114 protein-coding genes (2 of these 114 cut by a window edge) are annotated in these 113,360 nt (G+C 67.8%); 58 read left to right on the forward strand and 56 right to left on the reverse strand.

The genetic code is table 11. From position 1 onward, the window contains the following. The 10 genes from pyrF to Q5923_RS00560 form a co-directional block, all read left to right on the forward strand. Nucleotides 1-216 carry the final stretch of an orotidine-5'-phosphate decarboxylase gene (pyrF, locus tag Q5923_RS00515; RefSeq protein WP_009279295.1) on the forward strand. The gene continues 510 nt to the left of window position 1, outside the view, so 216 of the gene's 726 nt are visible here — the last part of the coding sequence; its start codon lies off the left edge, out of view; the stop codon is at nt 214-216. 182 nt (nt 217-398) lie between these two features. Then, nucleotides 399-707 carry an integration host factor, actinobacterial type gene (gene mihF / locus Q5923_RS00520; protein ID WP_009279294.1) on the forward strand — a complete coding sequence of 103 codons (309 nt, stop codon included), beginning with the start codon at nt 399-401 and terminating at the stop codon, nt 705-707. Next, a complete protein-coding gene (gmk, locus tag Q5923_RS00525; RefSeq protein WP_303131403.1) occupies nt 707-1,300 on the forward strand; it encodes a guanylate kinase in 594 nt (197 codons plus the stop codon). The genes mihF and gmk overlap by 1 nt, the downstream gene beginning before the upstream one ends. After that, nucleotides 1,287-1,580: a DNA-directed RNA polymerase subunit omega gene (locus tag Q5923_RS00530; RefSeq protein WP_009279292.1), complete on the forward strand. Its 294-nt coding sequence runs from the start codon at nt 1,287-1,289 to the stop codon at nt 1,578-1,580. Before gmk ends, Q5923_RS00530 begins: the two co-directional genes overlap by 14 nt. Nucleotides 1,581-1,584: 4 nt before the next feature. Next, a complete protein-coding gene (thiI, locus tag Q5923_RS00535) occupies nt 1,585-2,832 on the forward strand; it encodes a tRNA uracil 4-sulfurtransferase ThiI (RefSeq protein WP_303131406.1) in 1,248 nt (415 codons plus the stop codon). 129 nt (nt 2,833-2,961) lie between these two features. Beyond that, entirely contained in the window at nt 2,962-3,657 is a 696-nt protein-coding gene (locus tag Q5923_RS00540) for a ComEA family DNA-binding protein (protein ID WP_303131408.1), read from the forward strand. Beyond that, nucleotides 3,644-5,233 (forward strand): ComEC/Rec2 family competence protein, encoded by a 1,590-nt coding sequence (locus Q5923_RS00545; RefSeq protein WP_156439424.1) that lies wholly within the window; start codon nt 3,644-3,646, stop codon nt 5,231-5,233. The genes Q5923_RS00540 and Q5923_RS00545 overlap by 14 nt, the downstream gene beginning before the upstream one ends. A 27-nt stretch (nt 5,234-5,260) precedes the next feature. Then, nucleotides 5,261-6,331: a DNA polymerase III subunit delta gene (gene holA, locus Q5923_RS00550; protein WP_303131411.1), complete on the forward strand. Its 1,071-nt coding sequence runs from the start codon at nt 5,261-5,263 to the stop codon at nt 6,329-6,331. 93 nt (nt 6,332-6,424) lie between these two features. After that, nucleotides 6,425-7,180, forward strand: coding sequence for a NifB/NifX family molybdenum-iron cluster-binding protein (locus tag Q5923_RS00555; RefSeq protein ID WP_062531016.1), 756 nt, complete (start codon nt 6,425-6,427; stop codon nt 7,178-7,180). Nucleotides 7,181-7,279: 99 nt separating this feature from the next. Then, nucleotides 7,280-8,512, forward strand: coding sequence for a hypothetical protein (locus Q5923_RS00560; protein WP_303131413.1), 1,233 nt, complete (start codon nt 7,280-7,282; stop codon nt 8,510-8,512). 150 nt (nt 8,513-8,662) lie between these two features. Here Q5923_RS00560 and rpsT read toward each other — a convergent pair whose 3' ends face one another. Next, nucleotides 8,663-8,926, reverse strand: a complete 264-nt coding sequence (gene rpsT / locus Q5923_RS00565) for a 30S ribosomal protein S20 (RefSeq protein WP_303131415.1) — start codon at nt 8,924-8,926, stop codon at nt 8,663-8,665. Between the two features lie 138 nt (nt 8,927-9,064). Here rpsT and lepA point away from each other — a divergent pair, with 138 nt between their 5' ends. The 29 genes from lepA to hflX all read left to right on the forward strand — a co-directional run bounded on the left by lepA (nt 9,065) and on the right by hflX (nt 43,894). Further along, complete coding sequence (gene lepA, locus Q5923_RS00570; RefSeq protein WP_303131417.1) at nt 9,065-10,876, forward strand: translation elongation factor 4; 1,812 nt, start codon at nt 9,065-9,067, stop codon at nt 10,874-10,876. Then, on the forward strand, nt 10,873-11,970 hold the full coding sequence (locus Q5923_RS00575; RefSeq protein WP_303131418.1) for a tRNA-dihydrouridine synthase: 1,098 nt from the start codon (nt 10,873-10,875) through the stop codon (nt 11,968-11,970). Before lepA ends, Q5923_RS00575 begins: the two co-directional genes overlap by 4 nt. Next, complete coding sequence (locus Q5923_RS00580) at nt 11,963-13,267, forward strand: coproporphyrinogen-III oxidase family protein (protein WP_303131420.1); 1,305 nt, start codon at nt 11,963-11,965, stop codon at nt 13,265-13,267. The genes Q5923_RS00575 and Q5923_RS00580 overlap by 8 nt, the downstream gene beginning before the upstream one ends. Before the next feature lie 117 nt (nt 13,268-13,384). Further along, complete coding sequence (locus Q5923_RS00585) at nt 13,385-14,473, forward strand: DnaJ domain-containing protein (protein WP_009279281.1); 1,089 nt, start codon at nt 13,385-13,387, stop codon at nt 14,471-14,473. Between the two features lie 57 nt (nt 14,474-14,530). After that, entirely contained in the window at nt 14,531-15,697 is a 1,167-nt protein-coding gene (gene dnaJ, locus Q5923_RS00590) for a molecular chaperone DnaJ (RefSeq protein WP_368501936.1), read from the forward strand. Beyond that, a complete protein-coding gene (locus tag Q5923_RS00595; RefSeq protein WP_009279279.1) occupies nt 15,694-16,962 on the forward strand; it encodes a MiaB/RimO family radical SAM methylthiotransferase in 1,269 nt (422 codons plus the stop codon). The genes dnaJ and Q5923_RS00595 overlap by 4 nt, the downstream gene beginning before the upstream one ends. A gap of 59 nt (nt 16,963-17,021) precedes the next feature. Continuing rightward, nucleotides 17,022-17,981, forward strand: a complete 960-nt coding sequence (locus tag Q5923_RS00600; protein WP_009279278.1) for a PhoH family protein — start codon at nt 17,022-17,024, stop codon at nt 17,979-17,981. 1 nt (nt 17,982) lies between these two features. Next, entirely contained in the window at nt 17,983-18,492 is a 510-nt protein-coding gene (gene ybeY / locus Q5923_RS00605) for an rRNA maturation RNase YbeY (RefSeq protein ID WP_009279277.1), read from the forward strand. Beyond that, a complete protein-coding gene (locus tag Q5923_RS00610; RefSeq protein WP_303131427.1) occupies nt 18,489-18,863 on the forward strand; it encodes a diacylglycerol kinase family protein in 375 nt (124 codons plus the stop codon). Before ybeY ends, Q5923_RS00610 begins: the two co-directional genes overlap by 4 nt. Nucleotides 18,864-18,886: 23 nt before the next feature. Beyond that, nucleotides 18,887-19,822 (forward strand): GTPase Era, encoded by a 936-nt coding sequence (era, locus tag Q5923_RS00615; RefSeq protein ID WP_009279275.1) that lies wholly within the window; start codon nt 18,887-18,889, stop codon nt 19,820-19,822. Nucleotides 19,823-19,825: 3 nt separating this feature from the next. Then, a complete protein-coding gene (gene recO, locus Q5923_RS00620) occupies nt 19,826-20,578 on the forward strand; it encodes a DNA repair protein RecO (RefSeq protein ID WP_040656772.1) in 753 nt (250 codons plus the stop codon). Between the two features lie 128 nt (nt 20,579-20,706). Further along, nucleotides 20,707-22,965: an NlpC/P60 family protein gene (locus Q5923_RS00625; protein WP_303131430.1), complete on the forward strand. Its 2,259-nt coding sequence runs from the start codon at nt 20,707-20,709 to the stop codon at nt 22,963-22,965. A 186-nt stretch (nt 22,966-23,151) separates the two neighbouring features. Beyond that, the gene (gene rpsO / locus Q5923_RS00630; protein WP_009279272.1) at nt 23,152-23,430 is read left to right on the forward strand and encodes a 30S ribosomal protein S15; all 279 of its coding nucleotides are present in this window, start codon (nt 23,152-23,154) and stop codon (nt 23,428-23,430) included. Nucleotides 23,431-23,521: 91 nt separating this feature from the next. Further along, nucleotides 23,522-25,735: a polyribonucleotide nucleotidyltransferase gene (locus tag Q5923_RS00635; RefSeq protein WP_303131432.1), complete on the forward strand. Its 2,214-nt coding sequence runs from the start codon at nt 23,522-23,524 to the stop codon at nt 25,733-25,735. A 240-nt stretch (nt 25,736-25,975) separates the two neighbouring features. Next, nucleotides 25,976-27,640, forward strand: coding sequence for a ribonuclease J (locus tag Q5923_RS00640; protein WP_009279270.1), 1,665 nt, complete (start codon nt 25,976-25,978; stop codon nt 27,638-27,640). Further along, nucleotides 27,641-30,373, forward strand: a complete 2,733-nt coding sequence (locus Q5923_RS00645; protein WP_303131434.1) for a DNA translocase FtsK — start codon at nt 27,641-27,643, stop codon at nt 30,371-30,373. A 1-nt stretch (nt 30,374) separates the two neighbouring features. After that, nucleotides 30,375-31,919: a helix-turn-helix transcriptional regulator gene (locus tag Q5923_RS00650; protein WP_303131436.1), complete on the forward strand. Its 1,545-nt coding sequence runs from the start codon at nt 30,375-30,377 to the stop codon at nt 31,917-31,919. Nucleotides 31,920-31,969: 50 nt separating this feature from the next. After that, entirely contained in the window at nt 31,970-32,467 is a 498-nt protein-coding gene (locus tag Q5923_RS00655; protein ID WP_009279267.1) for a YajQ family cyclic di-GMP-binding protein, read from the forward strand. Nucleotides 32,468-32,473: 6 nt separating this feature from the next. Further along, nucleotides 32,474-33,799, forward strand: a complete 1,326-nt coding sequence (rimO, locus tag Q5923_RS00660) for a 30S ribosomal protein S12 methylthiotransferase RimO (RefSeq protein ID WP_303131439.1) — start codon at nt 32,474-32,476, stop codon at nt 33,797-33,799. A gap of 12 nt (nt 33,800-33,811) precedes the next feature. Next, entirely contained in the window at nt 33,812-34,420 is a 609-nt protein-coding gene (pgsA, locus tag Q5923_RS00665) for a CDP-diacylglycerol--glycerol-3-phosphate 3-phosphatidyltransferase (RefSeq protein ID WP_303131441.1), read from the forward strand. Further along, nucleotides 34,413-34,949 (forward strand): CinA family protein, encoded by a 537-nt coding sequence (locus tag Q5923_RS00670; protein WP_303131442.1) that lies wholly within the window; start codon nt 34,413-34,415, stop codon nt 34,947-34,949. The genes pgsA and Q5923_RS00670 overlap by 8 nt, the downstream gene beginning before the upstream one ends. A gap of 205 nt (nt 34,950-35,154) precedes the next feature. Continuing rightward, on the forward strand, nt 35,155-36,255 hold the full coding sequence (gene recA, locus Q5923_RS00675; protein WP_009279263.1) for a recombinase RecA: 1,101 nt from the start codon (nt 35,155-35,157) through the stop codon (nt 36,253-36,255). Nucleotides 36,256-36,363: 108 nt separating this feature from the next. Further along, complete coding sequence (locus tag Q5923_RS00680) at nt 36,364-36,957, forward strand: regulatory protein RecX (protein ID WP_303131445.1); 594 nt, start codon at nt 36,364-36,366, stop codon at nt 36,955-36,957. Between the two features lie 272 nt (nt 36,958-37,229). Further along, nucleotides 37,230-38,780 carry a ribonuclease Y gene (rny, locus tag Q5923_RS00685; protein ID WP_303131447.1) on the forward strand — a complete coding sequence of 517 codons (1,551 nt, stop codon included), beginning with the start codon at nt 37,230-37,232 and terminating at the stop codon, nt 38,778-38,780. Nucleotides 38,781-38,789: 9 nt separating this feature from the next. After that, a complete protein-coding gene (locus tag Q5923_RS00690; protein ID WP_303131449.1) occupies nt 38,790-39,869 on the forward strand; it encodes an ATP-binding protein in 1,080 nt (359 codons plus the stop codon). 104 nt (nt 39,870-39,973) lie between these two features. Beyond that, nucleotides 39,974-40,291 (forward strand): stage V sporulation protein S, encoded by a 318-nt coding sequence (locus Q5923_RS00695; RefSeq protein ID WP_009279259.1) that lies wholly within the window; start codon nt 39,974-39,976, stop codon nt 40,289-40,291. Further along, nucleotides 40,291-41,655: a tRNA (N6-isopentenyl adenosine(37)-C2)-methylthiotransferase MiaB gene (gene miaB, locus Q5923_RS00700; RefSeq protein ID WP_303131451.1), complete on the forward strand. Its 1,365-nt coding sequence runs from the start codon at nt 40,291-40,293 to the stop codon at nt 41,653-41,655. Before Q5923_RS00695 ends, miaB begins: the two co-directional genes overlap by 1 nt. Next, on the forward strand, nt 41,652-42,587 hold the full coding sequence (gene miaA / locus Q5923_RS00705; protein WP_303131452.1) for a tRNA (adenosine(37)-N6)-dimethylallyltransferase MiaA: 936 nt from the start codon (nt 41,652-41,654) through the stop codon (nt 42,585-42,587). Before miaB ends, miaA begins: the two co-directional genes overlap by 4 nt. Continuing rightward, entirely contained in the window at nt 42,584-43,894 is a 1,311-nt protein-coding gene (gene hflX, locus Q5923_RS00710; RefSeq protein ID WP_303131454.1) for a GTPase HflX, read from the forward strand. Before miaA ends, hflX begins: the two co-directional genes overlap by 4 nt. Here hflX and Q5923_RS00715 read toward each other — a convergent pair. Together Q5923_RS00715 and lexA are read right to left on the reverse strand one after the other, a co-directional pair. Beyond that, nucleotides 43,891-44,610 carry a heparan-alpha-glucosaminide N-acetyltransferase gene (locus Q5923_RS00715; RefSeq protein ID WP_303131755.1) on the reverse strand — a complete coding sequence of 240 codons (720 nt, stop codon included), beginning with the start codon at nt 44,608-44,610 and terminating at the stop codon, nt 43,891-43,893. The genes hflX and Q5923_RS00715 overlap by 4 nt on opposite strands. Before the next feature lie 77 nt (nt 44,611-44,687). Continuing rightward, nucleotides 44,688-45,341, reverse strand: a complete 654-nt coding sequence (gene lexA / locus Q5923_RS00720; protein ID WP_009279254.1) for a transcriptional repressor LexA — start codon at nt 45,339-45,341, stop codon at nt 44,688-44,690. A 175-nt stretch (nt 45,342-45,516) separates the two neighbouring features. Between lexA and Q5923_RS00725 the strand changes: the two genes are divergently transcribed. The 6 genes from Q5923_RS00725 (at nt 45,517) to trxB (ending at nt 50,892) form a co-directional block, all read left to right on the forward strand. Beyond that, on the forward strand, nt 45,517-45,969 hold the full coding sequence (locus Q5923_RS00725; protein ID WP_303131456.1) for a LysM peptidoglycan-binding domain-containing protein: 453 nt from the start codon (nt 45,517-45,519) through the stop codon (nt 45,967-45,969). Nucleotides 45,970-46,105: 136 nt separating this feature from the next. Beyond that, a complete protein-coding gene (gene nrdR, locus Q5923_RS00730; protein WP_009279252.1) occupies nt 46,106-46,558 on the forward strand; it encodes a transcriptional regulator NrdR in 453 nt (150 codons plus the stop codon). After that, the gene (gene dut / locus Q5923_RS00735; RefSeq protein WP_303131457.1) at nt 46,551-46,997 is read left to right on the forward strand and encodes a dUTP diphosphatase; all 447 of its coding nucleotides are present in this window, start codon (nt 46,551-46,553) and stop codon (nt 46,995-46,997) included. Before nrdR ends, dut begins: the two co-directional genes overlap by 8 nt. A gap of 85 nt (nt 46,998-47,082) precedes the next feature. Further along, nucleotides 47,083-48,396 (forward strand): NCS2 family permease, encoded by a 1,314-nt coding sequence (locus Q5923_RS00740; protein ID WP_303131459.1) that lies wholly within the window; start codon nt 47,083-47,085, stop codon nt 48,394-48,396. Nucleotides 48,397-48,490: 94 nt separating this feature from the next. Beyond that, a complete protein-coding gene (locus Q5923_RS00745; RefSeq protein WP_303131460.1) occupies nt 48,491-49,747 on the forward strand; it encodes a uracil-xanthine permease family protein in 1,257 nt (418 codons plus the stop codon). A 194-nt stretch (nt 49,748-49,941) separates the two neighbouring features. Next, nucleotides 49,942-50,892, forward strand: a complete 951-nt coding sequence (gene trxB / locus Q5923_RS00750) for a thioredoxin-disulfide reductase (protein ID WP_303131461.1) — start codon at nt 49,942-49,944, stop codon at nt 50,890-50,892. 350 nt (nt 50,893-51,242) lie between these two features. Here trxB and Q5923_RS00755 read toward each other — a convergent pair whose 3' ends face one another. The 13 genes from Q5923_RS00755 to Q5923_RS00815 form a co-directional block, all read right to left on the reverse strand. Further along, nucleotides 51,243-52,853, reverse strand: coding sequence for a ClC family H(+)/Cl(-) exchange transporter (locus tag Q5923_RS00755; RefSeq protein ID WP_303131462.1), 1,611 nt, complete (start codon nt 52,851-52,853; stop codon nt 51,243-51,245). Nucleotides 52,854-53,021: 168 nt separating this feature from the next. Beyond that, complete coding sequence (locus Q5923_RS00760; protein ID WP_303131464.1) at nt 53,022-54,233, reverse strand: C40 family peptidase; 1,212 nt, start codon at nt 54,231-54,233, stop codon at nt 53,022-53,024. Nucleotides 54,234-54,353: 120 nt separating this feature from the next. Beyond that, nucleotides 54,354-54,887: an adenine phosphoribosyltransferase gene (locus Q5923_RS00765; protein WP_009279245.1), complete on the reverse strand. Its 534-nt coding sequence runs from the start codon at nt 54,885-54,887 to the stop codon at nt 54,354-54,356. A 40-nt stretch (nt 54,888-54,927) separates the two neighbouring features. Continuing rightward, nucleotides 54,928-55,677 (reverse strand): MerR family transcriptional regulator, encoded by a 750-nt coding sequence (locus Q5923_RS00770; protein ID WP_072499613.1) that lies wholly within the window; start codon nt 55,675-55,677, stop codon nt 54,928-54,930. 3 nt (nt 55,678-55,680) lie between these two features. Beyond that, on the reverse strand, nt 55,681-56,112 hold the full coding sequence (locus tag Q5923_RS00775) for an FHA domain-containing protein (RefSeq protein WP_231782265.1): 432 nt from the start codon (nt 56,110-56,112) through the stop codon (nt 55,681-55,683). 55 nt (nt 56,113-56,167) lie between these two features. Beyond that, nucleotides 56,168-56,548 carry a Rid family detoxifying hydrolase gene (locus Q5923_RS00780; protein WP_303131469.1) on the reverse strand — a complete coding sequence of 127 codons (381 nt, stop codon included), beginning with the start codon at nt 56,546-56,548 and terminating at the stop codon, nt 56,168-56,170. Continuing rightward, the gene (locus Q5923_RS00785) at nt 56,545-57,777 is read right to left on the reverse strand and encodes a MalY/PatB family protein (protein ID WP_303131471.1); all 1,233 of its coding nucleotides are present in this window, start codon (nt 57,775-57,777) and stop codon (nt 56,545-56,547) included. The genes Q5923_RS00780 and Q5923_RS00785 overlap by 4 nt, the downstream gene beginning before the upstream one ends. A 55-nt stretch (nt 57,778-57,832) precedes the next feature. After that, the gene (locus tag Q5923_RS00790) at nt 57,833-58,669 is read right to left on the reverse strand and encodes a hypothetical protein (RefSeq protein ID WP_303131473.1); all 837 of its coding nucleotides are present in this window, start codon (nt 58,667-58,669) and stop codon (nt 57,833-57,835) included. 15 nt (nt 58,670-58,684) lie between these two features. After that, on the reverse strand, nt 58,685-59,875 hold the full coding sequence (locus tag Q5923_RS00795; RefSeq protein WP_303131475.1) for a D-alanyl-D-alanine carboxypeptidase family protein: 1,191 nt from the start codon (nt 59,873-59,875) through the stop codon (nt 58,685-58,687). Further along, the gene (locus tag Q5923_RS00800) at nt 59,872-60,612 is read right to left on the reverse strand and encodes a CDP-alcohol phosphatidyltransferase family protein (protein ID WP_303131477.1); all 741 of its coding nucleotides are present in this window, start codon (nt 60,610-60,612) and stop codon (nt 59,872-59,874) included. Before Q5923_RS00800 ends, Q5923_RS00795 begins: the two co-directional genes overlap by 4 nt. A gap of 77 nt (nt 60,613-60,689) precedes the next feature. Continuing rightward, nucleotides 60,690-61,766 carry a tartrate dehydrogenase gene (locus Q5923_RS00805; RefSeq protein ID WP_303131479.1) on the reverse strand — a complete coding sequence of 359 codons (1,077 nt, stop codon included), beginning with the start codon at nt 61,764-61,766 and terminating at the stop codon, nt 60,690-60,692. 50 nt (nt 61,767-61,816) lie between these two features. Then, nucleotides 61,817-62,530, reverse strand: a complete 714-nt coding sequence (locus Q5923_RS00810) for a 4'-phosphopantetheinyl transferase superfamily protein (RefSeq protein WP_303131480.1) — start codon at nt 62,528-62,530, stop codon at nt 61,817-61,819. Between the two features lie 2 nt (nt 62,531-62,532). Next, a complete protein-coding gene (locus Q5923_RS00815) occupies nt 62,533-62,727 on the reverse strand; it encodes a hypothetical protein (RefSeq protein ID WP_072499606.1) in 195 nt (64 codons plus the stop codon). Between the two features lie 133 nt (nt 62,728-62,860). Here Q5923_RS00815 and Q5923_RS00820 point away from each other — a divergent pair, with 133 nt between their 5' ends. Continuing rightward, nucleotides 62,861-63,529, forward strand: a complete 669-nt coding sequence (locus Q5923_RS00820; RefSeq protein ID WP_303131482.1) for a hemolysin III family protein — start codon at nt 62,861-62,863, stop codon at nt 63,527-63,529. A gap of 100 nt (nt 63,530-63,629) precedes the next feature. On the opposite strand, the gene Q5923_RS00825 is transcribed toward Q5923_RS00820, so the two are convergent. Next, complete coding sequence (locus Q5923_RS00825; protein WP_009279233.1) at nt 63,630-63,992, reverse strand: DUF488 domain-containing protein; 363 nt, start codon at nt 63,990-63,992, stop codon at nt 63,630-63,632. Nucleotides 63,993-64,165: 173 nt separating this feature from the next. Here Q5923_RS00825 and Q5923_RS00830 point away from each other — a divergent pair, with 173 nt between their 5' ends. Then, on the forward strand, nt 64,166-65,218 hold the full coding sequence (locus Q5923_RS00830; RefSeq protein ID WP_303131485.1) for an HNH endonuclease: 1,053 nt from the start codon (nt 64,166-64,168) through the stop codon (nt 65,216-65,218). A 648-nt stretch (nt 65,219-65,866) separates the two neighbouring features. On the opposite strand, the gene brnQ is transcribed toward Q5923_RS00830, so the two are convergent. From brnQ to selD, 7 genes are all read right to left on the reverse strand, one after another. Next, nucleotides 65,867-67,210 carry a branched-chain amino acid transport system II carrier protein gene (brnQ, locus tag Q5923_RS00835; protein WP_303131487.1) on the reverse strand — a complete coding sequence of 448 codons (1,344 nt, stop codon included), beginning with the start codon at nt 67,208-67,210 and terminating at the stop codon, nt 65,867-65,869. A 220-nt stretch (nt 67,211-67,430) separates the two neighbouring features. Next, a complete protein-coding gene (locus tag Q5923_RS00840; protein ID WP_303131488.1) occupies nt 67,431-68,135 on the reverse strand; it encodes an ABC-2 transporter permease in 705 nt (234 codons plus the stop codon). Then, nucleotides 68,135-69,109, reverse strand: a complete 975-nt coding sequence (locus Q5923_RS00845) for an ABC transporter ATP-binding protein (protein WP_303131490.1) — start codon at nt 69,107-69,109, stop codon at nt 68,135-68,137. Before Q5923_RS00845 ends, Q5923_RS00840 begins: the two co-directional genes overlap by 1 nt. Next, nucleotides 69,109-69,489, reverse strand: coding sequence for a GntR family transcriptional regulator (locus Q5923_RS00850; protein ID WP_072499601.1), 381 nt, complete (start codon nt 69,487-69,489; stop codon nt 69,109-69,111). The genes Q5923_RS00845 and Q5923_RS00850 overlap by 1 nt, the downstream gene beginning before the upstream one ends. 195 nt (nt 69,490-69,684) lie before the next feature. After that, nucleotides 69,685-70,731, reverse strand: coding sequence for an aminotransferase class V-fold PLP-dependent enzyme (locus Q5923_RS00855; protein ID WP_303131491.1), 1,047 nt, complete (start codon nt 70,729-70,731; stop codon nt 69,685-69,687). 79 nt (nt 70,732-70,810) lie between these two features. Further along, entirely contained in the window at nt 70,811-71,437 is a 627-nt protein-coding gene (gene yedF / locus Q5923_RS00860; RefSeq protein ID WP_303131493.1) for a sulfurtransferase-like selenium metabolism protein YedF, read from the reverse strand. Nucleotides 71,438-71,483: 46 nt separating this feature from the next. Beyond that, entirely contained in the window at nt 71,484-72,533 is a 1,050-nt protein-coding gene (gene selD / locus Q5923_RS00865; RefSeq protein WP_303131495.1) for a selenide, water dikinase SelD, read from the reverse strand. On the opposite strand from selD, the gene Q5923_RS00870 reads away from it, so the two are divergent. Together Q5923_RS00870 and Q5923_RS00875 are read left to right on the forward strand one after the other, a co-directional pair. Continuing rightward, nucleotides 72,475-72,597 (forward strand): hypothetical protein, encoded by a 123-nt coding sequence (locus Q5923_RS00870; protein WP_303131763.1) that lies wholly within the window; start codon nt 72,475-72,477, stop codon nt 72,595-72,597. The two genes, selD and Q5923_RS00870, sit on opposite strands and share 59 nt — an antisense overlap. Nucleotides 72,598-72,672: 75 nt before the next feature. Beyond that, nucleotides 72,673-72,915 (forward strand): DUF3343 domain-containing protein, encoded by a 243-nt coding sequence (locus Q5923_RS00875; protein ID WP_062531112.1) that lies wholly within the window; start codon nt 72,673-72,675, stop codon nt 72,913-72,915. Nucleotides 72,916-72,980: 65 nt separating this feature from the next. On the opposite strand, the gene Q5923_RS00880 is transcribed toward Q5923_RS00875, so the two are convergent. The 3 genes from Q5923_RS00880 to Q5923_RS00890 form a co-directional block, all read right to left on the reverse strand. After that, nucleotides 72,981-73,937 (reverse strand): TDT family transporter, encoded by a 957-nt coding sequence (locus tag Q5923_RS00880; protein ID WP_303131498.1) that lies wholly within the window; start codon nt 73,935-73,937, stop codon nt 72,981-72,983. Beyond that, nucleotides 73,930-74,499: a C-GCAxxG-C-C family protein gene (locus Q5923_RS00885; protein WP_303131500.1), complete on the reverse strand. Its 570-nt coding sequence runs from the start codon at nt 74,497-74,499 to the stop codon at nt 73,930-73,932. Before Q5923_RS00885 ends, Q5923_RS00880 begins: the two co-directional genes overlap by 8 nt. 85 nt (nt 74,500-74,584) lie before the next feature. Then, the gene (locus Q5923_RS00890; RefSeq protein WP_303131502.1) at nt 74,585-75,736 is read right to left on the reverse strand and encodes an aminotransferase class V-fold PLP-dependent enzyme; all 1,152 of its coding nucleotides are present in this window, start codon (nt 75,734-75,736) and stop codon (nt 74,585-74,587) included. A gap of 136 nt (nt 75,737-75,872) precedes the next feature. Here Q5923_RS00890 and yedE point away from each other — a divergent pair, with 136 nt between their 5' ends. From yedE to Q5923_RS00905, 3 genes are all read left to right on the forward strand, one after another. After that, nucleotides 75,873-76,958, forward strand: a complete 1,086-nt coding sequence (yedE, locus tag Q5923_RS00895) for a YedE family putative selenium transporter (protein WP_303131504.1) — start codon at nt 75,873-75,875, stop codon at nt 76,956-76,958. A gap of 86 nt (nt 76,959-77,044) precedes the next feature. After that, the gene (locus tag Q5923_RS00900) at nt 77,045-77,248 is read left to right on the forward strand and encodes a sulfurtransferase TusA family protein (protein WP_303131505.1); all 204 of its coding nucleotides are present in this window, start codon (nt 77,045-77,047) and stop codon (nt 77,246-77,248) included. A gap of 3 nt (nt 77,249-77,251) precedes the next feature. Further along, a complete protein-coding gene (locus Q5923_RS00905) occupies nt 77,252-77,512 on the forward strand; it encodes a DUF3343 domain-containing protein (RefSeq protein WP_303131506.1) in 261 nt (86 codons plus the stop codon). Nucleotides 77,513-77,737: 225 nt separating this feature from the next. On the opposite strand, the gene Q5923_RS00910 is transcribed toward Q5923_RS00905, so the two are convergent. Beyond that, nucleotides 77,738-78,394 carry a cupin domain-containing protein gene (locus tag Q5923_RS00910; protein WP_303131508.1) on the reverse strand — a complete coding sequence of 219 codons (657 nt, stop codon included), beginning with the start codon at nt 78,392-78,394 and terminating at the stop codon, nt 77,738-77,740. A 131-nt stretch (nt 78,395-78,525) separates the two neighbouring features. After that, nucleotides 78,526-78,906, reverse strand: coding sequence for a helix-turn-helix domain-containing protein (locus Q5923_RS00915; RefSeq protein ID WP_303131510.1), 381 nt, complete (start codon nt 78,904-78,906; stop codon nt 78,526-78,528). Nucleotides 78,907-79,065: 159 nt separating this feature from the next. On the opposite strand from Q5923_RS00915, the gene Q5923_RS00920 reads away from it, so the two are divergent. Beyond that, on the forward strand, nt 79,066-79,704 hold the full coding sequence (locus Q5923_RS00920) for an NAD(P)-dependent oxidoreductase (protein WP_303131512.1): 639 nt from the start codon (nt 79,066-79,068) through the stop codon (nt 79,702-79,704). 145 nt (nt 79,705-79,849) lie between these two features. Here the strand turns inward: Q5923_RS00920 and Q5923_RS00925 are convergent, their stop codons facing one another. From Q5923_RS00925 to Q5923_RS00980, 12 genes are all read right to left on the reverse strand, one after another. Beyond that, a complete protein-coding gene (locus tag Q5923_RS00925; RefSeq protein ID WP_303131514.1) occupies nt 79,850-80,641 on the reverse strand; it encodes a DUF1295 domain-containing protein in 792 nt (263 codons plus the stop codon). Between the two features lie 85 nt (nt 80,642-80,726). Next, nucleotides 80,727-81,527: a zinc-binding dehydrogenase gene (locus Q5923_RS00930; protein ID WP_303131516.1), complete on the reverse strand. Its 801-nt coding sequence runs from the start codon at nt 81,525-81,527 to the stop codon at nt 80,727-80,729. Nucleotides 81,528-81,711: 184 nt separating this feature from the next. Beyond that, complete coding sequence (locus tag Q5923_RS00935) at nt 81,712-82,461, reverse strand: ABC transporter ATP-binding protein (RefSeq protein ID WP_303131518.1); 750 nt, start codon at nt 82,459-82,461, stop codon at nt 81,712-81,714. Further along, complete coding sequence (locus tag Q5923_RS00940) at nt 82,458-84,005, reverse strand: glycine betaine ABC transporter substrate-binding protein (protein WP_303131519.1); 1,548 nt, start codon at nt 84,003-84,005, stop codon at nt 82,458-82,460. The genes Q5923_RS00935 and Q5923_RS00940 overlap by 4 nt, the downstream gene beginning before the upstream one ends. Before the next feature lie 7 nt (nt 84,006-84,012). Next, nucleotides 84,013-84,240: a 4Fe-4S binding protein gene (locus tag Q5923_RS00945; RefSeq protein WP_303131521.1), complete on the reverse strand. Its 228-nt coding sequence runs from the start codon at nt 84,238-84,240 to the stop codon at nt 84,013-84,015. A gap of 15 nt (nt 84,241-84,255) precedes the next feature. Next, on the reverse strand, nt 84,256-84,624 hold the full coding sequence (locus tag Q5923_RS00950; RefSeq protein WP_303131523.1) for a pyridoxamine 5'-phosphate oxidase family protein: 369 nt from the start codon (nt 84,622-84,624) through the stop codon (nt 84,256-84,258). A 169-nt stretch (nt 84,625-84,793) separates the two neighbouring features. Continuing rightward, a complete protein-coding gene (locus Q5923_RS00955) occupies nt 84,794-85,741 on the reverse strand; it encodes a magnesium transporter CorA family protein (protein WP_303131525.1) in 948 nt (315 codons plus the stop codon). Between the two features lie 141 nt (nt 85,742-85,882). Next, a complete protein-coding gene (locus Q5923_RS00960) occupies nt 85,883-86,758 on the reverse strand; it encodes a dioxygenase (RefSeq protein WP_303131527.1) in 876 nt (291 codons plus the stop codon). After that, a complete protein-coding gene (locus Q5923_RS00965; RefSeq protein WP_009279213.1) occupies nt 86,755-87,198 on the reverse strand; it encodes a MarR family winged helix-turn-helix transcriptional regulator in 444 nt (147 codons plus the stop codon). The genes Q5923_RS00960 and Q5923_RS00965 overlap by 4 nt, the downstream gene beginning before the upstream one ends. A gap of 423 nt (nt 87,199-87,621) precedes the next feature. Then, nucleotides 87,622-88,386, reverse strand: a complete 765-nt coding sequence (locus tag Q5923_RS00970; RefSeq protein WP_303131532.1) for a nucleoside/nucleotide kinase family protein — start codon at nt 88,384-88,386, stop codon at nt 87,622-87,624. Between the two features lie 9 nt (nt 88,387-88,395). Next, on the reverse strand, nt 88,396-89,454 hold the full coding sequence (locus Q5923_RS00975) for a ribonucleotide-diphosphate reductase subunit beta (RefSeq protein WP_303131534.1): 1,059 nt from the start codon (nt 89,452-89,454) through the stop codon (nt 88,396-88,398). Nucleotides 89,455-89,558: 104 nt separating this feature from the next. Then, entirely contained in the window at nt 89,559-92,078 is a 2,520-nt protein-coding gene (locus Q5923_RS00980; RefSeq protein WP_303131536.1) for a ribonucleoside-diphosphate reductase subunit alpha, read from the reverse strand. A 513-nt stretch (nt 92,079-92,591) separates the two neighbouring features. On the opposite strand from Q5923_RS00980, the gene Q5923_RS00985 reads away from it, so the two are divergent. The 5 genes from Q5923_RS00985 (at nt 92,592) to Q5923_RS01005 (ending at nt 97,430) form a co-directional block, all read left to right on the forward strand. Continuing rightward, nucleotides 92,592-93,644 (forward strand): glucosaminidase domain-containing protein, encoded by a 1,053-nt coding sequence (locus Q5923_RS00985; protein WP_303131538.1) that lies wholly within the window; start codon nt 92,592-92,594, stop codon nt 93,642-93,644. Nucleotides 93,645-93,692: 48 nt separating this feature from the next. Continuing rightward, nucleotides 93,693-95,249 carry an N-acetylmuramoyl-L-alanine amidase gene (locus Q5923_RS00990; RefSeq protein ID WP_303131540.1) on the forward strand — a complete coding sequence of 519 codons (1,557 nt, stop codon included), beginning with the start codon at nt 93,693-93,695 and terminating at the stop codon, nt 95,247-95,249. Nucleotides 95,250-95,286: 37 nt separating this feature from the next. After that, nucleotides 95,287-95,913 (forward strand): hypothetical protein, encoded by a 627-nt coding sequence (locus Q5923_RS00995; protein WP_303131542.1) that lies wholly within the window; start codon nt 95,287-95,289, stop codon nt 95,911-95,913. A 212-nt stretch (nt 95,914-96,125) separates the two neighbouring features. After that, complete coding sequence (locus tag Q5923_RS01000; RefSeq protein WP_062531149.1) at nt 96,126-96,533, forward strand: hypothetical protein; 408 nt, start codon at nt 96,126-96,128, stop codon at nt 96,531-96,533. A 111-nt stretch (nt 96,534-96,644) separates the two neighbouring features. Then, nucleotides 96,645-97,430 (forward strand): ZIP family metal transporter, encoded by a 786-nt coding sequence (locus Q5923_RS01005; RefSeq protein WP_009279205.1) that lies wholly within the window; start codon nt 96,645-96,647, stop codon nt 97,428-97,430. A gap of 138 nt (nt 97,431-97,568) precedes the next feature. Here Q5923_RS01005 and Q5923_RS01010 read toward each other — a convergent pair whose 3' ends face one another. From Q5923_RS01010 to Q5923_RS01080, 15 genes are all read right to left on the reverse strand, one after another. Continuing rightward, entirely contained in the window at nt 97,569-98,603 is a 1,035-nt protein-coding gene (locus Q5923_RS01010) for an alpha-hydroxy-acid oxidizing protein (RefSeq protein ID WP_303131544.1), read from the reverse strand. Between the two features lie 28 nt (nt 98,604-98,631). Continuing rightward, nucleotides 98,632-100,350 carry a proline--tRNA ligase gene (locus Q5923_RS01015; RefSeq protein WP_009279203.1) on the reverse strand — a complete coding sequence of 573 codons (1,719 nt, stop codon included), beginning with the start codon at nt 100,348-100,350 and terminating at the stop codon, nt 98,632-98,634. An 87-nt stretch (nt 100,351-100,437) separates the two neighbouring features. Continuing rightward, a complete protein-coding gene (gene ispG, locus Q5923_RS01020) occupies nt 100,438-101,571 on the reverse strand; it encodes a flavodoxin-dependent (E)-4-hydroxy-3-methylbut-2-enyl-diphosphate synthase (RefSeq protein WP_082719558.1) in 1,134 nt (377 codons plus the stop codon). A 10-nt stretch (nt 101,572-101,581) separates the two neighbouring features. Further along, nucleotides 101,582-102,958 (reverse strand): site-2 protease family protein, encoded by a 1,377-nt coding sequence (locus Q5923_RS01025; protein ID WP_303131546.1) that lies wholly within the window; start codon nt 102,956-102,958, stop codon nt 101,582-101,584. Continuing rightward, nucleotides 102,955-104,151, reverse strand: coding sequence for a 1-deoxy-D-xylulose-5-phosphate reductoisomerase (gene dxr / locus Q5923_RS01030; RefSeq protein ID WP_009279200.1), 1,197 nt, complete (start codon nt 104,149-104,151; stop codon nt 102,955-102,957). Before dxr ends, Q5923_RS01025 begins: the two co-directional genes overlap by 4 nt. Beyond that, entirely contained in the window at nt 104,148-105,119 is a 972-nt protein-coding gene (locus Q5923_RS01035; RefSeq protein WP_303131548.1) for a phosphatidate cytidylyltransferase, read from the reverse strand. The genes dxr and Q5923_RS01035 overlap by 4 nt, the downstream gene beginning before the upstream one ends. Further along, entirely contained in the window at nt 105,116-105,901 is a 786-nt protein-coding gene (locus Q5923_RS01040; RefSeq protein WP_303131550.1) for an isoprenyl transferase, read from the reverse strand. The genes Q5923_RS01035 and Q5923_RS01040 overlap by 4 nt, the downstream gene beginning before the upstream one ends. Nucleotide 105,902: 1 nt before the next feature. Continuing rightward, nucleotides 105,903-106,448, reverse strand: a complete 546-nt coding sequence (frr, locus tag Q5923_RS01045) for a ribosome recycling factor (protein WP_303131552.1) — start codon at nt 106,446-106,448, stop codon at nt 105,903-105,905. A gap of 11 nt (nt 106,449-106,459) precedes the next feature. Continuing rightward, nucleotides 106,460-107,179, reverse strand: coding sequence for a UMP kinase (gene pyrH, locus Q5923_RS01050; protein WP_009279196.1), 720 nt, complete (start codon nt 107,177-107,179; stop codon nt 106,460-106,462). Nucleotides 107,180-107,376: 197 nt separating this feature from the next. Beyond that, on the reverse strand, nt 107,377-108,249 hold the full coding sequence (tsf, locus tag Q5923_RS01055; RefSeq protein WP_303131554.1) for a translation elongation factor Ts: 873 nt from the start codon (nt 108,247-108,249) through the stop codon (nt 107,377-107,379). A gap of 45 nt (nt 108,250-108,294) precedes the next feature. Next, a complete protein-coding gene (gene rpsB / locus Q5923_RS01060) occupies nt 108,295-109,056 on the reverse strand; it encodes a 30S ribosomal protein S2 (protein WP_009279194.1) in 762 nt (253 codons plus the stop codon). Nucleotides 109,057-109,284: 228 nt separating this feature from the next. Further along, complete coding sequence (locus Q5923_RS01065) at nt 109,285-110,274, reverse strand: tyrosine recombinase XerC (protein ID WP_303131557.1); 990 nt, start codon at nt 110,272-110,274, stop codon at nt 109,285-109,287. Continuing rightward, nucleotides 110,274-111,605, reverse strand: coding sequence for a methylenetetrahydrofolate--tRNA-(uracil(54)-C(5))-methyltransferase (FADH(2)-oxidizing) TrmFO (gene trmFO / locus Q5923_RS01070; protein ID WP_303131559.1), 1,332 nt, complete (start codon nt 111,603-111,605; stop codon nt 110,274-110,276). The genes Q5923_RS01065 and trmFO overlap by 1 nt, the downstream gene beginning before the upstream one ends. A gap of 39 nt (nt 111,606-111,644) precedes the next feature. Continuing rightward, nucleotides 111,645-112,538: a DNA-processing protein DprA gene (locus Q5923_RS01075; protein ID WP_009279191.1), complete on the reverse strand. Its 894-nt coding sequence runs from the start codon at nt 112,536-112,538 to the stop codon at nt 111,645-111,647. An 11-nt stretch (nt 112,539-112,549) separates the two neighbouring features. Continuing rightward, nucleotides 112,550-113,360, reverse strand: the 3' portion of a protein-coding gene (locus tag Q5923_RS01080) for a YifB family Mg chelatase-like AAA ATPase (RefSeq protein WP_040656768.1). The gene runs 686 nt beyond the window's last position; 811 of the gene's 1,497 nt are visible here — the last part of the coding sequence; its start codon lies off the right edge, out of view; the stop codon is at nt 112,550-112,552.

Below are 113,360 nucleotides of genomic sequence, written 5' to 3' on the forward strand. Positions count from 1 at the left end.
GCGTCGATGCGCGCCCTCCTCGGCCCCGACGCCCTGATCGTCACCCCGGGCGTGCGGCCGGCGGGCGCCGCGCTGGGCGACCAGAGGCGCGTCGCCACGCCCGCCGCGGCGATTGCGGCCGGCGCCTCGAAGCTCGTGGTGGGCCGCCCCGTCACGCAGGCGGGAGACCCCGTGGCCACCTTCGAGTCCATCGTTTCCGAGCTCTGCGAGGGCTAGGCGCCCTTCGGTTGCGGTCGATTCGGGGCCATTTTGTGTAGAAGAATGGCCTTGAAGAACAAAGCTGCAGTTGTAGACTTGTAAAATACCTAGTCAATTGGCAAACTATGGGCTTGCGCCGACGGCTCGTACTTGCCGTGACGTATGGATCACGACGTATTTTTCCGATGTTTGGAGGAACCATGGCACTACCTCAGCTTACCGACGAGCAGCGCAAGGCCGCACTCGAGAAGGCCGCTGCCGCTCGCCACGAGCGCGCTGAGCTCCGCGACAAGATCAAGAGGGGTGACATCACCCTCGAGGAGGTTCTTAACTCCGAGGATCCCATCGCCAGCCGCCTGAAGGTCTCCGCCCTCATCGAGTCCCTTCCCGGCTACGGCAAGGCCAAGGCCACCAAGATCATGGACGAGCTGGGCATCTCCGCCACCCGTCGCGTCAAGGGCCTGGGTGCTCGCCAGCGTGAGCAGCTCATCGAGGTGCTCTCCAAGTAGTGCCTAGGACCCCACGACTCTTCGTCATTTCCGGACCGTCAGGAGCGGGGAAGGGTACGCTGCTCTCGCAGGTGCTGAGGCAGCGTCCCGACCTGGGCCTGACGGTCTCGGCTACCACGAGGAACCCACGCCCCGGCGAGGTGGACGGCGTCTCGTACCACTTCCTCGGCGAGGACGAGTTCTCGCGCCTCGTCGCGGAGGGTGCCTTCCTCGAGTGGGCGAACGTCCACGGGCACCGCTATGGGACGCTGAGAAGCGAGGTGGACGACCGTCTCGCCCGCGGAAGCTCGGTGGTGCTCGAGATAGACCCACAGGGAGCCTTCAACGTGCGGCGCATCTATCCTGACGCCGTGCTCGTCTTCATCGAGCCCCCCTCCATGGAGCTCCTCGAGCAGAGGCTCCGCGCCCGTGGCACCGAGGACGAGGCCTCCATAGGGCTGCGACTCTCCAACGCCAGGCTCGAGATGGCGCGCGCGCACGAGTACGATGCGCGCGTCGTCAACGACGAGCTCGAGGCAGCGGCGGCCCGCCTCGCGGACACGATCGATTCATTCGAGAAAAACGGAGGGAACTCCCAAGATGGCAGTGACTAAGCCCGAGATCGACACCCTGCTCGACCAGACCGAGCAGAACCCCTTCCTCCTCTGCGCCGTCGCGTCCAAGCGCGCCTGCGACATCAACAACATGGTGCGCGGCCAGCACCTGCGCGTGACGGCCATCCAGGAGTTCGACGACATCACGCCCGTCATCTCCGGGGAGGACCCCGTCTCCATCGCCATGTCCGAGATCGAGGACGGCACCCTGAGCTTCGTCAAGGACGAGTTCGACAACCAGATCAAGGGCTCCAACGCCCAGGTCGAGCACAACCTCTAAGCGCATGCCGAGAAGAGTCTGCTTCGTCCATTACCACGAGATCGGCCTCAAGGGGAAGAACCGCTCGACCTTCGAGAACCAGCTCGTGAGGAACCTGCGCCGCGCCCTCAGGGACTGGCCCGTCGGTTCCGTCAGGCGCATCTCCGGCCACATCCTGGTCTCGCTCGAGGGTCGCGACGCCGACGAGGAGGTGGCGAGGGCCGTCTCCCGCGTTCCTGGCGTGGCGCGCGTCTCGCTCGCCTACGTCTGCGCGCTCGACAGCGACGAGTTCAGCGCGGCGGCGGTGAGGGCGCTGCATGAGGCGGGGGACTTCCAGAGCTTCAAGGTGCACGCGCGCCGCTCGTCGACCACCTATGAGCTCCACACGCTCGAGCTCAACCGTCTCGTCGGCTCCGTCCTCTGCGACGAGTTCCCCGACAAGAGGGTGGACGTGCACCATCCCGACGTGACCGTCTACGTCTACGTGGTGCAGGGCTGCGTCTATGTCTATGCGGCCTCCATGCCGGGCGTGGGGGGGCTTCCCGTCGGCACGGCGGGCAAGGTGGTCACCCTGCTCTCGAGCGGCTTCGACTCTCCCGTCGCGACCTGGATGGTGGGCCGCCGGGGCGCCGTCTGCGTCCCCGTGCACTTCTCGGGCCGTCCCATGACCGCGGACACCAGCGAATGGCTCTGCCAGGACATCGTCCAGGCGCTCGAGCCCTCCGGCATGGTGGGGAGGATGTACGTCGTGCCCTTCGGAGAGCGCCAGAGGGAGATCTCGCTCGCGGTGCCCCAGGGCCTGCGCATCATCACCTACCGGCGCGCCATGTTCGCCGTGTCCGAGCGCATCGCGCGGCTCGAGGGCGCCAAGGCGCTCGTGACGGGCGAGTCCCTGGGCCAGGTCGCCTCGCAGACGCTCGACAACATCGCCGCGGTCAACGAGATGGTGGGCCTGCCCGTCCTGCGCCCCCTCATCGGTTCCGACAAGCAGGAGATAATGCGACGCGCCGAGGAGATCGGGACCTACGACATAAGCAGCCAGTCCGCCGACGACTGCTGCACCCTCTTCATGCCGCGTCGTCCCGAGACCCACGCCCGCATGGACGAGGTGCATGCCGCCTGGGACTCCTTCGACCACGACGCCATGATCGACGAGCTGGTCGAGGAGGCCGAGTACGTCGACTTCGACCAGTGCCCGTCCTACAGGCCTCCCAGGGGCCTCAGGGCGAGGCACTCGAGCCTGGCCCCGATCGAGCCTGACCGGAACGCATAGAAATCCCAGCTGACGCCCTAGATGCTTGCAGCTGCCTGCAAGTATGCCGCCAGCCAGCTGCAAGCCCAGTTTTATTTCCCGCCGCTTCGCCCCGCCCCCGCCCCCAAGATGGGGGTGGGGGTGGTCTCTTTGGCACAAAGGGGATTTGGCGGCGGAAGGAAGGGCGGGTCGATCGCGAGGTTGGGGCTCGCGCCGTCGCGAGGGACGATCGCGGCGTGCGCGCTCGCCTGTCTCCTCGCGGCAGGCGTCGGCGCCTGGGGTATGGGAGGGCGGGCGTCCCAGGGAGAGGCCGCCACGGTCGACGTCGCGGCCGAGGGCGTGCCTGGGGCAGACCCGGAGGAGGCCGCCGAGGGAGGCGCCGCAGTCCAGGAGGCGCCCGAACCGGCTGCGGTGCTGGTGCACGTTGACGGGGCCGTCGCGCGTCCGGGGCTCGTCGAGCTGAGGAAGCGCAGCCCGCGCGCCAACGATGCCGTGGAGGCAGCCGGGGGGCTTCTCGACGACGCCGACTGCACGAGCCTCAACCTCGCGGCCGAGGTGAGGGATGGCGAGAAGATACACGTTCCCCACGAGGGCGAGGCCGCTGGGTCGGTCGGGACCGCGTCCGTCATTCCGACCGGTGGTCGCACCGAGGGTCAGCTCGTGAACCTCAACACGGCGGACGTGGCCGCGCTTCAGTCGCTTCCGGGCGTGGGCTCCGCGACAGCCAGGGCCATCATCGAGGACCGAGAGGCTCATGGCGACTTCGCGAGCGTGGACGACCTGGCGCGCGTATCGGGCATAGGGCAGAAGAAGCTCGAGAGGATCAGGGACCATGCCTGCGTCTAGGGCGCGGGCGGGGGAGGGGATGCCGCGCCCGCAGATTCCCACGAGCGCCCACCTGCTGGTTGCGTGCGTCCTCGTCGAGCGCGCCGTGCTGGGTGGCCGCCTGCCGCCCCCGCCTCCCTCCCACGTCACTGCGCTCGTCGTCGCGTCATGCGCGATGGTCGTCTTGGCCGCCTCGTCGGCCACTGTTGGGGACGGACTGCGCCTGCCCGTCGCAGGCGTCATCCTCACCCTGGCCCTGTCCACGTCCCTCGCCTGGGCGCTCTCGGGCCTCCTTGCCCGGGGGATGGGGCTCTGCGAGGCGGAGCTCGGTCGCGTCGCGGGGTCGAGCTGCACCCTGCTCGTGGAGTCGGACTCCGTGTGCAGGCGGGGGAGCCACTCTTGTCGTGCGAGCGTGAAGCTGCCTTCGGGCAGGAGCTGCCGCGTCTGGCTGCGCTCGCCCCAGAGGGTTTGGATGGGGGAGCTGCTTCGCTGCAGCACGCGCTGGTCGCCCCTCGACCAGGACGGCTTTGGCGCGAGCTCCAGGATGCAGGGGGCCGTTGGGAGCCTGCGGATCGTGTCCATCTCCTCCAGGTCCTGGCAGCCGGGCCCCTTGGGTCGGCTCAGGGCCTGGCGCTCGGACAGGTTGGAGGGGCTTTTCGCCCAACCCACCGACTCGGCGGCATGGATCGCGGGCGTCGCCCTCGGCAGTCCCGCGCTGGCGCGCGAGAGGGGCATGGGCGAGAGGCTCTCCCGCTGCGGGCTGTCGCACCTCCTGGCGGTCTCCGGCAGCCATCTGGCCATCGCCACCTCCATCGCCTGCACGCTCCTCCTCCGCCTCGACATGCCGCTTGCGCCCCGTCTCGCGGCCTCCCTCTCCCTGGGGATGGCGCTCGTGCTGCTCTGTGGCGCGCCACCGTCCGCCGTGAGGGCACTTCTCATGTCCGCCTCGGCCTCTGGCTCGGAGCTCCTGGGAAGGCGCGGACATGCGCTGTCGTCCCTCTGCCTCGTCGGGTTGGTGATGGCGCTCCTCGACCCCTCGCTCTCCGGGAGCCTGGGCTTCCTGCTCTCGCTCGTCTCAGTTGCGGGGCTCTGCCTCCTTTCCTGGCCGACGTCCCAGGCCCTGCGCCGGGCCCTGGGACGTCTTGCGCCCCCATGGGGCATGGGGCGCCGTCGCCTGCCCCGGCCGCTTTCCAAGCTCTCGTCCGTCACCCTCGACCTCGCGTCGGCCAGCCTCGTCGCCCAGGTCTCGACCCTGCCCCTGTGCAGCTCTGCGTTCGGGACGCTCTCGCTGGTCGCCCCCCTCTCAAACCTCCTGGCGGTCGTCCCCTTCACCCTCGGGCTCGCCACAGGTCTCCCCGGGCTCCTGCTCGAGGGTCTGCTGCCCTGGGCCCGACTCCCCCTGGACGTGTCCCGATGCTGCTTCGACCTGCTTTCCGCTCTGGTGGGCGCACTCTCCGCCCTTCCCCTCGCCGCCGTGGGACTTCCGGATTGGGGAGGGGTCGAGCCCCTCCTTTGGTCGGGCCTGGTCGCATTGGCCCTCGTCCGGTCATGCGTCCGCATGGAAGAGGGCGACCACCATGGTCGCCATGTGTCATAGTGGTCTGACATGCAGAAGGGGGTCGTCTTGGCAGGAAAGGCATCGGGGGCTCTTCTCCCCGCATATCTGGCGGTGGGCAGCAACTCCGTCAAGGCCGGGCGCGTCGTCGAAAGGCTCCACGCGCGCCTCGACGACGGACTCGCGGCCTTCAACCTCGACGAGCGGGAGTCGGCTGCCGTGAGCGAGCCGGGTGAGCTCCTCGCCTCCCTCAACACGCTGCCCGTCGGCCCTGGCCAGCGCCTCGTCATCATCCACGGGGCGGACAAGCTTGCCAAGCCCTGCTCGGAGGCGATCGTCGGGTACCTCCAGAACCCCAATCCCGGCTGCGTCCTCTGCCTGGTGGCCGAGGCCCTCGCAAGGACCACCCGCCTCTACAAGGCCGTGGCGGCGGTGGGCAGGGACGCCGTGATCGACTGCGGCGGAAAGAAGGCCTGGCAGCTCCCGGCGGAGGTCCGCCGGCTCGCCCAGCGCCGGGGGATGTCGATCGACGAGTCCGCCGCCCGCGAGCTCGTCGACCGCGTTGGCGAGTCGATTGCCCTGATAGACGGCCAGCTCAAGACCCTGAGCGAGCTCTGCCGGGCAAGCGGCTCCATCACGCGCGCGGACGTGGTGGAGCACGTCGCCCGGACGGCGGAGGTGAAGCCCTGGGACTTCCTTGACGCCGTCTGCGACAGGGACGCCGGAAGGGCCCTCTCGGTGTACGCGCTCATGCCCGCGAACTCCGAGGTCAGGCTCGTCTCGCTCCTCGCCGCGCGCCTGCGGGAGCTCGTCTGCGCCCGCTCGCTCATGCGTCGTGGCACCATCGCGGGCCTGGGTGGCGAACTCCTCGCCTATGACTCGATCGCGGCGACTCCCGCGGTGAGGCGCAAGGGGTCGAAGAGGCCAGCGAAGCCCCGCGCGAAGCAGGATTGGCAGCTCAAGAACCACCAGAGGTGGGCCGGCTCGTTTGGCGATGGGGAGCTGGAGCGCGCGCTTGTGCTCTGTGGGGGCGCGGATGCCGCCCTGAAGGGCGGCGCCGACCCACGCAGCTGCGTCAGCTCCCTCATCCTGGACGTCTGTGGCGCGGCTCCCTCGCGTCACGGGAGCCTCCCGTGCTGACCTGCCCTCTCTAAATCTTTTGACATATTCCAACATATCATCCCAAGAAGCCCTATACTACTTGCTGACATTTGCCATTAAGTAGGAGGTCCCATGCTGGGAAGGCGACCCAAGGTCAGGGAGGTGGGCCTTGTGCCCGAGTACCTCCGCTTCGCACCGGACGGGGTCGCGCACGAGCGCGTGCTCGAGCTGGCCCTCGACGAGCTCGAGGCCATTCGGCTCATCGACCTCTTGGGGCTGGACCAGCAGGGGGCGGCGTCGCGCATGGGCGTGGCCCGCTCCACCGTCGCCAGCATCTATGACCGGGCGCGGAAGAAGGTCGCGGACTTCCTCGTGAATGGCGGGGAGCTGGTGGTGGGGGGCGGAAACGTCCGCCTCCGCCCCGGCATGGACGCCCGGGACGGGTCCTGGGCGCTTGAGAAGGGAGAGCGAACCATGAGGATTGCGGTCACCTATGAGGACGGGAAGGTCTTCCAGCACTTCGGGAGGACGGAGCAGTTCAAGGTGTACGAGGTCGAGGGAGGCAAGGTCACCTCGTCCCGGGTGCTGGGGTCCAACGGCGTGGGCCACGGCGCTCTGGCGGGGCTGCTCTCCGAGGGAGGGGTCGACCTCCTCGTCTGTGGCGGCATCGGCGGTGGGGCCCAGGCTGCCCTGGCCCGCGCGGGCATAGAGGTGTACCCCGGGCAGGAGGGCGATGCGGACGCGGCGGTGGACGCGTACCTTTCCGGACGGCTCGTGAAGCTCGAGTCTGCCACCTGCAACCATCACGACCACGAGCACGGCCATGGTTGCGGCAGCCACGAGGGCGATTGCGGAGGGCACGACCACGAGGGCGGCTGCTGCCATTGAGGTTCGCGAGGCGGCCGCGCCCCGGAGTCAACGCGCACATCCCGCGTAGCCGCGCGCTTGTTGGTTGCCACGTCGAGGACTGGAGGTTGGACTAACCCGATGAGAGACATCGCCATCGGTTTCGTGACTGGTCGGAAGAGCTTTCGTAACGTTCTGAAGACCTTTGCCTGCCACTGGAGGGGCCTGATCAGGGAACACCCCGTAGGCATTCACCTGATCGTCGCCTACGACCTGGAGTACAACCACACGAGCGTGGACGACTACGTCAACCTCCAGGACGAGATCAGGGACACGTTCCGGTCAGTCTCCTTCATTGGGCTCGAGTCAGTGCGAGGCATGTGCGAGGACCTTTGTGGCGGAGGGGCCTTGGAGGAGAGGGAGGCACGGCAGCTCTTCGGCAGGGGCTATGCGGGCAAGAGGAACGTGGTCCTGTACGAGGCCATACGCAGGGGCATGGATGCGCTCCTCTTCCTGGATGACGACGAGTACCCTCTTGCCGTGACGAGCCGGGATGGGCTCGCGTACTGGTGCGGCCAAGACGTCTTCCGAGAGCACGTCAAGGCGCTCGGCACGTTTGACGTGACCAACGGGTACCACTGCGGCTACGTCTCGCCCATACCCCACATGGGCTTCACGGACGACTTCACGGAGGACGACTTCAGAGTCTTCGCCGACGCCGTCAGCAACGACATCCTCAACTGGGACAGCATGTCGGCCGTGATGAGGAACGGTGGGGTGACCTACGCGGATGACGGGGCGCTCGCGGAGCCAAGGGTGACGGCCCTCGAGCGCGGGAGGACGGACGGGCTCCCGATCTCTGGGTCGAACCTCGGCATCGGGCTGACGGATCGCACACGCACGGTCCCGTTCTTCAATCCGAGCGGGGCGAGGGGAGAGGACGCCTTCTTTGCGGCAGCGTTGGGTGACCAGAAGGTCGCGCGCGTGCCGGTCTACACCTTCCACGACGGCTTCATGCGGCATTCGGGCCTCCTGCAGGGGAACCTCCCCCTGCGCCTGGGGCGCGTCGAGGCCACGGATCCGAGGGTCGTGGAGAGGTTCTACAAGGCCTGCCTCGGGTGGATCCGCTACAAGCCGCTGCTGATGTGGCTTGCGGGGCGGGACGACTTCGACTCCAGGGCGCGGAGGGTGAGCGACGAGCTAAGATACCTCGCCCCAAGGATGGAGAGGCGCTTTCACCTCCCGTTTGGCCAGGTTGCCAGGGAGTTCTCCCGCTTCTCCAGGCGCGTGGCGCTCGACGAGGAGAACTACGAGGCGAACCTGGCCGCCTGGGAAAAGCTCATGCGGGCGACCGTCGTCCATGGGCGTCCCTAGGCCCCCACGCGACCCGGTCGCGCTTTCGGGATGGAGCCCGACATGTCTTGAGGGGGCAGCTCGGCAGGTTTGGTCCGCCGACATAAATTAGACGGGCCCGGAACTCAGCTCCGGGCCCGTTGACGTTACGACGATTTGAGGGGAAGCGGCCTACTTCAGGGTGTTGACCAGCTTCTGGACGCCGCTCTTGCGGTCGGCGGCCTGGTTCTTGTGGATGACGCCCTTAGAGGCAGCCTTGTCGAGGAGACGACCGGCCTTGTTGGCGGCGTCCTGGGCGACGGTGGCGTCACCCTCCTCGACGGCAGCGCGAACCTTCTTGACGGCGGTCTTCAGCTCGGAGCGGACCGCCTTGTTGCGGACGCGGGCCTTCTCGGCGGTGATGATGCGCTTCTTCTGAGACTTGATGTTAGCCACGTGCGGTTCCTTTCAGTACTTATCCCTGAGGCCTCTGAACTTAATGAGGTGAAGGACGTGGGGGATCCGACACCTGACACGGCGAGGTCAACCAGCGCAGTATAGCACTCCACCAGCCTTTGGGATAATATCATCCGCATGACTACCAACGATACCTCACATATCCGCAACTTCTCGATCGTCGCTCACATCGACCACGGCAAGTCGACCATCTCGGACCGCATCCTCGAGTTCACCCACACGGTCGAGCAGAGGGACCTCGCCTCCCAGATGCTCGACTCCATGGACATCGAGCGGGAGCGCGGAATCACCATCAAGTCCAATGCCGTCCGCGTCATGTACGAGGCGGACGACGGGGGGACCTACCAGTTCAACCTCATCGACACGCCTGGTCACGTGGACTTCACCTATGAGGTCTCGCGCTCGCTCGCCGCCTGCGAGGGGGCTGTCCTCGTGGTGGACGCCACGCAGGGGGTCGAGGCGCAGACCGTCTCGAACGCAAGCCTCGCCATGAACGCCAACCTGGACATCGTCCCCGCGATCAACAAGATCGACCTCCCTTCGGCCCATCCCGAGGAGGTCAAGGCCGAGATCGAGGACGAGCTCGCCATTCCCGCGGAGGACAGCGTGCTCGTCTCGGGCAAGACCGGAGAGGGCATCCATGAGCTGCTCGAGGCCATCGTGTACCTCGTCTCTCCCCCCAAGGGCGACCCGGACGGCCCGCTCAAGGCGCTCATCCTGGACTCCTACTTCGACGAGTATCGCGGCGTCATCGCCACCGTGCGCGTCTTCGACGGGTCGGTGCGCAAGGGCCAGCAGCTCAAGATGATGGCCCTTGGCGACTCCTTCACCTGCGACGGCGTCGGCGTCAAGCGCCCGCTCGAGACCCCGCTCGACCGGCTTGGGGTGGGCGAGGTGGGCTACGTGGTGACGGGCCTCAAGGAGCCCGGGCTGGTCAAGACCGGCGACACCATCACCGAGGAGGCCAGGCCCTGCGCCGAGCCCTGCCCGGGCTACCACGAGGCGAAGCCCATGGTCTACACGGGGCTCTTCCCCATAGACAACAAGCAGTACGAGAACCTCCGCGACGCCCTTGAGAAGCTCCAGGTGAACGACCCCTCGCTCGTCTGGTCCCCCGAGACCAGCGTGGCCCTGGGCTTCGGCTTCCGGGTGGGCTTCCTGGGACTCCTGCACATGGAGGTTGTGAAGGAGCGCCTGGAGCGCGAGTTCGGGCTCGACCTCATAGCTACCTCACCCTCCGTCAACTACCACGTGTTCACGACCGACGGCGAGATGGTCGAGCTCACGAGCCCCCAGGACCTGCCGGACGTCACGCGCATAGACCGCATCGAGGAGCCCTACCTCAACGCCAAGGTCATCGTGCCCCCCGAGTACATGGGCGCGGTCATGCAGCTCGCCATAGACCACCGCGGGGTCACGAGGGACATGGTCTACCTCAGCGAGAAGTCCGTCGAGATGCACTTCGACATCCCCCTCGCCGAGCTCATCCTGGACTTCTTCGACCAGCTCAAGAGCCGCACCAAGGGCTATGCGTCACTTGACTACGAGTTCGCGGACTATCGCGAGTCACCGCTCGTGAAGCTCGACATCCTGCTCGCGGGCGACGAGGTGGACGCGCTCTCGTTCATCGTGCACCGCGACAAGGCCTACACCCTGGCGCGTGGCCTCTGCGACCGCCTGAAGGAGATAATCCCGCGGCAGCAGTTCGAGGTGCCCATCCAGGGTGCCATCGGCAACAAGATCATCAGCCGCTCCACCGTGCGTGCCGTGCGCAAGGACGTCCTGGCAAAGTGCTACGGCGGCGACATCTCGCGCAAGCGCAAGCTCCTCGAGAAGCAGAAGGAGGGCAAGAAGCGCATGAAGTCCATCGGCTCGGTCGAGGTGCCGCAGGAGGCGTTCCTCGCCGTGCTCAAGGTGGACGACGAGTGACGTCCGCGGCCAGGGGCCAGGGGACGCTTCGGATCCTCGAGGGCCTCGCCACGCCAGCCGGGCTCAGGCTTCCTGACGCCCGTCCCGTGCCGCGGGCGGACGTGCGGGCGCGTCTGGCGCAGAACCCCTTCCTCATGGCGCCCATGGCCGGCGTCACCGACGGCGTCTACCGCCTCATGGCGAGGGCGGGCGGGGCCTCCCTCGCCTACACCGAGATGGTCTCGGTCGCCGGCATACACTTCGGCGGCCAGAAGACCTGGGACCTCGTCCTGCCCGCCGAGGGGGAGCCCGATGTCGCCGTGCAGCTCTTCGGGTCGAAGCCCGAGCAGTTCCGCGAGGCCGCCCTCGAGGTGGCCGAGCGCCTGGGGCCGCGCCTCGCCCTCATAGACGTCAACATGGCCTGTCCCGTGCCCAAGGTGACCCGCAAGGGGGAGGGGTCCGCCCTCATGGACGACCCCTCCCTCGCGGCCAGGATCGTCGGAGCCTGCCTCGAGCAGGGTCAGGTGCCCGTCACCTGCAAGATTCGCCGCGGCCGACGCGACGGGGAGGAGCAGGCGCCCGAGTTCGCCCGCGCGCTCGAGGCCGCCGGGGCAGCCGCCATCGCGGTCCACGGGAGGAGCGCGAGCCAGCTCTACCGCGGTCGCGCCGACTGGGGCGTCGTGCGCCGGGTCGCCGGGGCGGTCGACGTGCCCGTCATAGGCTCGGGTGACGTGGAGGACGCTGGGGCGGCGCTGCGGATGCTCGAGGAGACGGGCGCCGCGGGCGTGATGGTGGCCCGCGGGAGCTACGGCAACCCCTGGGTCTTCTCGTCCGCGCTGGCCCTCGCGTCGGGCGAGAGGCCTGCGGCGCCCACCCTCTCCCAGCGCCTCGCGGCCTTCGAATGCCACGTGAGACTCCTCGACGCCACCGGCGGCCACCTCGCCCGCGCCCGCAGCCTTGCCGGTTGGTACCTGAAGGGGCTCCCTCACGCCGCCGCCTGGCGGGACGGCGCCATGCGCTGCGTGAGCCTGGACGACTACCTCGGGCTCCTCGCCAGGGTGAGGGCATTCGCGGGTGGGGACGCCGCGGGCCGGGAGGACGTCCGCCGTGGGTGACGGTCCCTCGCCCAACGCCTGGGAGGGCCGCCTCCACGCCACGGCGGCAGAGGCCCTCTACCTCCACCTGCCCTTCTGCGAGAGCAAGTGCGCCTACTGCGACTTCGCCTCCTGGGTCACCCGGGAGGGCGACCCCCTCATGGGCGCCTACGCCCGCGCCCTCGGCTCCCAGGTCCGCGAGCTCAAGGGGGCGGGGCTCCTCTCCTCCTGCAGGACGGCCTACCTGGGAGGGGGCACGCCCAGCCTCCTCGGCACGGACGGGCTGTCGGACCTCGTGCGCGCCGTCGCCTCGACGACGGCGGCGGCGGAGCTGAGCGTGGAGGCCAACCCGGAGTCCCTTGCCGAGGGGATGGCCGGCGCGCTCGCCGAGGCGGGGGCGACGCGCGTCTCCCTGGGGGTCCAGAGCCTCGACGACGGGGAGCTTCGCCTCCTGGGACGCGCGCACGACGCAAGGACGGCCCTTCGGGCGCTGGGGGACGCCGTCTCGAGCGGGCTCGACGTCTCCTGCGACCTCATGTGCGCCATCCCCCGTCAGACGTCCGAGAGCTGGGCCAGGAGCCTCCGGGGCGTGCTGGGCGAGGGGGTCGGGCACGTGAGCGTCTACCCCCTCGCCATCGAGGACGGGACGGCCTTCGGCAGGGCCGTGGACGAGGGGCTCATGGACGAGCCGGAAGACGGGCTCGCCGCGGAGCTCATGGAGGAGGCGGAGCGGATCCTGGGGGAGGCGGGCCTCTCCCGCTACGAGGTGGCGAGCTATGCCCGGCCAGGGCGCGCCTGCGCGCACAACCAGGCATACTGGACCGGCCATCCCTACCTGGGCCTGGGATGCTCCGCCTCGGGGATGCTCGCCCGCGAGGGCTACCTGAGGCTCAGGGACGCCTGCTGCCCCCAGCTGCCCGAGCCCGCCCCCGCCAGCGCGCGCCTGAGGCTCCGCGTGCTCACGGGCCGCAGGGCGATCGCGGAGGACCCGCGGCTCTCCAGCCTCTCGTTCGAGGTGGAGGAGCTGGATGCGGGCCAGGCGGCGGCGGAGGACCTCATGCTGGGGGCACGCATGACGCGGGGCCTCGACCCCGCGCTCGTCTCGCACGCGAGGCTCGTCCTCGGAGGGGGCCGCGTCCAGGCGGCGCTCGACGACTGCGTCGCGCGCGGGCTTCTCGCCCGGGACGGTGGCGGGAGGCTCGCCCCCACCCATCGTGGCTGGCTTCTGGGAAACGAGCTCTACGGGACCCTCTGGGACCTCGCCGGGGGAGAGACCCTCACGTCGCGCTGCCAGGGCCGCGGCGCGCCCAAGCCATGACCGCCCTTCGTGAAGCTGCGTGGCGGAGGTATCCGGCATGCGGCCATGGGGTATAGTTCCGCACGTCAGGTCGCCATGGCGGCGCACGGGGGAAGGTAGGGCAGGCACTTGGCCTCGATGAACGAGAAGGACTACTACGCCATCCTGGGCGTGGAACAGGACAGCACGACGGAGCAGATCAGGCGTGCGTTCCAGCAGAAGGCGCGCAAGCTCCATCCGGACGTCAACAAGGAGCCGGACGCCGAGGAGCGCTTCAAGGAGGTCTCCGAGGCGTACGCCGTCCTCTCCGACGAGGGCAAGAGGCGCCGCTACGACGCCATGCGCTCCGGGAACCCCTTCGCCTCCGCCGACTACGGCGGCACCCCCGGCGCCTCGCCCGACGGCTACGGGGGCTTCCCCTTCGGCTGGGGCTTCCCCTTCTCCGACGTGGCCCAGCGAGGTCGCGGAGGCCAGCGCTCCCGCTCCTACAACCCACGCGTCGGCGCGGACGTCACCGTGCGCCTCGACCTGGACGACGAGTCGGCGCGCAAGGGCGTGCGCCGGGGCGTGACCTACCAGCGTTACGTCGCCTGCGACGTCTGCCACGGGCAGGGCTCGGTGCGCAGCGACCATGCGGAGACCTGCCCCACCTGCGGCGGCAGCGGCCACATGAGCGTCGACCTCACGGGCATCTTCGGCTTCGGCGTCATGGAGATGGAGTGCCCCGAGTGCGAGGGGACGGGCAGGGTCGTGAGCGACCCCTGCCACAACTGCGGTGGTTCGGGCAGGGTGCTCTCTGCGAGCGAGGTCGTGGTCGAGGTTCCCGCCGGCTCGCATGACGGCGACGAGGTCCGCGTCCCCGGCATGGGCAACGCGGGCACGAACGGCCAGGCCTCGGGAGACTTCGTCTGCCGCGTGGGGGTTGCGTCCGAGCGGCTGAGCCAGAGGCAGGCCTCCGGCTTCCACTCGCTGGGGCTCGCCGTGCCCTTCCTGGTGCTGGGGGCGCTCACCAACACCCTGGGCTCCGTCGCCCTCGTGATCGTGACGCTCGTGGGGGTCGGCGCCTTCCTCGCCTTCGGCGAGGGCCTCGCCCATGCGCGAGGCTGGTGGAGGTCGGGCCTCAGGTCGCTCGCCAACGGCGCGAGCTCGGGCGTGGTCTTCGCGCTCTTCCTGGTGATGATGTTCTCCTGCGGCTCGGGGCTGGGAAGCGCCGGCTACAGGGGATAGCCTCCCTTCGCGGACCCCTGCCCGCGATTCGTACGTCTGCAACTGCTTTGGGGATTGGTGACATTGGCTTCGAAGGACTACTACGAGGTGCTCGGCATCGCGCGCGATGCCGACGCCGAGACGATCAAGAGGGCCTTTCTCAAGAAGGCGCGCACGCTCCACCCGGACGTCAACAAGGAGGCGGACGCCGAGGAGCGCTTCAAGGAGGTCAACGAGGCGTACTCCGTCCTCTCCGACGAGCGCAAGCGCTCAAACTACGACCGCTACGGCACGCCCGACGGACCCGGCGGCTTCGGCTCCGACTACGTGGACATGTCCGACATCTTTGGTGGCGGCTTCGGAATAAACGACATCTTCGACTCCTTCTTTGGCGGGGCCGCAGGGCGCCAGGGCGGCCAGCGCGCCACGCGCGCCCGCGGGCGCGACATGGGCAGGACGCTGCGCGTGAGCCTCGCGGAGGCCGCCGCGGGATGCACGAAGACGGTCGCCTACGAGCGCCTTGCCCCCTGCGACGACTGCCACGGCAGCGGCGTCGCCGAGGGTGGCCACGAGAGGACCTGCGAGCGCTGCCACGGCACGGGCCGCGTGATGGAGGTCCAGCGCACCATCTTCGGGCAGATGCAGTCGCAGGCGACCTGCCCGGACTGCGGGGGCACCGGCAAGGTGGTGGACAAGCCCTGCGAGACCTGCCAGGGCCAGGGACGCACCCCCTCGCGCGAGACGGTCGAGGTCAGCGTGCCCGCTGGCGTCCACTCCGGGCAGTCGATGAGCATCAGGGGCAAGGGGGAGGCCGGGCTGCGCGGCGACGCGGCGGGAGACCTCGTGGTGCGCGTCGAGGTCGAGCCCAGCGAGGACTTCGAGCGACAGGGCGACGACCTCTACTGCCGCCTCGCCCTCGACGCCCTCGAGGCCATCGTGGGCTGCAAGAAGGCCATCCCCGGAATCCTCGCTGGCGAGCAGGTGGACGTCGAGGTCCCCGCAGGCTGCCAGCACGGCCAGCAGATCCGCGTCGAGGGCAGGGGCATGCCCCGCCTCAACTCGCGTTCGCGCGGCAGCCTCATAGCCGTGGTCCAGGTCGAGGTCCCCCGCGACCTGGACGAGGCGCAGATGGAGGCGGTCCGCGAGCTCGTGGGCCAGCGCTCGTCCCGCCCCGGGGACGGCGCGGGCAAGGCAGGGGCCGACGACGCCAAGAGGGGCCGCCGCGGCCGCAAGGGGCGCAAGTGACGCGCCACAAGGTGGCCCTGGTCAACCTGGGCTGTCGCGTCAACAGGGTCGAGAATGACCTCGTGGCGAGCCAGCTCGAGGGGGCGGGACTCGAGCTCTGCGACCCCGCGGCGGCCGAGCTCGTGGTGGTCAACACCTGCGCCGTGACGGGCGAGGCGGAGGCCAAGACCCGAAAGCGGCTTCGCCATGTGGCGCAGCTGCCCCAGGCGCCCCTCGTGCTCGCGAGCGGCTGCGTCGCCAACCTCAGGGGAGAGGAGCTCGAGGGCCTCGCCCCCAACATCGAGGTGGTGCGTGACAAGTCGCGGCTCGCCGAGGTCGCCCTGTCCAGGCTCGGGCTCGAGCCCGGAAGCGTGACGGACGCGGGCGAGCTCGCCGTGACGCCGACGCCCACGGGCAGGATGAGGCCCGGCATCAAGATTCAGGACGGCTGCGACAATCGCTGCAGCTACTGCATAGTCTGGAAGGCGCGCGGCGCCTCCCGCTCCACGGGCGTGGGCGAGGTGCTGCGGCAGGTCCGCTCCGCCGTCGCGCGCGGGGGCCACGAGGTCGTGCTCACGGGCATCAACCTGGGGCGCTTCCGAGGCGAGGCCGAGGACGGCAGGGAGATCGCGCTTCCGGGCCTCATCGACCTCATCCTCGGGGAGACCGAGGTGGAGCGCGTCCGGCTCTCGTCCATCGAGCCGCCCGACGTCACCGACGAGCTCCTGGACGCCATGGCGCGGGGAGGCGAGAGGGTCGCGCCCTTCCTCCACGTCTGCCTGCAGTCCGGCTGCGACGACACGCTCCGGCGCATGCGTCGCGTGTACAGCACGGCAGAGTACCGCAGGACCGTCCTCCACGCGCGCGAGCGCATCGAGGGGCTCGCCTTGGGGACCGACCTCATCGTGGGCTTCCCGGGCGAGACGGACGAGGAGTTCGAGGCGTCCCTCGCCTTCTGCGAGGAGATGGCCTTCGCCAAGATGCACGTCTTCCGCTACTCCGCCCGCCCCGGCACGCCCGCGGCCACGGCGGAGGGGCAGGTCCCTCCCCGGGTCATGGCCAAGCGCGGCCGGCGCATGAGGGAGCTCGCCGCGCGCATGCGCCGCCAGAGCGCCTCCGCGCGAGTGGGCTCAGAGGAGCTCGCCGTGGTCCAGTACCCAGGCCGTGCCGTCACCGGGCGCCTGCACGACCTCCTGGTCGACCCGTCCGCCCCCCTCGACGCGCTCGTGAGGGCCCGCGTCACGTCCGTCATGGACGACGGGACGCTCGTGGGCACGTTGCTGTAGGACGCCGCCGTTGCGGCTATGATTGGGACGGCGCGCCGTCCGGAGGCAGTTGGAGGAGCATGGAGCCGACGCAGGTCAGACTCACCATTCCCGATTCCGTCGACCCGACCCTGCTCATGGGGCCGGCCGACTCGCTCCTGCGTCGCATAGAGGCGGGCTTCGACGCCCTGGTCTCGGTGCGCGGAAGCCAGATTCTGGTCTCGGGCCCCGCGGAGGTCGTGGACGGCGTCGTCTCGGTGTTCTCTCGCCTCATCCACATGGTCGAGAGGGGAGAGGTGCCCACCACCGACGAGGTGGAGCTCCTCGTGGGCCAGGCGTCGCACGGCGCCCAGGAGCCCGCGGACATGGGTCGCGACCTGCTGCTCACCTACCGCGGGCGTGCCATAAGGCCAAAGACGGCGGGGCAGCTGCGCTACGTCGAGTCGATGCGGCGAAACACCATCAGCTTCGGCATCGGCCCCGCCGGCACCGGCAAGACCTACCTCGCCATGGCGATGGCCGTGGCGGCGCTGAAGAGGCGCGAGGTGGCGCGCATCGTCCTCGCCCGTCCCGTGGTCGAGGCGGGCGAGTCGCTGGGCTACCTCCCAGGCACCCTCCAGGAGAAGCTCGACCCCTACGTGCGCCCGCTCTATGACGCGCTCTTCGACATGACCGACATGGAGCGGGGGAGCTCCCTCATCGAGCAGGGGGTCATAGAGATCGCGCCCCTGGCCTTCATGCGCGGGCGCACCCTCAACGACTCCTTCGTCATCCTCGACGAGGCGCAGAACACCACCCCCGACCAGATGAAGATGTTCCTCACGCGGCTGGGCTTCTCGTCCAAGTTCGTCGTGACGGGAGACCTCACCCAGCGCGACCTCCTGGGCCACAACGGTCTGGAGTCGGCCCGCGAGGTGCTCGAGGGTCTCGACGGCATCGAGTTCGTGGACCTCGACCGCAACGACATCGTCCGCCACTCCCTGGTGGCGCGCATCGTGGACGCCTACGACCGCGCCGAGTCGCGCGGCGGCAGGAGGTAGCATGGAGAACAGCTACGACCTCGTGTTCGAGGAGGGCGTCGTCGCGCCCGTCGACGGGGCAGACATCAAGGCCGCCTGCGACCTGGTGCTCGCCGAGGAGGGCGTGGGCAGGCCCTGCATGGTGTCGGTCTCCGTCGTGTCCGACGGGCGCATGCGCGAGCTCAACCTCGAGTGGCGCGGGCAGGACCGGGCGACGGACGTGCTGAGCCTCGAGTGCGAGCGTCCGGACGACCCCGACCTCGCTCCCGGGGAGCCCTGCGAGCTGGGCGACATCGTCCTCGCGCCCGCGTACATCGCCCGGCAGGCGCCGGGCTTCGGGACCACCGCGCGCGACGAGTTCCGCCTGCTCCTGGTCCATGGCATGCTCCACCTCCTTGGCTACGACCACCTGGAGGACGCGGAGGCGGAGCTCATGGAGGCCCGCGAGGACCAGATCGTCCTCAAGATGAGGACCGACCAGCCTGTGGACCACGTGACCCTGACCCGCCACCGGGAAGGCGGCGACGCATGATCCCCGGCAAGCGCCCGAGCCACCCCACCTTCAGACGAAGCTTCCTCTTCGCCATCCAGGGCTTCCGCACCGCCGTGCGCCAGGAGCGCAACATCAAGGTCATGCTGGGCGGGGCCGCCTTTGCCCTCGTCATGGGCATCGTGCTGCACATCGACGCGCTGAGCTGGGCCGTTGTGCTCCTGTGCTGCGCGGTGGTCATCATGGCCGAGCTCTTCAACACGGCCGTGGAGACCGTCGTGGACCTGGTCTCGCCCGAGTTCCATCCCCTCGCGGGGCGGGCGAAGGACATCGCCGCCGCCGCGGTGTGGCTGCTCTGCGTCGTGGTGGCGGTGGTGGGCGCCGTGGTGTTCGTGCGCGCCCTCCTGCCCTAGGGCTTCCCTTTCAAGGAGGAGAGATGCAAGACGAGAAGACCGTGGACGGCACAGTGCCCGCCGAGGACTTCCGCAGCGGCTTCGTCGCGCTGGTGGGACGTCCCAGCGTGGGGAAGTCGACCCTGCTCAACGCCTGCTACGGCGGGAAGATAGCTATCACGAGCCCCGTGGCGCAGACCACGCGCCGGCGCATGCGCGCCGTGGTCAACACCCCCGCGTCGCAGCTCGTGATCGTGGACACGCCGGGGCTCCACAAGCCCAAGGACGCCCTGGGGAAGGAGCTCAACAAGGTTGCTCTGGGAGAGCTTGCCGACGTGGACGTCGTCGCCCTCCTCGTCGACGCCACCAAGCCCGTGGGCCGGGGCGACGAGTGGGTCGCCAAGCACGTCGACGCGGCGCGCGCGCCCTTCAAGGTCCTCGTGGTCACCAAGGCGGACCTCGCCGGGCCCGAGCAGGTCAAGTCCCAGCTCGAGGCGGCGCGCTCCCTCGCCCGCTTCGACGACGCCCTCGTCGTGAGCGCCAGGGAGGGCTTCAACGTCGACTCCTTCGTGGGGCTGGTCTCCGCCCACCTGCCCGTGGGCCCGAAGTGGTTCCCGGACGACATGGACGTGGACATGACGGACGAGGAGCTCGTGGCGGAGTTCGTGCGCGAGAAGGTGCTCCTCAACATGCGCCAGGAGGTCCCCCACTCCGTGGGCGTCATCTGCGAGGATATCTCGTGGCCCAGGAGGGGCCACGCCTCGGTGGCCGCCACCATCATCGTGGAGCGCGAGGGGCAGAAGGGCATGGTCATCGGCAAGGGGGGGCAGATGATCAAGCGCATCGGGTCCGAGGCGCGCCATGACGTGGAGCGCCTCCTCGGGGCCCAGTGCTTCCTCGACCTGCAGGTCAGGGTCCAGCCGCAGTGGCGCCGGGACAAGAACGAGATCCGCCGTCTGGGCTACGAGGCGGAAGAGTAGGCCGTGGCGGGAGGGCGCAGGACCTATAGGAGCAAGGGCATAGTGCTCGCCCGCACCAAGCTCTCGGAGCAGGACCTCATCCTCACCATCCTGGGGGAGTCGGGGGCCCAGCTGAGGGCCGTGGCGAAGGGCGCGCGGAAGCCGGGCGGACGCCTCGCCTCGCGCTCGGAGCTCTTCTGCGAGACGGACTTCCTCATGGCCAGGGGGAGGAGCCTCGACGTGGTGAGCGAGGCCGTCACCGTCGACGCGCACCCCGGCATCAGGGGGGACTACGCCCGGCTCTGCGCCGCCTCCGCAGTCGCCGAGGTCGCGCGCCTCAGCTCCTTCGAGGAGAGCGAGGACCCCTACCTCTTCCGCATCTGCTCGGCTGCCCTGGGCTCCTGCGAGCGGGCGAGCGGGCAGCCCCACCTCGACCTGCTGGTGGCCGCGTACGCCTTCAAGGTGCTCGCCCACGAGGGCTGGATGCCCGAGCTCGACTCCTGCATAGCCTGCGGCGACCCGGACGTGACGCACTTCTCGCCCGTGGCGGGAGGGGCGCTCTGCGCCAGCTGCGCGAGGGGCGTGGCGGGCGCCCAGGAGCTCTCCCACTCCGAGTTCCAGTGGCTACGGGCGCTTTTGGGCTCCACCTTCGGGGAGCTCATGGGGGCCGAGGCGGACGAGCGGGCAGCCACGGAGCTCCTCTCCATCGCGCATGCCTGGGCGGCGACCCACCTGGACGCGCGCCTGCGCGCCCTGGAGTTCATGTTCAGTATGTGATGGATTCGGGTACGGCATGCTTTGCGACGTGCGGAGCCCGGACTTCTTTGCAAAAGACTAAAAACAGGCTTAAGATAGTTTGCTGCATGAGTCCCTACCCAAAGAAGATCCTCCGTTTGGAGCAGCCCATGAGAACAGACCGACCATCCGCCCACATCAGCCTCTCGTGGCCCCATCCCGCCTGTTGTGGTGCTCTGGCCTCCGCCGCCGTGGTGGCCGTCCTGCTCATGGGCGCCCACACCGCCCTTGCCAACGAGGCGGAACGCGTCATCGATGTCGGCTCATCCCAGGTGGACGTCGGGGCCACGGCGTCCACGACCGATTCTGCGGAAGGGGCCTTGCTTGACGCACGGGAAGCGTGCAATGCGCCCGTATCCGTGCCTGCATCCCCTGTTCAAAATGTGCCTGAGGGTCAGACGGAACCAACGGATGATAAGGTCACGGAAGCAAAGCTTGAATTTCCCCTGAGGGTCGTTGCCCCTCAGGCTCAAGCTGACGTCGAAGGCCAGGGGACGCCGGACGAGCACGAGTCGTTCGAGGATGCCGAAGCTACCCATGCGGTCTCGCAGACGAGCGAGTTCTCGAGGGGGGCGCCTACTCGCGCTCCCGAGGAGACCATCGAGACAGGCCCTGCCGCGCCCAGCCCCCACATGGCCATCGTCACAAGGGCAGGGACGGCAGGCGAGGAGGAGGGCTGGTCCAGCAAGCCCGAGGCAACGACCCCCCAGTCTGTGAAAGCCACGCAGCCCGAAGTGGACGAGCCCGTGGCTCCCAAGCTCGTGGCGAACAAGCCGACCGGCAAGAAGCCCGCCGTCAAGTACCTCAACATGTTCCGGCTCTACAACCCCAACTCAGGCGAGCACTTCTACACGAGCAGCCAGAAGGAGCTCAAGACGGTCTGCGAGGCGGGTTGGCGCTACGAGGGCGTGGGCTGGGTGTCTCCCGATTCCGGCGCGGCGGTCTTTCGCCTCTACAACCCCAACGCAGGGGACCATCACTACACTACAAGCTCTCGGGAGCGCGACGGGCTCGTGAGGGCGGGCTGGCGCTACGAGGGCATCGGCTGGAGGTCCGAAGGAGACGACGGCACGGCGGTCCTCCGGCAGTACAACCCCAACGCGAGGGCCGGCGCGCACAACTTCACCGTGAGCCCCCAGGAGGCAAAGCACCTTGTCGCTGCCGGATGGAGGGACGAGGGCAGGGCGTGGTTCGCCTCTAGGCAGGCCACCCAGCCAATCAAGGGCTTCTGGATGGTCACTAGTGCCTGGGGATCGAAGCAGCGCTATTGGGTCGGGAGCGATGCCCTTTTCGCCCGCGAGCGCGTCGTGACCCCTTCCGAGGGCGCGGGCTACTACGCCTACGCAAGCTCCGACGGCTCCATCCTGCGGGGCGTCAGGGACCTCGGTGACGGCTACGCCATGGTGGCGGACGACGACGGCAGGCTCCTCGCCGCGGGCGGCGAGGGCTTCTCAAAGCTCAGGGGGGCGGACGGCAGGGAGCGGCTGTACTACCTGCACGATGGCGGCGAGGGCTTCTCGCTGGCCAGGGTCGGCCACTTCGAGCGGGGTGGGAAGCACTTCTGGGGCCAGGCCTCCGACGGGAGCATCCTGCGCGGCAAGCTCCGCCAGGGCAAGGGGATGCTCGTCGCCAACCCCACGACCGGCGCGCTGCTCTGGTCCCGGGGCATGGTCGTGACGGGGGAGTACGACGACGGCGAGCTGCAGCGCTACTACGTCGACGACTCCGTGGGCGCTGGCCTCCTGGGCGCCCGCCTCGGGCTGTTCACCTACGACGGCAAGCGCTACTACGGCCGGGAGGACCAAGGCTACGTGGTGCGCGGGACCTACGTGGTCTCCCGCTACTACGCGAAGACCCACGGCTCCTTCCCCGGCGACTGGCACGACGACACCGTCGCCATCGCCGACAACGACGGCGTGCTCGTCTCGCGCGAGGAGTTCGGCAGGAGGATCGTCAGCGCCGCGCGCACCATGCTCGGCGGCAGCTATTCGTACGACGACAGCGCCTACTATCCCGACAGGCGCGCCTTCAACTGCTCTGGCTTCACATGGTGGGTCTACAGCACCCTGGGGATCAACCTCTCGCACAACCAGGGCTACTTCTCCTACTATGCGCAGCAGGACAACCGCAACGACAGCCAGATGTGGGGCGTGGAGAAGCGCGCGGGCTGGAAGACGTCCATACCGGACCTCCGTCCCGGCGACCTCGTGTTCTTCTCCCCGCTGCAGGACAAGTACCACACCGGGCACGTCGGCGTGTACATCGGCGACGGGAAGATGATCGACTCGAACACGCCCGACGGCGTGCAGGTCAGGAACGTCTGGAGGACCTCCTACGTCGGCGGCGGCCTGCCCATCACGTTGGTGTAAGACTCGCGTGCCATATCGTGTGCCTGGCGTGTAGAAGGGACAAAACGCGCGCGGCCTCGCCCCTCCGGCGGGCCGCGTGGCCCTTCTCGTGCTATGATTCCCCAGTCATACCCCGTACTTGGAGGCCCGCCCATGCCAGACGGCCATCCCAGTTCGGGGCGCATCCATGAAGAAGGGAAACGCAACATGGCAGTCACCAAGGATCGCAAGGCCGAGCTCATCGCCCAGTACGGCAAGGACGAGAAGGACTCTGGCTCCGCCGCCGTCCAGGTCGCCCTCCTCACCGAGCGCATCAAGGGCCTGACCGAGCACATGAAGTCCCACAAGAAGGACTTCCACACCCGTCGCGGCCTCCTCATGCTCGTCGGCCAGCGTCGCCGCCTCCTGTCCTACATCAAGAAGCAGGACGTCGAGGCCTACCGCACGCTGATCAAGAGCCTGGGCATCCGCGACAACATCCAGTAACAAGCGTGCAAGAGGGGAGCGCCTGCGGGCGCTCCCTTGCGTTAGACGGCCCGCCTGCAACGGGGCAGGCGGAGATAAGAGGAAAAGAAACATGGCAAAGGTTACGCACGAGTTCGACCTCTACGGCAAGCACTACGCCCTCAGCTCGGGCGAGCTCGCGAAGCAGGCCACAGGCGAGTGCCTGGTCTCCTGCGGCGAGTCCACGGTCAACGTCACCGTCGTGGTCTCGAAGGAGCGCAAGAACTACGACTTCTTCCCCCTGACGGTCGACTTCATCGAGAAGATGTACGCGGTCGGGCGCATCCCCGGCGGCTACCTCAAGAGGGAGGCGCGCCCCTCCGAGAAGGCCACCCTCACGGCCCGCATGATCGACCGCCCCATACGCCCGTCCTTCCCCGACGGCTTCCGCAACGAGGTCCAGATCGTCGCCATGCCCCTCGTGGCCGACCAGGTCAACTCCGTCGACACCATCTCCATCATGGGCGCCTCCGTCGCCCTCTCCGTGGGCGGCGTGCCCTTCGAGGGGCCGCTCGCCGGCGTGCGCATCGGCCGCAACCCCGAGACGGGCGAGTTCCTCGTGAACCCGACCTACGAGGAGCGCGACGCGTCCGACCTCGACCTCGAGCTCGCCGGCTCCGCCACCTTCATCAGCATGCTCGAGGCCGGCGCGAAGGAGATCTCGGAGGAGGACATGCTCGCCGCCATGGCCTTCGGCCAAGAGGCGATCGCCGCGTTCTGCGAGGAGGAGAAGGCCTTCATCGCCAAGTACGAGAAGGCCAACGGCCCCATCGCCAAGCGCGAGTACGTCCTCGACGTGCCCGTCCCCGAGGTCCACGACCGCGTCTTCGCCCACTACGCCGAAATGGAGGCCGCGCTCAAGGACGCCGACAAGCTCTCGCGCATCGGCAAGATCGAGGCCCTCAAGGACTCCATCCGTGCCGAGTTCACCGACGAGGAGCGCGCCCAGTGGGAGCGCGAGATCCCCGTGGAGCTCAAGGGGCTCGAGAAGCACGCCATGCGCAAGATGGTCGTCGAGACCGGCGAGCGCGTCGACGGCCGCTCGGCCGACCAGATCCGCCCGCTCATGGTGAAGCCCGACTACCTTCCCCGCGTCCACGGCTCCGGCCTCTTCCAGCGCGGCCAGACCCAGGTGCTCTCCGTCGCCACCCTGGGCATGCTCAACGAGTGGCAGCGCCTCGACACCATCGAGCCCGTCGACGGCAAGCGCTACATCCACCACTACAACTTCCCGCCCTTCTGCACCGGCGAGACCGGGCGCATGGGGTCGCCCAAGAGGCGCGAGATCGGCCACGGCAACCTTGCCGAGCGCGCCCTTCTCCCGGTGATTCCGAGCGAGGACGAGTTCCCCTACGCCATCCGCGTGGTCTCCGAGGTCATGGAGTCCAACGGCTCCTCCTCGATGGCGTCGACCTGCGGCTCGACCCTCGCCCTCATGGACGCTGGCGTGCCTCTGAAGCGCCCCGTCTCGGGCGTGGCCATGGGCCTCATCCAGGAGGAGGGCAAGACCGTCGTCCTCACCGACATCCAGGGCCTCGAGGACTTCCTCGGTGACATGGACTTCAAGGTCTGCGGCACCACCAAGGGCATCACCGCCATGCAGATGGACAACAAGGCCACCGGCCTCACGCCCCAGATCCTGCGCAAGGCCCTCATGCAGGCCCACGAGGGTCGCATGTTCATCCTCGACGCCATGCTCGAGCAGATTCCCGCGCCGCGCGAGTCCACCAAGGAGAACGCGCCCCAGATCATCAGCCTCCAGATCCCGACGGACAAGATTCGCGACGTCATAGGCAGCGGCGGCAAGGTCATCCGCGGCATCCAGGACGACACGGGCGCCACGATCGACATCCAGGAGGACGGCACCGTCTTCATCGCCGGCACCAACGGCGCGGGCGACGAGGCCGCCGAGCGCATCAAGGCCATCGTCAAGGTCCCCGAGGTGGGCGAGGAGTACAACGGTCGCGTCGTGGGCATCCAGCCCTTCGGCGCCTTCGTCGAGCTCCTTCCCGGCAAGGACGGCCTGCTGCACGTCTCGCGCGTCGCCAAGGGCCGCGTCGAGAAGGTCGAGGACGTCCTCAACATCGGCGACGAGGTCAAGGTCAAGGTCCTCGAGGTGGACGAGAAGGGCAAGATCAGCCTGGACCGCCTGGACAAGCCCGAGGCTCCCGCCCGCTCCTCCAAGCCCCGCGAGCATGAGGGCGAGAGGCGCGAGCGTGCCGGCCGCCGTCCTGGCGACAGGGGTGGCTCCGCGAGCCGCCAGCCCCGTCGACACCACGAGGGCTAGTCCCGAACGATAGCTCCCGGCCCCACGACTGACGGGGCTGCTGGGACCCGCCGGCCTTTGCCGGCGGGTCCCTTTTCTGTGCCGTGACCCCAGATGTGGGATGCGTCCGCTTTGCCCTCCACAGGGACAAGGGTGACTGGCGGCAGCTACAATGGGTAGAGGAATGTCTGGAACGTTTCCCGCAGAGGCGGGTCTCACATACATGAAATGCCACCGCACCACGAAAGGAACCCAACGCACATGGCAAAGAAGCAGAGTCCCCTGAGGATCATTCCCCTCGGGGGTCTGGACGGCATCGGCAAGAACATGACCGCCTTCGAGTACGAGAACGACCTCGTGCTCGTGGACGCGGGCCTCATGTTCCCCGATGACGAGCAACCCGGGGTCGACCTCGTCCTTCCCGACTACTCGTACGTGCTCGAGAACGAGGACAAGCTCCGCGGCATCATCATCACCCACGGCCACGAGGACCACACCGGGGCCCTGCCCTACCTCCTCATGGACCTGGGCCGCAAGGTGCCCATCTACTCGAGCAAGCTCACCCTGGGCTTCATCGAGGGCAAGCTGGCCGAGCACCGCATCAACTCGCCCAAGTTCCGCGAGGTGACCAACGGCGCCCATCTAAACCTCGGCGCCTTCAGCATCGACTTCTTCGCGATGACGCACTCGATCCCCGGCGCCATGGGCGTCTACATGCGCACCCCGGCGGGCTCCGTCATGCACACCGGCGACTTCAAGCTCGACCAGACCCCCATCGACGGCGTGAGGCCAAACTACCAGGCCATCAACCGCTTCGCCACGCTGGGGGTCGACCTCCTCCTCTCCGACTCCACCAACGCGACCCGTCCGGGCTTCACGCCCTCCGAGTCCGCCGTCGGCCCCCAGCTCCGCCACATCATCAAGAACGCGCCCGGCAGGGTCATCGTGGCCTCCTTCTCGAGCCAAATCCACCGCATCCAGCAGGTCTGCGACGCGGCCGTGGCCGTGGGGCGCAAGGTGGTCGTCACGGGACGCTCCATGGTCACCAACACGCGCGTCGCGCGCGAGCTGGGCTACCTCAAGATCTCCGACGACGACATCATCGACGCCTACGACCTGGCAGACCTCCCCGACGAGAAGATCGTCGTCATGTGCACGGGCAGCCAGGGCGAGCCCATGAGCGCGCTCGGCCGCATGGCCACGGGAGACCACAAGTCGATCACCATCACCTCCGAGGACACGGTGATCATCTCGGCTACCCCCGTGCCCGGCAACGAGAAGAGCGTCGCGGGGATCATCAACTCGCTCTCAAAGATCGGCTGCACCGTCTTCGACCGCTCCAACACGCTCGTGCACGTCTCGGGACACGGCAGCCAGGAGGAGCTCAAGCTCATGCTGGCCATGGCGAAGCCGCGCTACTTCGCGCCCGTCCACGGCGAGGCCGTCCACCTGCGTGCCCACGCCAAGCTCGCGGCCCAGATGGGCATCCCCGCCGACCACATCTTCATAGCCGACAACGGAGACTCGCTCGAGGTGCGCAACGGCAAGGTCACCTGGGGCGACCCCGTCGAGTCCGGCATCGTCTACGTCGATGGCCTCTCCGTCACGGACGCCGACCCCGTCGTCTTCCGCGACCGCCAGAAGCTCTCGACCGACGGGCTCGTCACCTGCGTCGTCACGTTCGAGCGCAGGGGCGGCAAGGTCCGCGACATCGAGGTCGCCTGCAGGGGAGTCGCCTTCTCGGGCGACGAGGCCCTCATCGAGGAGGCGCAGGACAGCGTCAGGTCCCAGATGGAGACCAGCGTCAAGAAGGACGCGACCAGCCTCGAGCAGCTCCGCAAGGCCCTGCGCAACAGCCTCTCGGGCTTCCTCTGGACGAAGACGCACACGCGACCGATGGTCATCCCGGTCGTGATGGAGGTTTAGATGCCCTCGAACCGCAGCTCAAACGCACAGAAGGGTAGGCGCAAGAAGAACGGTGGCAGACGGGCTGGGGGAAGGGCCTCCTCGCCCCAGCGCCTGCTGCCTGCAAAGGGGAGCGTGGGAAGCGATATCCTGGGCGTGGCCCTGCTCGTGATGGCCATCGCGCTGGGCATCGCGGTCCTGCTCCCGTCGTCCGCTCCCGTCACCCGCGCCTGCGGCGAGACCCTCTCGCTCCTCTTCGGCGTGGGTGCCTTCCTGCTGCCCCTGGCGCTCGCGATATTCTCGCTCACCTTCTTCGTGGACGGCGAGGGGCCCATGGGCAGCCGCGTCGCCCTGGGCCTGCTGCTCGTGGTGCTTGCGGTGCTGGGGCTCCTCTCCGTCAACATGGCCGCGGCGACCGAGGCCGACCCCTTGTTGGTCTTCGACAAGGAGGCGGTCCTGACGCGCGGCGGCTACGTGGGCGCCGCCATAGCCTGGGCGCTGCTCAGCCTCATGGGCAGGACCGTGGGCAACGTCGTGCTCGTCGGCGTGGCGTTGACGGGCGCCATCGTGTGCGGCTTCTCCGTGTCCGGGGCGGTGTCCCGACTGCGCGAGGCCAGCCAATCCGCCCGCGAGGGCCTGCAGGAGCGCGTGCGACGCCGGCAGGCAGGGCGCTCGCCCATAGGTGGGGGAGAGGATCCCTACCCCGACTACGCCAATCCCCTCGCGCCCGAGGCACCCGCAGAGGGTGCCACCACCTTCCTGGGCGCCCGCAAGACGAGCGTGCTCACGCGGGGCGGCCGCACCCGTGCCGACGGGACGGATTCGTCTGACGGCGCGGATGGCGGGACCTCTGCCGAGCCCAAGACGACGCTCCTCAGGAGGCTTCGCCATCCCAACATCGACCTGGACGTGGCGCGCCCCGCGGGAGAGGTCGCAACCACCCCTCCCATCGAGGGGCTCGAGATGGAGACGGAGCGGACCCCCTCCGCCCCCGCGCCCTCGCATGCGGACCTTGACGTCGAGGGGGCCGACGAGGAGGTCGCGGTGCCAGACTTCCTGCAGGCGGTCGCCCCCACGCAGCGGCTCGCCGGCAGGCGACGCGGCACGCGGCGCTCCGAGGACGCCAGGCCCACGCCCAAGAAGCCCTCCCTCACCGCGCGGAACGCGCCCATCTCGCACGCGGAGAGGGCGGTCCCCGCGCAGGCCGCGATGTCGCCAGCGCCGGCACCGAGGCCCCGGCCTGCCACCCCCGCGCCGGCGGGCAAGAGACCGGGAGAGGGTGAGGAGGGCTACCAGCTGCCCCCGCTCTCGATGCTGAGCTCGAACCCCAACAGCGCGACCAGCGCCGCCTCCATCGCCGAGCTGTCCGAGACCAAGGACCGCCTGCAGGCGACGCTCCAGGAGTTCGGCCTCAGGAGCCAGGTCGTCGACTACGTGTCCGGACCCCTGGTCACGACCTTCCGGGTCGAGATGGGCGAGGGCGAGCGCGTCAACAAGATCCGCAACCTCGAAGACGACATAGCCCTCACGCTCGCCGCCGAGAAGGTCCGCATCTTCGCGCCCATCCCCGGCACCTCCTACGTGGGCATAGAGATCCCCAACAAGGAGCGCGAGAACGTGCACCTGGGAGACGTGCTGCCCTACGCCAAGGGCGGCCCCCTCGAGGTGGCCATCGGCCGCGACTCGGCGGGCAAGCCCGTCGTCACCAACATCGCCAAGATGCCGCACATGCTCGTCGCCGGCACCACGGGGTCGGGCAAGTCCGTCCTCATCAACTCCATGATCATGTCCCTGCTCATGCGCACAACTCCCAAGCAGGTGCGGCTCATCATGATCGACCCCAAGCGCGTCGAGTTCGCGGGATACAACGGCCTTCCCCACCTCTACGTCCCGGTCGTGACCGAGCCCAGGCAGGCGGCGAGCGCCCTGCAGTGGGCGGTGTCCGAGATGGAGCGGCGCCTCAAGGTCTTCGAGCGTGCCGGGGCGCGAGAAATCCGCGCCTACAACAAGATGTGCGTCTCGGGCAAGCTGTCGGAGATGGACAACCCCCCCGATCCGCTGCCCTACATCGTCGTGGTCATCGACGAGCTCTCGGACCTCATGATGGTCGCGGGCAAGGACGTCGAGGCCTCCATCGTGCGCATCGCCCAGCTCGCCCGCGCGGCGGGGATTCACCTGGTCATCGCCACGCAGCGCCCCTCGGCCAACGTCGTCACGGGCCTCATAAAGTCGAACATCGACTCCCGCGTCGCCCTCAAGGTCTCGTCGGGCATCGACTCCCGCGTCATCCTGGACGAGACCGGCGCCGACAAGCTCCTGGGCAACGGCGACATGCTCTTCAAGGACCGGGGCCTCTCTCCCAAGCGCGTCCTCGGCTGCTACACCTCCGACCAAGAGATAAACGAGGTCGTGGACTTCATCCGCAGCCAGGGCGAGCCCGACTACCACGAGGAGATTCTCTCGCAGGTCGTTCCCGGCCAGCCCTCCGGCTCGCCCCTTTCCGACGGTGAGGAGGGAGACGATCCCCTGGTCTGGGAGGCCGCCCAGATAGTTGTGGACTCTAGGCTTGGTTCCACCTCGGGCCTGCAGCGCCGCCTGAAGGTGGGATACGCTAGGGCCGGCCGCATCATGGACATGCTCGAGAGTAAGGGCGTGGTCGGACCTCCGGACGGCTCGAAGCCACGCGAGGTCCTGCTCGACAAGGAAGGCCTGGAGGACCTGAGGGTCCAGGAGGAGAAGTACCGGGAGGTGTAGCATGCCGCGTCCTCGCTTCAGCGAGATGCTGGTCAACAGAAGGCGGCAGTTGGGGCTCTCCGTGGCCCAGGCCTCGCGCGTGCTCCGCCTGCGCGAGGACGTGCTCATCGCCTTCGAGAACGGCGACTTCGGCCGTATGCCGAAGAGCGGCTACGCCCAGGGCATGCTCTCGTCCTACGCGCGCTACCTGGGCCTGTCCCCCCGCAGCGTGGTGAGGCAGTTCTCCTCCGACCTCTTCGACTACGAGCGTGGGCGTGACGGTAGGCACGGGGGCGAGGAGGCCAGCTACGAGGTGCCCGGGAGCTCCAGCCCCAGGAGGCCCTACCAGGGCTCGCGCGGGCTCCTGCCCACCTCGGGAGGGTTCGCGGGCGACGTCACGGGCTTCGCGACCACCTCCCCCGTCCGTTCGCGCCAGCAGTCGAGCCCGCTCGTCAACCAACGGCAGAGTCCCTCGCGCTACCACCAGGGCGGTGACGTCGGCGGGGACCTGCCTGCCGCGCCCACGAGGCGTTACACGGGACGTGACGTCAGCAGCCGCCCCGGCTCCAGGGCACGGACGCACCGCAGCCGACGCCCCGAGCAGGGCCGCGCCATCCCCGGAAGCTACCGCGAGGAGGTCGTGGTGCCCCGGGGCAACGCCGACAGGGTGACCACCCGCCTCGTCGACGCGGACGCCTACACCGACGACCTGCGCTACGGGGACGCCCGACCCTATGAGGCCGCCTCCACGCGCACGGGGCGTCGCTCCTCCCGCAACATCGCGCGCGCGGAGCGCCCCAACGTGAGGCGCCGCGGTGGCGAGGGAAGGGAGAGCCTGAGGGAGCGGGGGAGGGGCGCCGCCCCACGGCGCTCGGGAGTCGCGGGGGTCGTCGAGGCATACTTCTCGGACGCCCGGCGGACCATGGCAACCGTGGTCATCGCGGGTGCGCTGCTCCTCACCCTGATCATCATCGGGTCGGTCAAGTCCTGCGTGCGCGCCCCGTCCTCCTCCGACGCCCGTTCCGTCGCCGTCACCACGACGAGCACGACGCCCACCGACTCGTCGTCCGAAACCACTGCGACGACGTCCGGCACGCAGGGCCAGAGCAGCCAGGCTGCGGACGAGGCGGCGAAGGCCGCCGAGGACGCCAAGGCCCAGAAGGAGGCCAAGGAGGCCGAGACCGAGACCAAGGTGGACGTCAAGGTCGCCGACGGGGCGACCACCTGGCTCGAGATAGAGAGCGACGGCACGAGCGTCATCGCCGAGCAGGTCACGGGACCCTGGGAGAAGAGCTTCGTCGTGACGGAGTCGATCACCGTGCAGGTGAGCGACACCACTGCGGCGACCGTGACCAAGAACGGGACCCAGCAGTCCTTCAGCTCGAAGTCGTCCGGCATAGGCTCCATCACGATCCAGGGCACGAAGCCTTCGGCCAATCCCGCGGAGTCGACGGCGAAGGGCAAGGCCGACACGTCCTCCTCCGACGCGTCGGCCTCGGACGCGCCAGGCGAGGGTGGGACCGCGTCCACCAGCGGTGACGAGTCCTCCGGCTCCACCGTCGAGTAGGCGCTGCCCCAGGGACCCATCGCATTCAACCACCAGGAAGGGGAGGAAGCATGGCCAAGGAAGCTAGCTTCGACATCGTCTCGACCGTCGACCTCCAGGAGGCGGACAACGCGTACCAGCAGGCCGCGCGCGAGCTGACGCAGCGCTACGACCTCAGGCAGACCGGCGCCACGATCGAGTTCTCCAAGAAGGAGGGGGTCTTCACCATCTCGGCCCCGTCCGAGTTCGTGGCCTCCCAGGTCATCGACGTCATGGGCTCGAAGCTTGCCAGGCGCCAGATCGACCTCGCGGCCCTGCGCTGGGACAAGCCCGAGCCGGCGGCCGGCTCCTCCGTGCGGCAGCGCGGGCACCTCGTCCAAGGCATCGACCAGGACACCGCCAAGCGCATCGCCAAGGACATCCGCGACCTCAAGCTCAAGTGCAAGCCCACGGTCGAGGGCGACAAGCTGAGGGTCAGCTCCGCCTCCCGCGACGTGCTCCAGGAGGTCATCTCCCACCTGCGCGACGGCGACTACGGCCAACCCCTCCAGTTCACGAACTACAGATAGGAAACCATGAGCAACTGCCTGTACGTCACCCTTGGCTGCGCGAAGAACGAGGTCGACACCGATCGCATGAGGGCGCTCCTCGGGACCGCCGGCTTCGGCGAGGCCGAGGGCGTCGACGATGCCGATGTGGCCATCATCAACACCTGCTCCTTCCTCGCCTCGGCGACCTCCGAGTCGATCGACGCCACGCTCGACCTCGCGGAGCGCTCGCGCGGGGGCGTGAGGGAGCTCCCCATCGTCATGTGCGGCTGCGTCCCCTCCCGCTATGGCGACAGCCTGCCCTCCGAGCTCCCCGAGGTCGCCGCCTTCGTGCGCGCCGACGAGGAGGATGACATCGTCGACGTCGTGAGGTCCGTCCTGGGCGGGGAGGCCCCCCAGGGGGAGGTCGCGTTGGGCGTGGGGCGCGTCCTGCGCACCGTCGAGGGCGCGAGCGCCTACGTCAAGATCTCTGACGGCTGCGACCGCTTCTGCGCCTTCTGCGCCATCCCCTACATTCGCGGACGCTACTTCTCCCGTCCGGAGGAAGAGATCCTGGACGAGGTCAGGGGCCTCATGGAGGGCGGCGTGCGAGAGGTCGTGCTCATCGGGCAGGACACCGGCATCTGGGGGAGCGACCTGGGCGAGGGACTCACCCTCGCCTCGCTCCTGAGGTCGGTCGCGGGGGTCGTGCGGCCCTATGGTGGCTGGGTGAGGGTTCTCTACCTCCAGCCCGAGGGCATGACCGACGAGCTCATCGCCACCATCCGCGACGTGGACGAGGTCCTGCCCTACATAGACATCCCCATCCAGCACTGCAACGGGCGCGTCCTCGCAAGCATGAGGAGGAGCGGGTCGGCGCCGGAGCTCCGCGAGCTCTTCGCCCGGCTCAGGGAGCAGATTCCCGGCATGGTCCTCAGGACGACGGGGCTCGTGGGCTTTCCCGGCGAGACCGAGGAGGAGTTCGACGAGCTCCTCGACTTTGTCCAGGAGCTCGAGTTCGACTACACCTCGGTCTTCCCCTACTCCCGTGAGGAGGGGACGCTCGGCGCGAGTCTTCCCGACCAGGTGGACGAGGGCGTGAAGCTGGAGCGCGCGCAGCGGCTGCTCGACGTGGCCGAACAGCTGGGCTTCGCCGCCACCGCACGTCACGTCGGAGAGACCTGCGACGTCATCGTCGACGGCGTCGAGGAGGGCGAGGATGGCCCCGAGCTCGTCGGCCACGCCTGGTTCCAGGCCCCCGACTGCGACGGGGCGGTGCACATCCCTTGCGGCGAGGCAGCGGTGGGAGACGTCGTGCGCGTTCGCCTCGAGGACTCGTTCTGCTACGAGCTCGTCGGCAGCATCGTAGAGTAGGGGAGGCACCCAATGTCCAAGGGCAAGAAGTCCATCTGGACGCCCGCGAACGTCGTCACCTGCGCCCGCGTCGTCCTCGTCCCCGTCTGGCTCCTCGTGGCCGAGCTCTCGCGGGACTGGGGGGCGGCCCCCAACCACTACGAGGGGGCCCTCGGGGTCGCCGTCTTCTACATCCTCCTCTCGCTCACCGACAAGCTCGACGGGCACCTCGCCCGTAGCAGGGGGGAGGTGACGACCTTCGGCAAGTTCCTCGACCCCATCGCGGACAAGCTCGTCGTGGTCGTCTCGCTCTGCTACCTCCTCGAGGCGCAGATGGTGAGCCCCTGGGTGCTCCTGGTCGTCGTCGCCCGCGAGTTCCTTGTGTCGGGGCTGCGCATGGTCGTCGCCTCCAAGGGCGTGGTGATCGCCGCGAGCAGCCTCGGCAAGTGGAAGACCGCCACCACCATGGTCTCGATCTCCGGGCTCCTCCTGCTGAGGGCCATCCCCATCTCGGGCGTCGCCTTCGTCGTGTCCGCGGTCTCGTTCGCCCTGCTTTGGGTCGCGGTCGTCCTCACCGCCTGGTCGGGCGTCGACTACTTCGCCAAGTCGTGGAAGTACATCACGGAGGACGCCGATGACTAGGGCGTCGGACGTCCCCCTTCCCACCAGGGAGGAGCTGGGACGCGAGGCCGCGGCGGTTGTCGCCGCGGCGGTCGGGGCGGGGCTGAGCGTCGGCACGGCGGAGTCCTGCACGGGAGGGCTCGTGTCCGCGGCCCTGACCTCCGTCGCCGGCTCCTCCGCCGTCGTGCGGGGCGCCGTCGTGAGCTACGCCATCGAGGTCAAGCGCAGGGTCCTGGGCGTCTCTCCGGAGGTGCTCGACGAGCCATCCCTGGGTGCCGTCTCCTCCGAGTGCGCCCGGATGATGGCGGAAGGCGCCAGGCGCGTGCTGGGCGCAGACGTCTGCGTCTCCGTCACGGGAATTGCCGGACCCGGAGGCGCGGAGCCCGGCAAGCCCGTCGGCACCGTCTGGTTTGGCGTCTCCTCCGCCCACGGCGCGAGCGCCTCCCGCCTCTGCCGCTTCGAGGGGGGTCGCGAGGAGGTGCGGGCCAAGGCCGTCCACGTCGCGCTCTCCCTCCTGCGTGAAGCCCTTGTGACGCCCTCCTCGGCATAGGCCGGCCCCTGTTGGCAGCCTCGTCTCGCTGGACCTTCCTTTCGCAGCTCGCGAGGGGTGGGCACGGCTGGCCTGCAGCTGGCGCCAGACTGCGGCAAGCTGCCAGCGAGCCTCCCGCGAGCCTTCGGTCGTATGCTGTCCTTGTCCGTTGACCCAGAACGCATGTTCGTATACCATTCGCTACGAAGACGAGCGAGGAGAGCCCATGGCAAAGAGCAAGAGCGTCACGCGCGAGGTGCACCAGAAGACCTATGGCGAGGAGAGGGACAAGGTCCTCGACGCCACCACGTCAGAGATAGAGAAGAAGTTCGGCAAGGGCGCCATCATGCGCTTCGGCGACGGGGGTCCTGACCTGGAGATCGAGGCGATTCCCACAGGGTCGCTCGCCCTGGACGCCGCGCTCGGAATCGGCGGCGTGCCCAGGGGGAGGATCATAGAGATCTATGGCCCCGAGTCGTCGGGCAAGACGACCCTCTCGCTCGAGATCCTCGCCGAGGCGCAGGCCCTGGGCGGAGTGGTCGCGTTCATCGACGCGGAGCACGCGCTCGACCCAGGATACGCCGCCCGTATCGGCGTCGACATCGACGAGGTCCTCATCTCGCAGCCCGACACGGGCGAGCAGGCGCTCGAGATCTGTGACATGCTCGTGCGCTCCGGGGCCATAGACGTGGTGGTCGTCGATTCCGTCGCCGCCCTCGTGCCCAGGGCCGAGATAGAGGGGGAGATAGGCGACACCACGGTGGGCCTCCAGGCCCGCCTCATGAGCCAGGCGCTGCGCAAGCTCGCCGGCTCGCTCTCAAAGTCGAAGACCACCTGCATCTTCATCAACCAGCTGCGCGAGAAGATCGGCGTCATGTTCGGCAGCCCCGAGACCACGCCCGGCGGGCGGGCGCTCAAGTTCTTCTCGTCCGTGCGCATGGACATCCGCAGGATCGACTCCATCAAGCGCAACGGCGAGAACGTGGGCAACCGCGTCCGCGTCAAGATCGTCAAGAACAAGGTCGCACCACCCTTCAAGCAGGCTGAGTTCGACATCATGTACGGCACCGGCATCTCCAAGGAGGGCTCGCTCCTCGACATGGCAGTGGACTACGAGGTGGTCGAGAAGTCCGGCGCCTGGTACACCTATGGCGTGGAGAGGCTCGGGCAGGGCAGGGAGGCCGCGAAGGACTTCCTCGCCGCCAATCCCGACCTCATGGAAGAGATCGACCACAAGGTGCGCATGGCCTGCGGCCTCGAGCTGGGCGACGAGCGCGTGGGCGAGCCCGTCTCGCTCGACACGTCCTCGCAGGGCGAGCTCTCCTAGCCTCCTGGCATGCCTTCTGTCGAACCACGGGGGGCGGGCGTCAGCTGGAAGCTGATTCTCCCCGAGCGCCAGGCCGCGGTGCTCGGGGCGAGGAGGCCCCGTGCCACATTGGCGATCCGCTCGGAGAGGGGAGAGGAGACCCTCTCCCTGCCCGTCGCGGTGGCCAAGGCGCTCGAACGCTCGCTCGCAGACCGCAGCGAGCCCCCCTCCTCGAGGGCCGAGCTCGTCTACGTCCTCTCCGAGGTCGAGGGGAACTGCGCGCGCAGGCGCGTGGAGTCCCTGCTCGACCGCAGGGACTACTCCTCGCAAGAGATGGAGCGCAAGCTCAGGGACGATGGCTACCCCGGTCGCCTGTGCTCCGAGCTCGTGGCACGCTATGCCGAGACGAAGCTCATAGACGACCGTCGCTACGCAGACGTCTTCGTGAGGTCCAAGCTGTCCGCCGGCTGGGGAAGGCGCCGCATCGAGCTCGAGCTCGCCCGTCGCGGCATCGAGGTGGGCGAGCTTCCCGGCTGGCCCTACGACTACCTTGACCCCGAGGACGAGGGCGAGCGTGCCTTCGAGGTCGCGCTCCGTCGCTCCTTCAGGGGGAGGGACCCCTACGCCCAGTGCGTGCGCTTCCTCATGGGCCGCGGCTTCTCCGGTGCGGTCGCGTCGAGCGCCGCGAGAAGGGTCTTGGACGAGGACGACGGAGGGTCCTGAGGTCCCATCACTCGGGCTCCTTGTCCGGCTGGGACCCGTCACGGGCGACGCTCACCGTACGTCTGTTTGACGCATGGGCCGCCTAAACTTATGATTTATCGTGCCATTTGAGTTGCCTCTCGTCCGTCGGATGCACGACAGACGTCTTATATGACCTTCTCTATCCGATCTTTTGCATACCAGTGGACGGGTTGCCCCTTGGATGGCGGGTTCCCCCTAACGTGGGGGTCTCCTGAACCCTACGCAAACGCACGACCATCAGAGGAGCAACCATGACTATTGCAATCGGGGCAATCTGTCTCTTGCTGGGAGCCGCCGCCGCGTGGCTCTACGCGAACAGCCAGAGCAACGCCAAGGTGATCGCCGCCAAGTCGGCGGTGAGCGACGCGGAGGCCGAGGCGCGGCGCATCAACGACGACGCCCGACGCGAGGCGGATTCCGCCAAGAAGTCCGCGCTCATCGAGGCTCGTGAGGAGATACTCCAGCTCAAGCAGCGTTCGGAGGCGGAGGAGAAGGCCCGCAAGGCCGAGCTCCAGGCCCTCGAGGGCCGCATCATGCAGCGCGAGGAGTCGCTTGACAGGCGCAACGACTCGCTCGACCGCAAGGAGCACCAGCTCTCGAGCCTTCAGGGGCAGCTCGACAAGCGCAAGGTCGAGGTCGACGGCCTCGTCGCGCGCCAGTCCGCCGAGCTCGAGCGCATCGCCGACCTCACGCGCGAGGACGCCCACAAGGAGCTGCTCGACCGCGTGCGCGCCGAGTCCGTGCGCGAGGAGGCGCAGATTCTGAGGGAGTCCGAGCAGCGCGTGCGCGCCCAGGCCGACAAGACCGCCCGCGAGATCGTGACCACCGCCATCCAGCGCTGCGCGGCGGACCAGGCCGGAGAGATCACCGTCACCTCCGTCCACATCCCCTCGGACGACCTCAAGGGTCGCATCATCGGCCGCGAGGGGCGCAACATCCGCACCTTCGAGCAGGTCTCGGGCGTCTCGCTCGTGATCGACGACACGCCCGAGACGGTCATCCTCTCGAGCTTCGACCCCGTCCGTCGCGAGACCGCCCGCGTCGCCCTCGAGAACCTCATCGCGGACGGACGCATCCACCCCGCTCGCATCGAGGAGATGTACAAGAAGGCGGAGTCCCTCGTCTCCGAGCGCGTCCAGGAGGCCGGCGAGCAGGCCGCCTTCGACTGTGGCATCCATGACCTGCACCCCGAGCTCGTGAAGACCCTTGGGGCGCTCCGCTACCGCACCTCCTTCGGCCAGAACGTCCTCTCGCACTCCGTCCAGGTCGCCGCCCTCTGCGGGATCATGGCCTCGGAGCTCGGCATCCCCGAGGCACCCGCGAAGCGGGCGGGCCTCCTACACGACCTCGGCAAGGCCATCGACCACGAGGTCGAGGGCCCGCATGCCGTGATAGGCGCCGACCTCTGCCGTCGCTACGGCGAGAGGCCCGAGATCGTCCACGCCGTCGAGGCGCACCATGCGGACGTCGAGCCCAGCTCGGTCCTGGACGTGCTCGTCCAGGCGGCAGACGCCATCTCCGCCGCCCGCCCAGGTGCGCGCCGGGAGTCCGCTGAGACCTACATCAAGCGCCTCGAGAAGCTCGAGGAGATCTCTAACGCCCACGATGGCGTCGAAAGGACCTACGCGATGCAGGCAGGCCGCGAGCTCCACGTCATGGTCGAGCCCGAGAAGATCTCTGACGCCGAGGCCACGGTGCTTGCCCACGACATCGCCCAGCAGATCGAGGACGAGATGCAGTACCCCGGCCAGGTCCGCGTCGTTGTCATCCGCGAGTCCCGCGCCGTCGGCGTGGCCAAGTAGGAACGCAGCATGGCCCAGGACCCCTCCGACCTCGCGCGCTTCGTCGCCTCCCATGGGGGCGACCGCTCGCTCAAGGTCGAGGAGAGCCTGGGTGGAGGCTACGTCCGCCTCCGCGTCGCCGAGGCGGAGCGGCGCCAGGCCAAGCACGACATTCGCTGGGTCGAGGACGCCGTCATAGAGATGCTCCGCAACGCCCGGGACGCGGGAGCTCGCCACATCTATCTGGCGAGCTCCCGCGAGGGCTCCGTACGGACCATCACCATGCTCGACGACGCGGCGGGCATACCGCGCGAGATGCACGAGCGCGTCTTCGACGCGCGCGTCACCTCCAAGCTCAACTCCGTCCACCTGGACCGCTGGGGAGTGCACGGCCGTGGCATGGCGCTCTATTCCATCAGGGAGAACGCCCTCAGCGCCCGCGTCGTGGACTCGGCCCCCCAGAAGGGCTCGAGCATCCAAGCGGTCTTCGACGTGGACTCGCTCCAGGAGCGCAGCGACCAATCCACCTGGCCCACCCTCGTCGAGGACGAGGGTGGTTCCCTCGGCTTCAGGGGGCCTCGCAACATCATCCGCTGCTGCTGCGAGTTCTCCCAGGAGGACCGTGGCTGCGAGCTCTACCTCGGGTCTCCTGCCGAGATCGTGGCCACGGCACGGAGCAACGTGCGTCTGAGCGTGGAGGGAAGCGCCCTGCTCTTCATCGACTCGCTCGACGACCTGCCCGTGCTCGAGCGCCTCAAGCTCGCGGCCGATGCCGGGGAGCTGCTCCAGGTCTCCTCGTCCCTCGGCCTCGACATGTCCGAGCGGACGGCCCATCGCATCCTCGCTGGTCAGGTGACCCCCGTCCGGAGCGTTGCCAGCCACTTCCGGAAGTCGCGCCATGCGACCCGGGCTGGACGTAAGGTGGACCTCGCCCGCGACCGGAGGGGCCTGCGCATCTCCCCCGAGGACCTGGGCGAGTTCTCGCGCGCGATGGAGAGGGACTTCGCCCCTCTGGCGCAACGCTACTACCTCAGCCTGGCGTCAGAGCCGAGGGTTCGGGTTTCGCATGGCAGGGTGACCGTGACCTTCGAGGTGGACGAGGGGGACTAGCACCTCCTTTCGCATCTCCTGCAAAATACCTAGAATGTTCTCCATATGCAAAATGCAGCATCTTGCGGACAAACGTGACACCCCCGTTCCACAGGAGTCAATCGATGGATTTTCTGAAGGTCTCTAGCAAGTCGTCTCCGGCCTCCGTCGCAGGCGCGGTCGCCGGCATGGTCAAGGACGGAGTTCCGGTCAACATGCAGGCTGTGGGCGCCGGTGCCGTCAACCAGGCGATCAAGGCGCTCGCGATCGCCCGCGGCTTCCTCATCCCCACGGGCGTCGACATCTCCTGCGCCCCCACCTTCGCCGACATAGAGATCAACGGCGAGATGCGCACGGCGATCAGGATCGCGGTGTACGTCCACCGCCTCGTCCCCCAGGCGGCGACGCACGTGAATCCCGAGCCCCAGGAGATGATCTCCTAGTGGCGCGCATACCCCAGCTCGTAGGGCTCAACTACCATGTGAGGACCTTCGGCTGCCAGATGAACCTGCACGACTCCGAGAGGGTCGCGGGCCTCCTAGACGACTGCGGCTGCATCCAGGTCGACTCCCCTGACGACGCCGACATCGTCCTCTTCATGACCTGCTCCGTGAGGGAGAAGGCCGACACGCACCTCTACGGCGAGGCCTCCAACCTCGTGAGGCTCCCCGCGCCCCCCAGCGGCAGGCGCGTCGTCGCCGTCGGAGGCTGCATCGCGCAACGTGACGGGGCCGAGCTCGCCCGGAAGATTCCCAACGTGGACGTGGTGTTCGGCACCTCCGCCCTCGCATCGCTGCCCCAGCTCCTCTGTGACGCCCTGGGACGTCCCGGGGAGGTCGAGGTGGACGTCGGCGAGGAGGGCAGGGGCTTCTCGACAGACCTTCCCAGCAAGCGCGCGCAGGGCTTCCACTCCTGGGTGCCCATCATGACCGGCTGCAACAACTTCTGCACCTACTGCATCGTGCCCTATGTGCGCGGTCGCGAGCGCAGCCGCATCCTCGAACGCGTCGTGACCGAATGCTCGTCCCTGGTGAGGGACGGCGTGAGGGAGATCACCCTCCTGGGGCAGAACGTGAACTCCTATGGCCGGGACCTCTATGGGAAGCCTCGCTTCGCCGAGCTCCTGCGCGAGGTGGGGAAGACCGGCATCGAGAGGATCCGCTTCACCTCGTCCAACCCCAAGGACCTCTCTTCCCAGACGATCGCCGCCATGGCAGAGGTCCCCTCCGTCATGCCCCAGCTCCACCTGGCCGTCCAGAGCGGCAGCACGCGCGTGCTCAAGGCCATGAATCGCAGCTACACCCGGGAGGGGTACCTGCATCTCGTGCGCGAGCTCAGGGACTCGATTCCGGACATCGCCCTCTCGACCGACCTCATCGTGGGGTTCCCCGGCGAGACCGAGGAGGACTTCCAGGACACCCTCTCGCTCGTGCGCGAGGTGGGTTTCTCCTCCGCCTTCACCTTCATATACTCGAGGCGCCCGGGCACGCCTGCCGCCAAGATCGAGGACGACACGCCCCGCGAGGTGATACAGGACCGCTTCGACCGCCTTGCCAAGCTTGTCGAGGAGCTTGCCTTCGCCGCCAACCAGAGGGAGCGAGGCCAGGTCGTGGAGACGCTCGTCGAGGGAAGCTCCAAGCGCAACGACGCCGTGATGATGGGCAGGAGTCCCAAGGGCCAGACCGTGCTCTTCCCCCTGCCCGAGGGAATGCGAGCCCCCGAGCTCGTGGGCAGGCTCTGCGACGTCCGCGTGGACGAGGCGAAGACCTGGTACCTGCGCGGTCCCATGGTGGGCGAGGCGCGATGACGCCCGCGGGCCCCGTGATCGCCATCGTGGGGCCGACGGCCTCGGGCAAGAGCTCGCTCGCCGAGCGCGTCGCGCTCCAGCTGGGGTCATCCGTCGTCTCGGTCGACGCCATGCAGGTCTACCGCGGCATGGACGTGGGGACCGCCAAGACCCCGCCCGACCAGAGGCGCTGCCCGCTCCTCATGGTGGACGTCTGCGACCCCTGGGACGACTACTCCGCGAGCCTCTTCCAGAGGGACGCGCGCCGCTGCGTCGACGGGCTTATCACGCAGGGCTGCGCGCCCGTCCTCTGTGGCGGCACGGGGCTCTACCTCGACGCCGTCGTCGACGAGATGGACTTTCCCGCCGGGGGGGCCAGCCAGAGCAGGACCCGCTGGGAGGAGTTCGCGCGCGAGCACGGGCCGCAGGCGCTCCACGACGAGCTCAGGAGGCTCGACCCCGCCAGCGCGGAGCTCGTCCATCCCAACAACCTCAAGCGCGTCGTGAGGGCGCTCGAGCTCGTGGACCTCGGCCAGTCCTACGCCACCAAGCACGAGGGGCTCAAGCATCGCGAGCCGCACTACCGCACCAGGATCTTCGCCATCCACATGGACCGCACCAGGCTGTACGCGCGCATAGACGCGCGCGTCGGGCAGATGATGGCAGACGGGCTCCTCGACGAGCTACGCGGCCTCCTGGGGACGGGACATGCGCTCTCAAAGACGGCGGCCCAGGCCATAGGCTACAAGGAGCTCATCGACCACCTGCAGGGGCACTGCACGCTCGAGGAGGCGGTCGACGCCATCAAACGGAGGACCCGGCGCTATGCCAAGCGCCAGATCGCCTGGATCAGGCGAGACGGACGAGCGAGCACGCTCGACTATGACCGTCTGGACGAGGGCGAGGCGGCCCGTCGGGTCGTCGAGACCCTGAGGGGGGAAGGACTGCTGTGAGCCGGTTCGAGCCCCTCTCCACCGCACCCGTCCCGGAGCGCGCCATCCTCGTGGGCGTCGACCTCGGAAGGGGAGGCTGGCCCCTCGAGGACTCCCTGGCCGAACTGGGAAGACTTGCCAAGACCGACGGGGCCGAGGTCGTCAGCACCGTCACGCAACGCCTCGACTCGCCCGTCCCCCGCACCTTCATAGGCAGCGGCAAGGCGCAGGAGCTCGTCAGCCTCGTGAGGAACCTCAGTGCAGACGTCGTCATCTTCGACGACGAGCTCAGCCCCTCGCAACAGTCGAACCTCGAGAGGATCCTGGGCGAGCCGACCAAGGTGATCGACCGAACGGCCCTCATACTCGACATCTTCGGCCAGCATGCGACCACGCACGAGGGGCGCCTGCAGGTGCAGCTCGCCCAGCTCCAGTACGTCCTTCCCCGGCTCAGGGGCATGTGGGGCCACCTCGTGGGGGAGCAGACGCGAGGGGGCATTGGAAGCCGCTTCGGGCAGGGAGAGAGTCAGCTCGAGGTCGACCGACGCCTCGTGCGCGACCGCATCTCGTGGCTGAGGCGCGAGCTCAGGGAGCTCGAAGGGCGCCGTAGGGTCCAGAGCAAGGCCCGATGGGACTCCGGAATCTACCGCGTCGCGCTCGTGGGCTACACGAACGCGGGCAAGTCGACCCTCCTCAACCAGCTCACAGGCTCGGAGGTCTATGCGAAGGACGAGCTCTTCGCGACGCTCGACCCCACCACGAGGAGGCTCGAGCTCGAGGAGGGACGCAAGATCACCCTCACTGACACGGTGGGCTTCATCCAGAAGCTGCCCACCACGCTGGTCGAGTCCTTCAAGTCAACCCTGGCGGAGGTCAGGGCCGCCGACCTCGTGCTCAAGGTCGTGGACGCCTCAGACCCCAACGCACGGAAGCAGCTCGCGGCCGTGGACGACGTGCTCGCCGACATCGAGTCCGACAAGATTCCCTCCGTCGTCGTCTACAACAAGTGCGACCTCCTGGACGCGGACGAGAGGAACGTGCTCTCTGCCTCGCATCCCGACGCGGTGCTGCTCTCTGCCCTTGGCTCCTGGGGCCTGCGCGGCCTGCTCTATCGCATCGCCCAGGAAGCGTCACGTGACGATGTGACAATCACGGCGCTCGTCCCCTACGACAAGGGGCTCCTCATGAAGATGGTCCACGAGCGCTGTCAGGTCGTGCGCGAGGAATACGTCCAAGGGGGCCTCATGGCAACGGTCAGGGCGTCGAATCGCATGGCAGAGACCCTGGCCCCCTATGTCGTGCGCGCCTCGGACGTGGCCGGAAGCTAGACCCAGAGGCCCAGGGCGATGAGGATGAGGGGCTGGTGCAGGAGGTAGACGGCCAGCGCATGCCTGCCCACGAACTCCAGGGGAGGGCAGGTGGCATCGTAGGCCCAGTCGGGATACCCTCGCGCCACGAGCCACCCACCGAGAGACGCCCCCGAAAGGAAGAGCAGGGAATAGGGGAGCAGGGGATAGTAGTCCCCCGAGGCGAAGGTGGGTCCCGGGAAGCCCAGCCAAGAGAGCCACGGGGTGGAATAGAGGGCCCTGGGCAGCGCAATCCACACGCGGTCACCCAGCCCCACGCCTCCCGAGGGGATGCCCAGGGCGAGGAGGAAGGCGAGGAAGAGCAGGAGGGACTCGGCCGGCCTGCCCCTCGGAAGTCCCAGCTCCGAGACGAGCCATGCGGCCAGCGTGCTTGCGCCCATGCAGAAGATGATGCCAAAGCTTATGGGTGTGTCCACGCCGGCCAGGAGGCTTGCCACGAAGACGAGGGCGGCACAGGCAAGGTAGCGAAGGGCCCGTCTGAGGTTGTTCCTCGACTGCGGGCACATGGCTCCCGCGATGAGGAGGAAGGTCCAGCTGATGCTGGCACGCCAGAGGTCCTGCGAGAATCCGCCGAACCACGGCATCCCGACGCCACACAGGTAGCGCAGGTCGTAACAGAGGTGGAAGAGCACCATGGAGACGACCGCGAGACCCCTCAGCGCATCGAGGGCGCGTATGCGCCTGTGCGCAGGCGATGCGCTCCCGTCCTCGCCAGCGGCTGCCGGGCAAGCCCGCTCGCAGCGGACGGACGGCGTCACAGAGACCTGATCAGTGCGGTCACCCTGCCCAAGATGGCGGGGTTCTTCGCGTAGATGGGCTCCATGCTGTCGTTCTCGGGCTGAAGGCGGATGCGGTCCTTCTCCCTGTAGAAGGTCTTCACGGTGGCGGAGTCATCGATGAGGGCCACGACGATCTCTCCGTCATGGGCGTCACGCTGCTCCCTCACCACGATGAGGTCGCCGTCGAAGATGCCGGCATTGATCATCGAGCTGCCATGGACCCTGAGGATGAACGAGCTGGCGTCACCCACGATGCTGGTGGGAAGGGAGAGGGTCTCTTCCACGTTCTGCTCGGCAAGGATGGGCTGGCCCGCGGCCACGCGGCCGACGAGGGGCAGCGAGGTGATGCCGCTGCTGGGGTCTTGGCGAACCTCGGCGAGCCGTACGCCCTCATGCGTCGCAGTCGGCTCCTCGGTGACGACCTCGATGGTGCGGGGCTTCTTGGAGTCTCTCTTGATGAGCCCCCGCTCCTGCAGGACCTTGAGGTGCATGTGGACGGTAGAGGGGGAGGCAAGCCCCACGGCGGAGCCGATCTCCCTCACCGAGGGCGGGTAGCCGTGCTCGCCCGTGTAGGAGCAGATGTACTCGTAGATGGCAGCCTGCCTCTTGCTGAGCCGGTCCTTGGGCATGTCCACTCCTCCTGTGAATAGGCCTTGCCGCGAGAGAAACACATGTTCTGTTTTTGCTTGACCGAACAACTGTACGTACCTAGTATAGTACATGCGTTCTGAGTTTTGAAGCGGCCATTTATGTCCCGGGCTCCCCGTATAACTACGTCGTCAGCCACGAGGGAAGGAAGCAAGGATGGAAACGGCGAAGATCTACGCGGGTCAGGCGGGCTACGGCTGCGAGGGGTCTCTCGCGCTCAAGCCCCAGGCCAACGGTAGGCCACGCCTCGTCGTCCACGAGGGCGGCAGGGGAGTCGACGAGCGCGGGCGCGGCACGACGGGCCATGGGCTCCCCCTCATGGCTTCGGTCTCGTTTTTCGCCGTCGCCGTCGCCGTGGGGATGCTCCTCTTCGTGGGAGGTGTGCTTGTCCAGGAACGCCGGCAGGCCGCGTTCGAGTCTGCCTTCGCGGACGTCTCTCCCGCGAGCGTCACCGTGCAGGAAGGGGACTCCGTATGGGGCATAGCGAGTCGCATCGACGTCGACGGCGCGGACACCGCGGCGGTCTCGCGCTGGATCGACGCGCACAACGACCTTGGTGCGGGACCCCTCCAACCAGGCCAGTCGCTCGTCGTGCCCCAAGGCCGGTAGCCCAGGTCCTGAGTCCTCCGATCGCCCCTCCTCCCTTGCGTTCGTGGGGGGAGGGGCATCCGTATGTCCCTTCTGTGCCGAATCTCTGGGTTTCCTGTGTTATCTTTCCTTATGAGAATGACGTCAGGGGAGGAACATGCGCTGTCCCAAGTGTGGTTGCGAGGAATCCAAGGTCGTTGACTCGAGACCGTCCGAGAGCAACGACGCCATCCGACGCAGGCGCGAGTGCATACGTTGCGGCGAGCGCTTCACGACCTACGAGCGCAGGGAAGAGATGCCCCTGATGGTCGTCAAGAAGGACGGTCACAAAGAGACCTTCGACCGGCAGAAGGTCATGCGCGGCCTCCTTGCCGCGACCGTGAAGCGCGACGTGCCCGTGGACAGGCTCGATGCCCTCATCGACGGCATAGAGAGCGAGATGCGCGACCACGGCAGGTCGGAGGTTCCCTCGGAGGAGCTGGGCAAGATGGTCCTCCAGCGCCTCGTTGACATCGACAAGGTAGCCTACGTGCGCTTCGCCTCCGTCTACCGCGACTTCAAGGACCTGGACGAGTTCAGCCAAGAGTTACGGAGCCTCATCAATGAGTGACGACAGGATCGAACTTCCCATCAAGAGGCTCGACCCCTCGGTCGACCTACCCAGCTATGCCTATGCAGGCGATGCCGGGCTTGACCTCAGGTCCAACGAGGACGTGGTCCTCGAGCCCCTCGAGCGCCGCCTGGTCTCGACGGGGCTCGCCATAGCCATCCCCGAGGGCTACGCCGGCTTCGTCCAGCCAAGAAGCGGCCTTGCCCTGCGCGAGGGGCTCTCCATGGCAAACACCCCCGGCCTCATCGACGCCCACTACCGCGGGGAGCTCAAGGTCTGCGCCATCAACCTCGATTCCAAGAGGCCAATCGCCATCGCGAAGGGCGAGCGCATAGCCCAGCTCGTCATCCAGAGGGTCCCTCTCGTTCGGCTGGTCGAGGTCGACGAGCTCGACCAGACCGACCGGGGTTCCGGGGGGTTTGGGTCCTCGGGAGCATAGGGTCCCACCAGGCCGACGTTGCTTGCTCCCGATGCATCCACGGTCCAGGCGACGCAGAGAAATGGGTGCGGAGGGAGGGGTAGTCATGGAGTCGTTCTTCAAGCTGCGCGAGAGAGGGTCCAACCTGGGCCAGGAGGCCCGTGCGGGCCTCACGACCTTCCTTGCGATGGCATACATCATCGCCGTCAACCCATCGCTGCTCTCCGCCGCCGGAGTCCCCGCATCGGCTGCCGTCACGGCCACCTGCCTGGGCGCCGGCATCATGACCATCTGCATGGGCGTCTTCGCTAACCGCCCGCTTGCCTGCGCCTCCGGCATGGGCATCAACGCTGTCGTCGCCTTCACGCTGACCGAGGTCGCGGGCGGAGACTGGCACGCCGCCATGGCGGTCATCTTCATCGAGGGCGTCGCCATCCTCGCCCTGGTGCTCTGCGGCCTGCGCGAGGCGATCATGGACGCCATCCCCATATCGCTGCGTCATGCGATCTCGGTGGGCCTCGGCATCTTCATCGCCATGATCGGCATGGCCAACGCCGGCATCATCGTCGCCAACGAGTCCACCCTCGTGAGCTTCGGGGACATCTCGAACCCCCTGTTCATCGTGGGCCTCGTCTCGATCGTCGCCACCGTCGTCTTCCAATGCCTCCAGATCAAGGGAGCGCTGCTCCTGGGCATCATCGTCGCGGTCCTGGCGGGCATCCCCCTCGGGGTCACCGCCGCTCCGGCGGGCATAGTGTCGGGCCTCGACTTCAGCACCTTCGGCGCCCCCTTCCAGGTCGACGAGACCGGGGTCATGGGCATCGCGAAGGTCATCACCACGCCCGTCCTGCTCGTGTTCGCCTTCTCGCTCATGATGTCCGACTTCTTCGATACCATGGGCACCGCCATGGCCGTGGCGAAGCAGGGCGAGTTCCTTAACGATGACGGAACCGTCGAGGACATCAGGCCCATCCTGATCGTCGACTCCGTGGCCGCAGCCGCGGGCGGCTTCCTCGGCGCCTCATCCATCACCACCTTCGTCGAGTCCGCCTCGGGTGCCGCCGACGGCGGCCGCTCGGGGCTCACCTCCGTCGTGACCGGCCTCCTCTTCGTGGTCGCGGCGTTCTTCGCCCCCATCATCAGCGTCGTCAGCTCCGCAGCCACCTGCGGTGCCCTCGTCATGGTCGGCTACCTCATGATGAGCGAGGCGGCAGAGATCGAGTGGGGCAACATCCTCGAGGGCTTCCCCGCGTTCATGATCATCGCCGGCATCCCGCTGACGTACTCGATCTCGAGCGGCATCGGCCTGGGTTTCATCGCCTACGTGCTCGTCGCCGCAGCCACGGGCAACATCAAGAAGGTGAAGCCGCTCATGTGGGTCGCAGCGGCCGCGTTCCTTGTATACTTCCTGACTGCCTAGAGTCCCTGGCACCTCGGGGCCCGGCTCACCGGGCCCCTTTTTTCATGGGCATCCATTGCACGGATGCCGTACGCAAGACGGAGAGGAGCGCTGCTTGAACAAGAAAGAGAGAGAGGTCATCGGGGTCGACGACCGCGTGTCGGTTGGTCGCGCCATTCCCTTGGGAGTCCAGCACATGATGAGCATGTTCGGCTCGACCGTACTGGTTCCCGTCCTGACCGGGCTCAGCCCCAACGTGGCCATCATGTGCTCGGGCATCGGCACCATCTGCTACCTGCTCGTGACGCGCAACAAGATCCCGAGCTACCTGGGCAGCTCCTTTGCCTTCATCAGCCCGATCCTCGCGGCGACCGCCGCCACCGGCAACCTCAACACCGCGCTCTCCGGCGTCGTGGTGGCGGGCCTCGTGTTCCTGGCAGTGGCCGGGATAATCAAGCTCGTGGGCACGGGATGGCTCGACCGCCTGCTCCCGCCCGTGCTCGTCGCCGCCGTCATGGTGGTCATCGGCGTGGGCCTCTCCGCCACGGCGGTCAAGATGGCGCTCAACTCCTCGACCGACGCCTTCGTGGCCGAGGGTGCCGCAGTCGCCGCCATAACCCTCGTCGCCGCCGTCGTGTTCTCGAGCATGGGTGGCATCCTGGGCACCCTTCCCATCCTGCTCGCCATCATCGTGGGATACGTGGTCGCCGCGTTCCTGGGCCTCGTCGACCTCCAGAGCGTCGCCGACGCCGCCTGGGTCGGCCTGCCCCCCGTGCAGACGCCCTACTTCGACCCCGGTGCGATCGCGCTCATTGCGCCTGTGGCCATCGTCGTCGTCATCGAGCACATCGGTCACCTCCTTGCCGTGGGGGAGATCGTGGGAAAGGACTACCGCGAGATGCTCCCGCGCTCCCTTGCCGGTGACGGCATCTCCACCGTCATCTCGGGCTTCCTGGGCGGCCCTCCCACCACCACCTACGCGGAGAACATCGGCGTCATGAGCGTCACGCACGTCTACTCCACGCAGGTCTTCTGGTACGCGGCGGGCTTCGCCCTCATCGTGGGAGGGTTCTGTCCCAAGCTCGCCGCCTTCATCAACTCCATCCCCGTGCCCGTCATGGGCGGCGTGAGCCTCCTGCTCTTTGGCCTCATCGCCTCCAACGGCCTGCGCATGCTGGTCACCAACAAGGTCGACTTCGACGAGAACCGCAACCTCATGATCGCCTCCGTGGTCATCATCCTGGGCGTCGGCATGGAGACCTCCGGCATCGCCATCCCACTGGGCTCCTACACGCTGCCCGGCATGGCAACCGCCACCCTGGTGGGCATACTGCTCAACCTCATCCTCCCACGCGCCGAGAAGGTGGAGTAGGGGAGAGAAGCCCCAGCTCAGGCCCCATGGTCTTCCCGGGACGCCTCGGCAAAGTGCCGGGACGCCCCTCGTGTTCGGGTGTCTTGTCGCAAGCTGGCGACGAATTGTTGTCATGAAGTTCCCATATGTTGTATCGTGCGCGATTGAATAGGGTAGTATTGACACGTCGAACAAGACCATGAGGGGAGAAACCCATGTCCCAGAAGCAGCAGAAGGACCTCGTAATCGTCGGAGCGGGCCCTGCGGGCCTCTCCGCCGCCATCTACTCGGCGCGAGCCCTGCTCGACGCCGTGACCCTGGAACAGGAGGCCGTGGGTGGCCAGATCATCCTCACCAGCGAGGTCGACAACTACCCCGGCGTCCCACACACCGACGGCTTCACCCTGACGGACACCATGCAGAGGCAGGCCGAGGAACTCGGTGCCAGCGTGGTCATGGGCAAGGTGGAGTCAATCTCCAAGGACGAGCGGACGGGCAGGTTCGCCGTCGTCACGCCTGACGTGAGCTACGAGTCACGTGCCGTCATCATCGCTGGCGGCGCGACCCCGCGCCCAGGCGGCTTCGAGGGCGAGGACGAGTTCCGTGGGCACGGCGTCTCGTACTGCGCCACCTGTGACGGCATGTTCTACCGCGGCAAGCAGGTCTTCGTCATAGGCGGGGGCAACTCGGCCGCCGAGGAGGCCCTGTTCCTCGCCAAGTTCGCCGACCACGTGACCATGGTGGTGCGCAAGGACCACCTGCGCGCCCAGGCGGCCGTGCAGCGGCAGGTCGAGCAGAACGAGAGGGTCTCCGTGCGCTTCAACACCTCCATCGTGAAGGTCGACGGGGACAAGCTCCTCAAGAGCGTCAGCTTCAGGGACAACCTCACCGGTGACGTCCACGTGGAGGAGTTCGACGAGGGCAGCTTTGGCGTCTTCGTGTTCGTGGGTCGCATCCCGGCCTCCGAACTCGTGAGACAGTCGGTCGACGTGGACGAGCGCGGCTACATCGTCACCAACGAGCGCATGGAGACGAGCCTGCCCGGACTCTTCGCCGCGGGCGACGTGCGCCAGACGCCGCTGCGCCAGATCATCACGGCAGCCTCGGACGGCGCCGTCGCCGCCACGAGCGTCGCTTCCTACCTGGGACAGCCCATAGACTGCTGAGGCCGGCAAGCAGGCCCTCGCGGTCTCGTGCCATCGCATCCACAGGAATGCCCCCGTCCAGAGGAGCCTCTTGGCGGGGGCATTCCTTCTCTTCTCCCCTATAACCGTGATAATATATCTTATGTAAAGTAGAAGAGACTCTCGCCTTTCTCTGGGGACTCTCTTGGCGACGGCCCCTGCCTCACCTCTGACGTGCCGACGGCGACAAGTCCGGCTGTCCGCTGGCCCGACTATGCCATCGTGGACAGTTTTCCGCCCATCCCGCGTCGATTCTGTCCACGATCGCAAGATTGGGGCTCGCCGTTGGGCTCGCATGGGCAGAGTGACTCCGGGCCAAGCCCTGCAGGCAGCTAGCCGATGCGCGGAATCTTGCCCGTGGCGAGCGAGCTGCGGCAGTAGTCCAGGATCAGCTCCTGTGTCTCGGCCTCGGTGTCGGTGTTCATGATCACGAGGATCTCGTCCAGGGCCTCGAGGACGGTCTCTCCGCTGGGAACGATGTCCACTCCCGCGCGGGACACCGTGACGATGCGCGAGTCGTCGGGCCAGCCCACCTCGCTGAGGGTGCGACCCTCGAGCTTGCTGCCCGCACCCACGGTATAGGTGTGGAGGACCTTCTCGCCTGGCTCGCCGTTGGCGGAGGGGTCGACGGGCGTCAGATCGAGAAGCCTGGAGAGCAGCCTCTCGTAGAACGGGTCCGTCTTGGTGAGGTTGGCGACGACGTACGAGACGATGGAGACGATGGAGACCGAGAGCAGCGCGTCCATGCTGCCCGTGAGCTCGAAGGCGAGCACCACGGCCGTCACGGGGGCCCTCACGACCGACGCGAAGAGCCCTGCGATGCCCAAGGCCATGAAGTTGGCCATGAAGAGCGACTGGACGCCCGTGACGCGGGTCAGGCAGGCTGCGAAGACGGCTCCGCAGAGCATCCCCATGACGCAGAGCGGGAACAGCGTGCCCCCGGGCGTCCCCGCCCCGAAGCAGACCGTCGTGTAGAGGTACTTTCCCAGGAGCAGCAGGGCCAAGGTCCCCAGGGGCACGGCCGCGGGGGCCGAGAGAAGCTCCACGATGGCGTCGCCGCCACAGAGCAGCTCGGGCATGGCGTAGGCGACGGGAATGGCCAGCGCGAAGGGAATCGCGAGCCTGAGCTGCAGGGGCAACTCCCCCATCTTAGCGAACAGGCGTTCGGTACATGCGAACATGCCGCGATTGTGGACGGCACCCGCGAGCCCGCAGAGCACGCCCAGGGCAACGACATAGAGGTAGTAGTCGTGCGGGATGTCCTTGATGAAGGCGAGCTTGAGCACGGGCTGCACGCCCAGGACCTGTGACACGAGGAAGTCCGACGCCACGGCGCTCGCCATGACGGACACGATGAGCGACGGCGCGAACTCCTTGTGGATCTCCTCTATGGCAAAGAGCACGCCCGTGAGCGGCGCGTTGAAGGCGGCGGACATGCCCGCGGCGGCCCCGCAGGTGACAAGGAGGCGCTCCTCTCCCCTGTTCCTCCTGAGCAGGCGCGAGACGGCCTTGCCGCCCATGCTCCCCAGCTGCACGCTGGGACCCTCCCTGCCCATCGAGAGGCCGGCGAGGGCGCAGAGCACGCCCTCGCTGAACTTCGCGAGGAGGACGCGGTGCCAGGGCATGTCCATGCGGCCCATGACCTCGGCGTCCGTCTGCGGGATGCCCGAACCCGAGGTGTAGGGCTCCCAGCGAACGAGCGCGGCGACGACGAGGCAGCAGGCGAGCACGAGGGCGGCGAATCCCAGCAGCCCGAGGCCGGAGGAGAAGAAGGTGGGCAGGAGCCCCCTCAGGATGTGCTCCGCCCTCGTGAGCGCCATGCGGTAGAGGGTCACCACTCCCCCGCCCGCTATTCCCACCAGCGCGCCCTCCCAGACCATGTCTATCTGGAAGCGACGCGAGAAGCGCCTCCTGACCTCCCCCTGCATCGTGTCTGCGAACACCTGCGCGTGACCTCCCCTGCTGGCCGCCGCGACGGCCCCGTGCCAATCGTCGAGATAAGACCAACTGCCCAAAGACCGGACGACCCAACATCATACGCATGCCACGGGCGGGGACGAACCGTCTGGTCCGCCCCCGCCCGTCGTCGAGTCCCAAAGGGCTGCCGGCTGCTAGTAGCTGCCGCCGCCGATGAAGCTGTACACGCTGGCGATGCACACCGTGCGGCCGGGATACGGCGCATGGATCATCTGGCCGCCGCCGATGTAGATGCCCACGTGACCGTCACTCGGGAAGACGAGGTCGCCCACCTGGAGCTCGTCCATGCTGGTCTTCCAGTCTCCCGTGGACTTGAGCGAGTCGATCATGTCGTAGGTGGTGCGGCCGCGGGCGTAGCCGTAGCTGTAGCAGACCAAGCCGGAGCAGTCCACGCCGCTGGCGGATGCGCCACCCCACTCATAGGGCACGCCGATCATGGAGTAGGCCGTGGAGAGGCCGCCGCCCGAGGCGCCGCCGCTCTTCGAGGTGCTTGGCTCCTCCTGGGTCGCCTGCCGGGTCTGGGGCTGCTGCTGGGGTGTCTCGTCCTGGGACGGGCTCTGAGCCTGACCCTGGGAGGGGGCGTCATCCTGCTGCTCGGCCTGGGCGGGCGTCTCCGCCGCCTGGGTCGCCTCAGACGATGTGCCGCCGTCGTGCGCCTCGCTGATGACCTGACTCACGGCAGAGGCCTGCCCCCCGCTCTCCTGGGCCTGCTGCTGCTCGGCCGCGGCCTGGGCCGCGAGCTGCTCCTGGACCTCGGCGCTCAGGCTGTTGTAGTACGAGCGCGTCTGCTCGAGCTTGGAGTTGTACTCGGCAACCTGGGAGTTGAGGCTGTCGACTGCGGCCTGCTGCCCCTGCTGGCGGCTCTCGAGCTCCTCCTCCTCGCCCTTGAGCTGGCCCTGGAGGTCGTTGACGCGGGCGATGCTCTGGGCCTGCGCCGAGCTCACCTTGCCGGCATAGTAGATGTTCTGGACGAAGTCGCTGATGCTGTTGGAGCCCAGCGCTATCTGGAGCAGCGAGACGGAGCCGTTCTTGTACGAGCTTCGCACCGTGGTGCCCAGCTCGCCCTTGGCAGTCTGGAGCTGCTGCTGGGTCTCTTCGATCTGGCTCTGCTTCTGGCCGATCTGGTAGCGGGTCTGCTCGAGCTCAGCGGTCTGGCTCTGCAGGCTCTGCTCCAGCGAGGACGCCTCCGAGCTGAGGGACGATATGGTCGCGGACGCCTGGGCCAGGTCGGCCTGCGGATCGGCGAGGGCCATGGTGGGGAGCAGCCCGGCAGTGGCCAGGACTGCGGCCAGGCCAGCCGTGGCGGCCCTGCGTCCGAAGGAACGAGCCAATGGGCTCTTGGGCATGAGCGTTTCCTTTCGTAGGCTAGTCCCGTCAATTCTATGATTCCGGCAAGGGGCCGACCGCCATTCCACAGAACGGCCACCGGCCTGAAACCCCTGCAAAAGCGGACGGGAGGTCCGTACCTACTTCACCTGGACGAGGGTGAACACCTCCTGGTCGAAGGACTCGGCGATGGTCTTGCGGGGGTCCAGGAAGGCAAGCTCGAGGATGAAGGAGAAGCCCACGACCTCGGCCCCCGCCTTCTTGACCAGTCGCGCGGTGGCGACGGCGGTGCCGCCCGTGGCAACCAGGTCGTCCACGATGAGGACCTTGTCGCCGTCGCGGACGCTGTCCTTGTGTATCTGCAGCTCGTCGGTGCCGTACTCGAGGGAGTAGGTCTCGGAGTAGACGGCACGGGGGAGCTTGCCAGGCTTGCGGGCTGGGACGAACCCGGCGCCGAGCTTGTAGGCGACGGGGGCGCCGATGAGGAAGCCGCGGGCCTCGGCGCCCACGACCTTGGTGATGCCGGCGCCCTCGTAGTGCTCTGCGATCTGGTCAACGGCCGACGCCAGCCCCTCGGGGTCCGCCAGGAGCGGGGTGATGTCCTTGAAGATCACGCCCGGCTCGGGGTAGTCGGGGATGTCGACGATGTAGCTTTCGAGCTTGCGGTCGGACACGTCTGTTCCTCTCGTCTTGGTCGTCCTGGTGGGCGACGCGCTAGTCCTGTCTGTCCTCCATCTGGCTGAAGGTCTGCGAGACCTGCCTGCGGATGAGCGCCTCCCGCACGTTGCCGGTGAGGCTCAGCATCTGGCGGAACGCCTGCTCGAACTGCTGGCGGCTCTCGCTGGTGAGTTCCATCTGGACCCCTCCGCCCTTGCGGGCGAACACGATGAGCGCCTGCTCGAACATGGCGCTCTCGCGATTGGCGGCCGTGACGTACTGCCTCAGGTTCTTGGGGCCGATGCCGAAGTGGCGCAGCTCGTCGCAGGCCCTGATGAGCGGGAAGTCCTTCCCGTCCACCAGGTCGCGGCCGTGCGGCGACCTCTTGAGCGCGATGAGGCCCGCGTCCGAGAGCTGGCGCACGAAGCTCACCGACATGCCCAGCACCTCGGGCATGCGGTCGATGGGGTGGAGCTTCTTCGCAAGCTCCTCGTCCTCGTTGGGAAGACGCAGCGAGCTGGGGAGCCCCAATGCCTCGTCCTGCTCCCCCACCGGCCCGGAGCCGTTGCCCTCGAGCCGCTCCTTGATCACGGAGAGGGGCAGGAAGCGGGTCTTCTGGAGGTAGAGGATGGTCTCGAGGCGATGCACGTCATGCTGCGAGTACAGGCGGTAGCCCGAGGGCGTGCGCGACGGGTCGAGCAGCCCCTCGTCCTCGAGGTAGCGCACCTTCGAGATGGAGAGGTCGGGGTACTGCGCCTGCAGCTTGCGAACGACCTTGCCGATCGTCAGGTATCCGGCGTCGGGCATGGCCTAGTTCCCGGTCTCGATCCTGGCCGGCTTCTGGTTGGTGTGGAACACCATGCGGAAGGTGCCGATCTGAATCGTGGAGCCGTCCTTGAGCATGGCGCGGTTGACGATGGCGCCATCCACCCAGCTGCCGTTGAGCGAGCCCAGGTCCTCGATGGTGGCGAATCCGGAGGCGAGTCCGCTGAGGTCGATGCGCGCATGGCGGCGCGACACCGTCATGTCGTTGAGGAAGACGGAGCTGTTGGGGTCACGGCCGATGCTAATCTCGTCCTCGCTCAGCTCGAAGACGGAACCAGTCTGGGGCCCCTTCACGATTGAGAGCGTGGGACTCGACGGCCTCGCCTGGTCCATGAGGTCGGGCGAGGTGGAGTCGGAGGAAGGCATGCGGAAGATCTCGGTCGCGCCCATCTCGGGGCTGTTGTTTGTGGACGTCAAGGCGGCTCCCCTCGATGTGGAGTGTACGTAGACCATCATAGCGCTTGCGCCTGGGCTACCTGCAGGCGACGCAGTCCATCTCGACGAGCGCGCCCAGGGGCAGGCGGGCGACCTCGACGACGGAGCGGGCGGGGGCGGGCGTCACGAAGTAGCGCCCGTACACCTCGTCGACCGCGGGGAGGTCGTCCAGGTCCGTCAGGTAGAGCGTGGTCTGGGCGACGTCGGAGAGGGTGCAGTCGCACTCGGAGAGGAGCGACGCCACCAGGGCGATGATCCTCTCGGCCTCGGCGGCGGCACCGCCTTCCACGATGCGCGTGGGGTCGTCGGGGTCGACAGCGACCTGTCCTGCGGCGAAGACGAGGCGCCCCGCCGTGGTCCCCTGGGAGTAGGGGCCGGCCGCGTCGGGCACGCCCGGTGCGTGGACGGAGTACTTCATCGCTCGTCTCCCCCCGAGAAGGCGCCCAGCCTGCGCTCGCGGGCGGCGTGCACGAGCCGCTCGAGGGCGGCCTCCAGCACGTCGGTGGGGCAGGCGAGGTTGAGGCGCTCGAAGCAGTCGCCCTCGGGGCCGAACATCGAGCCGTCGTCGGGGAAGAGCAGCGCCTCCTCGCACATGAAGGCCTCGAGCTCCTCCTTCGAGAGCCCCCAGGAGCCGAAGTCGAGCCATGCGAGGTAGGTCCCCTCCAGCGGGTAGAGCTCGACCTCGGGCAGGTAGGCGGCAAGGAAGCCCCTGAGCATCCGGTAGTTGGACCACACGAGCTCGATGAGCTGTTCGAGCCACGCGTCGCAGCGGGTGTAGGCCGCCTGCGTGGCCACGTAGGCGAAGGCGTTGAGCTCCCGGAGCGCCACCTTGGCGAAGCCCGCCTCGAAGCGCTCGCGCAGGGCCTCGTCGGGGACGTAGATCGCGGAGGCCTGGCAGCCGGCGAGGTTGAAGGTCTTCGAGGGGGCGGTGCAGACCAGGATGTGGTCGTACTCCCCCGCCTCCGCCACGCGCATGATGGTCGTGTGGGCGTGCCCGGGCATCACGAGGTCGTCGTGGATCTCGTCGCTCACCACGATGACGTCGTTCTGCACGCAGATGTCAAGGAGGCGCCTGAGCTCGTCTGCCCTCCAGACGCGGCCCACCGGGTTGTGCGGGCTGCAGAGCACGAGCATGCGGTTCCTGGGGTCCGCCGCCTTCTGGGCGAGGTCCTCGAAGTCCATCTCGTAGGCGTGGCCGCCGTCCTCGAGCTCGACGCGGCGCAGGGGGTTGGTCACGAGGGTGCGCCCTGCCCGCTCGACCGCCATGCGGAAGGGGTAGTACACGGGCGGCTGGATGATGACGCCGTCGCCCTCCTCCGTGAGCGAGCTCACGGCGTTGTAGATCGCCGGGACCACGCCCGGGGAGGTGACGAGCCAGGCCTTGGCGGGCGTCCAGCCGTGGCGGCGCGTCTGCCAGCCGATGCAGGCGTCATAGAAGGCGTCCGTGGGGTCGGTGTAGCCCAGGATGGCGTCGTCCAGGTACGACCTCAGCGCCTCGATCACCTCGGGCGGGTTGGGCAGCTCCATGTCCGCGACGGAGAGGGGCACGATCTCGTGCCCCACGCGGGGGTTGCGCCTGTACATGGCGTCCCACTTCGCCGATCCTGTGTTCTCCCTGCTCATGTGGGTCTTGAAGTCGTAGCCCATGGCAGCTCTCCCTCCCGTGCCCCCAGGCGCTCTCCCGGGGTCCCAAAACGATTGTCTACGAACGAAGCCCGCGCGCACCAACGAAGTCGCCCGACGCGCGCAGGAGGCCCTGCCCCTCGAGCTCGCCCTCCGTGGGGGCGACGCGGTCCGTCTGCGAAAGCCACCTCGACCAGGGAAGCAGCTCCCCCAGGCGGGAGACGACGCGGGCATGCCCCACCGGCGTCACGGAGCCGAACGAGAGGAGGCTCCTCCAGAGCCTGCACACGAGCGCGGGGGGCACCATGAGGAGGAAGCAGTCCTCCCCGTCGAGTGGCAGGCGGGCGGCGAGGCAGCCGATCCTGCCGTCCAACAGGAGCTCCCCCATCCGGCCGGCCGCGGGAAGCGCGCCCTCGCCGGACAGGTAGTCACGGAGGACGGCCTCCGCCGACTCCCCCCAGAGCGCGAGCGGGACAAGGCGCTCCGTGACGTCCTCCGTCCCCAGCCCCTCGTAGGGCCTGAAGCCGCCCTGCTCCACGTTGGCCAGGAACGAGAGCCAGGCGCTCAGGGTCTGGGAGCGCGGGCTCAGGTCCCAGATCGCGTACTCGTCGTCACCGGTGCGCCCCAGGAGGGGTATCGAGGCCAGGGAGCCGTCGCCCAGGAGCGCCGGCTGGAAGGAGCACTCCCCCACCGCAAGGCGCTCGCCCGCGAACGCCGCCTGGGCCCAGGGGACGGCAGGGGCGCCGGAGGCCAGAAGGACCAACGTCCCCGAGAGGTCGCAGAGCCCGCAGCCCCCGCGGAAGGGGTCGTCCGCGCCCTCGACGGCGTACGAGGAGGGTCCCACGAGCACGCCGCCCCCCTCGGGGAAGTCGGCGCCCAGCACCAGGTGCTCGTCATGCAGCTCGCTTCGCATCATGCGGTCACATCCAGACTACGCGCCCATGAGTTGGGTCACGTCGAAGAAGAGGGGCAGTTCGAAGGGTGCGAAGGCGGGGACGCGCAGGGGGCGTGCGCTGGCACGAAGGCAGCTCAGGGCGACGCTGCGGCCGCCCTGCGTCCAGGACGAGTAGCCGAAGGCCCCGCCCAGGTCGCTGAGCTCGCCCTCCCCCCTCAGCGTCGTGGAGTACGAGACGTCCTGGCCGCGGTAGCAGCGGCCGCCCACGCTCCACTCGGGAGTCACCACGACCCTGCCCCAGAAGCCCAAGGACCAGCCGGCCACCCTGATGGGCCAGCTGCTGCGCGCCAGGTGGACCTGGCCCAGGTACTCGTCGTAGGCCCAGTCCATGAGGGCGGCCGTGTCCGTGAAGCGGCCCTCGTGCGTCTGGCAGCCCAGGACGCAGCTGAAGAGCTGCAGGCCGTGGCGGCGCGACGAGCCCAGGAAGGTGGTCCCCGCCTCCACGGCGCCGGTCTTGATGCCGCAGAGGCCCCCGTAGCTCTCCATGAGGTCGTCAGTGGAGGCGAAGCTGCGCTCCTGGCCCGCCACCACGCAGCTGTAGCTGCGCGTCATGACGGCCCGCGCTATGAAGGGGTAGTGCTCGAGCGCGTAGCGGCCCATCACCACGAGGTCGTGGGCGCAGGAGTAGTGCCCGTCCTGCTCGAGCCCGTGCGGGTTGGCGAAGTGCGTGTCCCCCATGCCCAGCTCGGCGGCCTTCTGGTTCATGAGCCCCACGAAGGCGTCCGTGCTGCCCGCGACGTTGATGGCCACGTCATCCGCCGAGTCGTTGCCGGAATAGACGAGCATGGTCATCATCAGGTCGCGCAGGGTGGGGGCATCTCCCTGCTTCCACCCCGTGAGCTGGGCACCCTCCTCGTAGCTGCCCTCGACGACCGTACAGGCGCCGTCGAGCGACCTGCCCGAGTCGAGGGCCACCATGGCCGTCATAACCTTGGTGATGGACGCCATTGCCATGTGCTCTTGGGCGTCCTGGGCGAAGAGGACGTTGCCGTTCTGGTCCATGACCTCGTAGCTCCTGGCCTCGCTGAGCCTGGGGGGCTCGACCGCGAACGCGGGGGCAGGCAGGGCCAGGAAGCACAGGACCGCGAGAACGAGGGCGAGGGACGCGCCAAGGACGATGCGGGATGTCCCCCGTCCGAACGTGCCCCAGATGCCGGCGGGCCTCATCGGCCCTCGCCGTCCTCCGCCCTGGACGCAAGGGCATCTCGCCTGATGGCGATGCCGGTCCTGGTGTACTCGAGGACGGCGAGCAGGGAGCAGAGGAGCCCCGCGTACACGAAGAAGATGCCCAGGCAGGCAGGGTCGTGGTTGAGGCCGGGAAGCCAGGGGAGGCTCGTCATGCCGAGGCCGCGGACAACGGGGAGCCCCAGCAGGAGGTCGCAGAAGCCGAACATGAGGAGCGCCGTCGCCGCCTTGCCCACGAAGACCACGTCCACCGGACGGCGGCGGTAGTGCTGCAGTCGCAGCCCGCCCAGGAAGAGGTAGACGTCGCGGCCGATAACGAAGCAGGCCACCCACACGGGGAGCTCGCCGGTGATGATGAGCCCCAGGACGCCCGTGAAGAGCAGCACGCGGTCCATGATGGGGTCCATGACCTTGCCCACCCAGCTGACGGTCTGGGTGCGGCGCGCCACCTGCCCGTCCAGGAAGTCCGTCACCGCGGCGACCGCATAGAACGCCAGGGCGACGTAGCGGTTCATGTCCGAGACGAACATCCACAGGAAGACGATGGTGAGCACGAAGCGGCAGGCAGTGATCACGTTTGCCACGGTGAGGATCGCGTTGGACGGGTTCTGGGGGCTGCCCACGGGAGCGGTGGCGGTGCCATGGGCCTGTGCCATGGCGGCGTCGTGGTCCGCCTGGCTCTTCACGCGGGTCTCGATCTTGTCCTTGGTCTTTCCCAACCGAGTGCCTCCGATGCTCCGGGCCCTCGCCCGGAATCGCATTGAACGACCCTCATACTACCCCATGCCCCCAGGGGCTAGACGTCCAGCAGCTCCCGCACCACACGCTCCCCAAGCTCGCTCGTGGAGGCGCTCCCGCCCAGGTCGGGCGTGAGGTCGTCGCCCGCCTGCAGCACGCGCTCGATTGCATCCACGACGCGAGCCGCCCACTCCCCCTGCCCCAGGTGCTCGAGCATCTGCGCCGCGGACCAGATCGTGGCGAGGGGGTTCGCGATGCCCTTGCCCGCGATGTCGGGCGCGGAGCCGTGGATGGGCTCGAACATCGAGGGGAACTCGCACTCGGGGTTGAGGTTGGCACCGGCGGCAAGCCCCATGCCGCCGCTGATGGCAGCCCCGAGGTCGGTCAGGATGTCGCCGAAGAGGTTGGACGCGACCACGACCTGGAAGCGGCCGGGGTCCCTCACCATGAGCATGGCCGCGGCGTCCACCAGGTAGCTGTGGGTCTCCACCTCCGGGTACTCCCTCGAGATCTCGTCGAAGACCTGGTCCCAGAACACCATGGAGTAGTTGAGGGCGTTGCCCTTGCTTATGCTCGTGAGGCTCTTGTGCTCGCGGCGCGCGAGCTCGAAGGCGTAGCGCATGATGCGCTCGGTGCCATGGCGGGAGAAGACCCCGTCCTGGATCACGACCTCGCGCGGCGTGTCCGGATACAGCCAGGACCCCGACCCCGCGTACTCGCCCTCGCTGTTCTCGCGTATGAAGGTCATGTCGATCTGCCCGGGCTCGACGCCCTTGAGGGGACAGGGCGCCCCCCTGAGCAGGCGCACGGGGCGCACGTTGACGTACTCGTCGAAGTCGTGACGGATCCTGAGCAGGAGGTCCCGCAGCGACACGTGGTCGGGCACGCCGGGGAAGCCCACGGCGCCCAGGAGGATGGCGTCGAAGCCCCTGAGCTGGTCGATGCCGTCCTCCGGCATCATCCGCCCCTCCCTGAGGTAGTACTCGCAGCCCCAGGGGAAGCTCGTGAAGTCGAAGCAGAAGCCGCCGTCTGCCGCGGCGATGGCCCGCAGCAACCCCTCCGCCTCCGCGACGACCTCGGGACCGATGCCGTCCCCGGGAATGAGGGCGATGCGGTGGACCTGCTTCTCTGCCATGTCTCCTCCTGCGGCCAAAAGACGAAGGGCGCTCTTACTGGCGCAGCATCCTAGGGCAGGCAGGTTTCCCCCCGGTTAACCGATTCAAGTACCGCCTCCAAGAGCTCGCGCGGCTCGTGGACCCTGAGCTCGAGGGGGAGCCCCTCCCTCGTGGCCGCGCAGACGACGTGCCCCAGCCCGGTCGTCCAGCAGAAGCCCCAGCGCCCGAACCAGTCTTGGTGCTCCCTGAGGTCGGCGGCAAAGCCCGTCCCCTCGGCCTTGAGCGTCGCCTCGACCCTCGTCCATAGGCGAGCGAACGCCTCGGGCGTGACCCTTGCAGGGTCGTCAGCGAGCCCTGGGGCGAGCCTCTGCCCCGCTCGCCCCAGAGTCATGACCATGAGGCGGTCCACCTCGTCTGGCAGCTCCGCCACGTCCAGCCCCACGACCGTGGGAGAGGAGCATGCCGCCGCGAGCCTATGGGTGTGCGATATGCCCAGGTGCCACGCGCCCGAGGAGGGCTCCGGCTTGCCCTGGGGCCCGACGTCGAGGTCCGCGTCGCGACGAAGCCCCAGGCAGCCCGCCAGGATGAGCCCCGTGCCCAGTGCCTCCGCCCTCACGCCGGGATGTTTGGCGCGACGCGCCACGTCCAGGTAGCGCGGCATGGCACGCCCCTCGAGCGCGACCGCGAGCTCGGCGGGCTCCCCCAGGGCGCAGAGGCCCTCGAGGTCCAGCAGGTGGCAGGTCACCCGGGCGTCGGATGCGAGCGCCTCTCTCCCCTGGCACATGGCTACTGCACCTTCTCCACAAGGTGGCGGTACTGGATCTGGGCCAGGTCTCGGAGGGCGCGCGCGAGCTCGAGGAGGAGGTAGCGCGGCTCCATCCGCCCCGGGAGGTCGTTCCAGGGGAGCTCGGGCGCGACCATCGCGAGCAGGGCGGAGGCGACGAGGATGGCGAAGCCTGCAGCGAGCGTTGGAGTGGACAAGACGAGGGCCCTTCTTGCGTCTTTCTGACCAACAGATTGTATCAACTGGGTGTAATAGAGGACAAACTCCTCCGGGTGGGCGCATCCTAGTGGCAGGGACCCAGAGATCGATCGAGGCATGGGAGGTCGGAACATGGCAAAGAACACAAGGCAGGGCGCGCGGGGCGTGGCGCGTCAGTACAGTCTGGGCGAGGAGGTCGCCAACTCGATCTCTCACGGAGTGGCCGCGCTGCTCTCCATCGCCGCACTGGTCATCATGATCGTGGTGGCGGTGAGCCATGGGGGCGGGTTCCGGCTCGCCGCGGCGATAGTCTTCGGGATCTCGCTCTTCCTGGAGTTCCTCTTCTCCACCCTCTATCACGCGCTCGCGCCCGAGAGGGCCAAGCGCGTCTTCCGCGTCATGGACCATGCGGCCATCTACGTGCTCATCGCCGGCAGCTACGCGCCATACGCGCTGGTGACACTCCGCGACGAGGGAGGGCTGGTGCTCTTCTCGGTGGTGTGGGGCGTGGCGATCCTGGGAATCGTGGCGGAGTGCTTCCTCAAGGAGAGGCAGCCCAAGTGGATGTCCGCCCTGGTGTACCTGGCCATGGGCTGGCTCGTGGTCTTCAGGCTCCCCCAGCTCATGGCGCTGCTGCCCACGCCGGGCTTCGCGCTGCTGGTGGCCGGAGGCGTCTGCTACACGCTGGGCACGGGCTTCTACGTGGCGAAGGGCGTGCCCTACCTGCACTTCGTCTGGCACCTCTTCGTCCTGGCGGGCGCCGCGTGCATGGCGCTCTCCGTCATGCTCTTCGTGCTGTAGGCGCGCGGGCAGCGGAGCGGGGTTCGCGCGTCCCGTTTTGCTTGTTCCTGCCCGCAGCGGTCCACGGGCAAGCCTTGCGTATGGCTACGGTGGGAGGCGCCTATGACGCCCGCGCCTGGGAAAGCAACCAGTCCCTCAGTATCACGGCATGGTTCACCTGGGGGTCCTTGGCGGCATAGAGCAGCGTGACGACGTCATGCGAGAGAAGTTCCGCCGCCAGGCTCGAGGCCTCGTCGCTCTGGTCGAGCTCCATGAGGTAGCGGGCGCGGAAGCTCTGGAAGTTCTCCGCCTTGTGAGCGAACTCCTTGCGCGCCTCGTTGGAGGGTGCGAGTCCCTTGGCCCAGAGGTCGGGGTGCAGGCGTTCCTTGCTCATGCCGCGCGGCCAGAGGCGGTCGACCAGAACCCTGAAGCCGTCCTCGTCGCTTGCGTCCTCGTACACGCGCTTGATCTTGACCTGCGCCATGGCGCTGCCTCCCTGGTTGGCTACAGGGTTAGTTGTTCCCATATGCGAGCGTGATATGCACTTGGAGGGCAGTCCAACTTGGCAGTGATGTACCAATCACCGAGGGGCTGTGTTGCAGGAGAGTAATGGCTGTACCATGACCTCAGTGCACCTGAGCTGTAAGGAGGCGGATCGTGTCTGACATCATCATCGAATGCACGATCAACATCCTTTCGCTCAAACGGGCACTTTCCGTCACACCTCCCGAGTTTGCCGCTGCCTATGACTGGTTTCAGAGACATGAGGGCAAGTCGATTCCACGTCTGCCCATGGGAAGCGACGCTCCGGAGGACGTGACGGTAAAGCTGGCCTCCGAGAGGGGCATCCACCATCCGAGCTACGAGCAGCTCCCTTCGAAGGGGGCCGGAAGGCCCACGTACGCGCTTTCAGTCCACTCGGAGGGACAGCGATACTATGCGGACAAGGACGTGATCCTTAGGCCAGAGGATGGAACCTGGACTCTTGACTACCAAGAGCATGCGACGTCGGAAGGCAAGCGGAACACAGACAGGTCAAACGAGTACCTGATGCGCAACCTCGAGGACGGAGTCCCCGTCGGCGTCATGGTGAGGGACAAGAGGCACGGTGGCTACAACGTGCTGGGCCTTGCTTTCGTCGAGCAGTACAACGCTGAGACCGGAACCTTCACACTGCATGGTCCCGTGAACGCAATGACCGAACTTAGGGGATCCTTCCTCGAGTTCCCCACTGACTCACTGACCGATGAGCAGGCCAGGCGTGCCAAGAACCTTGGGATCTCGGACATAAACGACGAGAGGAGCCCCGAGGCCAGGCGTTACGTAAGGACCCTTCAGAGGGAAAGACAGTCCAAGTTTAGGCAGGACCTCATGGCAGCCTACGAAGGCACCTGCGCGGTCTCGGACACGAACGTCGTGGATGCTCTGCAAGCTGCCCATATTGATCCTTATAGGGGACGTCGCTCCCAGATTGTCCAGAACGGAATCCTACTTCGGGCAGACATACACCTGCTGTACGACGCGAACCTCGTTGCCATCGAGCCCGAGACCCATGTGCTACGTCTTGCGGAATCGATCAAGGGCTCAATATACGAAAGGTATGCCGGGACGCCTATTGCAGTGCCCAAGGACCCGGACCTCCGACCTTCTGACGAACTGCTCGGCAGGCACTACGAGCAGTTCATTGCGGCATGGAGGCATGCAGCCTAGCGCATTCGCCCAGCCACCAGTCGACATCCCTGTCTTCTAACACGCTTCCTAACAAGCTCATGGCCAGACTCGGGAGGAAAAGGTCAGCATCTATCCCAAAGGCGAAGCAAGCGCCTGAGTAGTCGATGCGTCCCGTCCAGACAAAATTTTTATACCAGGCAGTTATTGCGAGTTCGCAGCCCTTGAACCGTGTTTTGATGTAGGCAACCAATTCGCTGTCGAAGCAACCATGGAATTCCGCCTCTGGGTTCACTCTGACGACATCCCGACAGCTATGGCAAAGCCATGCGCTTCGGCCCACTCAAACTCCCGCTTCCTCGCCTCTGGCGATGGGAACAGGAGAAAGGGACTTTGACTCTTGTGGTAGTTCATAGCGTCCTCCTCCACTGAGGAATCATTTCAGAGAAGGCTGAGATCGTCAGATCCCCAATCCGCCGAACGGCGTGGACGAAAAGTTCGATAGTGCTGGATTCGGAGATGAATTCAGACCAAAAATGGACGGAAAACGCGTTTGTGTAGGTTATGCAGCGATCCTAGCGACTACAACACAACTTTTTCTTTACACAAACGCGTTTTCCGTCCAGACAAAGAACCTACAGGGGTTCAAAGTCGACACAAACGCAAATCCCGTCCACGAGCCCCGTGAGCCTAGGCGCGGCGGAACAGGCGCTCTGCGAGGAGGCCGACAACGAAGCCCAAAATCGCCGGCAGTATCCATCCCATCCCCAGACCGGCCAGGGGCAGGAGGTCGAGCGGAAGCGCCAAGCCCTTCGCGAAGCCGTCACGCAGCGCCACGATGACACTATCCACGCCGCAGAAGGCGACGCAGAGCCTCCATGCCAGCCTACCCCCCTCACCGCTCCCCCGCTGGGCAAGGCCCATGACCATGAGCACGATGGCGATGGGGTACAGGGCAGAGAGCAGGGGCACCGAGTACTCCAGGATGGTAGTGAGCCCCACATTCGCGAGCAGGCAAGAGAGCACGGCGATGACCAGCGCCCAGCGCTCGTAGGGCATGAGCTCATACTCGACCGAGAAGTACTCGCTGATGGAGCAGATGAGCCCGATGCACACATTGAGGCAGGCAACGAGGAAGATCGCCGCCACGAGCACGCTCCCCGCCGACCCGAACTCGATGGCCGCCGCGCCGGCTATGACCTCGGCGCCGTTTGCCGCATTGGGAAGCGCGGAGCCCATGACCGCTCCGAGGTAGCCGAAGCCGCAGTAGATCGCGGCCATGCAAACGCCCGCAATGACGCCCGAGCGCACCACCTGTCGAGCGATGCCCGCGGGACTCTGGACGCCGAGTTCCCTCACGTTCATGGCGATGACGTAGCCGAAGGCAAGGGCGGCGAGCACGTCCATGGTCTGGTAGCCATAGACGAAGCCGGCGACGCCCGCGGCCTCGTCGTAGGGTGCGCTGGCGACGGTGGCGGGGGTGCCCGGAGGCGACACGAGGGTGGACGCCACGAGCAGCACCACGAGTACGATGAGCGTGGGGCCGGATATCTTGCCCATGAGCTCGGTAAGGCGGTTGGGGTGCATGGCGAGGAAGTACGCCACGACGAAGAAGACGAGCGAGAAGGCGACGAGCGCCGCGGCGGGAGACACGTCCTCCGGGAGCAGCGGCCTCACCATCTCGAACGAGGTCGTAGCCGTGCGAGGGATGGCCAGGAAGGGCCCGATGGCCAGGTAGGCCGCCGCCGCGAAGACCTTGGAGAAGACGGGGTGGATGCGATCTCCCAGCTTGCCCACGGTGCCCGAGAGCGCGATGGCGGCGATGGTGAGGACGGGCAGCCCCACGGCCGAGACGATGAAGCCCAGGAGCGCCTCGGGGGTCTGGACGCCAGCTCGCAGGCCCAGCAGCGGTGCCAGGATGAGGTTGCCCGCGCCGAAGAACATCGAGAAGAGCGTTACCCCCACGACCAGGCCGTCGCGGGCCCCCAGAGCGTCCGAATCGCTTCCACATGCTAGGTGGGCCCTCTTTGCCATGCCGAATCCTTTCAATTTGTTTTTGAAAAGGTATCATGTGCGCGCGTAGGCGGTGCCTCTTGTAGCCATTCCGAAACGCTACGCGGCTTCGAAGAACCAACAGCACGAGCGGGCCTGCCGGCTTTCCGGCAGGCCCGCTCGCTTGCTAAGGGAACCGTTGCGAGGACATTCGAGCGCGGCCTTGGGAGGTTATCCCAGCCGGCCCGTCCAAGCCCCTCCCCTACAGCTCCCTCCCCTGGTAGAGCCTGCAGGAAATCTGCATGGAGAGCAGGTAGACCACGACGCAGGCAAGGACGCCGATGGGGGCGAGCCACCATCCGAGAGCGCCGACGATCCCCGTCAGCCCCGCTCCCATGCTCTGCAGCGTCTCATTCGGAAGCAAGGCCAGGAGTGAGGGAACCAGGCAGGGCAGGACGACAATCGCCCTCGCCCTGGCAGTCCCCCAGGCAAAGAGGAAGGGCAGCTGCAGGCTGAAGAGCAGGTGCAGCACCAGGTATGCGAGCAGCAGGAAGCCGAGGAGGCTCCCGAGGCCGAGCTCTCCCGAGACCTGCGGCATGAGCAGGGGGAGCAGTCTGGCGCAGAGCAGTGCCAGAAGGGCGACGAAGAGCAGCACGACCAGGCCGAAGAGGGGCAGGAAGAGGTAGCGCGAGCGCACGACGTCCCGCCTCGTGACGGGGAGCGCCAGCCTGCCCTGCTCCCAGCCGCTCGCCTCGTCGGCGCCGAAGGCCCAGCCGAGGGCAAAGTACATCGCGATGCAGAGCGCGATGATGGGGAAGGTGACGATCTGGTCGAGAGAGATTGACGTCTCCCTGCCCGAGACGTAGCTGATCAGGAACGGGACGAAGACGACCACCGCCGTCACCCACAGCATCTGGCGAAGCCTCCGCGCCATGATGCAGAAATCCACGTACAGCAGGGATGCCATCAGAACTCCTCCCCCCTGACGACGAGCAGCATGAGCTCGTCGATATCCGCCGCGTCGCAGGCGAGCAGCGGGTAGGCGCGCAGGAACTCCGCGCGGTCGGGAACCAGCAGGTCATAGGACAGGTCGCGCCTCAACACGCGGGCGCCGGCGCCCTTGAGGAGACCGTCCGCGCGCACGCGCTCCAGCTCCGCCTCCCTCAGGCGGGCGATTCCCATCACGTCGTTCACGAGGTCCCTCTCGCACTGGAACACGACCCTTCCGTCGTCCACCATGAGGAGGTAGTCGGCGACGTGCTCGAGGTCACTCGTGATGTGGCTCGAGATCAGCGCGGAGCGGTCTCCCGGCTCCATCCACTCTCGCAGGATGCCCAGGACCTCCTCGCGCACGATGGGGTCGAGCCCCGCCGTTGGCTCGTCCAGGACCAGGACGCGCGCCCCCGTGGCGAGGGCGCAGGCCAGCTGCAGCTTCATGCCCATGCCGCGCGAGAGCTCGCGCACGCGCTTGCGGGCCGCGTGCGAGCGGTGCGGGCGCTCATCGTGCGGCAGGAGCCCCATGCGCTCGGACAGCTCCTGGAAGAGCCTCCAGTCGAAGCGCTCGTAGGCGAGGGCGTGCATGGTCGCCACCTGTGCCACGCTGAGCTCGCCCGGATAGGGGCAGGTCGAGCTCACATAGCCGATCGCCCCCTTCGCCTCGCGAAGCTCGCCGGGACCCATCTGCGAAACGGGATGCCCGAAGAGCTCCACCTCACCTGCATCGGGGGCGAGGCCCCCCGTGATCGCGCGCATGATGGTGGTCTTGCCCGCACCATTCTGCCCCACCAGGCCCATCACCGACCCGCGAGGCAGGTCGAGGTCGATGTCCCTCAGCTCGAAGCCCTCGTAGGACTTGCAGAGCCCCCTCACCCTGAGGTCCGAGGGTTCCCCGCTCAGGTCCAGGGTGCCCAGCGCCAGCTTGCGTCCCATGTGTCCAGACATCAGCGACCACCCTCCTCCAGCACGAGGTCGAGCATCTCGTGCAGCTCGTCCGACCCGATTCCCGCCTCGCGCGCCCGTGCGGCGGCGAGGGCAAGCGCCTCCTCGACGGACCTCAGGCGCTCCTCGCGCAGCAGCTCGGGATCCACGCCCGCGACGAAGCACCCCTTGCCGGGCACGGTCTCCACAAGGCCCTGGGCCTCCAGCTCCGCGTAGGCGCGCTTGGTCGTGATGGCACTGATCCTGAGGCTGGTTGCCAGGTTGCGTATGGAGGGCAGAGCCTCTCCCGGCTCGAGCGAGCCCTGGACGATCTGGGACCTGACCTGCGTGGCTATCTGCTCGTAGATGGGTGTCCCCGAGGAGTTGGAGAGCACGACCTCCATCCCGTCTCCTCTCTGCTCATACTGTATATATACAACATATACAGTATGAGCAGAGAAAGTCAAGGGCGATTTTGGAGAAGGTCCTCTCGCCAGCGGACCCATGCGGGGTGCAACCCGTACACAACTCGCCCCAGATGACGACTTTCTGTCACCTGGGGCGAGTTCTGAACGACCAAGTGAGAGGGGCGCCAGAACCTACGCAGCGAGCTCCCTCACCGCAGCGATGGCGACGTCCACCTCGTCCTCCGTGTTGAAGTACGAGAAGCTGAAGCGGACTACGCCCTGCTCGACGGTTCCGAGGGCCCGGTGCATGCGCGGGGCACAGTGCGCCCCCGGCCTGGTGGCGATGCCCCAGCGCTGCGAGAGCTCGTCCGAGACGGCGGAGGAGCTGTAGTCGCGGACGTTGAGGGCGACGATGGCGCAGCGCTCGGCCTGGTCGAAGTCCCCGTAGACGCGGACGCCGTCCACGGAGCGGACGCCGTCCCAGAAGCGGCGCATCAGCAGGTCCTCGCGCGCGCGGACAGCCTCCACGCCAAGCTCCTCCAGCCATCCCAGGGCGGCGGAGAGGCCCGCGATGCCGTGGTTGTTGAGCGTGCCAGCCTCCAGGCGGGTGGGGTACTCGTCGGGCTGCGTCTCGAGGAAGGACTTGACGCCCGTCCCGCCCACCTTGAGGGGAGCCATGTCGACGCCCTCCGCGAGGCAGAGGCCGCCCGTGCCCTGGGGTCCCATGAGCCCCTTGTGCCCGGTGAAGCAGACCACGTCGGCCACGCGCCTGACGTCCACCATGTTGCCCGTGACGTTGGAGCCGTGCGTCACGGCGACGAGGCGAGTTCCGTCGACCACCAGACGCTCGAGGGCCTCGTAGTCGAGCCGTCCCTGCCCGTCCGCCCCGGCGAAATCCAGGCGCACCCCGCGCTCGTCGCGCAGGCGGTAGAGGGGCCTCAGCACGGAGTTGTGCTCGAGGTCGGTGCTCACCACGTGGTCTCCGGGACGCACCAGGCCCATGAGGGCAAGGTTGAGGGCTTCGGTGGAGTTGGAGCAGAAGGCCACGTGGTCGGCCCATGGGCAGCCGAAGAGCCTGGCCAGGCGCTCGCGCGCCACGTAGTCCGCCCTCGTGGCAACGAGCGAGGCCTCGCTCGTGCCGCGAGATGCGTTGCCCATGCTCTGCAGGGCCTCGACCACGGCATCCACCACGACCTGGGGCTTGCGCATGGTGGTGGCGGCGTTGTCCAGGTAGATCACGGCTTCCTCCTCATACGGGTCGCCCCGCCCCCGGATGGACCGCGAGCGGGGCGACGGCTCGTGCGTTGCCGACGGGCGCCTAAGGCCTCACGACGTGCGAGGCCTCCATCTGGCGCTGGGCGATGACGTACATGTTGGTGACCTCGCCCACCTGGAGCTTCTCGGCCAGGCCGTAGAAGTTGAGGCAGGTGCCGCAGCTCAGGACCTCGACGCCGGCGTCCACGAGGGCCTTGATGTCCTCGATGGAGTCGGAGCCCTCGGTGGTCAGCCTGACGCCGCCGTTGTAGAACAGGACGCACTTGGGGAGGACCTCCTGCTGGGTGAGGGCGTAGATGAAGCCCTTCATGAGGGTGCGGCCCAGCTCGTCGGAGCCCTCGCCCATGTGGTCGGCCGTGATGGCCACGACCACGCCGTTGCCGGGCACGCAGCAGGCGTAGTCCGCGGGGTCGGTCTCCTTGGCGGCCTCGGCGGCTCCCGCGCCAACCTGGATGCTCACCTGCCAGCTGCCGTCGCCCTTGTCCTCGACCGAGGACGCGAGGCCCTTCTCGCTCGCGAACTTCTGGAGGTTCTTGACGGAGGTGAGGTTGTCGACGGAGGTCACGACGGTCGCGCCCTCGGCCGCTGCGGCCACGGCCTTCATGGTCTTGACCACGGGGATGGGGCAGGCGTCGCCGATGGCGTTGACCTCTATGGCTTCCTGGCTCATGTGATGCTTCCCTTCTTGGGACCTCCGTCCCAGTCGATTGTGACGGCTACGCGACGACCCTGACGAAGGGCTCCCCCTCGCCGCGGGCCACGAACTCTCCCACGCGTGCCGCCGAGACGCCGGTCGCGCGGATGCGCGCCACCAGCTCGTCAGCCTGCTCGGGCGGCAAGGCGAACATCAGGCCGCCGGAGGACTGCGGGTCGAAGACGACCTCGGGAACCTCCTCGGCAAGTCCCTCGTCCACCTTCACGCGGTCCCTGAAGTAGTCCTCGTTGCGGTAGGCCCCGCCGGGGACTATGCCCATGCGAGCCATGTCGGCCGCGCTGTCGAAGAGCGGGACCGCCGAGTAGCTCAGGCGCGCCGTGACGCCCGCGCCCTCGGCCATCTCGCAGAGGTGGCCCGCCAGGCCGAAGCCCGTCACGTCGGTGCAGCCGTGCACGTCGAAGTCGCGCGCGACCTCGGCCGCGTACTTGTTGAGGGTGCTCATCTCCTGGTATAGCTCGCCGAGCTCGGACTGCTCGAGCAGCTCGCCCTTGACGGCCGTGTTGAGGAGCCCCGAGCCCACGCGCTTGGTGAGCACGAGGGCATCGCCCGGGCGCGCGCCGCCGTTGGCCAGCACCTCGTCGGGACGCGCGAAGCCCATGACGCACATGCCGTACTTGGGCTCGTCGTCCGTGATGGTGTGGCCGCCCGCGATGGTGCAGCCCGCCTCCTTGGCCTTGTCCGCCCCGCCCCTCAGGATCTCCTCCGCGACGCTCACGTCGAGGCAGTTGGGGAAGCAGAGCAGGTTCATGGCCAGGGTGGGCGTGCCCCCCATGGCATAGACGTCCGAGAGCGCGTTCGCGGCGGCGATCTGGCCGAAGAGGTAGGGGTCGTCGACCATGGGCGGGAAGAAGTCCACGGTGCTGATGAGCGCCGTGTCGTCGCTCACCTTGTACACGCAGGCGTCGTCCGAGCTGTCAAAGCCGATGAGCAGCCGTGGGTTGAACGTGTTGGGTAGGTCGCTCAGAACCTGAGCGAGGGCACCAGGTGCCATCTTGGCCGCTCAACCAGCCGCCTTGGTCATCTTGGTGAGCTGGACCTTCTTTGCCGTCATGGCCGCCTCCTCCCCGTCTCGTGCGTGGGGCGGCATGTCCGCCGCCAAGGGCTCCCGCGCGTAGAATGTCCTGGACCACGGTGCCCCTGGGGCACCCGTCCACGGAACCTCACCCCAGGCCGGCACAGGAAGGAACGACATGCCCCTCTCCGCTCCCAGGGATACCCTCATAGTAGCGTTCGACCGCACGACCGACGCGATGGCGATGGAGGCCGCCTGCAGGCGCGACGGCGTGCCGGGCAGGCTCATCCCCATGCCGCCCCAGATATCCGCCGGCTGTGGCATGGTCTGGAAGGCGGACCCCGCCGACGAGGCACTGGTCATGGACGAGATGCGGGAGCTGGGACTCAGCCCCAGCTCCCTGCACCGCATCATGGTCTAGGTGAGAGGACCATCCGCTGCGGGCCGTCCCGGCCGAACGCCTGCGGCGGCGATGCTGCACCGCACCTAGGCCTTCGCCGGGGCCTCCTTCTGTCCCTCGCCGTCCCCTGCCTCGTCCGCCGCGAAGACGAACATGAGGTAGCGCACAAGTGCGTAGACGAGGAGCAGCGTGGCGATGACGGTCTCGACCAGGACGGGCAGCTGCAGCCAGGGCGCGGGCGAGCCGAGCTTGGCCAGGCAGACCATGGTCTGCTTCAGGGCCGTCGCCGTGATGACGAGGGGGAAGGTGTATGCCGCGAAGCTGGGGGCGAACTTCCTCGCCGCGAGCAGGCGGGGCAGCTGGGTGAGCACGCCTAGGAAGATGACGCTGGCAACGACCTCCATGAGGACGAGGAAGCCCACGCTCTTGGGAGTAACGGACTGCACGTAGCCCACGACGCAGAGGCTCGCGGGGGCCGTGCAGATGCACAGCACCGGACGGGCGGGGACCGGCGGCTCCCCCACGCGAAGGTAGCGCAGCGCCACCGCGACGGAGACGAGCACGAAGGTGACGACGCCGAACCAGAATGCAACCGTCCCCACGTCGGCCCTGCCCATGGCGGGGGCAGTGATCGACGCCGCGACGATGCCCACATAGACGATGTGCCAGCTGGGGAAGACCTGCTTCAGCTGGAAGTGCAGCACGTAGCGGGCGGTGAACCACACGATGAGCGCCAGGTGCAGGGCGAGGCCCAGGTACCAGAGGAGGTAGCCCAGGGGCTCGAGCACCGGCTTGGCGTAGCCCGCGAGCAGCAGGAGTGCCATGGGGAAGGTGCCCGCGATGCTGGCGAGCATGGGGTTGGCCATGTCACGCCTGAAGTCCTCGGGATACAGCGCGACCTTTGCCACCAGGACGATTCCCATCACGGTGGCGAGGATCCCACAGACCATGCGGATGGGGTCGCCATAGCTCTGGAGCAGGTTTCCCAGGCCAACCAGGCCCAGCATCACGCCGGCGAGCGACAGGGGGACTCTTCTAAGCAACGGAGGCCTCCCTCTTGACCGCGACGACGTCCTCGATCCTCAGGCGCTCGAGGGGCTCGCTGCCCTCGCCGTCGAGGTTGGTCACGCCCTCCTCGCGACAGACGATGCTGGCGACCTTCCAGGCACAGAGGCCGGTGAAGTAGATGCACTGCTCCTTGTGGGCGCCCTGGCCCATGTCGAACTCGCGGGTGAGCACGCGGCAGCAGAGGGCGTGCTTGCCGTTGTTGTCGCGGAACCAGTCGTGGAGCTCGTGGGTGAGGCCCATGCACCTGACGACCTTGGGGTCCTGCGGGCCGTTCTGCTCGGTGCGCCCATAGAGCAGGCCGAGGGCGGCAACGCCCCCGTTGGCCGCCCCGCACATGCAGCCGGACTTGCCCACGCCCACCGACATGCCCGAGACCATGGCGATGACCTGCTCGGACACGTCGAGCCTGAAGCAGTCGCGAATGGCGCACATGACTGCCTCGTCGCAGAAGTAGCCGCCCTTGTAGTAGCCCTCCGCCAGGCGCTGGACCTCGTGGGGGCTCACCTCCCGCACGTCGATCCTGACGTTCGTAGCCATGATGAAGCTCCTCTCCTCGAACGCTCTGTATGGCTATGCGTCACCTAGGCCCGAGGGCCTGAGATTCACCGGGTTCGTATGTCAGCTACAAGATTTCTCGAAGCGCCTCTAGCGCGGCATCCACCTCTTCGGCCGTGTTGAAGTAGCCGAACGAGAAGCGAATGGTGCCGCTGGGGTAGGTCCCCAATGTCTTGTGCGCGGACGGGGCGCAGTGTAGCCCCACGCGGACCATGATTCCATAGTCGGAGTCCAACTTTTTTGCGACGGTCGCCTCGTCGTCGCCAGGCGTCTGGATGGACACGACGGCGGTGCGTCCCTCGCTGCCACGCCTTCCGACCAGCCTTGCGACGCCCCTCTCCTCCAGGGGGGCCAGCCCCTCCATGAAGCGAGTTGCGAGCGCCATCTCGTGCCGATGGATGGCGTCGATGCCCGTCTTTGCGATCCAGCCCAGGGCGGCATGCAGGCCAAAGATGCCCGGCAGGTTCTGGGTGCCCGCCTCCAGGCGGTCGGGCAGGAAGCCCGGGAGCCCCTCGCTGTGGCTGACGCTCCCCGTGCCGCCAGAGACGAGGGGCTCGAGCTCCAGGCCCAGCCCCTCGGCCAGCACGAGCCCGCCTATGCCCTGGGGACCCATGAGGCCCTTGTGGCCGGTGAAGGCCACGGCGTCCGCGTGCAGCTCGCCCATGTCTATGGGGAGCACGCCCGCGGTCTGCGCGCTGTCGAGGAAGAAGCGGATGCCGTGCTCCCTGCAGAAGGTGCCCAGCTCGCACGCGGGCATGACGGTGCCGCAGACGTTGCTCGCGTGCGTCATGACCAGGGCGCAGGTGGCGGGGGTGAGGCAGGACTCAAGCGCGTCCAGGTCGAGCGCGCCCTCCCCGTCGCAGCGGGCGCGGGTGAAGCTCACGCCCTGGCGCTCCAGCTGGCGCAGGGGGCGCATGACGGCGTTGTGCTCCATGGAGGAGACGATCACGTGGTCCCCGGGTCGCAGGTAGCCCTTGAGCAGGACGTTGAGGGACTCGGTCACGTTCTTCGAGAAGACCACGTCGGCGCAGTCCGGGCCGCCGAAGAGCCCACAGAGGCGCTCGCGCGTCTCGAAGACGACCTGCTCGGTGCCATAGGCGTCCCGGTAGGCCCCTCGTCCCACGTTGGTGCCCACGTGGACGAGGTAGTCGTACACCGCCTGGGCCACGCAGGGCGGCTTGGGGAAGGTCGTGCTCCCGTTGTCGAAGTAGATGCCCATGTCCTCCGCTCACCCCTGTACGCGCGACGCTGGCGGGAAAGGCCCGGCAAGCTCAAACATTGTCAGCATACGATAAATAATCGTTATTCGTCTACAAAAACAACGCTCGTGAGAAGACGGCAGAAAGGAGACAGGCGTGGACGCAAAGAGGGAGAAGGCGGCGATCGTTGCGGGAGGTGCGGTGATAGGCGTCATCGCGTCTCTCCTCGTGTACTTCGGCAACCCCGGCAACATGGGCTTCTGCATCGCCTGCTTCATGCGCGACACCGCAGGTGCGCTGGGCCTCGACTCCGCCGCGGCGGTCCAGTACATCCGCCCCGAGATCATCGGCCTCATCCTGGGCAGCACGGTCATGGCCGTCGCGAACAAGGAGTTCGCCCCCAAGGGCGGAAGCGCCCCCGTCACCCGCTTCGTGCTGGGGTTCTTCGCCATGGTCGGCGCCCTCATGTTCCTCGGCTGCCCCTTCCGCATGATCCTGCGCCTCGCGGGCGGCGACCTCAACGCCGTCTGGGGCATCGTGGGCTTCGTCCTGGGCATCGCCTGCGGCGTCGTCTTCCTCAACCGCGGCTACAGCCTGGCCCGCTCCCACAAGATGGGCGTCGTCGAGGGTTCCGTCATGCCCGTCATCGCCCTCGTCCTGCTGGCGCTGGCCATCGCCGCTCCCGAGTTCGTCCACTTCACCGAGGCGGGCAAGGGTCCCGGCGCCCTGCACGCCGCCCTGGGCATCAGCCTCGTCGCCGGCCTGGTCGTCGGCGCCATCGCCCAGCGCACCCGACTCTGCATGGTGGGCGGCGTCCGCGACCTGATCCTCTTCCGCGACAACAAGCTCATCCTGGGCTTCGTGGCCATCTTCGCGGCGGCGCTCGCGACCAACCTCGTCCTCACCGCGGCGACCCCCGGCACCTTCTTCAAGCTGGGCTTCGCCGAGCAGCCCATCGCCCACACCGACGCGCTGTGGAACGCCCTGGGCACCTTCCTGCTGGGCCTCTCCTGCGTGCTCCTGGGCGGCTGCCCCCTGCGCCAGACGGTCCTCTCGGGCGAGGGCAACTCCGACAGCACCATCACCATCCTGGGCCTCGTCGCCGGCGCCGCCTTCTGCCACAACTTCGGCCTCGCCTCCAGCGGCTCCGGCCCCACCTTCAACGGCATGGTCGCCACGGTCCTGGGCATCGTCGTGGTCCTGGGCATCGCCTACGCCAACAGCCTCTCGCGCAGCGAGTAGCACTCCGACATCCCGGGCCCTCGCAAGAATCGGCGGGCCTGGTCGGGGACGCTCCCGGCCGGGCCCCGACAAAGATAGGAGAACCAATGAAGACCATTGACGCACGCGGGCTTTCCTGCCCCGAGCCCGTCGTTCTCACCCGCAACGCCCTGCGCGACGAGGCGGAGCTCGAGGTGCTGGTGGACAGCCCCGCCCCGCGCGAGAACGTCTCTCGCTTCGCCCGCAGCCAGGGCTGCGCCGTCGAGGTCGCCGACGCCGAGGACGGCTGGCGCATCTCCATCAGGCGCTAGATGATGGCGCAGAGGCGCCTCGTCGCCACCTTCGTCTCGCACTTCGCGGCCATGCGCTTCCGCGGCCTCTGCCAGAAGGCGGGCTGGGAGGTGGAGCTCATGCCCGTGCCGCGCTCGCTCAGCAGCAGCTGCGGCACCTGCGCGAGCTACGTTCCGGGCACCGCCGAGGAGCTGCTCCCGGCGGGAGCCAAGGAGGACGAGCTCGAGCTCGTGGCAAGGGAGTCAAAAGACGGCTTCGAGGTCGTCTGGAGGCATGAGGGCTAGGCGGCGCGACAGCACGTCCGGGCCCCTAGCGGCCCATCTAGCCTAACCAGGCATTTCGACGCACCCGATCTTGCAGTCGTGGACAGAATCGTCGTAGGAATGCCCCACATGCGTCCACGAACGCAAGATTCGTCCATGGCAAAGGTCCACCTATGCAATGCGGCCCGGTCAGGCGAGAGCAAGCTCGCTCGACCGGGCCGCACACGTACGATGCCGGAACCTCCCCTACTCTCCCAGCGTCAGGAGCAGAGCCATCTTGAAGCGCTTGTCCGCGCGCACGTAGTGGCGTCCGCCCGCGTCGAACTTGAAGTTCTCTCCGGCGTGGATGAGGTGCTCCTCTCCCTCGTAGCCGATGGTCGCCTCGCCGTCCAAGGCAAAGACGATGGCCTCTCCCGGAGCGGAATGCTCGCTGAGCCCCTGGCCCGCGTCGAAGCTCATGAGGGCGAGCTTCATCCCCGCGTTGTGCGCGAGGTCCATGTTCACGATCGACCCGTCCTGGTAGGGCAGGAGGTCGGCCAGCCTGAGGACCTCCCCCGCCTTGAGCACCTCGTTCATCCGCGCTTCCCTTCCTACGTTCACCTCTACGTACCCGCACCCGACCCCCGTCCGCACGCCTACGGGCACGTCGACGGGGGTGACGGCGAGCTCGCCGGCCCCGAGGGTGGTCGCCTCTCCCCCACTGGCATAGAGCTCGAGCGAGCCGCCCTGCACGAGCACCAGCTTGGGCGTCGCATAGCTTTCCGCGCTGATGTCCGTGCCCGCCGCGAGGGCGAAGCCCAGGGGCGCACCGTCGGGCCGTGCGAGCTTGGAGGAGACCGTGCATCCCGGAGGGGCCACGAGCTCCTTCGCAAGCGAGAAGGTCCTACCTGCCTCTATGTCCATGTGCCTCAGCTCCCATATGACTTGGCTCCCTGGTCTTTCCGCACGCTGGGAGTCTGCCCGTTTCGCGCCAAATGATACGCTGACAGGGGCATATTTTTCGCATTCAGCCCGGGCGCGCGGGGCGCGGGCGGCTAGTCCCCGGACGCGCGCCCTCGGTATGCCTCGCCCCAGCCTCGCATGGCATCGATGACGGGCCCCAGGCTCCGCCCCAGTTCCGTGAGGCCGTACTCGACGCGCGGCGGGACCTCAGGGTACACGCGGCGCACCACGAGCCCGTGCTCCTCCATGTCGCGCAGGTTGGTGGTGAGCACCTTCTGGGAGATATCTCCCACGGAACGCCGCAGCTCCCCGAAGCGACGGGAGCCCCCCAGAAGGTCGCGCAGGATGAGCAGGCGCCACTTGCTGCCTATGAGCTGGGCCGTAGTCTCGACGGGACAGGCAGGAAGGTCCTCCAGACGCGGACGGACGTCGTTGCGATGTTCCACGTAGGGCTCCTGCATTGTTGCAATCATGAAAGATTCTCCCTTCTTGTCTGTGCACGTAAAGACTATTAGTTACTTATTGTAACCTATGATACGTAAAGGTTCCTACTTACCGATTAATTGCAGACATCCTGGCATAGGGCACGCAAGAAGGAAAACAGGCATCACGCCAGACGGGAGATATGGACCATGAAGAAGAACATCGCAGTCGTGGCGGCGGACGGCCGCGTGGCGCGCAAGGTCATCACCGAGGCCGTGGGTCGCGGTTGGGACGTCACCGCCTTCGGCCGCAGGGACCACAACAGCGGAGACGCGCAGACCTACGTCAAGCGCGACATCTTCGACCTCACGGCCGAGGACCTCGCGGGCTTCGACGCGGTCGTGGACGCCTTCGGCGCCCACACGCCCGAGACCCTGCCCCTGCACTCGACCACCCTCAAGCACCTGCTCGACCTCCTGAGCGGCACCGACGTGCGCCTGGTCGTCGTGGGAGGCGCGGGCTCCCTCTACGTGGACCACGAGCACAAGGTGCAGCTCTATCAGACGCCGGACTTCCCCGACGCCTTCAAGCCCACGGCCCTGGCCCAGGTCAAGACCCTGGACGAGATCCGCGGGCGCGACGACGTGAGATGGACCTTCATCTCGCCCGCGGGCGACTTCCAGGCCGACGGCGAGCGCACCGGCTCCTACATCCTGGGCGGGGAGGAGCTGACGCTCAACGGGCGCGGCGAGTCCACCATCAGCTATGCCGACTTCGCCCTGGGCCTCGTGGACGAGATCGAGTCGGGCGACCACATCCGGCAGCGCATCTCGTTCGTGCGCAAGTGAGCCGCCCGCGACCGGACGTCTGAGCCCGGAACCGCGCGGACGGATTGAACGACCAGCCCTGGGCATCGTTACATGACGGAGCCCCAGGGCTGGTCGTTTGCACGTGGCGTATTTTGCACGTAGCGCAGTTTGCACGGAGGCCAGGCTAGCCCTTGAGCCACTCGTAGCGCTCGACGCTGTAGAGCGGGACGAAGGGCAGGATGATGGGCACGCGCCTCACGTAGGCCTGGTACTCTGGGTCGTCGCCGTAGTTCTTGTTCTGGCGGATCTCGAGCCGGCAGGCGCCGCCGAACATCACGTAGGCGATGGCGAGGTAGCCCGCGATTGCCGCAAGCCACTGCCAGGGGCCATGGAGGGCCGTCACGCCCGACACGAAGACGCCTGTCCAGCAGAGAAGCTCTCCCAGGTAGTTGGGGCAGCGCACGAAGGAGAAGAGGCCCTTGTCGCAGAAGCGGTGGGGGTCCAGGCGCTTCTGGGCGCTCTTCTGGAGGTCCGCGGCGGACTCCAGCACGATGCCCGCGAGCATGACTGCCGCGCCCACGACGGTCAGGGCGTCGAAGCCCGCGCGCGCCTGCAGGCGGAAGAGCACGGGAGAGACCTGGCAGGCGTACATGAGGGCCACCGTCGCCCAGACGAGCGCCTGAACGGGCCTTGACAGGCCGGACCCGTCGTTGACCTGCGTCGCCATGACCTTGTTGTAGGCGGCACTGCGACGCTCCCGCAGCAGCAGGTAGACGCCCAGCCTGAGGCCATAGGCCACGAGGAGCAGGCACATGAAGAGCGAGACGGGGTTGGCCGCGGGGCCAAAGCTCACGAGCAGCGCCACGCCCAGGGCGGCGATGGAGAAGCCGTAACCCAGCGAGATGAACCAGACGAACTTGCGGAACCCGATGGAGCTCACGACGAGCGCGAGCAGGAACAGCAGCAGAAAGCCCATGCGACACACTTCCGACGATTTTTGACCTGACGTCGAAACAGTATGCCCCTTCTGCTGGCGTGCGAGTCCCGGACGCCTTCCGTTCCTAGTCGTTCACCACGACGACCTTCCCAAAGCCCCTCTCGCCCTCGAGGAAAGAGTGGGCCTCGGCCATGTGGGAGAGCGTGAATACGCGCACAGGTGCAACGTCCAGCTTGTGGGCCTCCACGAAGGAGAGAAGCTCATCCAGGCGGCCCTGGTCCACGTTGCCCGAATAGAAGCTCGTGAGGTAGCCGTTGGGCGGAAGGTCGACGATGGGGTCGAAGCCGTCCATGTACCACACGCCGCCGAGCTGGCCCGTGCTGCAGACGATGCCACCCCTGCGCAGGTGCAGGCAGCTGTCCTGGAGCGTCGCGGGACCTATGAGCTCGAGCACGCGGTCGAGCGGGCGACCCTCCAGGCGCAGGCGCCCACCCTCGTCGAGCACGGCCTCATCGAAGCCCTCCTCGAGCAGAGCTGCCATCCTCGTCGTCGTCCTCGTGCTCCCCAGGAGCCGCAGATGCGGAAGCGCCGCCCGCGCGAGACGCGCGAACGCGATGCCCACCCCACTCGTCGCGCCCCTGACGAGCACGGCCTGCCCATCCTCCAAGCGCAGGTTTCCAAGCGACCCGAAGGCGGTGTAGTAGGTTTCGGGTATCGCGGCAAGCAGTTCCCAGGGAAGCGACGACTCCACGGGATAGGCCTGGTCGTTGGGGATGAGCGCATACTCGGCGTAGCTGCCGTCAAAGGCGCGTCCCATCTCGCCCATGAGGGAGACGACGCGTTGGCCCACGGGCAGGCGGACCTCGTCCGTGCTGATGGCGACCTCGCCCACGCACTCGATGCCCAGCACGCGAGGGAAGCGCACCGAGGGCGAGAGCCCTTGCGCGTGAAGACCTCGGAGTGGTTGAGGCCACGGGCCATGACGTGCACGAGTGACCAGCCTGGACGCGGCTCCGGAACCGGAAGCTCCTCCTCCACCAGCCTCTCCGGTCCTCCCGGCTTGCGAATGACGATCGCCCTCATCGTGTCTGGCACCCTCATGGGTCCCCCTATCTGCTCGCGACCAGCTGGCGAACGAAGTCGGTGGCGGGATGCGTCACGAGCTCGTCGGGCTCGTCATATTGCTGCAGCACGCCTCCGTCTACCACCGCTATCCGCGTCGCGAGGCGCAGGGCCTCGCCTATGTCATGCGTCACGAAGACGACGGTGATGCCCGTCTCGTCGAAGATGCGCCTCAGCTCGCGTTGAAGCTGGGAGCGCGTGATGGCATCCACCGCCCCGAAGGGCTCGTCCATGAGCAGGATGTCCGGCGAGGCCGCAAGGGCGCGCGCTATGCCCACGCGCTGCTGCTGCCCACCCGAGAGCTCGTCGGGGTAGCGGTCCAGCAGCCCCTCGTCGAGGCCTACGATGGCCATCCACTTGCGGACAGCCCCCCTCGTCCGCTCGCGGTCATCCCCGTTCCACAGGCGGGGGACGTAGGAGATGTTCTCTTCCACGTTCATGTGGGGAAAGAGCACGCTGCCCTGGATGGCGTAGCCAATGTTGCGCCTGAGAAGAACGAGGTCCTGTCCGCGCACGTTGCGACCGTCCACGATGACGTTGCCAGAGCTCGGCTCGACCAGGCCGTTGACCATCTTGAGGAGGGTGGTCTTGCCGCCGCCCGACGATCCGATGAGACAGACGAACTCCCCACGGCCTATGTCCAGGGAGACGTCGTCGACCACGACCTTTCCCTCGTACTCCTTGCTGACGTGCTCGAAGCGTATGGCGACGTCCCTCTCTTCGACAAGCTCGCTCATTGCAGCAGGCCCTTCCTCTCGAGGAACTCGCGGGCGACGTCCTCGGGCTCCCTGTCCTCGCCCTCGACCGCGTGGTTCATGGCCGACATGTCCTCGTCCGTGATGGTGTCGTCGAGCTTCGAGAGGATCTGGCGAAGCTCGGGGTGCTCCTCCAGCACCTGGCTGCGCACCACGTTTCCGCAGAGGTAGGAGGAGAAGAAGCGCCTGTCGTCCACGAGGACCACGGCGTCGGACGTGCTCAGCTGGCCGTCCGTGGTGAACACGACCATGGCGTCTATCTGGCCCTCGGCGAGCGCCTGGTACTTGAGGCCTATGTCCAGGTCCATGGTCTTACCGAAGCTCATGCCATAGGCGTCGCACAGCGCCCGGTAGCCGTCCTCGCGCTCGAAGAAGTCGTACTCTGCCCCCAGCCTCAGCTGGCCGGCAACGTGCGCGAGGTCGGAGTAGCTGCTGATGCCATAGCGCTCGGCGACCTCCCTGCGCACCACCAGGCCATAGGTGTCGTTGAAGCCGTACATGCCCAGCCACTCGAAGCCGAGCCTGTCCGCGTATTCCTGCCGCAGCTGGTCGAAGAGCCCCTCGGAGTAGGCTCCCTCCTTCTTGAGCACGGCGTTCCAGGCGGTGCCCGTGTACTCGGGGTAGATGTCAAACTCACCGGACTCCATGGCGGGCTCGATATTGGAGGTGCCGCCGCCCACGCCTTCGGTGAGCTCGACGGTGAGGCCGCTGTCATGCTCGATGAGGTCCTTGAGCATGTACCCCATGACGTACTGCTCGGTCATGGGCTTCGTGGCGACGCGAATGGCGGGGCTCGTGGCGGGAGCCAACGCGCGCACGACGCCCACGAGCGCTCCGACGACCACGACGGCGGCAAAGGTGGCAGCCATCCTCCTGTTGGTCGCCCTCCCCTTGGTGCCGCGCATGCCCACCCTGCGCTCCACGAAGCCCAGCACCATGTCGACGAGCAGGGCGAGCAGGGCCGTAAGCAGGCTGCCGTCCATCGTCATGGCGGCGTTGTTGGTGGTGATGCCCCGGTAGATGGCCACGCCGAGCCCACCCGCTCCGATGAACGAGGCGATGCCCGCCAGGGCGATGGTCATGGTCGCCATGCTGCGTATGCCACTCATCACGTAGGGCAGGGCGAGGGGCAGCTTGACGCGCCGCATGATCTGCCCGTCGGTCGAGCCCATACCGCGGGCCGCCTCGATGAGCGTGGGGTCTATGTTGCTGAGACCGGTGTAGGTCGCCCGCACCATGGGGAGCAGCGCATACATGGTGAGGGTGATGACCGCCGTGACGTTGCCCACTCCCGAGAAGGGGATGAGGAAGCCCAAGAGGGAGATGGAGGGGATGGTGTAGAGGAAGTTGACCAGGGCGAGCGAGGGCTTCGCCATGCGCTGGTGCTCCGCCATGAGGCCACCGAAGAGGCCGCCCAGGACGAGCGCCACCGCGATGGCAACGCCGGATATCGCGAGGTGCTCGAGTGCCAGTTGGGCGAAGAAGTCGCGACGCTCCGCGAGCAGGCTCCACATGGACGCGATCATGGTGCTCCTATCTGCGTTCGATGGCCGAGACGGGGCAGAGCTCGAAGCAGCGGCCGCAACGCAGGCAGGCCTCCTGGCGGATGAGGAAGGGCTCCCCCGCCTCGATGCACTTCTGGGGACACGACCTTTGGCAGCTGCCACAGCCCATGCAGGCGTCCGTGATTTGGAAGCCCCTCTCACGCACGGCGCCGCCGCCCAGGGCCAAGCTCTGCCTGAAGACGGGCTCGCGACCCAAGTCGAAGAGCTCCAGCTAGCCGGAGTCGAGGAAGAATGCCTCGAGGACGTAGCGACTCTCGCCAGGATACACGCCCTCCATGGAGGGGTTCTGCTCGAAGATGCGGTCTATCGTCTGCCTCTGGAGGGCATCGGGAAGGCGCTTCGCCTCGCCGCTGAGGCGTACGGACTGCCACTGTCCGTTGAGGCCGGCTATCGCCACCTGCGGGAAGCGCAGCAGCTGAGCATGGAAGTCCTTGCCGCGCGCGGTGCAGAAGTAGAGCCTGCCGTCCTCCACGAGCATCACGTCTATGACGCGAACCTGTGGAAGTCCCCTCTCGTCCACCGTCGCGAAGCAGACGTCCCGCATGTCCCTCAGCATCTGAAGCAGCTCCGTGGCCTGCATCTCTCCCCCGTTCCAAGGTCCTCCCCTGGGTACGATTCTCCTGCCTGCGCGTCGTGGCGGGAAGTAGGCACCTTTGGGTAAGCATGAGAGAGGATCGGTCGCGTCGAGGGCGGCGGAGCCGGCGAAACCCATGGAGAGGGACCTTCGACGTGACGGACCTGCAACGCGCCTAGAAGACGCGCCTCTTCTTGAGCAGCCACATGATGAGCACGCAGACGAGGGCTGTGACGACGCAGATTATGGTGAAGCCATGCGTCACGTTGGCGAGCGGCATCCACTCGTCGCTCACGTTCATGCCATAGAAGCCCGAGACGATGGTGGGGATGGAGAGGACGACCGTTATCACCGTGAGGCGTCGCATCACGTCGTTGAGGCGCAGGTCCATGACGGACGACATGAGGTCGCGCGTGCCGTCGATCACGTTGCGGTAGATCTGGGCCATCTCGAGTGCCTGCTGGTGCTCCACGATGGCGTCCTCGAGGAGTTCGTCCAGGCCCTCGTGGCGCAGGAGCCGCGGACAGCGCCTGAGCCTTCCCAGGGCGTTGGCGTTTCCCTGCAGGGAGGTGGAGAGGTACACCAGCGAGAACTCGAGCCCATGGAGGGAGAAGAGGTCGGCCTCGCTGATGGAGCGGTCCATGCGGCCCTCGAGCGCGAGGCGGCGACGGTCGATGTCTGCCAGGACCTGCTGGTAGAAGACGCCCAGGCGCAGGAGGATGGTGCAGACGAAGCGACTGTGCCTCCAGGTGGAGAAGCCCCTCACCTTGCCGGACGAGAAGTCGTCCAGGAGCGCGAAGCGCTCGGAGCAGATGGTGATCACGTTGGACTTGGTGAGGATGATGCAGAGGGGCACGGTGTTGCGGGCGCGCTCGCCGTGGGTCTCCCCCGCCGAGGGGACGTCGACGAGGATGAGCAGGGAGTCGTCCTCGTACTCGTACTCGACGCGCGCCTTCTCCTCGGGGTCGATGGCAGCGAGGACGTCGTCGCGCTCGAGGTCGAAGGTCCTAGCGACGAGGTCGACCTCGTCGAGCGTGGGCGCGCAGAGGCGGACCCACGCGCCGTCCCCCATGTCTTCCACGCGGGAGGTCACGCGATTCTCGGTGCGATATGCCTCGATCACGCTTCCTCCCCCGGACTCACGGCCTGGCCCCTGCATCCAGTCGAGCCTAGCACAGGACACGCCCCCGACCGGAGATGCTCCGACAGGGGGCGCGGCGGTCGGCCGCGAGCGAGCAGCCGGCCAGTCGTGTCCGTCCGAGGGCTACCCCTGCCCACCCATGCCGAAGGCGTAGCCCGTCATGGCCATGGACCCCAGGTTGATCTTGTGGTTGAACACCAGGGGGCTCTCGCCCTCTGCGGCACCCATTACGAAGGGCAGCGGGAGGAAGTGGTCCGGCGTGGGAACGGCGTAGTCCGCGTCGGGGAGGCTTGCGTACGAGAGGACCGCATCGTCGTCGCGCCCCTCGACGGCCGCGGTGACGCGGGCCTCGAAGCGCTGGGCCTGGGGCGTGCCGCCGGGGTTGTGCCAGTCGGCCTCGTAGAGGTTGTGGACCACGTTGCCGGAGCCCATGACGAGGTAGCCTTCGTCGCGGAGGTGGGCAAGCCCCTGGCCCAGCCGGTAGGCGTAGCGGGCGTCCTCGTCGCCGTTGACGGAAATCTGGACGACGGGGATCTTTGCCCCCGGGAACATGTGGACGAGGGGCGCCCAGGTCCCGTGGTCGATGCCCCAGTTGTCGCTCGCCGCGACCTCGATGCCCTTGGTGGCAAGGACGGCGTCGGTGAGCGCGCGATGGCCCGAGGGCTCGTACTTGAGGGCATAGAGCTCGTCAGGGAAGCCGTACATGTCATAGATCTGGCGGGGCCTCTCGGCGCTTTGGACCCAGCTTCCATGCGTGTACCAGTGCGCGGACGCCATGAGGATGGCCCTGGGCGTGCCAAACTCCTCGACCACCCTCCGGCCCAGCTGTGACATGCCCTCCGTGAGCTCGTCGTGACGCAGGGCGATCATGGGGTCGCCGTGGCCCACGAAGATGGCGGGCATCCTTCCGCGTCCGGTGTACGCAGCGGGCTCGGTCGTGGCCGCGTTGGGCGTGGCCTCCGCCGCACCGTTGGGCGTGGCCTCGTTTCGTGCTGTCATGATTCCTCCCTCTGCCCGCGACCGTCGTCACGGGCCACCTTGCTCAGAAGCAGCCAGAGCTGGCGCTTCTCGCCTTCGTCCAATGCAGAGAACCGCCTGCCGATGGCCCCCATCACCCGTGGGTAGGTCGCGCGCACGAGGGTGCGGCCCGCCTCGGTGAGGCTCACCATGTGCACGCGTGCGTCCGTGTCGGAACGGCCCAGGCTCACCAGTCCGTCGCGCTCGAGGTTGCGTGCCACGAGGGGCACGTTGCCCTGGGTGCCGAAGATGGCCGCCTGGATCCCGCCCATGGAGAGGGGACCGTGCGCGTCCAGCGCCTCGAGTACCTCGAACTGGGTGAGTGTGAGGCCGGAGGGACGGACCTCCGCCGCGCTCTCGCGGAAGATGCGGTTGCGGGCCCTGCTCAGGGCAGCGAAGAGGTAGTCGTCGGCGCTTGGCATGGATGGTCACGCTCCCTTCGGACTGGCCGGATTCCGTTGGCTGGTGTCCTTCTCTTGTCGACTGGTGTCCTTCTCTTGTCGACTGGTGTCCTTCTCCCCCGAACGCGGCAATTTATACCTAACTAGTTGTTTCAAGGGAGAATTGCCGCCCTTCTCCCCGTTCTCTATGCAACTTCCTGACTCTGACGCGCCTCTCCCCCGTTCTCTATGCAACTCTCTGACTTCGTCGAGGCGTCAACTGGCCTTTTGTTAGGGCAATTTCAGAGAAAGGCATAGAGAACGGAGCTGGATACGGGAGTAGGAGCTGGGGGCGGGAGCTGGGGGGCGGGGTTGGACGGGATGACGGTGGGCGGCATGGAGCTGAGGGATGGAGTGGAGCTGGGGAGCGCGTCGAGAAGAGCGGCGCCGGGGTCGAGCGAGGGGTCAGCCCAGATGCCAGGTGTGGTCGGCGGGGAGGCTGTGGCCCAGCACGAGCTCGACGTTCCTGCGGTCGCTCCTCTGGTAGTGCGCCTCCGCCTCCTTGGGCGTGGAGCCACCGGCCACCTTGCGCGCGACGAGCCGCCGGTGCAGGACCTCAGAGTCCTCCCGCAGCATGACGGAGACGTCGCAGAGCTCGCGCAGCCCCCTCCAGCCAGGCTCGTCCAGCAGCAGGTAGTTGCCCTCCACGAGCACGACCTCGCTCTCGACCCAGGGCCCCTCCGCACAGACGTCGTGGGTCGCCCGGCTGTAGCTAGGCCAGCGCAGGCGCTCCCCCGCCCTGAGGCGACGCAGCGTCGCCTCCAGCGCCTCGACGTCGAAGGTCTGGGGCGCGCCCTTTACGCTCCTCAGGGACGGGGCGGCAGGGTCGTCCCCCAGGTGGTGGGCGTCGAGCCAGACGTTGGGCCGGTGGAAGCCGTCCATTCCCAGCGCCTGCAGGGGAGCCAGCCCCTCTCGCCCGCACGAAAGCCCTTGGAGGAAGCTCGCGAGCGTGGACTTGCCCGCGCCGGGAGGCGCTGCCAGGAAGGCCACGACCCGCTTGCCGCCTGCCCGCGCCTCGTCGCGAAGCGAGGTCAGCTCGCGCAGGAAGGGCAGGAAGAGACCCTCCACGTCCTCGCGCGCATAACTCGCGAGAACCTCCTGGTCGTTTATGAGGAGGGGCAGCTCGACCCGAAGACCGCTCTTCCCCCCTTGTGACTCTGGCGAGAGCAACGACATCCCCTACAGGTCGTCGACCAGGGCCGTGGACTTGGCGTAGGCCGTGGAGCGGGCCTCGAAGAAGTCCGTCTTCACCATGTTGGCGTTGGAGTACTGCCTGACCCAGGCCATGTCCTCCGGCTCGTGGCGCGCATCCTCGAAGAGGTAGCCGTAGCCCAGGGCGTTCCAGCGGAGGTTGCCCAGGTAGCGCACGTAGCCTTCCACCATGTCGCCCGTGAGGCCAGGAATCTGGTCGCCGATGACATAGCGGCCCCAGGCGACCTCCTGGCGCGCGCCCTCCTCGAGCATGGCGCGCAGCTCCGCGACCATCCGCTCGTCGAAGAGCTGCGGCTCCTCCTTCTGGAGCTCGCCGATGATGTTGCGGAAGAGCCAGAGATGGGTGTTCTCGTCGCGGTTGATGTAGCGGATCTCCTGGGCGCTGCCGGGCATCTTGCCGTTGCGAGCCAGGTTGTAGAAGAACATGAAGCCCGAGTAGAAGTACACGCCCTCGAGGATGTAGTTGGCCATGACCACGTGCAGGAAGGCACGCGCGTCCTGGTGCTCGACGAACTCGTTGTAGTTGTCGCCGATGAAGGTGTTGCGCCTCAGAAGGTGCTCGTCGTCGCGCCACTGGTAGAGGATTTGGTTGCGCTTCTCGGGCGAGCAGATCGTGTCGAGCATGTAGGAGTAGCTCTGGGAGTGCACGCACTCCTGGAAGGTCTGGATGCCCAGGCAGAGGTTGACCTCGTTTGCCGTGACGTACGCGCTCACGTTGGGGAGGTTGGCGCTCTGGAGGGAGTCCAGGAACACCAGGAAGCTCAGTATCTTGTCGTAGGCGCTGCGCTCTGCCTCGCTGAGGCGCGGGTAGTCCTTCACGTCCTGGGCCAGGTTGATCTCCTCCGGGACCCAGAAGTTGTTCATGGCCTGGCGGTACCAGTCGCTCACCCAGCCGTAGCGCATGTTGTTGAAGTCGTTGAGGTTGGTGGTGTTGCCGCCGATCATGCGGCGGTCGCGGACCTCGATGTCCCCCTGGGGATTGAAGAGCACCTTGCGCACGAGGGCGCTGGACTTCTCTATGGCCATGGCCTGCCTTTCTGTTTGGCGTGATGAAGCGATGCTGGCGTAGCGAAGCGGCACGGCAAGAATATACGCTCCGGGCGACCCGTGAGTCTGACGGGGCGCGCCCACTACGACGAGCAGCTCTCGCACTCCTCCACCTCGAGGGACTTGGAGCGCACGTAGTAGACGGTCTTGACGCCGCGCTCCCAGGCCTCGACGTAGAGGGCGAGCACCTGCCTCATGGTGAACTCGTTGGTGATGTAGAGGTTCATGGACTGCGCCTGGTCGATGTGGCGCTGCCTCACGCCCGCCGCGCGCACCGACCAGCTCTGGTCGATGAGGTGGGCGGGCTTGTAGTACCAGTAGGTGCCCACGCTGAGCTCGGGGGCGATGCGCGGCAGCATCATGCCCTTCTTCTCCTCGAGGAAGAAGCGCCTCATGATGGGGTCGAGGCCCGCCGTGGTTCCCGAGAGGATCGAGGTCGAGCTGGTGGGGGCGACGGCCAGGAGGTAGGCGTTGCGCATGCCCTGCCCGGCCACGCGGGCGCGCAGCACGTCCCACTCGCCTCCGACGTAGCCGCGCTTGTCGAAGTAGGCGCCGGTCTGCCAGTCGGAGCCCTCGAAGAGCTCGTAGGCGCCCTTCTCCGCGGCGAGGTCGCTCGAGGCCTCGATGGCGTGGCGGTTGATACGCTCGAAGACGTCGTCCACGAACTCCAGATGCTCCTCGCTCTCCCACCTGACGTGGCGCTTGGCCAGCATGTGGTGGTATCCGCTCACGCCCAAGCCGATGGAGCGGTAGCGGTGGTTGGTGATCCTCGCATAGGGCAGCGCGTAGAAGTTGAGGTCGATCACGTTGTCGAGCGCGCGCACCACGGAGCGCACGGTCTGCCTGAGCTCGGCGTCGTCCTCCACGTCGATGCGGCCGAGCGAGAGGGACGCGAGGTTGCAGACCACGAAGTCCCCCGGGCGCGTGGTGCTCACCACCATGGTGTCACCGTCCGAGGTGACGACCTCGCGCGAGACGGACTCCATGGCGGAGGTGTTCTGGGCGATCTCGCAGCAGAGGTTGGAGCAGTAGATCATGCCCGCGTGCGGGTTGGGGTTGGCCCGGTTCACCGTGTCGCGCATGAAGGCGAAGGGCGTGCCCGTCTCCACCGCGGAGCGCAGGATCAGGCGCACGACCTCGCGGATGGGCATGCTGCGCTTGGGGATGCGGGGGTCCGCCACGCAGTCGAGGTAGCGCCTCTCCCACTCGTCGCCGAAGTAGTCCTCGATGGCATAGCCCTTGACGGTCAGGACGTCATGCGGGTCCATGAGGTGCCACTCCTGCGACATGTCCTCCTTGGCCATCCTCCAGAAGAGGTCGGGGTAACAGACCGCGGGGAAGACGTCGTGGGCCTTCATGCGTTCGTCGCCGTTGTTGGTGCGCAGCTGCAGGAACTCCGGCAGGTCGCGGTGCCAGGCATCGAGGTAGACCGCGACGGCGCCCGAGCGCACGCCCAGCTGGTCCACCGCCACGGCCGTGTCGTTGATCACGCGGATCCAGCGTACGACGCCGCCCGCGGCGCCCTTGTAGCCGCGGATCGAGCCGCCCGCCGCGCGCACCTTGCCCAGGTACATGCCCATGCCGCCACCGTACTTCGAGACCTGCGCGAAGTTGTCGACCGAGCGGTAGATGCCCTCGAGGGAGTCCGGCACCGTGTCGATGAAGCAGCTCGAGAGCTGGTGCTGGGGCCTGCGCGCGTTGGAGAGCGTGGGCGTGGCCATGGTCACCTTGAGCTGGCTCAGCATGTCATAGAAGCGGGCGACCCACCCAAGCCGGACGCCGGGGTCCTCGCGCAGGGCCAGGTGCAGGGCGATGCCCAGGAACATCTCCTGCGGGGTCTCCAGCGCCTCCCCCTCGAAGGAGCGGATGACGTAGCGGCGCAGGACCAGGTCCATGCCCGCGTAGTCGAAGAGGTCGTCACGGGAGTCGTCGACGAGCGCCTGGGCCTCGTCTATCTCTGCCCTGGTATAGCCCTCGAGGATGTATTCGCCATAGAGCCCGAGGTCGGTGAGAAGGCGCAGCTTGTCATAGAAGGAGCCCGCGGAGCGACCCGCCATGAGGGCCGCGACCCTGCGGTGGTGTCCGTAGGCGAGGATGCGTGCGGCAACGTAGCTCCACTTGGGGGTGTCCTTGCTGGTGAGCTCCACCGCGGCACGCACCAGGGCGTCAAGGCGACCGTCGGCATCGAGCTCGTCGGTGAGAAAGCCGCGGAAGCGGCCGAGGAGCGACGCCGTGGCGTACTCCTCGTCCAGGAAGTCGTGCTGGATGCGGGCGATCACGGGCGAGAGGCCCTCGTCACCCACGAGCCGCACGATCTCCCGGCGCTGCTGGCGAAGCTCGCTGCGGCGGGAGCGGTACAGGATGTAGGCCTTGGCCTGCGCGAAGTGCCCCTCGCGCATGAGCGCCTCCTCGACGAGGTCCTGGACCTGCTCGACCGTGGTGGCGCCCTCCTCGGCCATGCGGGCTTCGACCGCGGTGACGAGGGCCTCGAGCTCGTCCCCGGCGAGCTGGGCCGACGTGGCGGCGAAGGCCTTTTGGATGGCGCGGCCGACCTTGGAGGGGTCGTATTCCTCCGTCGAGCCGTTTCTCTTGACTATCTGCATCGTTGCTCCCGTTGTTGCGGCGCAGATGGGGCGTGCGCGATTAATTGACCCAGTGACAATAGCATATCTTGGCCCCAGGACATGCGAGCGCATGCAACATCTCGTTGCTGATTTTGTGCCACGCACAATATGTTGGTGAAAACAGCAATTCAAAGAGCAGCTAGGGGCCTGCCAGGACGGACGCGCCGCGATATGGGAGGCTAGTTCGGGTCGCGCGTTGGTGCGCGTCCGCACGGCCCGTTGCGGCAGCCTCTCGCGCAAATGGCATGTGGCTTGCGCGGGAAAGGCGCATAACACCAGGTCGTTGGGAATTGGCGCGCAGACCACGAGCAGCTTGTGCGTGACATATGCGATGCACGACCCCCGCCCCATGCCATGCGGAGTCGTACACAATCGGCATATCCACACAACTGAAAAATACGTGTGGCTCTTACGCACAAAAGCGCAGGTCAAGGGCATTCGACCATGCCGCTGCTAGAATGTTCAGCCTAAGCCTATCGAAAGGACATCGCCATGAAGCATGCCCCCGGCACAAGCGTCGCGCTTGCGGCGGCATCCGCCTGTCTCGCGCTCGCAATCGGGATGGCAGCGGCCTCCCCCGCCCTCGCGCAGAACTCCGGCGCCTCCATCGACATGCAGCGCCTCTACAACCCCAACTCAGGCGAGCACTTCTACACCGCAGACACCTCCGAGGCCAGCGGGCTCGTCAGCCTGGGATGGCGCCACGAGGGCTCCGGCTGGGTGGCGCCCCAGAAGTCTTCGACGCCGGTCTATCGCCTCTACAACCCCAACGCGGGCGACCACCACTACACGACAAGCGTCGAGGAGAGGGACGTCCTGGTCGAGAAGAGCTGGAACTACGAGGGAGTGGGCTGGTACTCCAGCGACAACAAGTCCGTCGCCGTCCTGCGCCAGTACAACCCCAACGCAAAGGCGGGCGCGCACAACTTCACGACCAGCAGCGCCGAGAACGACAACCTGGTCAATGCCGGCTGGAACGCCGAGGGCGTGGCTTGGTACGCCGTGGCCGAGGGGAAGCCCGCCGTCGACGGGGCCATCATGGGGGTGAGCGACGTGTCACCGCAGAGGATGGCGTCCTGGTTCAAGTCCAAGGGCGGCAGCTATCCCACGAGCATCGAAGCGAAGGGAGGGGCGGCCACGATCGAGGACTTCACGAGGATTCTCTGCGAGGAGGCCGCCGCCGAGGGCGTGCGTGCCGAGGTCGTCTTCTGCCAGTCCATGATCGAGACCGGCTGGTTGCGCTATGGCGGGGACGTGATTCCCGAGCAGTACAACTACGCCGGCATCGGCACCACGGGGGACGGCGTGAGGGGCGCCTACTTCGCCAACGTGCGAGAGGGGCTTCGCGCCCAGGTACAGCACCTCAAGGCCTATGCCTCGACAGAACCCCTCGTCAACGCGCAGGTCGACCCGCGCTTTGGCCTGGTGAGCCGCGGCGTGGCGCCCACCGTGTATGACCTGGGCGGAAGGTGGGCGGTTCCCGGCAAGACCTATGGCACGGACATCGCCTCGCTCATGAACGAGCTCGCCAACTACAAGGCTTAGCAGCTCGACGCCAGGACTGCCGGCGCCGACGACGAAACGGATGGTTAGATGGAACTGAGCAAGAAGAGAGGAAGGGCCCTCCTCGCCCTGGCACTCACGGCCGTGCTGGGCATGGGCGTGACGCCCGCCTGGGCGGGCGAGCCCACGGAGGGACAGAACGTGGTAGCTGGGGAGACCACGGCCGAGCAGGCGGAGACGTCCGCGCCCATGCTGGATGCGGAGGACGCGGGTGAGGCTGCGGCTCCGCAGGAGCTTGCGCTTCCCGCCCAGGAGGCGCCTCTCCCCGAGGAAGCCAAGTCGCCCGCCCCTGCCGACGAGAACGAGGCACAGGCAACGGACGCCGAGGTAGGCTCCGCGCCCGCAGGCGACGGGACGAAGACCGACCAGCAGGAGGCGACCAAAGCGGAGCCCACCACCAAAGCCGCCGAGCAGACGCCCGCCTCCGGCGATGGCGCTGATGACGGCAGCGGCTCGACCATGGCCGAACTCGAGGAGCTCTCCAAGACCACGAACGTAGACGAGCTCGTGGCGAGCAAGGCGCAGGTCGTGCGCGACGAGGCGCCCCTGCAGCTTCGCAAGCTCGCCAAGACCGCATCCGTCAAGTCGATCGAGATGATGCGCCTCTACAACCCCAACTCGGGCGAGCACTTCTACACCAGCAACGCGGAGGAGGTGGCGAACCTGCGCTCCCTGGGATGGAGGCTCGAATCCGTCGGCTGGGTCGCGCCAGAGACCTCAAACGTCCCGGTCTATCGCCTCTACAACCCCAACGCGGGCGACCACCACTACACCACCAGCGCCGAAGAGCGCGACGACCTCGTCAGGCTGGGATGGCACGACGAGGGCATAGGCTGGTACTCGGACTCCGGCGAGACCGTCGCGCTGCTGCGCCAGTACAACCCCAACGCCAAGGCGGGCGCTCACAACTTCACGACCAGCGAGGAAGAGAACGACAGCCTGGTCAGGCTGGGCTGGCACGCCGAGGGCATCGGCTGGTACGCACTGGCGGCCGGCTACGCCATCGACCCCAAGGAGACGAGCTACATCTATCTGGATGCCGGGCACGGTTGGCAGAGCAACAGGCCGACCAAGTGGGACCCAGGCGCACAGGGCAACGGATACGACGAGGCAGACCTGACCCACGACCTCACCGCGAGGGTCGCAAAGTACGCCCGCGAGCTCTATGGCCTACGCGTCTACAACAATGGGGATGCCGGTCCGTCACTCGTTGACTACTCCGGACGCCAGGCAGACGCCAAGAGCCGCGGCTGCACCTCGCTGGTCTCAATCCATTTCAACGCCGGCGAGGGCGCGCGCGCCACCGGCTACGAGAGCTACCGCCACGAGAGCGTGCCCAACCCGCGTTCCGCCCGGCTCCAGTCCATCATGCACGCGCAGCTCGCCTCCACGGGCCTGCGCAATAGGGGCGCACGGAGCGCAGACTTGGCCGTGGTGAGCGGTCGCAACGACGGCCTTCCCGCGACCCTGCTCGAGATCTGCTTCGTCACGAACCCCTACGACATGCGCCAGTACATGGCAAACCGGGACAAGGTCGCACGCGCCCTCGCCAAGGGCCTTTACGAGGCCGCGCAGGCCGGCTTCTGATCGACCAGCCCAGACCGAACGCCCAAGGAGGACACGGATGAGAAGGAACGTGCTCGCGCCCCGCGCCGCCAGCATCGCCCTGGCGGGACTGTTGGCCCTGAGCCCCCTGACACTCGCAGGCTGCGACCAGCAGCAGCCTGCGACGCCCGCCGAAAGTGACGCCCAGCAGACGGAATCCAAGGACTCCAAAGCGACGGACGGAAAAGACGGCTCGGCTACCGGCGACGAGGGCAAGGACACCCAAGCCACCGTCACGGCAGACATGGGCAAGGGAGACACGCTCGTGTCTCTCACCAACTCCCTCGGCTTCGACATCAGCTCCGTCGCCGTCAAGGACGCCGCCGCCCAGGACTTCGACGCGACGAACAGCTTCGACGGGGTCGACCTCGCGGACGGCGACACCAAGACCCTCGCCTACGAATCGGTCCAGGGGGCCGGCAGCTACGACCTCAGACTCGGCGTCGGTCCCGACAGCTACTTCCTCGTCAGGGGCGTTGACCTCGCAAACGCCAAGGACGTGAGGCTCCTCATGGACGAGGGCGTGGCCTACGTGAGCTACACCGACGCCACGACCGGCGAGGAGAGGAACAACCACGACGAGGTCGTCGCCGCCGCGATGGACCCCGACCTCCCGACCTACGACAAAGAGACCCAGAGGGACTAGCCCCCTAGCGCTCGCGCGCAAACCAAGGGAAGCCTGCGCGCGATTCCGCGAAAGGCCTGCTCGCGTCGAGGGGCCGCGCAAACCAGGAATGGGCTGTGCGGCCCCTACTGCTACCGTCCGCCCGTTTGGGGCCCCGGCTCGGACCCCAGCCTTCCCCTCGGCTAGTACACTTGCAGCTCGAGTCCGTATTTCCCGACCGCTCCGGAGGTCACATGAGCGCAAACCTCAACAAGATCAAGTACGTCGCCATCGCCGCCATCGCACTGGGCGCCATGGGTCTCTTCCTGGCCGTCCTCTCGCTCACCCAGACGCCGCTGCTCGCGGCCCGATGGGCGTTTGCGGTGGGGTCCGCCAGCTCCATCGTGCTGGGCATCCACTGCCTCACGATGCTGGGCGGCGTCGCCGTGGGGCAGCGCGTGCGCGACGCGGCCTCCATCTCGCTGCTTGTGAGCCTCTTCTGCTCCTTCGTCGTGGTGGTCCCGCCCCAGAAGGCGCCGCGCCTCCCCCTGCACCTGCTGCTCATCATGCTCGTCATGACGGCAGCGCTCGTGCTCTATTCCACCGGCCGCGACACCGCGGCGCTCGAGCGCATCGGCAGCAGGAAGAAGAAGGCAAAATAGCAGTAGATTAGTCGCAATTCGAGGCATAGCGCCCACTCCAGAGGGGTAGCCTGTAGCGGGGTCCATCGGGCCCCGCTCATCTTGCACGCGCCATCCGTCAGGAGCACTCACATGCCAGAGGTAGCACAGGGGCTCGCCATCCCCTTCGCCGGAACAACGCTGGGCGCCGCCATGGTCTTCTTCGCCCGCAGGCAGATGGGACGGGAGGTGCAGAGGGCGCTCACCGGCTTCGCCGCCGGCGTCATGGTGGCGGCCTCCATCTGGAGCCTCATCATCCCCGCCATCGACGACTCCGCCAGCCTGGGCAGCTTCGCCTTCATGCCCGCCCTCGTGGGCTTCTGGGCGGGGACCCTCTTCCTGCTGCTGCTCGACAGCATCCTCCCCCACCTGCACCTTGGAGCGAAGGACGACGAGCCGGAGGGCATCAGGACCCGCCTGCAGCGCACCACCCTCATGGTGCTCGCCGTCACCATCCACAACATCCCCGAGGGCATGGCCGTCGGCGTCGTGTACGCGGGCTGGCTCACCGGCAACTCCGGCATAACGCTCGCCGGCGCGCTCGCGCTCTCGCTGGGCATCGCCATCCAGAACTTCCCCGAGGGCGCCATCATCTCGCTGCCGCTGCGCGCCGAGGGCGCCAGCAAGGGCCGCGCCTTCCTGGGAGGATTCCTCTCGGGCGTGGTCGAGCCCATCGGCGCCGTCCTCACCATCATGGCCGCGCGCCAGGTCGTGCCCCTCCTCCCCTACCTCCTGAGCTTCGCCGCGGGAGCCATGATGTACGTCGTGGTGGAGGAGCTCATCCCCGAGATGAGCGAGGGGGAGCACTCCAACGTGGGTGTGCTCATGTTCGCCCTCGGCTTCACCGTCATGATGACCCTGGACGTGGCCCTGGGCTAGGAAAGGGGCGTCGTCGGGCGAGAGGGACGTCCCGCCTCGACCCGAAGGGCGTCACCTCGCAGAGCTGCCCCCGTGGCCCTAAGGCTACGGGGGCAGTCGCATGCCCGGGGCTTGGCGGGCGGTACGCGGTCCTTGGCCCTACACCTCAAGGAGCATGTCGCGCGTGACCTCCGCCACGCCTCGCGCCCCGCACATCGCCATGGCGTCCACGAGCTCCGCCCTGAGCTGGGCGAGGTACGCGCGCACGCCCTCCTCCCCTCCTCCAAAGGCGGCGACGGCCACGGGGCGGCAGACCAGCGCCGCGTCCGCGCCCAGCGCGAGCGCGCGAAAGAGGTCGACGCCGCTTCTGATGCCGCCGTCCACCAGCACGCAGAGCTCCCCTCCCACGGCGTCCACGACCGACGGGAGCACCTCCGCCGTGGCGGGCACCCCGTCCAGGACGCGACCACCGTGGTTCGAGACCACGATGGCGTCGACGCCCGCCTCGAGCGCCTTGAGCGCCCCGCGCGGGCCCAGGATGCCCTTCGCGACGAAGGGGACGCCCGCCCCGTGGCAGGCGTCCGCGAGCTCGCGGAGCTGGGCCACGTCCTTGGGACCCGCGGGAGGCTGCTGACCCCTGAGGAAGGGCAGCCCCGCGCCGTCCACGTCCATGGCGACCGCCGCGGGGTGCGCCGCGAGGGCGGGCTCGAGCTTCTTGAGGACCGCGCCCATCGACCAGGGCTTGATGGTGGGGATGCCCGCGCCGCCGAGGCCGGCTATGAGGCCACAGGCGCGCTCGTGCACCTCGGGCCTGAGGCCGTCGCCCGTCCAGGCGAGAGTCCCCTCGGCCTTGGCGGCACGCAGGACCATGCCGTTGTAGTCCAGGTCGTCCAGCTCGTCACCGTAGTGGCGGTGCACGTCTCCCAACGGGGCCACCATGAGGGGGAGCGAGAGGCGCCTGCCCAGGAAGTCGCAGGATGGGTCGGGGTCGCTGCCGTCGCTGGCATAGAGGGTGTCCATCACGAGCCGCCAGCGCTCCCACGCCTCGAAGTTGCGGATGGCGACGGTTCCCGAACCCTTGGCGCCGGGGCCCGGCACGCCGCCTCCGCAGGCCCTGCCGTTGCAGGTCGGGCAGGCCTTGCAGACCGGTCCCATGTGGCCGCGCGCGGCGATGGCAAGCTCCCTGTAGCCCATGTCCCTCTCCCCCAGAACCGGCTCTCCCCTAGGCCCTTCGCCCCTCGACCATGCCCGCGAGGACGGAGGCGAGCTCCTCGATGGGAACCTCGCTGCGCTCGCCCGTCTCGCGGACCTTGAGCTCGACGTTGCCGTTCTTGATGGCCTTCTTGCCGCAGACCACCTGGAAGGGGAAGCCCATCAGGTCGGCGTCGTTGAACTTGACGCCGGGACGCTCCTTGCGGTCGTCCACCACGACCTCGACCCCGCGGGCGACGAGCTCGCCGGCAAGGCGGTCTGCGACGGGCCAGACCAGCCCGTCGTGCACGTCCAGGGGGATGACCTCGACCTCGTAGGGGGCGACGGAGACGGGCCAGCAGATGCCGTGCTCGTCGTGGTGCTGCTCGACGACGGCAGCCAGGGTGCGCGACACGCCGATGCCATAGCAGCCCATGAGGAAGGGCCTCTCCCTGCCGTCCTCGTCCGCGAAGGTGGCGCCCATCGCCTCGGAGTACTTGGTGCCCAGCTGGAAGACCTGGCTCACCTCGATGCCGCGGGCAGACTTGAGCGCCGCGCCGCAGCGCGGGCAGGCGTCGCCCTCCTGGGCGCTCGCGAGGTCGAGCCACTCGTCCACTTCGAAGTCGCGGCCGGGACGCGCGCCCAGGAGGTGCTGGCCCTCCTCGTTGGCGCCGACGACCCAGCTTGTGGAGTCGCGCAGGGCGACGTCGGCCACCACGCGGACGCCCTCGGCCACGCCGACGGGGCCCATGAAGCCCGCCACCAGGCCCGCACGGGCGAGGTCCCCCGGCTCCATCATATGGTAGTGGCCGAAGGCGTGCTCGGCCTTGACCTCGTTGAGCTCGTGGTCTCCGGGGAGGACGGCCAGGACCAGGCTCCCGTCCTCCGCCTGGAGGGCGACGGACTTGCGGCAGGCCGCCTCCTCGACGCCGAGGAAGGCCGCGAGGGCCGAGATGTTGCCCTCGATGGGCGTGGCGACCTTCTGGAGCCCGCCGTCCCCCGGACCCTCGAGGACGCGGACCTGCGCCGTGGCCGCCTCGGTGTCCGCGGCGAAGCCGCAGGCGTCGCAGTACACGAGCTCGGCCTCGCCGGCGTCCGCCAGGGCCATGAACTCGACGGAGGTGTCCCCGCCGATCTGGCCGGAGTCGGCTACGACGGGGAGGGCGCGCAGCCCGCAGCGCTCGCAGACGTTGGCGTAGGCGGCCTTCTCCTGGTCATAGCACTCCTGCAGCGACTCCTGGGTCGCGCTGAAGGAGTAGGCGTCCTTCATGATGAACTCGCGACCGCGCATGAGACCGAAGCGGGGCCGAAGCTCGTCGCGGAACTTGTCCTGGATCTGGTACAGAGTGACGGGGAGCTGCTTGTAGGAGCGCAGCTCGTCGCGGACGAGGTCGGTGAAGGTCTCCTCGTGGGTGGGACCCAGGGCGAAGCCGCGGTCGTGGCGGTCGGTGATGCGCATGAGCTCGGGGCCGTAGGCGGCCCAGCGGCCGGACTGGCGCCAGAGCTCGCCGTCGGTGAGGATGGGCACCTGCATCTCCTGTGCGCCGATGGCCTCCATCTCGTCGCGGATGATGGCCTCAATCTTGCGAAGGGACCTCCATGCCAGGGGGAGGTAGCTGTAGAGCCCCGCCGCGCCCTTGCGTATCATGCCCGCGCGCAGGAGCAGGCGATGGCTGGCCAGCTCGGCGTCCGCCGGGTCCTCCTTCAGGGTGGGCGCGTACAGCCTCGACATCTTCTCGTAGCTTCTCAACCTGCGTTCCTTCCTTGCTTGCCCTTGCTCCGGACGCTTCCGGACGAGTCGACCAGAACATGATACGCCCCACGAGGGGCAACGTCCCTAAGCCTTGCTGCCGTAGCGCTCCTCGATCTCTCGGAAGAGCTCGTCGACGATCTGGCCCTCGGGCACCTTGCGGATGGGCTCGCCGTTCTGGAAGAGGAGCCCCTGGCCCCTGCCGCAGGCGACGCCCAGGTCGGCGTCGCGCGCCTCGCCGGGGCCGTTCACGACGCAGCCCATGACGGCGACCGAGATGGGGGCCTCGACCCCCTGGAGCCGCTCCGAGACCCGCTCGGCCATGCCGATGAGGTCCACCTGGCAGCGGCCGCAGGTGGGGCAGGACACGAGCTCGGGGTGGAGCCTGCGCATGCCAAGGGCCGAGAGCAGGTCCCAGGCGACGCGCACCTCCTCGACGGGGTCCGCGGTGAGCGAGAGCCTGAGCGTGTCGCCGATGCCCTGCTCGAGCAGGATCCCCACGCCGGCGCAGTTCTTGACCGTGCCCTGCCGGAGCGTGCCGGCCTCGGTCACGCCCACGTGGAGCGGCACGTGGGGCAGCCTGCGCGAGAGCTCGCGGTAGGTGGCGAGCGTCGTGGGGACGGAGTGCGCCTTGGCGGAGAGGACCACGTCCCTGAAGCCGCGCTCCTCGAAGTGGCGCACGAAGGCCTCCGCCGAGGCGACGAGCTTCTGGGGCAGGCTGAGGTCGCGCCTCTGGTCGACCTCGCGGTCGAGAGAGCCCGCGTTGACGCCGATGCGGATGGGGATGCCCGCCGAACCCGCCTCTTCGATCACCGCGTCCACGCGCTCGAAGGAGCCGATGTTTCCCGGGTTGATGCGCAGTGCCGCGGCACCCCTCCTGCAGGCCTCGATGGCGAGCCTGTGGTCGAAGTGGATGTCCGCCACGACGGGAAGGGGGCTCATCGCGCAGACCTCGCCGAAGCCGTCGAGCGCGCCGGCGTTGGGGATGGCCACGCGGATGATCTCGCAGCCCTCGGCGGCGAGGCCCCCTATCTGTGACAGCGTGGCGGCGGGGTCCGAGGTCTTCGTGGTGCACATCGACTGCACCGAGACGGGGGCACCCCCTCCCACGGGGACCCCTCCCACCATGACCCGGCGCGTGAGCTCGCGGGCGGCGCGCGGCTTGGCGCCAGCCCGTCCTTCCGTGGTGTCGGCCGGCCCTTCCGTGACTCTCTCTTCCATGGCTTGCCACCTATCCTATGACGAGGCGGGTGATGTCGTTCTTGAGCGCGAAGACGAAGATGACGAGGAACACCGCGATGCCCAGGTAGCCCACGACCGTCTGCGCGCGGGACGAGAGCTCGCGCCTGAGCGCGGCCTGCACCAGCTCGACGAGCACCTTCCCCCCGTCGAGCGGCGGGATGGGCAGGAGGTTCATGAAGCCCAGCGACATGGAGATCATGGCCACGAAGAGGGCGAGGTCATAGGCCCCCGAGGAGGCCGCCTGGGACGCCATGGCCGATATGCCCACCACCGAGGAGGTGCCCTGCAGGGTCTGCATCGTCCGAGCGGGCGTGATGAGGTCGAGCGCGAAGCGGGCGACCGCGCGCCCATACGAGAGGGCCGCCAGGGCGGACTGGCCCACCCCCAGCCTGACGCGCTGGGTCTGGGCGAGGACACCGAGACTGCCCAGCCCCTCCCCGACCTCGACCCTGACGGTGGAGGTCGTCCCGTCGCGCAGGTAGCTCAGGCTGAAGTCCTCCTTCGCTCCCAAGGCGGCGTCCAAGGCGGCGGAGAGGGACCTCCAGTCGCTCACGGGAGTCCCCGCCACGTCCACGATCGCGTCGCCTCCCCTGAGGCCCGCGGCCTCGGCGGCGGAGCCCGCGGTGACCCCTGCGATCTGGTTGGAGTCCACCACGCCCTCGACCCCCACGAGCGAGAGGGCGGCAGTGATGACGAGGAAGGCCAGCAGAAGGTTGACGAGGGGGCCTGCGACGAGCGTGGCCAGGCGGGCGAGAAGCCCCTTGCCGTGATAGGTGCGGGAGAGCTCGCTTGCGAGGAAGGCCTCCGCGTCGTCGACGGGACGCGCCTCTCCCTCGCCCGTCGTGCCCGTCGCCTCGAAGTCGTGCCCGCGGTCGAACTGGGTGAGGAGCATGGCGTCGCGGCGCTGGGTCTGGAATCTCTGCGGCCAGTCCGCCTGGCCGGGCCTCTCGCCCAGCTCCGGGTCATAGAGGGGGGCGATGGCGGCGAGGTCCGCGAGCGAGCCCAGGAGGGCATAGGCGCGGTCCTCCTCGATGGCCAGCTCCTCCGCCACCTCCCTCGCGCTGACCCTGCCCCGCCGCTGCACCAGGGAGAGGCAGGGGGCCAGGAGCTCGTCTTCCAGGGGCTCCATGCCGCAGATCCTCGTGTAGCCGCCCAGCAGGAGCGGGGTCACGCCGAACTCGCAGCCGATGCGCGGCGAGCGCCACGAGAGCCTCCAGCGGCTGGGCATGCCGAGGAAGAACTCCGTCACGCGCATGCCGCAGGCGCGCGCGGCGAGGAAGTGGCCCCCCTCGTGGACGAACACGAGGAGCGAGAGCACGAGGACGCCCCAGAACGCGGACGAGAGGACCCCGACGGCGGCGCTCATCGCAAGCCCTCCAGGACGCGGTGCGCGGACGCGCGGGACGCGCGGTCGACCTCCTCGAGCTGCTCGACGCTCTGGACGGGCTGGACGCTGGCAGCGTCCATGACCTCGCGGACCACGCGCTCGATGTCGAGGAAGCCGCACTCGTCCCTGCGGAAGGCGAGGTTGGCGACCTCGTTGGCCGCGTTCATGACGCAGGGGAGCGTGCCTCCCGCGCGTCCCGCGCGACGGGCGAGGCCCAGGCAGCCGAAGGCCCCCTCGTCGGGACGGGAGAAGCTGAGGTCGGGAAGGTCGCGGTACTCCACGCGGTCCGAGGGCGTCTCCCAGCGCTCGGGGTAGCTGAGGGCGTACTGTATGGGAATGCGCATGTCGGAGGGGCCGAGCTGGGCCTTCACGACGCCATCCGAGAACTCGACCATGGAATGGATCGTGCTCTGGCGGTGGACCAGGACGTTGACGTCGTCCACGTCGACGTCGAAGAGGTGGTGGGCCTCCAGGACCTCGAGGCCCTTGTTCATCAGAGTGGCCGAGTCGATGGTAATCTTGGGCCCCATGGACCAGGTGGGGTGCTTGAGGGCGTCCGCCGCCGTGACCTTGGCCAGCTCGTCGCGGCCCATGCCGAAGAAGGGACCGCCCGAGCAGGTGAGCCAGACCTTGTGGACGTCGCACCTGCGCTCCCCCACGAGGCACTGGTAGATGGCGCTGTGCTCGGAGTCTATGGGAAGGAGACGGCCGGGCTGGGCGAGCGGCATGAGGAGGTCGCCCCCCACGACGAGGGACTCCTTGTTCGCGTAGGTCAGGATCTTGTGCGCCCTGAGCGACTCGTGCCCCAGGCGGATGCCGGCGAAGCCCACGAGGGCGTTCACCACCACGTCCACGTCGTCGAGCCAGGCGACCTCCTCGAGGGAGCGGCCGCCCACGCGGAGCTCGCAGCCCCGGGGCAGGCCCTCGAGCGACGCGTCATGGGCGTGGCCCTCGTCGCTCACGTACACGTGCGAGGCACCGAACTCGCGGGCGGCGCGGACGGCCAGGTCGCAGGACGAGTGGACGGAGAGCGCGGTCACGCGCAGCTTGTCGGGATGCTTGCGGCACACGTCGAGGGTCTGGGTCCCGATGGATCCCGAGGCGCCCATGACGGCGACGCGCAGAGGCCAGCGCCGAGGGGAGCTCGGGGCCGTGTCCTCGAATATGTTCACAGGATTCCTCCCATACGAAGGACGAGGTAGGCCGTCACGCAGCCGAAGAGCATGGAGTCAGAGCGGTCGAGGAGGCCGCCGTGCCCGGGCATGAAGTCGCCCGAGTCCTTGACGCCCACGCCTCGCTTGATGCGCGACTCGAAGAGGTCTCCCACTACGGCGATGGTACCGACCAGGAGGCCGCCGGCAAGGGCGAGGGGGTAGGTCACGCCCCTCACGCCGAGCAGGGCGAGGAGGCACCAGACGAGGACGCTCGAGGCGAGGCCGCCCCAGAAGCCCTCGAAGCTCTTGTGCGGGGAGATCCTCGGCGCTAGCTTGTGCCTGCCGAAGCGCGTCCCCACGAAGTACGCCATGGCGTCGTTGAGCCAGACGGAGCCCATGACGCCGAAGGTGAGGAGGCCTCCCGAGGAGCCGGGGTCCGTGCTACGGATGAGCACGACGCAGGAGAACGTGAGCGAGGTGTAGACCGGCCCGAAGGCCGTGAGGGCCACGTCGGATATGTTGGCGCGCGGCGTCGCGACGTACCAGAAGGCGCAGGCGACGAGGAGCAGGACCAGGACCAGGAAGAGCCCCTCGGTGCCGAGCAGAAGCGCCGCGGGCGGGAAGAGCACGGACGCCGTGAGGCCAAAGACCTCGTTGGGCATGCGCCCGCCCATGCGCGCCATGTGGAAGAACTCCGAGCAGCAGAGCCAGGCCATCGAGGCGACCAGCGCCGTCGTGGGAACGCGCCCCCAGAAGAGGACGGCCACGATCACGACGAAGTAGATGGCGCCGGTGGTGGTGCGGGTCAGGGCCTTCTCGGTCCACCCCCTGGCCAGCTGCCCCCTCAGCTCGCCGGCGACGCGCGCGTCCTCCTTCGAGCGACGCTTGCGCTCGAGCCAGCTGATCGCCCGCTCTATGCCGGTCGTGCCAGGCGCCGTCTCCTGGGGGGAATCCGAGGAGGGACGCCGTTCCTCTTCCCCGCTCACTTGGCCTCCACACCCCCGAAGCGACGCCTGCGCGACTGGAAGGCCCTGACGGCACGGAGGTACTCCCAGCGGTCGAAGTCGGGCCAGTAGAGGTCAGTCACGTAGAACTCGGTGTAGGCGAGCTGCCAGAGCAGGTAGTTGGAGAGCCTAAGCTCGCCGGAGGTCCTTATCAGGAGGTCGGGGTCGGGCAGGCCCTCGGTGTAGAGCCTCGAGGCGAGAAGCCCCTCGTCCACGTCGTCGGCGCGCAGGCTCCCCCGCTCCACCTCCTGGGCGACCTCCCGCGCGGCGCGGGCAATCTCAGCGCGCGAGCCGTAGTTGACGGCCAGGGCGAAGGTCATGCCCGTGTGGTCCGCGGTCTCGTCGAGGCCCTGTTGGAAGACGTCGAAGGTCTCCTTGGGCAGGGCGGAGAGGTCGCCGAAGAAGCGCAGGCGCACGTTCTCTTGGTGGAAGAGCGGCAGCTCCCTGACGAGCGTCGTCGCGAAGAGGTGCATGAGGAGGTCGACCTCGCTCTGCGGCCTCTTCCAGTTCTCCGTGGAGAAGGCGTAGCACGAGAGCACGTCGACGCCGAGCCTCACACTCGTGGTGACGGCCTCGCGCAGGGAGTCGACGCCGGCCACGTGCCCTTCGGGGCGGCTGAGGCCGCGCGCCTGGGCCCAGCGGCCGTTGCCGTCCATGATGATCGAGACGTGGCGCGGCACCCTCGAGAGGTCAACGTCCCTCAGCGAGACGTCCTCCGGGGGCTTCGCGTAGTATTCCTCGAGCTTTTCCTGGTCGATGATCAAGCTAGATCTCCATGACCTCGGCGGTCTTGGACTTGAGCATCTCCTCGACCTTCTCCACGAAGCTGTCGGTCACCTTCTGGATGGACTTCTTCTCGCGCGCGACGTCGTCCTCCGAGAGCTCCTCGTCCCTCTCCGCGCGGGTGTTTGCGTCGCGACGCACGTTGCGGATGGCGATCTTTGCCTCCTCCGCGTACTTGTTGCAGTCCTTCACGAGCTCGCGGCGGCGCTCCTCGGTGGGCTTGGGGAAGGGCAGGCGGATGGAGATGCCGTCGTTGGAGGGGGTGATGCCGAGGTCGGAGGCCTCGATGGCCTTCTCGATGGACTTGAGGGCGGTCTTGTCCCAGGGCTCGACCACGAGCATGGAGGCCTCGGGGACCTTGACGCCGGCGAGCTGCGTGATGGGGGTCGCCTGGCCGTAGTAGTCGACCTTGATGCCGTCGAGGACGTGCGCGTTCGCGCGTCCGGTGCGCACCTTGGCGAAGTTGCCCCTCAGGACGTCGAGGCACTTGTCCATGTTCTTCCTGGCAAAGTCGGTGTACTCGCTCATGTGTGGCTCTCCTATTCGTCTACTACGGTCGTGCCGACGCTCTCGCCGCGGAGCGCGCGGCCGAACACGTCGTCTCCCAGCAGGTCGAAGACCATGATGGGCATGTGGTTGTCATGACAGAGGGCGGTTGCCGTGGCGTCCATGACCTGCAGGCCACGGTTGAGGACCTCCATGTAGCTGATGCTCTCGAATCGCTTCGCGTCGGGGTTCTTGACGGGGTCGCTGTCGTAGATGCCATCCACCTTGGTCGCCTTCATGAGGACTTCGGCGCCGATCTCGCAGGCGCGCAGCGCCGCGGCGGTGTCGGTGGTGAAGTAGGGGTTGCCGGTGCCGGCGGCGAAGATGGTGATGCGCCCCTTCTCGAGGTGGCGGATCGCACGGCGGCGGATGTAGGTCTCAGAGACCTGGTGCATCTCGATGGCGCTCATGACGCGGCACATCATGCCGCTGTGCTCGAAGGTGTCCTGGAGCGCGAGGGAGTTGATGACGGTGGCGAGCATGCCCATGTTGTCGCCCTGAGCTCGGTCCATGCCCGCCGCCGCACCCGAGAGCCCACGGAAGATGTTGCCGCCACCGACAACGATGGCGATCTGGACGCCGGCGTCATAGGCCGGCTTGACCGCCTTGGCAATGAGCCGTGGGACCTCGGGGTCGATGCCGAAGTCCTTGGAGCCCATGAGCGCCTCGCCCGAGAGCTTGAGAAGCACGCGCTTGTACTTGTAGTTATCCAAGATGTGACCTCCAGAGACAGGCAATCGCTAGGGCCCGACGGACGTCTGACCCCACTGATTCTAACAGAGGGGAAGACCCTACCTGCGGCGCAGGCTGCCGGGGACGGCGAAACGGCGGGAACCTTGATGAGAAAAGGGACCCGTGCCGAGGCACGGGTCCCAAGGTTCGCGTCTGTCCTGGCAGGAGGTCTCCCGGCCTACTCCTCGCCGAAGGCGAAGCGCTCGAAGCCCAGGATCTGCACGTCGTCGCTCACGGCCTTGCTGACGCCCTTGGCGAGCTCGGCGATGGTCGTGGAGGAGTCCTTGATGAACTCCTGCTCGGTGAGGACGCACTCCTTGTAGAACTTCTCGAGCTTGCCGACGGCCATCTTCTCCTGGATGAACTCGGGCTTGCCGGACTCGGCCGCCTGGGCCATGTAGATGGCCTTCTCGTGCGCGACGACGTCTGCGGGGACGTCCTCGCGGCGCGCGGCGACGGGAGCGGAGGCAGCGACCTGCATCGCGACGTCGTGGGCGAAGTTCTTGAACTCGTCGGCGGTGGCGGTGGCGTCGTTGGCGAAGCCGAAGGAGACGATGTCGCCCAGCTTGCCTCCCAGGTGGATGTAGCTGGCAAGGGCGCCGGACTCGACGGAGACACGCTTGAAGCGGGCCACCTTCATGTTCTCGCCGATGACGTGGATCATCTCGGTCAGCTCGTCGGCGACGGTGGCGTCACCCATCTTGCAGGCCTTGAGCGCCTCGACGTCGGCGGGGTCGTTCTCTGCGACGACCTTGGCGAGGTCGGCGGCGAAGCCGGTGAACTTGGGGTTGGTGCCCACGAAGTCGGTCTCGCAGGTGAGCTCGAGGATGGCGCCGAGCTTGCCGTCCTCAGAGATGTAGGTGGCGACGGTGCCCTCGTTGGTGTCGCGGCCGGCGCGCTTGACGGCCTTGGCGACGCCCATCTTGCGCAGGACGTCGACGGCCTTCTCGATGTCGCCATCGGCCTCGACGAGGGCCTTCTTGCACTCCATCATGGGGGAGTCGGTCATCTCGCGCAGCTGCTTGACCATAGCGGCGGTGATCTGTGCCATGTTGTGCCCCTCCTTTGGGGATGTGAGTCTGCGGAAAGGGAAGTGCTACTCGGCCGCGGGGGCCTCGACCTCGACGGCAGGGGTGGTCTCGCCAGAGGCCATCTCCTCGACCGAGATCTGCTCCTTGCCGGAGCCAGCCAGGACGGCGTCGGCCACGAGCTCGCACATGAGGTTGACGGAGCGGATGGCGTCGTCGTTGGCGGGGATGCCATAGTCGATCACGTCGGGGTCGGAGTTGGTGTCGAGCAGGCCGACCACGGGGATGTGCAGGCGGTTGGCCTCGCGGATCGCGATCTCCTCGCGCTTGGTGTCGACCACGAAGAGCGCCTGGGGCAGGGCCTTCATGTCACGGACGCCACCCAGGTTGCGCTGGAGCTTCTCGAGCTCCTTGGTCAGGACGGCCTGCTCCTTCTTGCCGCGGGCGGCCATGCGGCCGTCCTCCACCATGGCCTCGAGCTCCTCCATGCGGTCGATGCGGGAGCGCATGGTCACGAAGTTGGTGAGCATGCCGCCGAGCCAGCGCTGGTTGATGAAGGGCATGCCGCAGCGCTCGGCCTGGGCCGCGATGGGCTCCTGGGCCTGCTTCTTGGTGCCGACGAAGAGGACGCGGCCGCCCTTTGCGGCGGTGTCCTTGAGGAAGGTGTACGCCTTGTCGGCGTCCATGACGGTCTGCTTGAGGTCGAGGATGTAGATGCCGTTGCGCTCGCCGAAGATGTAGGGCTTCATCTTGGGGTTCCAGCGGCGCGTCTGGTGACCGTAGTGGCAGCCGGCCTCGAGCAGGGTGCGGATGTTGATCTTGACAGCCATGTCTAACCTCCATTGGTTTGGCCTCCGCGTGAGGTCACCCCCGCTGGGGCCACCCTGGACTTGGCTGTTGTCCCGGGCACCGTGGCCTGCGAGTCGTCACGCGTGTGATATGGATGTCGTGCGAGCACACGACAGCAAGTCATAGTACCAGCTCTGGCATGAGGATGCCAGCAGGAATGCGCGCTCGCACACACGATGCCCACCGGGGTCCCGCGGGATCGGACGAGGCTACTCCCCCCTGGGATGGGCCTGCCTCGCGGCGTCCTTGAGCCTCTGGGCCGAGAGGTGCGTGTAGATCTGGGTCGTGGAGAGGCTGCTGTGCCCCAGGAGCTCCTGCACGCTCCTCAGGTCCGCGCCGCCGTTGAGGAGCTCGGTCGCGAAGCTGTGGCGCATCGCGTGCGGGGTGAGGCCGGCGTCGAGCCCCGCCTGCGCGACCCTGCGCTCGAAGGTCGTGCGCAGGGCGTCGGCGCTCATGCGCCTGCCCCAGGTCGAGAGGAAGAGCGCCTTTCCCGCCGCCCCCCGTCCCCTTGCCGCAAGCAGCGGACGGGAGCGTTCGAGATACTCCTCGAGCCGCGACACGGCAAGCCGGTGGACGGGGACGATGCGCTCCTTCGAGCCCTTGCCGAAGAGCCTGGCCTGTCCCTGCCCGAGGTCCACGTCCCCCAGGTCGAGCGCCGACACCTCGGATATGCGAGCGCCGGTGGCATAGAGGAGCTCGAGGAACGCACGGTCCCTCATGCCCAGCTCGTCGTCCTCGCAGACGTCGAGCAGGCGTGAGACCTCCTCGTCGGACATGGTCTTGGGCAACGTGCGCGCGAGCCTTGGGCTCGCGAGGGCGGCGGCCACGTCCTGCTCCACCTCGCCCTCCCTGAGGAGCCAGCGGTAGAGGCCGCGGATGGCCGAGAGCCTGCGGGCGACGGTCCTGCCCGCATAGCGCGCCTGGGCGAGCTCGGCCATGTAGGAGCGGAGCTCGCGATGGGTCACGCGGAGGGGGTCGACCCCCTCCCTGCGGCACCACGAGGCGAAGGAGCCGAGGTCGCTCGCGTAGCCCCGCGCGGTCTGGGGCGAGAGGTTCCTGAGCTCTCGCAACTGCGACACGAAGTCGCCCACGAGCCGTTCGAAGCGGTCCTGGGCGGCGTCGCGCGACGCCGCCGGATCCTCGGCCGCCCGCGGCGGCGGGGCGCCTCCCGTCTGTCGGGCTGGGACGGGGCCGCCCACTACGAGAGCGCCCCCGCGAAGAGCTCGGGCCTCGTCGCGAGGTAGGCGTCGAGGTCGCGCCGGGCGCGGTCCGCGTATGCCCGGTAGCGCTCCCTCTTCTTCATGCGGCCGCCCCCAAGGGGAGGAACCAGGCCGAAGTTGACGTGCATGGGCTGGTAGGGCTCCGTCTTGGGGTCGGTGGCGTAGCTCACGAGCGAGCCCAGGGCACCCGTGCGCGGAAGGCCCACGCGTTCGTAGCCCCTGAGGTCGGCGAAGCTGTTGAGCGCGGCGAGGAGCCCCGAGGCGATCGCCTCCGTGTAGCCCTCGGTGCCCGTGATCTGTCCCGCGAGCCTGCAGCTGGTCCCCGGGATGGCAAAGCTGCCGTCCAGCACGCGCGGGCTGTCGACGAAGGAGTTGCGGTGCATCACGCCATAGCGGAAGAACTCCGCCCCCTCGAGCCCGGGGATCATGCGGAAGACCCTCTTCTGCTCGCCCCAGGTCAGGTTGGTCTGTAAGCCGACGAGGTTGTAGGCGGTCCCCTCGGCGTTCTCCGCCCTGAGCTGCACCGCGGCCCAGGGCCTCCTGCCCGTCGAGGGGTCCGTGAGTCCCACCGGCTTGAGCGCCCCGAAGCGCAGCGAGTCCCTGCCCGTCCTCGCCACCTCCTCGACCGGCTGGCAGGCGTTGAAGAGGTCGCTCTGCTCGAAGTCGTGCGAGAGCACGCGCCGCGCCGCGACAAGCTCCTCCCAGAAGGCCTCGTACTCCTCGCGGCCCATGGGGCAGTTAAGGTAGTCGCCCCTCCCCTCCTCCTCGTAGCGGGACTGCGAGAAGACCTTGTCCCGGTCGAGCGACTCGGCGTCCACCACGGGTGCCGCCGCGTCGTAGAACGAGAGGTGCTCGCCGCCCAGCACGTCGCAGAGCCTCTGGAAGAGCGCGTCGGAGCAGAGGGGGCCTGCGGCGATGACGGAGGGCCCGTCGGGGATGTCGCGCACCTCTCCCCTGCTCACCGTGATGAGGGGGGAGGACTCGATCGCCTCCGTCACGAGGGCGGAGAAGCGCTCTCGGTCCACGGCGAGGGCGCCGCCGGCGGGGACCTGCGCCCTGCGCGCGAGCCCCAGGAGGACGGAGCCCATGGAGTCGAGCTCCTCCTTGAGGAGGCCCGCGGCGCTGTCGTGGCGCAGGGACTTGAGGGAGTTGGAGCAGACGAGCTCGGCGAAGCCGTCGCCATGGTGCGCCGGCGAGCTCGCGAGCGGACGCTGCTCGCAGAGGGTCACCTCGACCCCCCTCCGTGCGAGCTGCAGCGCGCACTCGCTTCCCGCCAGGCCCCCTCCGACCACCGTGACCCTGTCTGCCACCGCACGACCCCCCTTCGCCGGCACCCGCCGGCAGCCCGATCATCCGTCCATTCTAGCCTGCGTGAGGTAGGCCTCGGACGAGAGGCTGTAGCGTCCGTCCCTCAGGCGCTCCACGACGCCGCGCGACTCGTAGTCCGCCAAGGCACAGAGCACGCCCGTCACCGGCTCCCCGAGATGGCGCGCGAGGTCGTCGGCACGCAGGGGCTCCCCCACCAGGGCGGACAGGAGCCTGCCCTCGATGCGGAACGGCTCCTCGCCCACGAGCCTGAGCGCGCCGTAGTCCATGGATATGCGCAGCTCGAGGTCACGCTCGGAGCATATGATGCCCGCCCCCTCCGAGATGAGCTGGTTGGCCCCGGCGGACTCGGGGGAGAAGATGCTGCCCGGCACGGCATAGAGGTCCCTGCCTATCTGGTCGGCCACGAGTGCGGTGCCCAGCGTCCCCGACCTCTCCCCCGCCTCCGCGATGAAGACGCAGCGAGACAGCCCCGCGATGACGCGGTTCCTCTTGGGGAAGGCGTAGCGCCGCGGCGGAGAGCCCCAGGGCTCGAGCGAGACCACGGCCCCACCCTCCCTGGGGGCGCGCGCGAACACGTCCGACGAGCTGCTGGGATAGACGAGGTCCGCCCCGCAGCCCGAGACCACCACCGTGGGGCCTCCCGCGTCGAGGGCGGCGCGCGCCGCCGCGGCGTCGCAGCCCATGGCGCCGCCGGACACCACCACGACGTCGCTCTGCGCCGCGACGCGGCCGGCCAGACGAGCGGCGGCGAGGCCGTAGGGCGTGGCCCGCCTGGCCCCGATCACCGACAGGCACGGCCTGGACAGCGCGCCGGCGTCCCCCAGCCCGTAGAGCCTCTGGGGCGGGTCTGGCAGGTCAAGCAAGGCGGGAGGGTACCCCTCGTCGTCCCGTGCAAGCTCCCAGCGTTCTTCCATGCGTCCTCCCATCATCCAAGGTGACAGCGGTAGGCACTCGCCTCGAGCACGTCCTCGCGCGAGACGGAGGCGCGCTCGGCCAGGTCCGCCATGGTCCTCGCGACCCGAGCCAGCTTGACAATCGAACGACCTCCCAGGTTGAGCCTGGAGGCCATGCCCTCGAGGGCGGCCTGGGCGCGCGGCTCGAACGAGAGCGCGCCCACGAGCGTCTGGCCGGGCCCGGACGGCATCCTCGCCTCGCGGTCCCTCCTGAAGGCGCGGGCGCGCAGGACCTGCTCCCTCATGCTCTCGCTGCTCAGCCCCTCGGCGCAGCGAATCAGCTTCCGTGACTCCGGGCGCCTCACGTCCACGTGGAGGTCGATCCTGTCCATGAGGGGGCCACCTATCTTCGACTGGTAGCGCTCCACCCTTCCGGGCGGGCAGCTGCAGACATGGCCGGGGTCTCCCAGATGGCCGCAGGGACAGGGGTTCGCCGCCGCCATGAGCAGGAAGTCGCAGGGGAAGCTGTAGACGCCGTCCACCCGCACGAGCCGAACGACCCCCTCCTCCATGGGCTGGCGGAGCGACTGCAGCACGTTGGAGGCGAACTCGGGGAGCTCGTCCAGGAAGAGGACCCCGTGATGGGCGAGCGAGATCTCCCCGGGGATGACGGGCCTCCCGCCTCCCACAAGCCCCGCAAGCGAGATGGAGTGGTGCGGTGCGCGGAAGGGCCTCTCTCCCCTGCAGATGCCCTCCACGTCCTGGCCGGCCACCGAGGTGAGGAGGAGCGCCTCCTTGCGCTCCTGGGGCGTGAGCCGGGGAAGTATCCCCGGGACGCGACGG

It is taken from the genome of uncultured Olsenella sp., from assembly GCF_959602185.1.
In the GTDB taxonomy this organism is placed as follows: Bacteria; Actinomycetota; Coriobacteriia; order Coriobacteriales; family Atopobiaceae; genus Olsenella_I; species Olsenella_I phocaeensis.

Bases quoted from the DNA above. Each gene is read 5' to 3' on its own strand.
- yedF (WP_303131493.1), bottom strand. From the start codon at position 71,437: ATGAGCCAGGAAGCCATAGAGGTCAACGCCATCGGCGACGCCTGCCCC.
- Q5923_RS00905 (WP_303131506.1), top strand. From the start codon at position 77,252: ATGGCGCAGAGGCGCCTCGTCGCCACCTTCGTCTCGCACTTCGCGGCC.
- Q5923_RS00795 (WP_303131475.1), bottom strand. From the start codon at position 59,875: ATGAGGCCCGCCGGCATCTGGGGCACGTTCGGACGGGGGACATCCCGC.
- Q5923_RS00960 (WP_303131527.1), bottom strand. From the start codon at position 86,758: ATGACAGCACGAAACGAGGCCACGCCCAACGGTGCGGCGGAGGCCACG.
- miaA (WP_303131452.1), top strand. From the start codon at position 41,652: ATGACGCCCGCGGGCCCCGTGATCGCCATCGTGGGGCCGACGGCCTCG.
- Q5923_RS01075 (WP_009279191.1), bottom strand. From the start codon at position 112,538: ATGGAAGAACGCTGGGAGCTTGCACGGGACGACGAGGGGTACCCTCCC.
- Q5923_RS00920 (WP_303131512.1), top strand. From the start codon at position 79,066: ATGAAGAAGAACATCGCAGTCGTGGCGGCGGACGGCCGCGTGGCGCGC.
- Q5923_RS00625 (WP_303131430.1), top strand. From the start codon at position 20,707: ATGAGAACAGACCGACCATCCGCCCACATCAGCCTCTCGTGGCCCCAT.
- Q5923_RS00545 (WP_156439424.1), top strand. From the start codon at position 3,644: ATGCCTGCGTCTAGGGCGCGGGCGGGGGAGGGGATGCCGCGCCCGCAG.
- Q5923_RS00555 (WP_062531016.1), top strand. From the start codon at position 6,425: ATGCTGGGAAGGCGACCCAAGGTCAGGGAGGTGGGCCTTGTGCCCGAG.
- Q5923_RS00635 (WP_303131432.1), top strand. From the start codon at position 23,522: ATGGCAAAGGTTACGCACGAGTTCGACCTCTACGGCAAGCACTACGCC.
- Q5923_RS00725 (WP_303131456.1), top strand. From the start codon at position 45,517: ATGGAAACGGCGAAGATCTACGCGGGTCAGGCGGGCTACGGCTGCGAG.
- Q5923_RS00990 (WP_303131540.1), top strand. From the start codon at position 93,693: ATGGAACTGAGCAAGAAGAGAGGAAGGGCCCTCCTCGCCCTGGCACTC.
- Q5923_RS00600 (WP_009279278.1), top strand. From the start codon at position 17,022: ATGGAGCCGACGCAGGTCAGACTCACCATTCCCGATTCCGTCGACCCG.
- Q5923_RS00900 (WP_303131505.1), top strand. From the start codon at position 77,045: ATGAAGACCATTGACGCACGCGGGCTTTCCTGCCCCGAGCCCGTCGTT.
- Q5923_RS00910 (WP_303131508.1), bottom strand. From the start codon at position 78,394: ATGGACATAGAGGCAGGTAGGACCTTCTCGCTTGCGAAGGAGCTCGTG.
- Q5923_RS00985 (WP_303131538.1), top strand. From the start codon at position 92,592: ATGAAGCATGCCCCCGGCACAAGCGTCGCGCTTGCGGCGGCATCCGCC.
- Q5923_RS00845 (WP_303131490.1), bottom strand. From the start codon at position 69,109: ATGTCTGGACACATGGGACGCAAGCTGGCGCTGGGCACCCTGGACCTG.
- Q5923_RS00975 (WP_303131534.1), bottom strand. From the start codon at position 89,454: ATGGCCATAGAGAAGTCCAGCGCCCTCGTGCGCAAGGTGCTCTTCAAT.
- Q5923_RS00940 (WP_303131519.1), bottom strand. From the start codon at position 84,005: ATGATCGCGTCCATGTGGAGCCTGCTCGCGGAGCGTCGCGACTTCTTC.
- lexA (WP_009279254.1), bottom strand. From the start codon at position 45,341: ATGCCCAAGGACCGGCTCAGCAAGAGGCAGGCTGCCATCTACGAGTAC.
- thiI (WP_303131406.1), top strand. From the start codon at position 1,585: ATGCCGAGAAGAGTCTGCTTCGTCCATTACCACGAGATCGGCCTCAAG.
- Q5923_RS00670 (WP_303131442.1), top strand. From the start codon at position 34,413: ATGACTAGGGCGTCGGACGTCCCCCTTCCCACCAGGGAGGAGCTGGGA.
- Q5923_RS00645 (WP_303131434.1), top strand. From the start codon at position 27,641: ATGCCCTCGAACCGCAGCTCAAACGCACAGAAGGGTAGGCGCAAGAAG.
- era (WP_009279275.1), top strand. From the start codon at position 18,887: ATGCAAGACGAGAAGACCGTGGACGGCACAGTGCCCGCCGAGGACTTC.
- Q5923_RS01025 (WP_303131546.1), bottom strand. From the start codon at position 102,958: ATGAGCGCCGCCGTCGGGGTCCTCTCGTCCGCGTTCTGGGGCGTCCTC.
- Q5923_RS00995 (WP_303131542.1), top strand. From the start codon at position 95,287: ATGAGAAGGAACGTGCTCGCGCCCCGCGCCGCCAGCATCGCCCTGGCG.
- Q5923_RS00585 (WP_009279281.1), top strand. From the start codon at position 13,385: ATGAACGAGAAGGACTACTACGCCATCCTGGGCGTGGAACAGGACAGC.
- Q5923_RS00885 (WP_303131500.1), bottom strand. From the start codon at position 74,499: ATGGCTACGAACGTCAGGATCGACGTGCGGGAGGTGAGCCCCCACGAG.
- Q5923_RS00840 (WP_303131488.1), bottom strand. From the start codon at position 68,135: ATGGCATCCCTGCTGTACGTGGATTTCTGCATCATGGCGCGGAGGCTT.
- Q5923_RS00890 (WP_303131502.1), bottom strand. From the start codon at position 75,736: ATGGGCATCTACTTCGACAACGGGAGCACGACCTTCCCCAAGCCGCCC.
- Q5923_RS00560 (WP_303131413.1), top strand. From the start codon at position 7,280: ATGAGAGACATCGCCATCGGTTTCGTGACTGGTCGGAAGAGCTTTCGT.
- Q5923_RS00695 (WP_009279259.1), top strand. From the start codon at position 39,974: ATGGATTTTCTGAAGGTCTCTAGCAAGTCGTCTCCGGCCTCCGTCGCA.
- rpsO (WP_009279272.1), top strand. From the start codon at position 23,152: ATGGCAGTCACCAAGGATCGCAAGGCCGAGCTCATCGCCCAGTACGGC.
- Q5923_RS00810 (WP_303131480.1), bottom strand. From the start codon at position 62,530: ATGTGCCAGGGGAGAGAGGCGCTCGCATCCGACGCCCGGGTGACCTGC.
- rny (WP_303131447.1), top strand. From the start codon at position 37,230: ATGACTATTGCAATCGGGGCAATCTGTCTCTTGCTGGGAGCCGCCGCC.
- pgsA (WP_303131441.1), top strand. From the start codon at position 33,812: ATGTCCAAGGGCAAGAAGTCCATCTGGACGCCCGCGAACGTCGTCACC.
- tsf (WP_303131554.1), bottom strand. From the start codon at position 108,249: ATGGCACAGATCACCGCCGCTATGGTCAAGCAGCTGCGCGAGATGACC.
- brnQ (WP_303131487.1), bottom strand. From the start codon at position 67,210: ATGGCAAAGAGGGCCCACCTAGCATGTGGAAGCGATTCGGACGCTCTG.
- Q5923_RS00980 (WP_303131536.1), bottom strand. From the start codon at position 92,078: ATGCAGATAGTCAAGAGAAACGGCTCGACGGAGGAATACGACCCCTCC.
- Q5923_RS00770 (WP_072499613.1), bottom strand. From the start codon at position 55,677: ATGCCCGACGCCGGATACCTGACGATCGGCAAGGTCGTTCGCAAGCTG.
- dut (WP_303131457.1), top strand. From the start codon at position 46,551: ATGAGTGACGACAGGATCGAACTTCCCATCAAGAGGCTCGACCCCTCG.
- ispG (WP_082719558.1), bottom strand. From the start codon at position 101,571: ATGGAAGAGAGAGTCACGGAAGGGCCGGCCGACACCACGGAAGGACGG.
- trxB (WP_303131461.1), top strand. From the start codon at position 49,942: ATGTCCCAGAAGCAGCAGAAGGACCTCGTAATCGTCGGAGCGGGCCCT.
- mihF (WP_009279294.1), top strand. From the start codon at position 399: ATGGCACTACCTCAGCTTACCGACGAGCAGCGCAAGGCCGCACTCGAG.
- frr (WP_303131552.1), bottom strand. From the start codon at position 106,448: ATGAGCGAGTACACCGACTTTGCCAGGAAGAACATGGACAAGTGCCTC.
- Q5923_RS00820 (WP_303131482.1), top strand. From the start codon at position 62,861: ATGGCAAAGAACACAAGGCAGGGCGCGCGGGGCGTGGCGCGTCAGTAC.
- Q5923_RS00950 (WP_303131523.1), bottom strand. From the start codon at position 84,624: ATGCAGGCCACGGAGCTGCTTCAGATGCTGAGGGACATGCGGGACGTC.
- Q5923_RS00740 (WP_303131459.1), top strand. From the start codon at position 47,083: ATGGAGTCGTTCTTCAAGCTGCGCGAGAGAGGGTCCAACCTGGGCCAG.
- Q5923_RS00640 (WP_009279270.1), top strand. From the start codon at position 25,976: ATGGCAAAGAAGCAGAGTCCCCTGAGGATCATTCCCCTCGGGGGTCTG.
- Q5923_RS00850 (WP_072499601.1), bottom strand. From the start codon at position 69,489: ATGGAGGTCGTGCTCTCCAACTCCTCGGGGACACCCATCTACGAGCAG.
- Q5923_RS00805 (WP_303131479.1), bottom strand. From the start codon at position 61,766: ATGGCAGAGAAGCAGGTCCACCGCATCGCCCTCATTCCCGGGGACGGC.
- Q5923_RS01005 (WP_009279205.1), top strand. From the start codon at position 96,645: ATGCCAGAGGTAGCACAGGGGCTCGCCATCCCCTTCGCCGGAACAACG.
- Q5923_RS00875 (WP_062531112.1), top strand. From the start codon at position 72,673: ATGCCCCTCTCCGCTCCCAGGGATACCCTCATAGTAGCGTTCGACCGC.
- Q5923_RS00925 (WP_303131514.1), bottom strand. From the start codon at position 80,641: ATGGGCTTTCTGCTGCTGTTCCTGCTCGCGCTCGTCGTGAGCTCCATC.
- Q5923_RS00785 (WP_303131471.1), bottom strand. From the start codon at position 57,777: ATGGGCTACGACTTCAAGACCCACATGAGCAGGGAGAACACAGGATCG.
- Q5923_RS00610 (WP_303131427.1), top strand. From the start codon at position 18,489: ATGATCCCCGGCAAGCGCCCGAGCCACCCCACCTTCAGACGAAGCTTC.
- Q5923_RS01000 (WP_062531149.1), top strand. From the start codon at position 96,126: ATGAGCGCAAACCTCAACAAGATCAAGTACGTCGCCATCGCCGCCATC.
- Q5923_RS00650 (WP_303131436.1), top strand. From the start codon at position 30,375: ATGCCGCGTCCTCGCTTCAGCGAGATGCTGGTCAACAGAAGGCGGCAG.
- lepA (WP_303131417.1), top strand. From the start codon at position 9,065: ATGACTACCAACGATACCTCACATATCCGCAACTTCTCGATCGTCGCT.
- Q5923_RS00690 (WP_303131449.1), top strand. From the start codon at position 38,790: ATGGCCCAGGACCCCTCCGACCTCGCGCGCTTCGTCGCCTCCCATGGG.
- recA (WP_009279263.1), top strand. From the start codon at position 35,155: ATGGCAAAGAGCAAGAGCGTCACGCGCGAGGTGCACCAGAAGACCTAT.
- nrdR (WP_009279252.1), top strand. From the start codon at position 46,106: ATGCGCTGTCCCAAGTGTGGTTGCGAGGAATCCAAGGTCGTTGACTCG.
- Q5923_RS00915 (WP_303131510.1), bottom strand. From the start codon at position 78,906: ATGATTGCAACAATGCAGGAGCCCTACGTGGAACATCGCAACGACGTC.
- Q5923_RS00965 (WP_009279213.1), bottom strand. From the start codon at position 87,198: ATGCCAAGCGCCGACGACTACCTCTTCGCTGCCCTGAGCAGGGCCCGC.
- rimO (WP_303131439.1), top strand. From the start codon at position 32,474: ATGAGCAACTGCCTGTACGTCACCCTTGGCTGCGCGAAGAACGAGGTC.
- ybeY (WP_009279277.1), top strand. From the start codon at position 17,983: ATGGAGAACAGCTACGACCTCGTGTTCGAGGAGGGCGTCGTCGCGCCC.
- Q5923_RS00655 (WP_009279267.1), top strand. From the start codon at position 31,970: ATGGCCAAGGAAGCTAGCTTCGACATCGTCTCGACCGTCGACCTCCAG.
- Q5923_RS00760 (WP_303131464.1), bottom strand. From the start codon at position 54,233: ATGCCCAAGAGCCCATTGGCTCGTTCCTTCGGACGCAGGGCCGCCACG.
- rpsB (WP_009279194.1), bottom strand. From the start codon at position 109,056: ATGGCTGTCAAGATCAACATCCGCACCCTGCTCGAGGCCGGCTGCCAC.
- Q5923_RS01010 (WP_303131544.1), bottom strand. From the start codon at position 98,603: ATGGGCTACAGGGAGCTTGCCATCGCCGCGCGCGGCCACATGGGACCG.
- Q5923_RS00825 (WP_009279233.1), bottom strand. From the start codon at position 63,992: ATGGCGCAGGTCAAGATCAAGCGCGTGTACGAGGACGCAAGCGACGAG.
- Q5923_RS00780 (WP_303131469.1), bottom strand. From the start codon at position 56,548: ATGAAGTACTCCGTCCACGCACCGGGCGTGCCCGACGCGGCCGGCCCC.
- Q5923_RS00790 (WP_303131473.1), bottom strand. From the start codon at position 58,669: ATGATGCGAAGCGAGCTGCATGACGAGCACCTGGTGCTGGGCGCCGAC.
- Q5923_RS00935 (WP_303131518.1), bottom strand. From the start codon at position 82,461: ATGAGCGAGCTTGTCGAAGAGAGGGACGTCGCCATACGCTTCGAGCAC.
- Q5923_RS00530 (WP_009279292.1), top strand. From the start codon at position 1,287: ATGGCAGTGACTAAGCCCGAGATCGACACCCTGCTCGACCAGACCGAG.